The organism is Pseudomonas salmasensis (assembly GCF_014268375.2).
Lineage (GTDB): Bacteria > Pseudomonadota > Gammaproteobacteria > Pseudomonadales > Pseudomonadaceae > Aquipseudomonas > Aquipseudomonas salmasensis.
Window position 1 is genome coordinate 3,385,366 of the sequence record NZ_CP077083.1, and the last position, 115,343, is coordinate 3,500,708.

Annotated in this window: 92 protein-coding genes and 1 pseudogene (1 of these 93 running past the window's edge); 56 read left to right on the forward strand and 37 right to left on the reverse strand. The window is 61.2% G+C overall.

What is annotated here, in order from left to right; all coding sequences use genetic code 11:
* A protein-coding gene (gene recG / locus HU731_RS15300) for an ATP-dependent DNA helicase RecG (protein ID WP_003195525.1) crosses the window boundary here: on the forward strand, positions 1–2,059 show its 3' portion. 17 nt of this gene lie to the left of the window's left edge; the window shows 2,059 of its 2,076 coding nt (coding positions 18–2,076); its start codon lies off the left edge, out of view; its stop codon occupies positions 2,057–2,059.
* A 116-nt stretch (positions 2,060–2,175) separates the two neighbouring features.
* On the forward strand, positions 2,176–3,576 hold the full coding sequence (locus HU731_RS15305; RefSeq protein WP_186607066.1) for an aminoacyl-tRNA deacylase and HDOD domain-containing protein: 1,401 nt from the start codon (positions 2,176–2,178) through the stop codon (positions 3,574–3,576).
* A 187-nt stretch (positions 3,577–3,763) separates the two neighbouring features.
* Here the strand turns inward: HU731_RS15305 and HU731_RS15310 are convergent, their stop codons facing one another.
* Positions 3,764–4,240 carry a DUF6392 family protein gene (locus tag HU731_RS15310; protein ID WP_034134061.1) on the reverse strand — a complete coding sequence of 159 codons (477 nt, stop codon included), beginning with the start codon at positions 4,238–4,240 and terminating at the stop codon, positions 3,764–3,766.
* A complete protein-coding gene (locus HU731_RS15315; protein WP_186607067.1) occupies positions 4,240–5,706 on the reverse strand; it encodes an S-type pyocin domain-containing protein in 1,467 nt (488 codons plus the stop codon). Before HU731_RS15315 ends, HU731_RS15310 begins: the two co-directional genes overlap by 1 nt.
* 524 nt (positions 5,707–6,230) lie before the next feature.
* Between HU731_RS15315 and HU731_RS15320 the strand changes: the two genes are divergently transcribed.
* Complete coding sequence (locus HU731_RS15320) at positions 6,231–6,473, forward strand: DUF6124 family protein (RefSeq protein WP_034134062.1); 243 nt, start codon at positions 6,231–6,233, stop codon at positions 6,471–6,473.
* A gap of 298 nt (positions 6,474–6,771) precedes the next feature.
* Here HU731_RS15320 and HU731_RS15325 read toward each other — a convergent pair whose 3' ends face one another.
* The 13 genes from HU731_RS15325 to tagH all read right to left on the reverse strand — a co-directional run bounded on the left by HU731_RS15325 (position 6,772) and on the right by tagH (position 24,258).
* A complete protein-coding gene (locus HU731_RS15325) occupies positions 6,772–7,140 on the reverse strand; it encodes a helicase (protein ID WP_186607068.1) in 369 nt (122 codons plus the stop codon).
* A 124-nt stretch (positions 7,141–7,264) separates the two neighbouring features.
* Positions 7,265–8,194 carry a type VI secretion system-associated lipoprotein TagQ gene (gene tagQ / locus HU731_RS15330; protein ID WP_186607069.1) on the reverse strand — a complete coding sequence of 310 codons (930 nt, stop codon included), beginning with the start codon at positions 8,192–8,194 and terminating at the stop codon, positions 7,265–7,267.
* Between the two features lie 84 nt (positions 8,195–8,278).
* Complete coding sequence (locus HU731_RS15335) at positions 8,279–9,991, reverse strand: formylglycine-generating enzyme family protein (protein ID WP_186607070.1); 1,713 nt, start codon at positions 9,989–9,991, stop codon at positions 8,279–8,281.
* Positions 9,984–11,168, reverse strand: a complete 1,185-nt coding sequence (locus HU731_RS15340) for an FtsX-like permease family protein (protein WP_186607071.1) — start codon at positions 11,166–11,168, stop codon at positions 9,984–9,986. The genes HU731_RS15335 and HU731_RS15340 overlap by 8 nt, the downstream gene beginning before the upstream one ends.
* The gene (locus HU731_RS15345; protein WP_044269903.1) at positions 11,168–11,872 is read right to left on the reverse strand and encodes an ABC transporter ATP-binding protein; all 705 of its coding nucleotides are present in this window, start codon (positions 11,870–11,872) and stop codon (positions 11,168–11,170) included. Before HU731_RS15345 ends, HU731_RS15340 begins: the two co-directional genes overlap by 1 nt.
* Positions 11,872–14,850: a serine/threonine-protein kinase gene (locus HU731_RS15350; RefSeq protein ID WP_186607072.1), complete on the reverse strand. Its 2,979-nt coding sequence runs from the start codon at positions 14,848–14,850 to the stop codon at positions 11,872–11,874. The genes HU731_RS15345 and HU731_RS15350 overlap by 1 nt, the downstream gene beginning before the upstream one ends.
* Complete coding sequence (locus tag HU731_RS15355) at positions 14,847–15,566, reverse strand: PP2C family protein-serine/threonine phosphatase (RefSeq protein ID WP_186607073.1); 720 nt, start codon at positions 15,564–15,566, stop codon at positions 14,847–14,849. The genes HU731_RS15350 and HU731_RS15355 overlap by 4 nt, the downstream gene beginning before the upstream one ends.
* Positions 15,567–16,220, reverse strand: coding sequence for a type VI secretion system-associated protein TagF (gene tagF / locus HU731_RS15360; RefSeq protein WP_186607074.1), 654 nt, complete (start codon positions 16,218–16,220; stop codon positions 15,567–15,569).
* On the reverse strand, positions 16,217–19,717 hold the full coding sequence (tssM, locus tag HU731_RS15365; RefSeq protein WP_186607075.1) for a type VI secretion system membrane subunit TssM: 3,501 nt from the start codon (positions 19,715–19,717) through the stop codon (positions 16,217–16,219). The genes tagF and tssM overlap by 4 nt, the downstream gene beginning before the upstream one ends.
* Positions 19,714–21,003 (reverse strand): DotU family type VI secretion system protein, encoded by a 1,290-nt coding sequence (locus tag HU731_RS15370; RefSeq protein ID WP_186607076.1) that lies wholly within the window; start codon positions 21,001–21,003, stop codon positions 19,714–19,716. Before HU731_RS15370 ends, tssM begins: the two co-directional genes overlap by 4 nt.
* A 6-nt stretch (positions 21,004–21,009) precedes the next feature.
* Complete coding sequence (tssK, locus tag HU731_RS15375) at positions 21,010–22,344, reverse strand: type VI secretion system baseplate subunit TssK (RefSeq protein ID WP_186607077.1); 1,335 nt, start codon at positions 22,342–22,344, stop codon at positions 21,010–21,012.
* A gap of 18 nt (positions 22,345–22,362) precedes the next feature.
* Positions 22,363–22,872, reverse strand: coding sequence for a type VI secretion system lipoprotein TssJ (gene tssJ, locus HU731_RS15380; RefSeq protein ID WP_186607078.1), 510 nt, complete (start codon positions 22,870–22,872; stop codon positions 22,363–22,365).
* 57 nt (positions 22,873–22,929) lie between these two features.
* Positions 22,930–24,258, reverse strand: coding sequence for a type VI secretion system-associated FHA domain protein TagH (gene tagH, locus HU731_RS15385; RefSeq protein WP_186607079.1), 1,329 nt, complete (start codon positions 24,256–24,258; stop codon positions 22,930–22,932).
* Positions 24,259–24,651: 393 nt separating this feature from the next.
* Here tagH and tssA point away from each other — a divergent pair, with 393 nt between their 5' ends.
* From tssA to HU731_RS15460, 15 genes and pseudogenes are all read left to right on the forward strand, one after another.
* Entirely contained in the window at positions 24,652–25,671 is a 1,020-nt protein-coding gene (gene tssA, locus HU731_RS15390; protein WP_047712087.1) for a type VI secretion system protein TssA, read from the forward strand.
* Positions 25,672–25,725: 54 nt separating this feature from the next.
* A complete protein-coding gene (tssB, locus tag HU731_RS15395) occupies positions 25,726–26,232 on the forward strand; it encodes a type VI secretion system contractile sheath small subunit (RefSeq protein ID WP_003195557.1) in 507 nt (168 codons plus the stop codon).
* A gap of 2 nt (positions 26,233–26,234) precedes the next feature.
* Complete coding sequence (tssC, locus tag HU731_RS15400; RefSeq protein ID WP_003195559.1) at positions 26,235–27,731, forward strand: type VI secretion system contractile sheath large subunit; 1,497 nt, start codon at positions 26,235–26,237, stop codon at positions 27,729–27,731.
* A gap of 173 nt (positions 27,732–27,904) precedes the next feature.
* The gene (locus tag HU731_RS15405) at positions 27,905–28,393 is read left to right on the forward strand and encodes an Hcp family type VI secretion system effector (protein ID WP_003195562.1); all 489 of its coding nucleotides are present in this window, start codon (positions 27,905–27,907) and stop codon (positions 28,391–28,393) included.
* 72 nt (positions 28,394–28,465) lie between these two features.
* Positions 28,466–28,981: a type VI secretion system baseplate subunit TssE gene (gene tssE, locus HU731_RS15410; RefSeq protein WP_003195563.1), complete on the forward strand. Its 516-nt coding sequence runs from the start codon at positions 28,466–28,468 to the stop codon at positions 28,979–28,981.
* Entirely contained in the window at positions 28,978–30,837 is a 1,860-nt protein-coding gene (gene tssF / locus HU731_RS15415; RefSeq protein WP_003195564.1) for a type VI secretion system baseplate subunit TssF, read from the forward strand. Before tssE ends, tssF begins: the two co-directional genes overlap by 4 nt.
* Positions 30,801–31,844 (forward strand): type VI secretion system baseplate subunit TssG, encoded by a 1,044-nt coding sequence (tssG, locus tag HU731_RS15420; RefSeq protein WP_186607080.1) that lies wholly within the window; start codon positions 30,801–30,803, stop codon positions 31,842–31,844. The genes tssF and tssG overlap by 37 nt, the downstream gene beginning before the upstream one ends.
* On the forward strand, positions 31,837–34,497 hold the full coding sequence (gene tssH, locus HU731_RS15425; RefSeq protein WP_186607081.1) for a type VI secretion system ATPase TssH: 2,661 nt from the start codon (positions 31,837–31,839) through the stop codon (positions 34,495–34,497). Before tssG ends, tssH begins: the two co-directional genes overlap by 8 nt.
* 142 nt (positions 34,498–34,639) lie before the next feature.
* Positions 34,640–36,583 carry a type VI secretion system Vgr family protein gene (locus tag HU731_RS15430; protein ID WP_032894502.1) on the forward strand — a complete coding sequence of 648 codons (1,944 nt, stop codon included), beginning with the start codon at positions 34,640–34,642 and terminating at the stop codon, positions 36,581–36,583.
* A 15-nt stretch (positions 36,584–36,598) separates the two neighbouring features.
* On the forward strand, positions 36,599–37,033 hold the full coding sequence (locus HU731_RS15435) for a DcrB-related protein (protein WP_186607082.1): 435 nt from the start codon (positions 36,599–36,601) through the stop codon (positions 37,031–37,033).
* A gap of 12 nt (positions 37,034–37,045) precedes the next feature.
* Entirely contained in the window at positions 37,046–41,422 is a 4,377-nt protein-coding gene (locus HU731_RS15440) for an RHS repeat-associated core domain-containing protein (RefSeq protein ID WP_186607083.1), read from the forward strand.
* Complete coding sequence (locus tag HU731_RS15445; protein WP_186607084.1) at positions 41,416–41,967, forward strand: DUF8309 domain-containing protein; 552 nt, start codon at positions 41,416–41,418, stop codon at positions 41,965–41,967. Before HU731_RS15440 ends, HU731_RS15445 begins: the two co-directional genes overlap by 7 nt.
* A complete protein-coding gene (locus HU731_RS15450) occupies positions 41,964–42,272 on the forward strand; it encodes a hypothetical protein (protein ID WP_186607085.1) in 309 nt (102 codons plus the stop codon). The genes HU731_RS15445 and HU731_RS15450 overlap by 4 nt, the downstream gene beginning before the upstream one ends.
* Positions 42,273–42,356: 84 nt before the next feature.
* The gene (locus tag HU731_RS15455; protein WP_186607086.1) at positions 42,357–42,788 is read left to right on the forward strand and encodes an SMI1/KNR4 family protein; all 432 of its coding nucleotides are present in this window, start codon (positions 42,357–42,359) and stop codon (positions 42,786–42,788) included.
* Between the two features lie 9 nt (positions 42,789–42,797).
* Positions 42,798–43,691, forward strand: a pseudogene (locus HU731_RS15460) (RHS repeat-associated core domain-containing protein); the annotation flags it as partial.
* Between the two features lie 97 nt (positions 43,692–43,788).
* Here HU731_RS15460 and HU731_RS15465 read toward each other — a convergent pair.
* The 4 genes from HU731_RS15465 to HU731_RS15480 all read right to left on the reverse strand — a co-directional run bounded on the left by HU731_RS15465 (position 43,789) and on the right by HU731_RS15480 (position 46,959).
* Positions 43,789–44,865: a type III secretion effector protein gene (locus tag HU731_RS15465; RefSeq protein WP_186607087.1), complete on the reverse strand. Its 1,077-nt coding sequence runs from the start codon at positions 44,863–44,865 to the stop codon at positions 43,789–43,791.
* Between the two features lie 275 nt (positions 44,866–45,140).
* Positions 45,141–45,416: an HU family DNA-binding protein gene (locus HU731_RS15470; RefSeq protein ID WP_003213368.1), complete on the reverse strand. Its 276-nt coding sequence runs from the start codon at positions 45,414–45,416 to the stop codon at positions 45,141–45,143.
* A 190-nt stretch (positions 45,417–45,606) separates the two neighbouring features.
* The gene (locus tag HU731_RS15475; RefSeq protein WP_186607088.1) at positions 45,607–46,755 is read right to left on the reverse strand and encodes an NAD(P)/FAD-dependent oxidoreductase; all 1,149 of its coding nucleotides are present in this window, start codon (positions 46,753–46,755) and stop codon (positions 45,607–45,609) included.
* 36 nt (positions 46,756–46,791) lie between these two features.
* Positions 46,792–46,959, reverse strand: a complete 168-nt coding sequence (locus HU731_RS15480; protein WP_002555879.1) for a rubredoxin — start codon at positions 46,957–46,959, stop codon at positions 46,792–46,794.
* A gap of 195 nt (positions 46,960–47,154) precedes the next feature.
* On the opposite strand from HU731_RS15480, the gene HU731_RS15485 reads away from it, so the two are divergent.
* Positions 47,155–47,718 (forward strand): chorismate--pyruvate lyase family protein, encoded by a 564-nt coding sequence (locus tag HU731_RS15485; RefSeq protein ID WP_186607089.1) that lies wholly within the window; start codon positions 47,155–47,157, stop codon positions 47,716–47,718.
* Positions 47,718–48,608 (forward strand): 4-hydroxybenzoate octaprenyltransferase, encoded by an 891-nt coding sequence (ubiA, locus tag HU731_RS15490; RefSeq protein ID WP_014720511.1) that lies wholly within the window; start codon positions 47,718–47,720, stop codon positions 48,606–48,608. The genes HU731_RS15485 and ubiA overlap by 1 nt, the downstream gene beginning before the upstream one ends.
* A gap of 123 nt (positions 48,609–48,731) precedes the next feature.
* On the opposite strand, the gene HU731_RS15495 is transcribed toward ubiA, so the two are convergent.
* Positions 48,732–49,109 carry a COG4315 family predicted lipoprotein gene (locus HU731_RS15495; protein ID WP_186607090.1) on the reverse strand — a complete coding sequence of 126 codons (378 nt, stop codon included), beginning with the start codon at positions 49,107–49,109 and terminating at the stop codon, positions 48,732–48,734.
* Between the two features lie 154 nt (positions 49,110–49,263).
* On the opposite strand from HU731_RS15495, the gene phoB reads away from it, so the two are divergent.
* The 3 genes from phoB (at position 49,264) to HU731_RS15510 (ending at position 52,945) form a co-directional block, all read left to right on the forward strand.
* Entirely contained in the window at positions 49,264–49,953 is a 690-nt protein-coding gene (phoB, locus tag HU731_RS15500) for a phosphate regulon transcriptional regulator PhoB (protein WP_003195617.1), read from the forward strand.
* Between the two features lie 95 nt (positions 49,954–50,048).
* Positions 50,049–51,335 carry a phosphate regulon sensor histidine kinase PhoR gene (gene phoR, locus HU731_RS15505; RefSeq protein WP_189661146.1) on the forward strand — a complete coding sequence of 429 codons (1,287 nt, stop codon included), beginning with the start codon at positions 50,049–50,051 and terminating at the stop codon, positions 51,333–51,335.
* Between the two features lie 269 nt (positions 51,336–51,604).
* A complete protein-coding gene (locus tag HU731_RS15510) occupies positions 51,605–52,945 on the forward strand; it encodes a hemolysin family protein (protein WP_003195620.1) in 1,341 nt (446 codons plus the stop codon).
* 131 nt (positions 52,946–53,076) lie between these two features.
* Here the strand turns inward: HU731_RS15510 and HU731_RS15515 are convergent, their stop codons facing one another.
* The 7 genes from HU731_RS15515 to HU731_RS15545 form a co-directional block, all read right to left on the reverse strand.
* Complete coding sequence (locus HU731_RS15515; RefSeq protein WP_161903645.1) at positions 53,077–53,976, reverse strand: response regulator; 900 nt, start codon at positions 53,974–53,976, stop codon at positions 53,077–53,079.
* Positions 53,977–54,144: 168 nt separating this feature from the next.
* Positions 54,145–54,906, reverse strand: a complete 762-nt coding sequence (gene phoU / locus HU731_RS15520) for a phosphate signaling complex protein PhoU (protein WP_003195624.1) — start codon at positions 54,904–54,906, stop codon at positions 54,145–54,147.
* A gap of 70 nt (positions 54,907–54,976) precedes the next feature.
* Complete coding sequence (gene pstB / locus HU731_RS15525) at positions 54,977–55,810, reverse strand: phosphate ABC transporter ATP-binding protein PstB (RefSeq protein WP_003195626.1); 834 nt, start codon at positions 55,808–55,810, stop codon at positions 54,977–54,979.
* 176 nt (positions 55,811–55,986) lie between these two features.
* Positions 55,987–57,657 carry a phosphate ABC transporter permease PstA gene (pstA, locus tag HU731_RS15530; RefSeq protein WP_186607092.1) on the reverse strand — a complete coding sequence of 557 codons (1,671 nt, stop codon included), beginning with the start codon at positions 57,655–57,657 and terminating at the stop codon, positions 55,987–55,989.
* Positions 57,658–57,672: 15 nt separating this feature from the next.
* Positions 57,673–59,706 carry an ABC transporter permease subunit gene (locus HU731_RS15535; RefSeq protein ID WP_186607114.1) on the reverse strand — a complete coding sequence of 678 codons (2,034 nt, stop codon included), beginning with the start codon at positions 59,704–59,706 and terminating at the stop codon, positions 57,673–57,675.
* 484 nt (positions 59,707–60,190) lie between these two features.
* A complete protein-coding gene (locus tag HU731_RS15540; RefSeq protein ID WP_003195633.1) occupies positions 60,191–61,177 on the reverse strand; it encodes a phosphate ABC transporter substrate-binding protein PstS in 987 nt (328 codons plus the stop codon).
* A gap of 186 nt (positions 61,178–61,363) precedes the next feature.
* Positions 61,364–62,644, reverse strand: coding sequence for an MFS transporter (locus tag HU731_RS15545; RefSeq protein ID WP_186607115.1), 1,281 nt, complete (start codon positions 62,642–62,644; stop codon positions 61,364–61,366).
* Between the two features lie 562 nt (positions 62,645–63,206).
* Between HU731_RS15545 and HU731_RS15550 the strand changes: the two genes are divergently transcribed.
* Positions 63,207–63,611 carry an acyl-CoA thioesterase gene (locus tag HU731_RS15550; protein WP_003176975.1) on the forward strand — a complete coding sequence of 135 codons (405 nt, stop codon included), beginning with the start codon at positions 63,207–63,209 and terminating at the stop codon, positions 63,609–63,611.
* A gap of 58 nt (positions 63,612–63,669) precedes the next feature.
* The gene (locus HU731_RS15555) at positions 63,670–64,569 is read left to right on the forward strand and encodes a D-hexose-6-phosphate mutarotase (protein ID WP_186607093.1); all 900 of its coding nucleotides are present in this window, start codon (positions 63,670–63,672) and stop codon (positions 64,567–64,569) included.
* Between the two features lie 163 nt (positions 64,570–64,732).
* Here HU731_RS15555 and HU731_RS15560 read toward each other — a convergent pair whose 3' ends face one another.
* The 5 genes from HU731_RS15560 to HU731_RS15580 all read right to left on the reverse strand — a co-directional run bounded on the left by HU731_RS15560 (position 64,733) and on the right by HU731_RS15580 (position 68,527).
* Positions 64,733–65,269 (reverse strand): DUF3299 domain-containing protein, encoded by a 537-nt coding sequence (locus HU731_RS15560; RefSeq protein WP_003195640.1) that lies wholly within the window; start codon positions 65,267–65,269, stop codon positions 64,733–64,735.
* A 77-nt stretch (positions 65,270–65,346) separates the two neighbouring features.
* A complete protein-coding gene (locus HU731_RS15565) occupies positions 65,347–65,592 on the reverse strand; it encodes a GlsB/YeaQ/YmgE family stress response membrane protein (protein ID WP_186607094.1) in 246 nt (81 codons plus the stop codon).
* 105 nt (positions 65,593–65,697) lie between these two features.
* Positions 65,698–66,783, reverse strand: a complete 1,086-nt coding sequence (locus tag HU731_RS15570) for a 5-(carboxyamino)imidazole ribonucleotide synthase (RefSeq protein WP_186607095.1) — start codon at positions 66,781–66,783, stop codon at positions 65,698–65,700.
* A gap of 11 nt (positions 66,784–66,794) precedes the next feature.
* Positions 66,795–67,286 (reverse strand): 5-(carboxyamino)imidazole ribonucleotide mutase, encoded by a 492-nt coding sequence (purE, locus tag HU731_RS15575; protein ID WP_003195648.1) that lies wholly within the window; start codon positions 67,284–67,286, stop codon positions 66,795–66,797.
* Positions 67,287–67,618: 332 nt separating this feature from the next.
* Positions 67,619–68,527, reverse strand: a complete 909-nt coding sequence (locus HU731_RS15580) for a LysR substrate-binding domain-containing protein (protein WP_124379989.1) — start codon at positions 68,525–68,527, stop codon at positions 67,619–67,621.
* Between the two features lie 181 nt (positions 68,528–68,708).
* On the opposite strand from HU731_RS15580, the gene aspA reads away from it, so the two are divergent.
* From aspA to HU731_RS15670, 18 genes are all read left to right on the forward strand, one after another.
* Complete coding sequence (gene aspA / locus HU731_RS15585) at positions 68,709–70,133, forward strand: aspartate ammonia-lyase (RefSeq protein ID WP_186607096.1); 1,425 nt, start codon at positions 68,709–68,711, stop codon at positions 70,131–70,133.
* 409 nt (positions 70,134–70,542) lie between these two features.
* Positions 70,543–71,379, forward strand: coding sequence for an ABC transporter ATP-binding protein (locus HU731_RS15590; protein ID WP_050499539.1), 837 nt, complete (start codon positions 70,543–70,545; stop codon positions 71,377–71,379).
* A 39-nt stretch (positions 71,380–71,418) separates the two neighbouring features.
* Positions 71,419–72,411: an ABC transporter substrate-binding protein gene (locus tag HU731_RS15595; protein WP_186607097.1), complete on the forward strand. Its 993-nt coding sequence runs from the start codon at positions 71,419–71,421 to the stop codon at positions 72,409–72,411.
* A gap of 27 nt (positions 72,412–72,438) precedes the next feature.
* Positions 72,439–73,215, forward strand: a complete 777-nt coding sequence (locus HU731_RS15600) for an ABC transporter permease (protein WP_034134082.1) — start codon at positions 72,439–72,441, stop codon at positions 73,213–73,215.
* On the forward strand, positions 73,212–73,979 hold the full coding sequence (locus HU731_RS15605) for an SDR family oxidoreductase (protein WP_186607098.1): 768 nt from the start codon (positions 73,212–73,214) through the stop codon (positions 73,977–73,979). Before HU731_RS15600 ends, HU731_RS15605 begins: the two co-directional genes overlap by 4 nt.
* 13 nt (positions 73,980–73,992) lie before the next feature.
* Positions 73,993–74,532 carry a cupin domain-containing protein gene (locus tag HU731_RS15610; RefSeq protein ID WP_186607099.1) on the forward strand — a complete coding sequence of 180 codons (540 nt, stop codon included), beginning with the start codon at positions 73,993–73,995 and terminating at the stop codon, positions 74,530–74,532.
* Positions 74,533–74,536: 4 nt separating this feature from the next.
* Positions 74,537–75,415 (forward strand): alpha/beta fold hydrolase, encoded by an 879-nt coding sequence (locus HU731_RS15615; protein WP_186607100.1) that lies wholly within the window; start codon positions 74,537–74,539, stop codon positions 75,413–75,415.
* On the forward strand, positions 75,412–76,245 hold the full coding sequence (locus tag HU731_RS15620) for an IclR family transcriptional regulator (protein ID WP_003195671.1): 834 nt from the start codon (positions 75,412–75,414) through the stop codon (positions 76,243–76,245). The genes HU731_RS15615 and HU731_RS15620 overlap by 4 nt, the downstream gene beginning before the upstream one ends.
* 1 nt (position 76,246) lies before the next feature.
* Positions 76,247–77,044, forward strand: coding sequence for an SDR family oxidoreductase (locus HU731_RS15625; protein ID WP_032894477.1), 798 nt, complete (start codon positions 76,247–76,249; stop codon positions 77,042–77,044).
* Positions 77,037–78,722, forward strand: coding sequence for a thiamine pyrophosphate-binding protein (locus HU731_RS15630; RefSeq protein ID WP_186607101.1), 1,686 nt, complete (start codon positions 77,037–77,039; stop codon positions 78,720–78,722). Before HU731_RS15625 ends, HU731_RS15630 begins: the two co-directional genes overlap by 8 nt.
* A 10-nt stretch (positions 78,723–78,732) precedes the next feature.
* Positions 78,733–79,536, forward strand: a complete 804-nt coding sequence (locus HU731_RS15635) for an aspartate dehydrogenase (protein ID WP_034134086.1) — start codon at positions 78,733–78,735, stop codon at positions 79,534–79,536.
* Positions 79,537–79,545: 9 nt separating this feature from the next.
* Entirely contained in the window at positions 79,546–81,042 is a 1,497-nt protein-coding gene (locus HU731_RS15640) for an aldehyde dehydrogenase (RefSeq protein WP_186607102.1), read from the forward strand.
* The gene (locus tag HU731_RS15645; protein ID WP_186607103.1) at positions 81,039–82,004 is read left to right on the forward strand and encodes a VOC family protein; all 966 of its coding nucleotides are present in this window, start codon (positions 81,039–81,041) and stop codon (positions 82,002–82,004) included. Before HU731_RS15640 ends, HU731_RS15645 begins: the two co-directional genes overlap by 4 nt.
* Positions 82,005–82,017: 13 nt before the next feature.
* Positions 82,018–83,160: an FAD-dependent monooxygenase gene (locus tag HU731_RS15650; protein WP_186607104.1), complete on the forward strand. Its 1,143-nt coding sequence runs from the start codon at positions 82,018–82,020 to the stop codon at positions 83,158–83,160.
* A 17-nt stretch (positions 83,161–83,177) separates the two neighbouring features.
* On the forward strand, positions 83,178–83,405 hold the full coding sequence (locus HU731_RS15655) for a recombinase-like helix-turn-helix domain-containing protein (protein WP_032894471.1): 228 nt from the start codon (positions 83,178–83,180) through the stop codon (positions 83,403–83,405).
* Positions 83,406–83,424: 19 nt separating this feature from the next.
* The gene (locus HU731_RS15660) at positions 83,425–84,459 is read left to right on the forward strand and encodes a Rieske 2Fe-2S domain-containing protein (protein WP_186607105.1); all 1,035 of its coding nucleotides are present in this window, start codon (positions 83,425–83,427) and stop codon (positions 84,457–84,459) included.
* Positions 84,456–85,415: a PDR/VanB family oxidoreductase gene (locus HU731_RS15665; protein ID WP_186607106.1), complete on the forward strand. Its 960-nt coding sequence runs from the start codon at positions 84,456–84,458 to the stop codon at positions 85,413–85,415. Before HU731_RS15660 ends, HU731_RS15665 begins: the two co-directional genes overlap by 4 nt.
* 446 nt (positions 85,416–85,861) lie before the next feature.
* Positions 85,862–87,088: a hypothetical protein gene (locus tag HU731_RS15670; RefSeq protein ID WP_186607107.1), complete on the forward strand. Its 1,227-nt coding sequence runs from the start codon at positions 85,862–85,864 to the stop codon at positions 87,086–87,088.
* A gap of 214 nt (positions 87,089–87,302) precedes the next feature.
* Here HU731_RS15670 and HU731_RS15675 read toward each other — a convergent pair whose 3' ends face one another.
* From HU731_RS15675 to HU731_RS15685, 3 genes are all read right to left on the reverse strand, one after another.
* Entirely contained in the window at positions 87,303–87,605 is a 303-nt protein-coding gene (locus tag HU731_RS15675) for a hypothetical protein (protein WP_225931472.1), read from the reverse strand.
* Positions 87,606–88,149: 544 nt separating this feature from the next.
* Positions 88,150–88,539: a hypothetical protein gene (locus HU731_RS15680; protein WP_186607108.1), complete on the reverse strand. Its 390-nt coding sequence runs from the start codon at positions 88,537–88,539 to the stop codon at positions 88,150–88,152.
* Positions 88,536–89,957 carry a PAAR domain-containing protein gene (locus HU731_RS15685; protein ID WP_217894818.1) on the reverse strand — a complete coding sequence of 474 codons (1,422 nt, stop codon included), beginning with the start codon at positions 89,955–89,957 and terminating at the stop codon, positions 88,536–88,538. Before HU731_RS15685 ends, HU731_RS15680 begins: the two co-directional genes overlap by 4 nt.
* Positions 89,958–90,526: 569 nt before the next feature.
* On the opposite strand from HU731_RS15685, the gene HU731_RS15690 reads away from it, so the two are divergent.
* From HU731_RS15690 to HU731_RS15720, 7 genes are all read left to right on the forward strand, one after another.
* Positions 90,527–91,972, forward strand: a complete 1,446-nt coding sequence (locus HU731_RS15690) for an alanine/glycine:cation symporter family protein (RefSeq protein ID WP_125970865.1) — start codon at positions 90,527–90,529, stop codon at positions 91,970–91,972.
* A gap of 76 nt (positions 91,973–92,048) precedes the next feature.
* Positions 92,049–93,026, forward strand: coding sequence for an asparaginase (locus HU731_RS15695; RefSeq protein ID WP_186609447.1), 978 nt, complete (start codon positions 92,049–92,051; stop codon positions 93,024–93,026).
* A gap of 114 nt (positions 93,027–93,140) precedes the next feature.
* The gene (locus tag HU731_RS15700) at positions 93,141–97,778 is read left to right on the forward strand and encodes a hypothetical protein (RefSeq protein WP_186609448.1); all 4,638 of its coding nucleotides are present in this window, start codon (positions 93,141–93,143) and stop codon (positions 97,776–97,778) included.
* 63 nt (positions 97,779–97,841) lie between these two features.
* Entirely contained in the window at positions 97,842–98,834 is a 993-nt protein-coding gene (locus tag HU731_RS15705) for an AraC family transcriptional regulator (RefSeq protein WP_186609451.1), read from the forward strand.
* Between the two features lie 128 nt (positions 98,835–98,962).
* Positions 98,963–99,997 carry a histone deacetylase family protein gene (locus HU731_RS15710; protein WP_186609452.1) on the forward strand — a complete coding sequence of 345 codons (1,035 nt, stop codon included), beginning with the start codon at positions 98,963–98,965 and terminating at the stop codon, positions 99,995–99,997.
* Positions 99,994–101,085: a polyamine ABC transporter substrate-binding protein gene (locus HU731_RS15715; protein ID WP_186609453.1), complete on the forward strand. Its 1,092-nt coding sequence runs from the start codon at positions 99,994–99,996 to the stop codon at positions 101,083–101,085. Before HU731_RS15710 ends, HU731_RS15715 begins: the two co-directional genes overlap by 4 nt.
* A gap of 177 nt (positions 101,086–101,262) precedes the next feature.
* Positions 101,263–105,873: a dermonecrotic toxin domain-containing protein gene (locus HU731_RS15720; protein WP_186609454.1), complete on the forward strand. Its 4,611-nt coding sequence runs from the start codon at positions 101,263–101,265 to the stop codon at positions 105,871–105,873.
* Positions 105,874–105,880: 7 nt separating this feature from the next.
* On the opposite strand, the gene pdxR is transcribed toward HU731_RS15720, so the two are convergent.
* Positions 105,881–107,419, reverse strand: coding sequence for a MocR-like pyridoxine biosynthesis transcription factor PdxR (gene pdxR / locus HU731_RS15725; RefSeq protein WP_186609455.1), 1,539 nt, complete (start codon positions 107,417–107,419; stop codon positions 105,881–105,883).
* 87 nt (positions 107,420–107,506) lie between these two features.
* On the opposite strand from pdxR, the gene HU731_RS15730 reads away from it, so the two are divergent.
* From HU731_RS15730 to HU731_RS15740, 3 genes are read left to right on the forward strand one after another with little or no spacing between them, the layout of a single operon-like run.
* Positions 107,507–108,145, forward strand: coding sequence for an FMN-binding negative transcriptional regulator (locus HU731_RS15730; RefSeq protein WP_186609457.1), 639 nt, complete (start codon positions 107,507–107,509; stop codon positions 108,143–108,145).
* Positions 108,142–108,588: a GNAT family N-acetyltransferase gene (locus HU731_RS15735; protein ID WP_186609459.1), complete on the forward strand. Its 447-nt coding sequence runs from the start codon at positions 108,142–108,144 to the stop codon at positions 108,586–108,588. Before HU731_RS15730 ends, HU731_RS15735 begins: the two co-directional genes overlap by 4 nt.
* 10 nt (positions 108,589–108,598) lie before the next feature.
* Entirely contained in the window at positions 108,599–109,270 is a 672-nt protein-coding gene (locus tag HU731_RS15740; protein ID WP_186609461.1) for a GNAT family N-acetyltransferase, read from the forward strand.
* 268 nt (positions 109,271–109,538) lie between these two features.
* Here HU731_RS15740 and HU731_RS15745 read toward each other — a convergent pair whose 3' ends face one another.
* Complete coding sequence (locus HU731_RS15745) at positions 109,539–110,441, reverse strand: homocysteine S-methyltransferase family protein (protein ID WP_032894439.1); 903 nt, start codon at positions 110,439–110,441, stop codon at positions 109,539–109,541.
* Between the two features lie 114 nt (positions 110,442–110,555).
* Between HU731_RS15745 and HU731_RS15750 the strand changes: the two genes are divergently transcribed.
* The 3 genes from HU731_RS15750 (at position 110,556) to HU731_RS15760 (ending at position 115,266) form a co-directional block, all read left to right on the forward strand.
* Positions 110,556–111,377: an ABC transporter substrate-binding protein gene (locus HU731_RS15750; RefSeq protein WP_034134100.1), complete on the forward strand. Its 822-nt coding sequence runs from the start codon at positions 110,556–110,558 to the stop codon at positions 111,375–111,377.
* Positions 111,374–112,144, forward strand: coding sequence for an amino acid ABC transporter permease (locus HU731_RS15755; protein WP_186609579.1), 771 nt, complete (start codon positions 111,374–111,376; stop codon positions 112,142–112,144). The genes HU731_RS15750 and HU731_RS15755 overlap by 4 nt, the downstream gene beginning before the upstream one ends.
* 155 nt (positions 112,145–112,299) lie before the next feature.
* Entirely contained in the window at positions 112,300–115,266 is a 2,967-nt protein-coding gene (locus tag HU731_RS15760) for an autotransporter outer membrane beta-barrel domain-containing protein (RefSeq protein ID WP_186609581.1), read from the forward strand.
* Positions 115,267–115,343: the final 77 nt, after the last annotated feature.

The following is a 115,343-nucleotide window of genomic DNA, read 5'->3' on the forward strand; positions in this document are numbered from 1 at the left end:
GGTGTCGGTGACGGCACTCAAGGGTGTCGGTGAGGCCATGGCCGAGAAACTGGCCAAGGTCGGCCTGGAGAACCTTCAGGACGTGCTGTTCCACCTGCCCCTGCGCTACCAGGACCGCACCCGCGTGGTGCCCATCGGCCATTTGCGCCCTGGGCAGGATGCGGTGATCGAAGGCACCGTCAGCGGCGCCGACGTGGTGATGGGCAAGCGCCGCAGCCTGGTGGTGCGCCTGCAGGACGGCACCGGCGGCTTGAGCCTGCGCTTCTACCACTTCAGTAACGCGCAGAAGGAAGGCCTCAAGCGTGGCACCCGCGTGCGTTGCTACGGCGAGGCACGCCCAGGCGCCTCGGGCCTGGAAATCTACCACCCGGAATACCGCGCCATTACCGGTGATGAGCCACCACCGGTGGACACCACCCTCACGCCGATCTACCCGCTGACTGAGGGCCTGACCCAGCAACGCCTACGCCAGTTGTGCATGCAAACCCTGACGATGCTCGGCCCGCAAAGCCTGCCCGATTGGCTGCCCCTGGAGCTGGCCCGCGACTATCAATTGGCGCCGCTGGCCGATGCGATTCGGTATTTGCATCACCCGCCCGCCGATGCCGATGTGGACGAGCTCGCCCTCGGCCATCATTGGGCCCAGCATCGCTTGGCCTTTGAAGAACTGCTCACGCACCAGCTGTCCCAGCAACGCCTGCGCGAAAGCATGCGTTCCCTGCGCGCCCCGGCAATGCCCAAGGCCACGCGGCTGCCTGCGCAATACCTGGCCAACCTCGGTTTTGCACCGACCGGCGCGCAACAGCGCGTGGGCAATGAAATCGCCTACGACCTCAGCCAGCAAGAACCGATGCTGCGGTTGATCCAGGGTGACGTAGGCGCCGGCAAGACAGTGGTCGCCGCCCTCGCCGCCTTGCAAGCCCTGGAAGCTGGCTATCAGGTGGCGCTGATGGCACCGACGGAAATTCTCGCCGAACAACACTTCATCACCTTCAAGCGTTGGCTCGAACCCCTGGGCCTGGAAGTGGCGTGGCTGGCTGGCAAGCTCAAAGGCAAGAACCGCGTGGCCGCCCTGGAGCAGATCGCCGCCGGCGCACCGATGGTGGTGGGCACCCATGCACTGTTCCAGGACGAAGTGCAGTTCAAGAACCTCGCGCTGGTGATCATCGACGAACAGCACCGCTTTGGCGTGCAGCAGCGCCTGGCCCTGCGCCAGAAAGGCGTGGGCGGGCGCATGAACCCGCACCAGTTGATCATGACCGCCACGCCGATCCCACGCACCCTGGCCATGAGCGCCTACGCCGACCTCGACACCTCGATCCTCGACGAACTGCCGCCGGGGCGAACGCCGGTCAACACCGTGCTGGTCACCGACACCCGGCGCGTCGAAGTGATTGAGCGCGTGCGTGGCGCCTGCGCCGAAGGCCGCCAGGCGTACTGGGTGTGCACCCTGATCGAAGAGTCCGAAGAACTGACCTGCCAGGCCGCCGAAACCACTTATGAGGACCTCACCAGTGCCTTGGGTGAGCTCAAGGTCGGGTTGATCCATGGCCGTATGAAACCGGCGGAAAAAGCCGCGGTGATGGCCGAGTTCAAGGCCGGCAACCTGCAATTGCTGGTGGCCACCACTGTGATCGAAGTGGGCGTGGACGTCCCCAACGCCAGCCTGATGATCATCGAAAACCCCGAGCGCCTGGGCCTGGCACAACTGCACCAGTTACGGGGCCGGGTTGGCCGGGGCAGCGCCGCCAGCCACTGCGTGCTGCTCTATCACCCGCCGCTGTCGCAGATCGGTCGCCAGCGCCTGGGCATCATGCGCGAAACCAACGATGGTTTTGTCATCGCCGAAAAAGACCTGGAACTGCGCGGCCCCGGTGAAATGCTCGGTACGCGCCAGACCGGACTGCTGCAATTCAAGGTTGCCGACTTGATGCGCGATGCCGACCTGCTGCCCGCCGTGCGCGATGCTGCGCAAGCGTTGCTCGAGCGTTGGCCCGATCATGTCAGCCCCTTGCTCAACCGCTGGCTGCGCCACGGCCAGCAATACGGCCAAGTCTGACCTCGCTCCTACAGGGGATCGGCGCACAGCCAACCTCGTCACAAAGAACACTTATCCGACCAACACCCGTATCAAGCTGGTTATACTCCAATGAATGTAAGAAATTGGATCAGGCCATGTCAGAAGTTGCCCTCGCCACAGCCCCACTGACCGCCCCGCCGGTCATTCGGGCGCTGCTCGCAAAGCTCGCCATCCCCTACACGGAAGTCATCGAACAGCCTGGCCTTAACCCTGCCCGAAAGGTCCAGGCGGTGCTGCTTGAAGATGCGGTTGGCGCGCTCATGGTGCTGTTCCCACAAAGCCAGTTGCTGGACCTCAACCGCCTCGCCGAACTCACCGGTCGCCGCCTCACGGCCGTAGCCCCCGAGCGTGTCGAGCGCATGCTGGGCAAGCATGACCTGAGCCTGCTGCCGGGCTTGCCGCCCCTGACCAGTTCGCCGTGCCTGTACGAAGGCCGCTTGCTCAATGAGCCAAGCCTGCTGGTGCATTCGGGCGAAGCCGGGCTGTTGCTGGAAATCCCCACCGACGCCTTCAAGAGCCTGCTCACCAAGGCCAGCGCCGCGCAGTTTGGCGAACCCTTGAGCAACATCCGCCCGAACCTCGACCGCCCCAATGATGACCGCGATGAAATCACCCAGGCGATGCAAGCGTTCACTGCGCGCCGTATCCAGCAACGCCTGGAAGCAACCATCGAAATTCCGCCGCTGGCCGACACCGCGCAGAAGATCATCAAGCTGCGTGTCGACCCCAACGCCACCATCGACGACATCACTGGCGTGGTGGAAACCGACCCAGCCCTTGCCGCCCAGGTCGTGAGCTGGGCCGCGTCGCCCTACTACGCCTCGCCGGGCAAGATCCGCTCAGTCGAAGACGCCATCGTGCGCGTGTTGGGCTTTGATCTTGTGATCAACCTGGCGCTGGGCCTGGCCCTGGGTAAAACCCTGAGCCTGCCCAAGGACCGTCCGCACCTGTCCACGCCGTACTGGCACCAGTCGATCTACACCGCCGCGGTGATTGAGGGCCTGACCCGCGCCATGCCCCGCGCCCAACGCCCGGAAGCCGGCCTGACCTACCTGGCAGGTTTGCTGCACAACTTCGGCTACCTGCTGCTGGCCCACGTGTTTCCGCCGCACTTCTCGCTGATCTGCCGACACCTGGAGGTCAACCCGCACCTGTGCCACAGCTACGTCGAGCAACACTTGCTGGGCATCAGCCGCGAACAGATCGGCGCCTGGCTGATGCGCTACTGGGACATGCCGGACGAACTGTGCACCGCCCTGCGCTTCCAGCACGACCCCATGTATGACGGGCAATACGCCGAGTACCCGAACTTGGTGTGCCTGGCGGTGCGCCTGTTGCGCAGCCGGGGGATTGGCTCCGGGCCGGATGAATCCATTCCGGATGCATTGCTGGAGCGCCTGGGCCTGAGCCGCGAAAAGGCGGAGGATGTGGTGGGTAAAGTGCTGGATGCCGAAGTACTGTTGCGCGAATTGGCTTCGCAGTTCAGTCAGGGATAGACCTGCCGCCTGTTACACCGCTATCGCAGGCAAGCCAGCTCCCACAGTTGACCGTATTTCAAAGTTGGAACGCGGCCACTGTGGGAGCTGGCTTGCCTGCGATGAATCCAACGTGGTGTATCTGAACGCTCTACGTCTTTGACGCTCGTTCCCACGCGGGGCGAACCAGTTGGGAACAGAACGCAGATCAGTCGTGGTTCTTATCAATCAATGTAAACACCAACGCTTTTACCTGAAAAGTGGAGGTGTACTTGCAAACCAACTTGGTATTCGGATGTGTGCTTGGATCAAGATGATAGGCATCCCACCCTCCAGTCATACCTCCGGGCTGTGGCATTTTTACAGGAACACCTGATTCTACAGGGACGCCGAAATGCGACCGAATGTCGGATTTCGTCATCGTAGAAGCGAGCGGTTTGGGCAGCTCGCCCTTATATTCCAATGTCGAGGGAGTGCTTTTAATCAGAGTGATGAACAGCGCTTCCAATCGCTTGGTTTCTGCCCAAAAACTCAGGGAAAGTCCCCATGCAGGTTCTAAGTGCAGGCGATCCCGCCCGTCATAAAGTTCTTGTAATGGCTGGTTCGGTATCAGCCCTTCGGTAATCAAATCTTCGTAGCGTTTGCCCAGATTTCTGATCCAGCCATTAATAGTTTGCGCACTCATCAATACCACCCCTGTTCTTTACTGAGCCTATGCAGTTGCTCCCGAGCCACTTCGACGTCTGCTTCGGTGAAGCCTTCCTCCAGAAGTCCGCGTTTAATCGCATTGAAGTTGCTGTCCACCGCGGCCCTCAGGTCGGAGGCATCCTGCATCTGCTTTACTTTGGTACTACGCCCGCCGTAGGTCTCACTATATTTTTGGTGGACTCGGGCAGGAATAGCGATGCTTGGGGCTCGCCGAAGGTAATCCCTTATTTCCCGTGGATCCATTTCTCCGTCCAGTTTTAGCAAAACAGCTTCAAGCACTTTACGAGCCGGAAGATGATCGATGTCATAGCCGTCTTTGATGCTGCGACTGCTCAAGTCGTCATATGGCCCAACTTCCAGTGGGTGAACCATTGGCTTGGCAAACACCAAATACAACGGCGGCATACCCGAGTCAGCAGGAAACGAAATGATCGTATCCTGCCAGGTAACTTCGTCAGCTTCCCGGCCAGGGTAGTGGCTGATTGCCGAGTCTTGCCCCACTGCAATCGGATGAACGAACAAATTATCCAGACGTTCCTGTGCACCCGGATACGGACTCGGCGCGTTGACCACCGGCCCATTGTTCGGCGTCCACGTGATGTTGATGCCATCCAGCACCGCCACCATCGCGCTTTTGTCCACATTCCACCGGGCTTGTGCAACCGGCACACGGTCAGCGCCACTGCCAGAATTGGTATGTATGCCATAAACACGCAGTTCACCGGACTCATCCTGACGAAACTGGAACCGCACTCGCGTGCTGGCCAAGCGCATCCCTTCTAACTGCGCCGGGGTGTACAGCGTTGAATCACCGATATCGCGTGGCCAGAATGCCAGCAGCACGAGGTTGAGGGCCGAACCGGCGCCGGCCAAGCCTCGTACAGCCCAGGCACCGAGGTCGCTGCCGAGTGTGCCGGCTACCCTGCCGACGGCGCCCGTGGTACCGGTTGAGGCCATAAGGGCCGTGGTACCAAAGTTTTTGGCGTTTTCCGGGGTGGTGCCCGCGGCCGTAGAGCCGGCTGGCACCGAAACGCAGGACTTGGCGAAAACGCAGGCATCAGCGGCACGATTCGACGCAACGGGCGCGGCATAATTCGCAGGGGGCGAGGCGGATGCAGTCGGCCTCATTACAATCGGGGTGACACGTTGAGGTTGGGGACCGAACTCCTGAGATTTGGAACTCTGATTGGCAATCAACTCCGGCGGCGGATCGCATTTGCAAATGCACAGATCACCCTCCAGCGCCGCTTGTTTGCCGTTCCACTCTTCGTGCAAATGAGGGCCGGTAAGCGCGATGAAGCCTTCAGTGCCGCAAGCCGGACAAGCGACCCGGTCCCCCTCCCTTGAGATCATTTCGCCGTTGAAACTGGTGCCCTCACAACCGCTGGTTACCTTGCCACCCACCGTGGTGGTTGAACCCGTGGTGATGTTGTAGCGCCTCACATTGGGTTCTCCATGCAGTCGATGAGGTTGGCGTTGGTCGGTCCAACTGGCTGCTGAACTTGAAAATCAATGCTCTTCATGTTTGGTCCTTTTTTTAGCGCGCAAGGATGCTCAAACGCGGTAGTTGCGTTGTTATGCAAAGGGAAGGGCGCCGAAATGGCGCAAGGAAGATATTGCTGACGAGCGCAAAGCCAAACAACTGTCCGTTCGGCTAGGTAGTGGGAAAAACAGAAACGTCTTACAAGGCTTTGAGGTTGTCCCTAGGACACTCGACCTCTAGTCTTCGTACACCGCTGCACACGCAGCGGTTGGGCGTCGCGGCCCGGTTTAATCAGACGCAAAGTGCCATTTCCGCTTTCAGATGACGCCTTTTTATCGTCTACTGTGCGGCGTTATGGTGGCTGTGCGCGGGATACCTTTGGGTATGCCGGTTTCCTGATTCCGGTCCGCGAACCTGCGTACAGCTACCACCCGATCGCGTCGCGGCGATCTGTGGCAGCTCCACTTAAATCAGGAAGTTCACGATGATCAAACCCACCCCCAATCCCCCCATCCGCTTGTTCACTGTAGCCGCAGGCATCAGTACCGAAGACCTGTTGGTCAACCTCAGCGAAACACTGGCCTCGGCCAATGCGCTGAGTTGCGATCTGGCCTTTGACCTTGAAGGACCAAAACGAGAGGAGCTGCTGGGCGTTGCGCAGTTAATCGAACTGGCACAGTTGCTAGCTGATCGGGTACTCAATGTCTCGGGGCAAGTAACCCGGTGAGATGACGGCAATACCCCGAGAACCTGGTATGTCTGGCGGTGCGCCTGTTGCGCAGCCAGGGATAGACCTGCCGCCTGTTACACCGCTATCGCAGGCAAGCCAGCTCCCACAGTTGACCGTATTTCAAAGTTGGAACGCGGCCACTGTGGGAGCTGGCTTGCCTGCGATGAATCCAACGCGGTCTACCTGACCACCCCCCTCAATGTAGGAGCGAGCTTGCTCGCGAAAAACCCGAGAACACCGCGGGGCGACAGGCACCCCGCGTCATCGTTGACGTTTTTCGCAAGCAAGTTCGCTCCTACCGCTTCGGCTTCAGATACTTGGTCAGCCCCTGAAACCAGATCACCAGTGCCGGGTTGCCCTTGATCTGAATCGACTTGTCCTGAATCCCCGTCATGAACGCCAGTTGCTTGTTCTTCGCCTGCATCGTGGCAAAGCCGTAGGCGGCATCCTTGAAGGCAATCGCGAAGGCCGGCGCCGGGTGGACACCTGAGCGGCTGGTGATGCGCTGGTCTTTGACGATGAAGTGACGGGCAACTTTGCCGTCGAGGGTCTGCAGCTGGAAGGCCAGGTCTTTGTCACCCAGTTGCTGCTGGAAGGCGGGGTTGGTGCGGCTGGCTTTGCCCATCATCAGGCCCAGCACCCACAGGAGAAGACGAAATTTCATGCACACGGCCTCGGTGTATTTATTGGAGTGGCCGCAGCAGTGTAACGATTTGCAAAAAGAACGCCACCGATCTCGCGCTTTAGGCGCAGATCGGTTGGCGTTTAACGCTTATAGCAACAAGTACTTAAACGTTAGGGCACGGCACTGGCGCCCAGTCGGCCAGGTTTGGATTGCGGCAAGTTGCTTCGATCTGGGTCTTGCCTGCACTGGCAACCTGCTTGCTTTCAGCTTGCTTGGCCTGCACGGTCTGGATGCTACGTTCGGTGGTTACCGCTTCTTTTGGGACAACCGGCAGCGGTGGACGCTTGGTCACGACTTTGCCAGTCGACTTGCCTTTTTTGGCTGGGACAACGGCAGGGGTGGCGTCGGCGGTAGCAACCGTGACCACGTCGTTACGTTGCACACCCACTTGCTGCAGGTCTTTCTCGTAGGCCTGGGTGTAGTTGTTCAGGTCTTCGCTGGCTTTGCCGTTGACCGTCACGATCAGGTCATTGGATTCCTTCAGGCCCGCGACGATTTCCGCCAGGCGCTTGCGGCCTTCGGTGTCGTTGACAGTCTTGGCCTTGCGATCAGCCACCAGCTTGGTGAATGCGCTCTGGTAGCACTGCTGCGAGGCCTTGGCATAGGCGGTGCTGCGGTCGATGTCCGAGGCGCTTTTGTTGAAGTCGGTGGAGTAGGACGCGATGCGCTGGTTGTCATCGGTGATCTGCTTCTGACGCTCGGTGTAGTAACCCGCCGCGCCGCCAGCCAGGGCGCCGCCTGCGGCACCGATTGCGGCATTGCGGCCACGGCTGTCCTTGTCGCCGGTCAGGGCGCCCAGCAGGGCACCGCCGGCCGCGCCGATCGCGGCACCGGTGACGACCGACTTGGTCATGTCCGAATCGGTGGCACGCAGGTGCTGCACCGGCTCGTAACAGTTGGGGTAGTACTCGACCTTGGTGCTCGACGCTACCTTGGACGCAGGCGACGTAGCGCAACCAGTCAACACGGTGCTGAAACCAGCTGCGATCAGCAGCAGGTGACGCTTGGAAACCGCCTTACGGGAAAAAAGCATAGATGTGATCTCTGTTAAGTTTGACTTGCCCAGCACGGCCCACCGCCGCCTGAGTCCCTTCCAAGCTCGCTAGACAGCCAACGATCAAGACCGCTGACCGCTCGCTGCGAGCAATTCCTTCAAGATCGTTGCCGGGTCGGCCCGCTGTTGCTTGCGGTAGTTGCCAACATGGCGAACGAACAGTGTCGCGCGCGTCACCAGGCTCTTGCCGAGCACTGGCTTGCGATCCAACTCTTCCTTGATCCGTTGAAACTGCGCCTGGATCACCGCATCGGTGTAGCGCGTGCCGGTGGCCAGGTTGTCGATGTAAATCGCCACCGCGCCGTCCAACGCGCTGCGCCCATTGGTGATGGCCATATCGAACAGCTGCGTGCTGGCCTCGTCCTTGCTGTCCACCGCCTGCTGGCGACTCTTGTGCAGGTTGGCCAGGCGGATGTTGTAGTTGCTGATGGTCTCGGCCACCAACGCCGCCGACTGGATCAGGTTGCCCGCCGCTTCTTCGCGTTGCTGGGCGATCAACGACACGTTGCGCTTGAGCTCTTCGTTGACCAGGCCCAGCTCGGCTTGCAGCTTGGGGTCAACACTGGCGGCGATGATGCTGTCCAGGCGCTTGGTCGGGTCCTGGGCGTCGTCGATGGCGTCGGTCAGGGAGGCCAGGCGGCCTTCCTTCTGCCACTGGGCGAACAATTCCTTGTAGCGTGAGCGCGGCGCCGACAACGCGCCAATCGCCACGCGAAAGCCGGTGGTCTCGTTGCTTTGCTCGGTGCCATCAGCGGCAAACAGCGGGTATTCGCGGCGCATGCCGGTGAACAGCGTGCCCTCGCCTTCCAGGTAGTTGCCGCCCTTGACCACAAAACCGCCGTAGGTGCCCTGACGGCGGCCGGCGTGTACCAACTGGAAGGATTCCTGGACCATTTCCGCAGCGTTGCCGATCACGTCGAACATGCCGATGGGGTTAGGTAATTTGGTGCCGATGGGCATCAACCGCGCCGCCTGGCCAGTGCCGCCGGCCACTTGGTTGAACACGGCGTAATCGGCCAGCGGGCCATCGCTTTCACTGCCCTCGGCGCGGCGTGGATACAGGCGGCCTTCCAGGTCCTGACGGCTCACCGCCTGGCCGCCGCGTGCGGCGTACTCCCACTCCACTTCGGTGGGCAGGCGCACAAAGCCCAGGCCCCCGTCTTCGGCCGACGCACCGCGCCCGCTCACCGGCAGCAGTTCGCGGTGGTATTTCATCAGCCAGGCGCTGTACACCGCCGAAAAACGCTCGGCTTCAAAGCGCGACAGTTTCACCTTGGGCAAACGCCCGGCCATGCCCGTGGGCGCCTCACACGCCGGCGCCGGTTCACCGCTGGCCAGTGATTGCGCCTGGGCCATCACCTGGGCGTATTGGCGGGCGGTCACTTCGTACTTGCCGATGAAGTACAGCATGGGCTTGAGCGGGGTCTTGGCGTCGGTCTTCGGCATCTGCGGCGCGATGACCTTGCTCCAGTCTTTGGGCAAGTCCTTGAGGGTGAACTGGCCGTTGATGAAGTCGCGGCGGTAGCCGGAAATAAACGACTGCTGATAACCCGCCTCGCCTTCGGCAAAGGGGTAGCCCAGGCTGATTTCACGGTCATCCAGGGTGCCCTGGGCCAGGATGTAGGCGTAGCGGAACACCATGTTGCCTTCGCAGGGCAGCGGCAGGCTCACGTCGTCCGGCAACGGCTTGGGGTTGTCGAGCTTGTCACTTGCCTCATCGGCCCAGGCCATCGAGGCCAGGCTCAGCGCCACGCAGGCGCCCAGTAATTTATACATCTCTGATTCCTTCAGAAGCCTGGATACGTGCCACCCGCCAACCGCCACAAGCGGCCGCCACGGCACTGACGCCGAGCACCGCCACCAGGGCCAGGCCGTAATGGCGCGCCAACAGGTGGCTGGCGTACTCGCCCGGCACCTGCACAAAAAGCTTGTTCAACGCGGCCTCAGCCAGGCCATACAGCCCAACGCTGAGCACAGCGGCAAAACCCGCGCTGTACAGCGCTTGCAGCAGCACAAACAGCAACAACGCGGCGGTGGAAAACCCCAGCAGGCGCAACACCGAGAGTTCCCGGTGCTTGCGCGCCACCGCCGCCAGGGTGCCCGCGAAAATAGCCGCAAACGCCCCGGCCAACGCCAGCCCGGCGATGATCCAGAACACAATCGACAGGTTGCGGCTCAACGATTGCACTTGAGCGATGGTGTGAGCCTGGGTCGAAACCAACAGGTTCTGCCCGGCGAAATACACCCGCAACGGTTCCACATCACTGAGGCTGCGCGCATACAGGCGAAACGCCGGGTAGATACGCTGTTCGCTCACGCTCGCCGCCTCACCGGCCCAACCCAATGCCGGTACCGCACGGCCATCGCGGTAATCTTCTGCCGCCTCCAGTAGCGCTAAATCGGCAAACAGCCCCTCGCGAGCAAAGGCCTCCAGCGGCAACACTGCCAGCACCTGCAACCGCGTGCGCTGGGCCTCGACGCGCCCCGCCACTTGCCGCGCAAAGCGGGTTTCCAGCCAGTCACCGGGCCTTGCCGCGAGCTTTTCGGCGGCGGTATGGCTGAGCACGATCTGGTCCAGGCCGTGGGGCAGCGGCAAGCCTGCCAACAGCGGATCACCTGCGGCAGTCGGCAGCATTTCCAGGGTCAAGGTGCCCACCTGCGCCGTAGCCGCGATCTGCCGAGTGCGCGGCACAGCAAACGCAACATCACGGCGCTCACCCAGTTGCGCGATAAACGCCGCGCTGAATCGACCACCGCCCAACGGGATGATTTCACGGCTGGCGGGGTCGGTCTCCAAGCGTTCGGTCAAACTGCTAACCAGTCCAAATTTCAGCCCGAATAACACCAGCAATGGCGCGATAACCGCCACCAATGCCAGCATCGAACAGGCCGACAGCCACCCATCGTTGCGGTAGTCCTGCCACGCAAGCGAGGCAACCAGGCCGATGCGCATCAGCACGCCTCCCCGAGGGTTGCGGTGACGCCGCCGTCTGGATCGCGCTGGCAACGGATACGCCGCACCTGCAAGCCACTGGCGCGGGCCAGCGGTTCGTCATGGGTGGCGATCACACAGGCCGCACGGTGTTCGCGGGCCTGGGCCAGCAACGCCTGCATCACCCGCTCGGCGTTGAGCGGGTCCAGGGACGCCGTCGGCTCATCAGCCAGCACCAGTTGCGGCCCATGGGCCAGGGCCCGCGCGCAGCTGACCCGCTGGCGTTGGCCCACCGACAACGCCGCCGGGCGCTTGGCCAACTGATCGCTGATCTGCAACTGCTCGGCCAGGCGCGCCACGCGGCCGTCGTCCTGCAAGCCCAGCAGTTGACGCGACAGCGCGATATTGCCGCGCACATCCAGAAACCCCAGCAACCCCCCGGTCTGCGGCACATAGCCCAAATGCTGGCTACGCAACGCAGCCAGCGCCGATTGCCGATCAGCACGCCACAGCGCGCCGATGTCCTGTTGGTTGAATGCAAACTGCCCCACCTGATCCGGCGCCAACACCAGCGCCAGCACGTCCAGCAAAGTGCTCTTGCCGCAACCGCTGGGGCCGACAATCGCCAGTTGTTCACCCGCACCCAGCTGCAATGCCGGGATCACCAGGCTGTAGCGCTGGCTACCGACGCCCCGGCTCTTGTGCACCGCGCTCAGGTTCAGCATTACGGCAGCGTCGACAGTGGCACGCGGTACAACGCATCGCCCGGTTCGGCATCGCCGAAACGGACCCAGTTGGCCACGTCGTTATGGAAGGTTTCATACAGGCGGATTTTCGAATCCAGCTCGTCGATAAAGTCTTCCTGCTCGGCCACGCTCAACGACAACCACAGGTCCTGGGTCATGTTCAGCGACTTGCTGCGGTACGGCAGGCCCTCCAGGTATTCACCGAGCAGGCCGCCGTCAGCCAGGTTGCCGCCCTTGCGCAGGGCCTGCGGGTCGCGGCTCATATAGGCCGAGGCGCTGGCGATTTCCTGGAAGAAATCCTTGGGCGAGCTTTGGGTCTTGCGCGCCGCATCCACGATCAACTTCAACGATTGTTGCAGGTCGTTGAGTTGCAGTTTGGTCAGCATCACGCACACCTGGAACGCCGGCAGCGCCGGGTTGGTCAGGTCGCGGTCGGCGGTCCAGGCACTGACCAGTTGCGGCGCCTGGCTTGCGGTTTTGCGCCCGAGAAAGTCCATGTGCATGGCATAGCCGACGGCGGCGGACTTGTCCGCCAGACTCGGCGCGGCACTGAGCAACGGCACGGGCTGCGGCGTGTTGCTGCGCACCTGATGCACGAGGTTGGCGAACACCGTGCCGATCTCATCGACGCGCTCACCCAGCTTGCGCACATCGCCGCCTGGCACTGGCGTGTACAGGTCGCCGATCTGCGGGTTGGCGTCGGCCGTGAGGACGCGGTACTGGCTCTCGGCGCCGGCATGGGTTTTCTTGCCGGCGTCGGTGCGCAGGTGCAGCGCGTAGATCTTGATCTGCTTGCCCAGCGCCGCCTGGCGCACTTCGGCTTCGTTCATCTGGGTGGCGGCGAACGGGTCGTTCTTGCGCAGCGCGCCGGCATCGGAGACCAGCAGGATGATGCGCCCGCCGTAGCCGGACCAATCCATGCCGTCCACCGCCTGCATCACCCCGGCAAACGCGTCTTCGTTGAACGAGTGGCTGGACACCGTCGACGCTTTGACCTGGCGTGCCATCTCCAGAAAGCGTTGCGGATCGCGGCCTTGGTCGAGGGTAATGAGGGTCTTGGCGACATACTCAAGGCCCGGGGTTTTCTGGATGCTGCTGCGAAAGCCGACCATGCCGAAGCTGACGCTGTCCAACTCGCCACGCTCGGCAATGCGGGTTTGCAGCTCGTGCACCACGTCGCGAATCTGGTCGATGTAGGGCTGCATCGACACGGTGGTGTCCACCACCAGCACCACGGCCGTGCGGAACGCGTCGGCATGGGCGCTGAGCGTCGGGCTGGACGGTTTGGCCGCGGCGCGGCTGCCTGGGTCGATGGAGGCCACGTTGAGCAACTGCACCGGCTGGCCGTTGTCGTCGAAGCTCTCTTTGGAATCAAAGATAGGCAACAGGTAGAACTGGTTCTGCGGCACCGCGCTGGCGGTGGGTTCCAGGGCCAGGACTTGCTGGTTGTCTTCTCGGTTGTTCTGCGCCTTGGCCAAGGCGCTTTTCGCTGCAGCAGGGTCAGCCAGTAGTTTTTCCACCTCACCGGGCTGGCGCAGGAACATCACGGGCGCACGCCCCGAGCGCTCGGTGAACTTGAGCACCAGGCTTTGTTTCCAGTCGCTGACCTGGGAGGCTGGCAGCCAACCGTCGCTGCGACCATCGGTAGCGGCGCCGACGCGCACCCACGGGCTGCCGTCCACTTCCTTGCGCTGGTACACGTAGAGCACGGAAAACGCCGGCAGCGCTTTACCCGGCGGGCTCCCTGCGTCCGCTGAAAGCTGGGCGCCAGGTTTGCTGAGCACGCGCTGGAACAAGGTTTTCTTACCTGCCATCAGCAACGGGCGTTGACCGCCATCCACTTCAGCGACTGCCATCGGTGGCGTCACCTTGGGCACCACGGCGGCTGGCGGCTGGGCCGGTTCATCGTCGCCGCTCAACCACCAGTAGCTGGCGCCACCAATGGCCAACGCGACGGCGACCGCCACGGCGGCCAAGGCCAATACCGGCCCACGGCGCTGCTCGGACGGGGCGTTTCGCTGTGTCGGCGTGACCACCGGTTGACGCACTATTGGCTGCGGCTGCGGTTTATCCGTCGGAATGTCGATGGTGACAGGGGTCATGCCCGCCAGATCAACGCTCAATGGAATCGGCAGCGGCCGTACCAGCGTGGCATCCGATTCATCAGCCGGCAGTTGATCCAGCGCCAACAACAACGCTGCCGCATCCGGATAACGTTCCGCCGGGTCCTTGGCCAACAATTTGCGCAGCACACCCTGATAGCGCCCATGGTGCACCGGCAATTGCGGCAAGGGTTCGGTCAGGTGCGCCAGCGCGGTGGAGAGCGCATCGGTGCCGTTGTAAGGCAGCTTGCCGACGAGAATTTCATACAGCACCACGCCCAGCGCGTAGAGGTCGGCGCGGCCATCAATCTCCTGGCCTCGCGCCTGCTCGGGGCTCATGTAGCTTGGCGTGCCCACGGCAAACCCGGCCTGGGTGAATTGGGTGCGATCATCCAGCGACTTGGCAATCCCGAAGTCCGACAGCACGGCCGTGCCATCGGCGCGAAACAGAATGTTCGCCGGCTTGACGTCGCGGTGCACCAGCCCTTGGGCATGGGCATAGCCCAGGGCCGAGGCAATCTGGCGGATCAGCGTCACGCCCTGCTCCGGGGTCAGCCCAGCGGCAATGCGCTCCTTGAGCGTGCCGTTGGGCAGGTATTCCATGGCCATGTAATACAGCTCACCGACGTTGCCGATGTCATGGATGGTCACCGTGTGCGGGTGCGACAAGCGCGCCAGGGTCTTGCCCTCGCGCAGGAAGCGTTCGCAGAAACTCGGGTCGGCTGCCAGCGCTGCCGCCATCACCTTCAGCGCCACCTTGCGCTCCAGCGAGCGCTGGGTCGCCAGGTACACGCTGGCCATGGCACCTTCGCCAATCTCGCCTTCGATGTCATAACCCGGGATGACAATGTTCATGACGAGACCTTCACGACGAGGGTGGTGATGTTGTCTGGTGCGCCGCGATTGAGCCCCAGGTGCACCAGGCTGCGCACGATCTCATCCGGCGCGTCATGGCTGAGCACGTCGCGGATTTCGTGGTCTTCGACGGTTTTGTTGAGGCCATCGCTGCACAGCAAATAGCTGTCGCCGGGAGCGATCAACAGGTCCACTGAAGCGACGTCCAACTGGGCCTCCACGCCAATGGCGCGGGTGACGATATTGGAGCGCGGGTGTGTACGGGCGTCGGCTTCGCTGAGCAGGCCGCTGTCTTGCAGGTCTTGCACGTAGCTGTGGTCGCGGGAAATGCTTTCCAGCATGCCGTCGCGCAGGCGGTACAGGCGGCTGTCGCCGGCCCACAGGCACACCCCGCGCAAACCGCGCGCGGCAAATACCACCACGGTGCTGCCCATCATGGTCACGCCACGGTTGGCGGTTTCTTCGCGCACAGCCGCGTTGATGCGCAGCAGGTCGTTGCGCAGCGCCGCCGAGTATTCGTCCAGGGAGCGGCCCAGCGGCACATGGCGCAGGCTGTCGACGATCAAGCTGCTGACATAGTCCCCCGCCGCGTGCCCGCCCATGCCATCGGCCACCACCCACAGGCGGTTGTCCGGCAGGTCCAGAAAGGCATCTTCGTTGACTTGGCGAACCATGCCCACATGGCTTTTGCTCGCGGATTCGTACGTCACGCCCATCTACACCACACCTTCTTGTCCAAGCAAAAACTGCGCAAAATCGCTGGCGGCAGGCAAGCCCTGGCACCGTAATAAACCGGGAGAGATACGCTGCGAACCTCGCCCCCACCACAGGCTTGCGCCCTCGCACGCCTGTTCGGCCAGCGCGGTCATACGCTGGTGCGGCACGGTGGCTGCCACCCGTTGCAGGCCGGCAAAACGGCTGTCCACCGCTCGCGGCTCGCTGGCCGGCACACCCAGCTCGTCGAGCCCGGCATTGAAGCCTTCGAAGGTCGCGCCACTGTCCAGGGTGCTGAGCAACAAGGTTTCAGCCTGCTCGAACCAGGCGTCCGAACCGCCCACCAGCGACGCCGGGTTGGTGTCGTGATCCAGCAAGGTCACCACCGCCAGCGGAAAGTACCGCCCGACCCGGTCAATGCTCGGCATCACCACACCCGCCGCCGCTTCCGGCCCGCACACGCCCGGCGCCAGCACAAAGCGCCACAACGGGCTGACCAGGTACGCATTCAGCCAGTCAGCGCCGAGGCTGTTCTGGCTGGCGAGCAAACCCGCCGCCAGCCAGCTGTCCCACGGGCCGATAAAACTCTGGGGCAAGGCGCGGCTGACAAAGTCGCCGCGGCTGGCCAACTTGCCGTAAAAACCCAGGGTCGTCATAGCCGCTCCGGCAGGCTGAAGCCGCTGAGCACGCGGCTCTTGAACGGGTTGAACGCACTGTTGGCGCGCAACTCGTAGGCGATGCTCGCGCCATCGACCCGCAGGCGCAGGTTGAAACGGTCCGGCGAATTGCCTGCGGTGAGGTCCGATTGCTCCAGCAGGCGGAACCAGGCCCAAGGGCCGTCCAGGGTGATGCCGGAGCGACCACTGGCCGACGGCGGCATGATGGAAATACGCACCACGCCAATGCTGCCGGGGTTCGGCCACTGCATCGCTACCGGGCGGCTCGGGCCGTGGTCGTAGCTCAGTTGCTGGCCGTCCAGGTCCAGCAGGAACTGGGTGATAGTGGGATCCATCGACACCGGCTTGAGCTCAAAACGCACGATGGGCTGGGTGCCACCGGAGCGGAAGAACGCGTCCCGAATCGTCGCCGCACGCTGGAAGGTTTGCAGCACGCCAGGGGCAATCCCCAGCCTCTGCGCCGCCCCCGGTTGCCAGCGCCAGGTCTGCGCCGACGTGTCCACATAGGGTTGCAGGTATTTGCGGAAGTAGTTGTCCATCACCCCGCCCACACCGAAGAACTGGCCGAAGTCATCCAGGGTGGCGTCCCGCGCACTGCCCGGCGACATCGGGTAACGCCCGGCCAATGACTGGCGATACACATTGACCACTTCACTGACCCAGGCTGCGTTCAGTTGGTTACGCACCCCGCCCATCATGCTGTTGGTGGTGGAATTGACCACCGACTTGACCATGCCCTGCACCAGCGGCGGCTGGCGCTCGGCGTTCAGGCTGACCCGCGTGGCCGCAGCCGCCGCCTGGTTCTTGGCCTCGCCGAGCAAGGCATCGCCGCTGGCACCGACCATGGCGCTGACCTGCACATACAGCGCATTCATGTCCGACAGCAGGCCGTCGATGGCCGCCGGTTCGCCTTCGTTTTTGCTGACGATGCTGTTGAGTTCGGCAAAGTGTGCGGTCACCGGATCATCCGCCGGCGCCGGGGCATTCGCCGTCGGTTGCGCCTCGCCCAGCAAGCTGCCGAGGCGCTCCTTGAGCTTGTCCACGCCGCCTTCCACCGGCACGCCTTTGGCGGCCAGTTGGCGTTCTTCGGCTTGCAGGTCGGTTTCCCTGGCGACCGCCACCAACAGTTTTTTCAGCGGCGAGGTGGGACCGGAAATCACCCGCAGCACATCGGCGGCCTGTGCCACGCTGGTGATCGGCACAAAGTCGATGTCGGCGAGCAACGCGTCCCACTGGCGCTGGTAATCCTGGAAGTACAAGCGGCGCACGTCGGCGGCCAGGCTCACCACGTTCTGCTGGTCGGCCTGTTCATGGCCCAGCACCCATTGCTCTTCGGCCAGGGTGCCGGTCTGGTTCAGGCTGCTGAGCAAAAACGCCTGGCGATAGCCCTTGGCAGTAAAGAAACCACTCAACGGCTCGCCTAACGGCTTGCCGCTCTTGCGGCTGAACACCAGTGCGGCATCGCGACCGGCGGCCTCATTGAGACGAAAGTCCGGGATACCTTCGGGCAGTTTCTGGCGCTTGACGCGGTCGTACACGCGCTGGGCTACCGGCAATTGCTGCAATTGGCGACGCAGGTCGTCGATCAGCCGTGGGTCCAGGCGTGCGCTCGGCGGGTGGCGTTCGAACAGCGCCTGCAAGTGCCCGGCCAGGGCCTGGCGCTGGTCGGCCGGCAGGTCACGGGGCAAGTTGCGGTCCCAGTCCAGGGCGATCCAGGCCTTGATGAAGTCCGGGTCGTAATGCTCGGTGTCGGCGAGCATCAGGTAAGCCTTGAGGCCCTCATAGAGAAAGTCTGAGTTGCCGCCGCCGTGCAGTTGCTCTTCGATACGCGTCACCAGGCGTGGCGCGAACACGGCGATCAAGAGTTTGCGGTACACGCTGGCGGACTCGGCTTCGAGCATATCGCCCTGGTACAGCCCCAGCCCTTCGGACCAGCTCGGCGAATCCCCTGCCAGGTTCTTCACCGCGTTAAGCAACGGCAGCACGGCGAGCACTTCCCGTTGTGCAGGGCTCAGGTTCTGGACGGTCTGGCCCAGGGGCACGACCTTCTGATCGACCTGGGCGATATACGCCTGGTTGGCGCGATAGCTCACCCACCACAGGCTGCTGACCACCACCACCAAGGCGGCGGTGGCCGCCAGTACGCCACGGGCGACCCACTTGCGGCGCCGCTCGACTTTCGGGTTCACCCCCACCAGGCCGCGCTCGGCAAAGGCCACGGCGGTGAAGAGTTTCTCGATGAAGTAACTGCGCCCGGTGCCGCTCTGGCGCGCCAGGTGCTGGCGGTCCAGGTTCATGCTCTGGGCCATGGCACCGATCAGGCGGTCAATCGGGCTGCCTTCCTGGGTGCCGCTGGTGAAGTACACGCCACGCAGCAACACGCGCTCTTCAAAGGCATTGGGTTTGAACACGCCTTCGAGGAAGCTTTGCAGGCAATCTTTCAACGCGCCGAACTGCTGCGGGAAGCCGTAGATCAGGTCGCGTCGTGCCGGGTCGCGCTCCTGTTGCAAGCGCTCGACCAGGCGTTCGTTGAGGCGCTGCTCCAGGCCGGCGAATTCGCTTTGCAGGTGCGCCAGCGGGCTGTCGCTGTTTTTGCCGTCGTCCAGGGCAAAGGTCATGCCCCACACCTGGGCGCGCTCTTCCTTGCTCAGGTTGTCGAAGAACTCCATGAAGCCCGGCACCAGGTCGAGCTTGGTGAGCATCAGGTAGATAGGGAAACGCACGCCCAGCTGCGTATACAGCTCCTGGATGCGCAGGCGAATCGCGGCGGCATGGGCTGCGCGCTCGGCGTCGGTGCCCAGCAGCAGATCCGAGAGGCTGATGGCGATAAACGCACCGTCGATAGGCCGGCGCGAACGCTGCTTTTTCAGCAGGTCGAGAAAACCCAGCCAGGCGGCTTTATCCACCGTGGAGTTACTGTCTTGGGTGGTATAGCGGCCAGCGGTGTCGAGCAATACGGCCTGGTCGGTAAACCACCAGTCGCAATTGCGCGTGCCCCCCACGCCCCGCACCGCACCAGCGCCCAATTGCGCCGCCAGCGGGAAATGCAGCCCGGAATTGACCAGCGCGGTGGTCTTGCCCGAGCCCGGCGGGCCGATGATCACGTACCACGGCAGCTCGTAGAGGTTGCGGCGCTCATCGCCGCCCAGCTTGGCCTTTTTCAGCAGTGCCAGGGCTTCGTCCATGCGCTGGCGCAGCGTGGACAGCTCTTCGGCGGTCGCAACGCTGTTGGGGTCGACCGGGGTTTCTGCGGCCAGGCTGCGCATCACTTCGGCGGCCTGGCGACGGGCCTGGATAATGCGGAACACGCGGTAGGCCACCCACAGCGCAAACACCAGCACGATCAGCGCCCAACGGCGCCCTTCGGGCACCAGCACGTCCAGCAGCGGGCCAACAAACCAGATGATCAGGCTCAGGGCAATCAGGCCCAGCACGGGGATCACCCAGCGAATCATGAAACTGAAAAACGCCTTCACTCGACGCCCTCCGCCAATACGGTGATTTCAACCCGACGATTGCGGGCACGGCCTTCAGCAGTGCTGTTGGTGGCCAGCGGCTCGGTGTCGCTGCGGCCTTCAGCACTGAAGCGCTCGGCCTGGCCGGTCTTGGCCGCGAGAATTTCCAGCACCGACTTGGCCCGGGCTTCGGACAACGCCCAGTTGGACGGGAAGCGCAACGTGGCAATCGGGCGGTTGTCGCTGTGCCCGGTGACACGCACCTGGCCCTTGACCTTGCGGATGGCGTCGGCGATGCGCAGCATCAGCGGCTGGTAGTCATCGACGATGCTGGAGCTGGCCGAGGCGAACAGCTCATCGCCACGAATGGTCACGACAGAGCGGTCAACCTTGTCTTCCACCGCCACGCGGCCGGCCTTGATGTCATCGGCCAGGAACCCGGCCAGGCGCGGGCGCTCAATCACTTTGGGCTGCGCCACCGGACGGTCGATGGCCTGCACCGGGATCTCGCCCAGGGCATGAACATTCTTGAACACCGGCTCGGCGTCCGAGGCCAGCTTCATGCGCAGGCCGAACAGCAACGCCAACAGCAGCGCCAAGCCAATCGCCACGGCTATCCATGGCGGCATGAATTGCGCCAGGCGATCACGGGCCACGGTCACACCACGCCAGTGCGGCGACAGCTCACGCTCGTGTTCGCCACGGGCGCTGCGAATCGCGCCAGCGGTGCGCTCGCGCAAGGCTTCCAGCTGGCTGCGCCCGTCGGTCATCACGCGGTAGCGACCTTCAAAACCCAAGCACATGCACAGGTACAACAGCTCCAGCAGGTACAGGCGTTCTCGTGGGCTTTGCAGGCAGTGGTCAAGCAACTGGAAAACCTTTTCACCACCCCAGGCTTCGTTGTGCACGGTAATCAGCAGGCTCTGCTTACCCCAGTCACTGGTGCTGCCCCACGGCGTGCTCAGCACCGCCTCATCCAAGGCAGTGCACAGCGCGTAACGGGCCAACAGCACTTCATTGCGTGCCACACCGGCGGCTTCGGCGCGCTCTTCGAACTGGCGCAGGTACGCCAGCAACTGCGCACGCAGGCTGGCTGGCGCGGGATGGGCGATGGTGTTGCGCAACCGCGTCAACAACGCCAGCAACGGGCCGGCGGCACTTTCCAGCGGGTTGAGGCCCTGGCTCTTGCCGGTGAGGATCGGCGCAGCCGGCATCGACAGCGGCGCAGGTTCGGCACGCGCGGGTGCAGGCTCTCGGCCACCCGGGCGCGGCATGAACTGGGTGCGGTCATCATCATTGGGATGCATCGCCAATTATCCTCGGATCGCCCAGAAGGCCAGGTTCAAGCCCGGGAACTGCCCGGCGATATGGAAGGCGAAACCGCCGGAATTGTTCAGCTGCTGCCAGTGCTCGCTGCCACGGTCCAGCTCGTAGTAGGTGCTGCCGGCGTGGTAAGGCAATTGGCGCGGCGCCACCGGCAACGGCAGCAGGCCGATGCCCGGCAGTTGCAGGTTGACCATGTCGCGGATGTGCTCCACCGAGCCGACCTTGCTCTGCTGGCCGAAACGCGCACGCAGGGTTTCGCCGGGCACATCGGCGCGTACCACGAGGATGAAACTGGCGTTGTCGAGCAGGGTCTTGTCGGCCAACATCGCCACATGGATGCCGTAGGCTTTCTCCACAATCGGGATGGGCGTGGCCTTGCTGTCGATCAACATCGACAGCGCCTCACGCAGGGCCGCCATCACCGGCATGAAGCTCAGGGCCAGGTCGTCGTGCTGGTACTGCGGGTATTCCTGGGGGCGACGGCCGGAGGTTGAGAAGGTGGAAAATTCACCGGCCAGGCTGACCAGTTCGCTGAAGAAGCGCTCCGGGTGCAACGGGCTCAACTGGCTGAAGTGCTGGATCAGCGGCTGTGCGCGGTTGACCAGTTGCAGCAGCATGAAGTCGGCGATCTCCGAGGCACCACCGGCGCCCGAGGCCACCACGCGACCGGCCAGCGCTTCGCCACGCTGGTGCAACAGGCCCAGCAGTTCGCTGCGAAAGGCCGTCAGCGGTTTGCTCGCGGCCACGTCCAGCACCGGCGGAATATAGGTCTCATCGAGCACCAACGCGCGGTCGGCGCGCTTTTCCTTGATGCGCACCAGGCCGATGGCGGCGTAGTCGCTGATGCCATCCTGCGCTGTCAGCAGGCGCAATGCCCGCGAGCCCACGGCCACCGGTGCGCGGTTTTCGAACGGGGCGTTGTCGTCGCGCACTTCGCGCACCTGGCTCACGTAGCGCGCGGCTTCCAGGGCTTCACCCTCGTCCACCGTGTCACGGGCGCCGGCGCGCTTGAGCGGCAGGGCCAGGTACACCAGGCCGTCGCGCAGGTTGTCGTCGATGTTCAACGGGCTCGGCGCCAGGTCATCCTGGGGAATATTGAACGGCGTGCCATCGGGCAGCAGGCCGCGAGCCGATACGATCGCCAGCTTGCCCTGGGCCAGCAGGCCCTGGTCGATCAGCAGCTCGGAGAACCCCCAGGCACCCGCCGACAACGGGCGGCTGCGGGCGTCGATCAGGTTTTCCAGGTAACGGTCATGCTGCTGGAAGTGCTGCGTTCCGATGAACATGCCTTCCGACCAGACCACGCGATTGTTCCAGGACATGGGGGCTCCGATTGCTTGTTATTGGGCTGGGCTGGATGGGGAAGCCACGACGTCGGCGCGCACGGCATGCACGTCGAGGCTGATCTGGTATTCGCTGTATTGGCGCGGCGGCACGTTGATGACCGTGCGCCATTGCGCACGGTCCAACTCGCGGTAGCCCACCAGCAAGCCGATCTGGCGCGTGGAGGGGTCGAGGTCGCGCTGCACGCTCAGTTGTTGGCCGGGCTGCACCATCACTTCGTCCTGGTCCAGCAGGTCCAGGCCGAGGGTGGATTGCGCGCGGTCCGCGAGGGCGAAGTAGTCGGAGCGTGAAAAGGTCGCGGCGTTTTTCAATTCGAAAATGCGCACCCGCACCGGCGCGGCCTGGCCGTTGGCACCGGGGTTAAGCCCGGCAATCGCGTGAAAATGCAGCTCAACGGCGGCCGTGTCAGCTTCGGCCTCGGCAGCCGCCTGGGGTTTGGCAGTGTCGTTGGCACACGCCGTCAGCAGCAGCGCGGTGGCGGCTGCGAGTAAAAACCTGGGAATCATCCTGCGTCCTCAATGACGTATTTAGCTATCCGTTTTATCCATTGGTGCGAGGCGTTTTCAGCGTCGCTGTCGTGCACTGTGTTCTTCGTAGGCCCGGCTGAATTCGCGACCGAACAGGTCCTGGAAATCGTCCTGGGCCTCGCGGGAAATGTTGCTGTAGAGCTCGGTGAACTGCTGCCAGTACTGGGCCTGGCGCGAACCGTTGAACAGACTGGAGAGGCCGCCGGGTTTGCCCATGCGCTCCTTCAATTGCGCCGGTTCAAAGCGCGTGAGCAGGTGCTTGATCGCCGCTTCCACGCCAGCCATCACGGCCAACTGGTGGGCGCGCAGGTCGTCGAAACTGTCACGTACGGCGAGGTCCGGGGCCATGAACGCCTGGTTGCCATGACGCAGTAACAGCAGTAACGCCTCATCGGCATTCGGGGCGAATTTCAACGGGTTGTTTTCGGCGGGGCGGATCATCGTCTGCTGCATGCGGAACTCGCCCTTGAGGCTGGCACGCGCACGCAATACGTCGATCAAGCCCTCGACCATCAACCGGTAGCTGCGGCCGATGCTTTCCATCTGCGCGCAGGCGTCGGCTTTGTCCAGCCGCAACTGGTCCAGGCCCGCACCGCGCAGGAAGGCTTGCAGGAGGTCCGGTTGTGGCTCGGCATTGGCCACGGGGAGCGCAACAGGCTCGACCACGGGTGGCGGCGGGATGACCGGGTCTGGGGCGGGCGCAGCATTGACCACAGGTGCGGGCGCGTCGCCGAACAGGTCCCAGTCTTCGGGAATCACCGAGCCTTGCACCGGCGGCTTTTCGGGCGCCGGTACGACCACTGGAGCCGGGGGGCGAAAATCGTGCTGCTCGGACGGCACATGGTCCGCCACGGTGGGCGGCGGCACGGCGGTGGGGCTGAGGAAGTCGAACAGGTCGGGCAGGGTTTCCATGGCCGAGGCGCCCTGGAATTGCGGGGCAATCATCGGCGTGGGCGCAGGCTGGCTCGCCACGGCGCCCATCAGCGCTTCAAAGCTGTTGGGTGAGTCACTGGCAAATGGCTGGCTGTCGATGGCCTGCACGTTGAAGTCGATGCGCGCCTGGATCTCGTAATCGCCGATGCGGATCAACTCACCGTCTTGCAACGGCTCGCTGTTACCCCGACGCATACGAATACCCGCCTTGACCAATTCCACACCATTGGTGCTGTTATCGGTTAAGTAGTAACGGCCATCTTTGTATTGAATAACGCAATGTTGCGAAGAGACGAGACGCTCAGGGTCGGGCAATACCCAGTCATTGTCAGAACTGCGGCCAATAGCCATCACGCCCTGATCCATGGACTTTTCGGGGCATTGCCCAGGGGTGATCTTGTGATAACTAGTGATAGTCAAACACAGCGACATCTTGCCTCCTTGCTGATACGTCGCGCGCGGCCTACCCAGGAGGCAGCGCCGCCCTGGAAAGTCCCGTCCTGTCGTAAAAACGACCGCCAAAATCTGCTTTTACCAGCATGATCGCTGATCTTAACTGGCTTCCATGACAAAAATCCGCTCTGGGCGCGCCTTTCGACCCGCCAGTCGCGCAGGTTGTTAAACACCGCACATCTGTCACAGAGGGCGAATAGCTTACCTTGACAAGCCATAAGTACTACACCAAAAATGCACAACTTCTTGAACATCAGTGATGGCGCAGTAGTGGCACGCTGAGTATATGACCAAGAAAACATGCAAAGTTCATTACGCAACTAGTGCATGCATTGCCCGCCGTCCAGCGGGCCGATAAGGAGATCGAATTCAGTGGATGTGCCGTTGCTGCTCACCGCCGTTTCCGCGACGTCGCCCTGTGGCGAGGACATGGAATATGACGCGCAATTTCTGCAGTTGGAACGTGATGCCAAGGGCCAACCCGAACGCAGCATGGGCGACTCGATCCTGCCCGCTGAGCCGCCCGAGTGGCGCAGCATCCAGCAGCAAAGCCTCGACCTGTTGCAACGCAGCAAAGACCTGCGCATCACCCACTTTCTGCTGCAAAGCACCCTCGCCCTCCAGGGTGTGGCCGGGCTGGCCGAAGTCCTCACGCTGATCGACGCCTTGTTGCGCCAATACTGGGCCGAACTGCACCCGCGCCTGGATGCCGACGATGACAACGACCCTACCGTGCGCATCAACGCCCTTACCGGCCTGACCTGCGAGACCAATATTCGCCTGCTGCGCGAAAGCATCCTCACACGCTCGCGCACCTTCGGGCCCGTGACCCTGCGCGCAGCGCTCAACGCCAGCGGCCTGCAGAGTTTTGCCGATGAGCAGTTGGGCAACCAGCAACTCAACGCCGCGTTCCTGGACAGCGACCCCGAACAACTGCAAGCCACCCGTGATGCCTTGAGCGCGGCGCGTGCGGCGTGCGAGGCCATTGAGCAACAGGTCAATGACCAGGTCGGTTCCGCCCAGGGCGTGGACCTCAGCGCCTTGAAGCAGCCGCTCAAACAGGCCCTGCAACTGCTCAACCAAGCGGTGCCAGGCACCGACAGCAGCAGCGATCCCGAGGCCGTCAGTGAAGACAATGCCCCCTCGGTCGATTACGCCGCCGCGCCCGCAGCCCCTCGCCCTTCTGGCGACATCGCCACTCGCGACGATGTGCTGCGCAGCCTCGACAAAATCCTCGCGTACTACACCCGTCACGAGCCTTCGAGCCCGCTGCCGGTGTTGTTGAACCGAGCCAAGAATCTGGTACATGCCGACTTTGCGGCCATCGTGCGCAATCTGATTCCCGATGGCATGTCCCAATTTGAAAACCTGCGCGGCCCCGACAGCGAGTAAGCCGCCGGACCGTGCAGTAACAACACCGTCGCTCAAGCGACCAGGAGCAGCAACGTGGCGAAGCAAAGTTCTCAGAAATTCATCGCGCGCAACCGTGCGCCTCGAGTGCAGATCGAGTACGACGTCGAGCTTTACGGCGCCGAGAAAAAGGTCCAGCTGCCCTTCGTAATGGGCGTGATGGCCGACCTCGCCGGCAAGCCTGCCGAGCCGCTGGCACCCGTGGCCGACCGCAAGTTCCTTGAAGTGGACGTCGACAACTTCGACTCACGCCTCAAGGCCATGCAGCCACGCGTCGCGTTCCACGTACCCAACGAGTTGACAGGCGAAGGCAACCTGAGCCTGGACATCACCTTCGAAAGCATGGACGACTTCAGCCCGGCCGCCGTGGCCCGCAAGGTCGACTCCCTGAACCAACTGCTCGAAGCCCGCACCCAATTGGCCAACCTGCTGACCTACATGGACGGCAAGACCGGCGCTGAAGAAATCATCATGAAGGCGATCAAGGACCCGGCATTGCTTCAGGCACTTGCCAGCGCGCCCAAGCCTGCAGGGGAGCAGTAATCATGACGGACAATACCGCCCGCGAAGGCAGCCAGATCCTGGGGACCACCGAAGAAGCCAGCGAGTTTGCGAACCTGCTGCTGCAAGAGTTCAAACCCAAGACCGAGCGTGCCCGCGAAGCCGTTGAAACCGCGGTGCGCACCCTGGCCGAACAGGCCCTGGCGCAAACCGACCTGGTGTCCAACGACGCGATCAAGTCGATCGAATCGATCATCGCCGCCATCGATGCCAAGCTCACCGCCCAGGTCAACCAGATCATCCACCACCAGGACTTCCAACAACTGGAAAGCGCCTGGCGTGGCCTGCACTACCTGGTCAACAACACCGAGAGCGATGAGCAACTGAAGATCCGCGTGCTCAACATCTCCAAGCCAGACCTGCACAAGACCCTGAAGAAATTCAAGGGCACCGCGTGGGACCAGAGCCCGATTTTCAAGAAGATGTACGAAGAAGAATACGGCCAGTTCGGTGGCGAACCTTACGGCTGCCTGGTGGGTGACTACTACTTCGACCAGTCGCCGCCCGACGTGGAACTGCTGGGCGAACTGTCGAAAGTCTGCGCCGCCATGCACTCGCCGTTCATCGCTGCGGCCTCGCCGACCGTGATGGGCATGGGCTCGTGGCAGGAACTGTCGAACCCACGCGACCTGACCAAGATCTTCACCACCCCGGAATACGCCGGCTGGCGCTCGCTGCGTGAATCGGAAGACTCGCGCTACATCGGCCTGACCATGCCGCGCTTCCTGGCCCGCCTGCCGTATGGCGCCAAGACCGACCCGGTGGAAGCCTTCGCCTTCGAAGAAAACACCGACGGCGCCGACAGCTCCAAGTACACCTGGGCCAACGCCGCCTACGCCATGGCGGTGAACATCAACCGTTCGTTCAAGCACTACGGTTGGTGCTCGCGCATCCGCGGCATCGAGTCTGGCGGTGAAGTGGAAAACCTGCCGGCCCACACGTTCCCGACCGATGACGGTGGCGTGGACATGAAGTGCCCCACCGAAATCGCCATCAGCGACCGCCGTGAAGCGGAACTGGCGAAGAACGGTTTCATGCCGCTGCTGCACAAGAAAAACACCGACTTCGCCGCGTTCATTGGCGCCCAGTCGCTGCAAAAACCTGCCGAATACGACGACCCGGACGCCACCGCCAACGCCAACCTGGCCGCGCGCTTGCCGTACCTGTTCGCCACCTGCCGTTTCGCTCATTACTTGAAGTGCATCGTGCGCGACAAGGTCGGCTCCTTCAAAGAGAAGGACGAAATGCAGCGCTGGTTGCAGGACTGGATCCTCAACTACGTCGACGGCGACCCGGCGCATTCCACCGAAACCACCAAGGCCCAGCACCCGTTGGCCGCCGCCGAAGTGATCGTGGAAGAAGTCGAAGGCAACCCGGGGTATTACAACTCCAAGTTCTACCTGCGCCCGCACTATCAGCTTGAAGGGCTGACGGTGTCGTTGCGTTTGGTATCGAAGCTGCCTTCGGCAAAAAGCGCCTAACTAACCGGACCGGCTCGCTTCCTGTAGGAGCGAGCTTGCTCGCGAAAAACTTAAAGACGCCGCGCTCATTCAGGATGCCAGCGTCATCGTTAACGACCTTCGCGAGCAAGCTCGCTCCTACAGAGGTCGGGGACGTCAACACATTCGTGGCCTGAGCCACACAGGGAGAAAACATGGCTGTTGATATTTTCATCAAGATCGGCGACATCAAGGGCGAGTCCATGGACAAGGCCCACAAGGACGAAATCGATGTGTTGAACTGGAGCTGGGGCATGTCCCAGTCCGGCAACATGCACGTCGGCGGTGGCGGTGGCGCGGGCAAGGTGAATATCCAGGACCTGTCGCTGACCAAATACGTCGACAAGGCTTCGCCCAACCTGATGATGCACTGCGCCAGCGGCAAGCACATCGACAAGGTCAAGCTGACCGTGCGCAAGGCCGGTGGCGAGAGCCAGGTCGAGTACATGGTGATCAACCTGGAAGAAGTGCTGGTCACCTCCTTGAGCACCGGCGGTTCGGGCAGCGATGATCGCCTGACCGAAAACGTCACCCTGAACTTCGCCCAAGTGATGGTCGACTACCAGCCGCAGAAAGCCGACGGCACCAAAGACGGCGGCGCCATCAAGTTTGGCTGGAACATCCGTTCCAACACCAAACGCTGATAGCCCGTGTGGCCGTGGCCCGGTGCCACGGCCATTGTGTCCCTCTCGCAACCCGTCCGTGGAGCTGCTTTGGTGGTAACTGAAATCGCTTCCCGCGACCGTCTGCAACCGTCCCTGCTGGACCGGTTGACCGACGACGACCCGACCAACCCCAAGGAAAGCGCCGACAAACGCGTGCTGTCCCTGACCCAATTGAAGGCCTCGGTGCTGCGTGACCTGGCGTGGTTGCTTAACACCACCTCGTTACTCGATACCGATGCCACGCTGCACACCCCGGCCGGCACGTCGGTGGTCAATTACGGCCTGCCGGCACTGGCGGGCAACAGCGCTTCGAGCGTCGATATCAAAGCCCTGGAAGCCTTGATTTACCAGGCCATCGCCACCTTCGAGCCGCGTATTTTGCGCCACACGCTGCGGGTCAAGGCGCGCATGGGCCATGGCGAGATGAATCACAACGCCCTGAGTTTCGAGATTGAAGGCGACCTGTGGGCACAGCCGGTACCGTTGCGTTTGCTGTTGCAGACCGACGTGGACCTGGAGTCCGGCCATGTGCGCGTGCTCAATGCCGACCAGCGGAGACGCCCATGAACCCGCGCCTGCTGGAGCTGTACAACCAGGAACTGCACCACGTGCGCGAAAGCGCCGCCGAGTTCGCCAAGGAATATCCCAAGATCGCCAGTCGGCTGACCTTGTCCGGTATGGACTGCGCCGACCCGTACGTCGAACGTTTGCTGGAAGGCTTCGCCTATCTCACCGCCCGTGTGCAGCTCAAGCTCGACGCCGAGTACCCGACCTTCACCCATAACCTGTTGGAAATTGCCTACCCGCACTACCTGGCGCCGACGCCGTCGATGACCGTGGTGCAGTTGCAGACCGACCCCGATGAAGGCTCCCTGGCCGGCGGTTTCCCGTTGCCCCGTGACACGGTGCTGCGTGCCGCCCTGGGCCGTGAAACCCAGACCTGCTGCGAGTACCGCACCGCGCACCCGGTGACGCTGTGGCCGTTGCAGGTCAGCAACGCCGAATATTTCGGCAACCCCGCCGCCGTGCTCGGACGCCTGGCCGCCAGCGAACCGAAAGCCAAGGCCGGTCTGCGCCTGACCCTGCGCACCGGTGCCGAGCTGCCGTTCAACAGTCTCGACCTGGACACCTTGCCGCTGTACCTGAGCGGCGCCGATGAACAACCGTTTCGCCTCTACGAACAACTGCTGGGCAACGCCTGTGCGGTGTTTGCGCGCCAGCCCGGTGGCGATTGGGTCGAGCGCCTGCCCCAGGGCGCGTTGCGCTCGCGGGGGTTCGATGATGCCGATGCGGCCATGCCGGTGGTGGCGCGGGCATTCCAGGGCTATCGCCTGTTGCAGGAGTACTTCGCCCTGCCCCATCGCTTCCTGTTCGTTGAATTCGCCGAGTTGAGCCGCGCGGTCAAGCGCTGTGACGGCCAGGAGCTGGAACTGATCGTGCTGTTTGACCGCCACGAACCGAGCCTGGAAGGCAGTGTCGGCGCGGCGCAGTTCTTGCCGTTCTGCACGCCCGCCATCAACCTGTTCCCCAAGCGCGTGGACCGTATCCACTTGTCCGACCGGGTCAATGAACACCATGTGATCGCCGACCGTACGCGGCCGATGGATTTCGAGATTCATTCCTTGAGCGGCATCACCGGCCATGGCACCGGACCGGAGCAGCCGTTCTTGCCGTTCTATGCGGTGCGCGATCCGTCGCGTTATGGCCGCGACCAGGCGTATTACAGCGTACGCCGGGAGCCGCGGGTGCTGTCCAGCGATCAGCGCCGCAATGGCCCGCGCTCCACTTATGTGGGCAGCGAAACCTTCGTCAGCTTGGTGGACAGCCGCCAGGCGCCCTATCGCCATGACCTGCGCCAGTTGGGCGTAACCGCGCTGTGCACCAACCGCGACCTGCCGCTGTTCATGAGCGTGGGCAACGGCAAGACCGACTTCACGCTGGCCGACAGTGCGCCGGTACTGGCCGTGCGGTGCGTGGCGGGGCCAAGCCGTCCGCGTGCCAGCCATGCGCATGACGCCAAGGCCTGGCGCCTGATCAGCCAGTTGTCGCTCAACTACCTGTCCTTGAGCGAACAGGGCCAGGGCGCCGGCGCCTTGCGCGAACTGCTGCGCCTGTACGGCGACAGCAATGACGCCGCCCTGCAATTGCAGATCGAGGGCCTGCGCGAAGTCAGCAGTAAGGCGGTGACTCGACGCCTGCCGATGCCTGGCCCGATTGTGTTTGGGCGCGGCCTGGAAATCACCCTGGAGTTCGATGAAAACGCGTTTCGCGGCACCGGCGTGTTCCTGCTCGGTGCGGTGCTGGAGCGCTTCCTGGCACGCTACGTGTCGATCAACAGTTTTACCGAGACGGTGATCCGTACCACCGAACGCGGCGAGATCATGCGATGGAAAGCCAAGCCCGGACGGCGTCCGACCCTGTGAGAACCCTGGACGCGATGCATCAGGAGCCCTGGGAATATGACTTCTTCCAGGCATTGCGGCGCATCGAGTGCGAAACGCCTGAGCTGCCACGCCTGGGCCATTCCCTGCGCCTGGCTGATGACCCACTGCGCCTGGGTCAGCAGGCCGATTGCACCTTCGCCCCCGCCACCCTTGCCTCGGTCGACCCGGGAGGCGATGGCAAGCCGGCGCGGCTGGAGCAGTTTTTCTTCGGCCTCGGCGGCCCCAACGGCCCGCTGCCGCTGCACATCACCGAGTACGTGCGCGAGCGCCAACGCAACAACGCCGACAGCACCAGCAAGCAGTTTCTGGATGTGTTCCACCATCGCCTGCTGACTCTGTTCTATCGGGCCTGGGCCGAGGCGCGGCCTACCGTCAGCCACGACCGCCCGGACGATGACTACTGGTCCGCCCGCCTCGCCGCCCTGAGTGGCCGCGGGATGCCGAGCCTGCTCAATCAAGGGCTGATCCCCGACACCGCAAAGCTGCATTACAGCGGCCATCTGTCGGCGCAAACCCGCTACCCGGATGGCTTGAAAGCGATACTCGGCGAGTACTTCGGCCTGCCGGTAGAGATCGAAGAATACGTCGGCCAATGGCTGGAACTGCCCGAACGCAGCCGCGTGGGGGTCAGCGCCCACCAGTTGGGCGTGGATTTCTGCCTGGGCAGCCACGTGTGGGACCGCCAGCACAAATTCCGCATCCGCCTGGGCCCGCTCACGCTGGATGACTACATGGGCATGCTGCCTGGCCAACAGCCGTTCAACGAGCTGGTGGCGTGGGTGGCCGAGTACCTGGGCCATGAACTGGACTGGGACTTGAACCTGGTTTTGCAACAACCCGAAGTTCCGGCGCTGCAACTCAACGGCCAGTTCCGCCTGGGCTTCAACACCTGGCTCGGCCAACCTGAGCATGACGCCAACGACCTAATCCTGGCCCGGCATTACGCCGACCACGCCACCACCTCAAGGAATCCAGAGCATGGGTGAAATCAGTCGCGCCGCACTGTTCGGCAAACTCAACAGCGTGGCCTACAAAGCCATCGAAGCCGCCACCGTGTTCTGCAAGTTGCGGGGCAATCCGTATGTGGAGCTGGCCCACTGGTTTCACCAGTTGCTGCAATTGCAGGACTCGGACCTGCACCGCATCATCCGCCAGTTCAACCTGGAACCGGCACGCCTGGCCCGCGACCTCACCGAAGCCCTGGACCGCCTGCCGCGCGGCTCTACGTCGATCACCGACCTGTCCTCCCATGTGGAAGAGGCCGTAGAACGCGGCTGGGTGTATGGCAGCCTGATGTTTGGCGAAAGCCAGGTGCGCACCGGTTATCTGGTGCTGGGCATCTTGAAGACGCCGAGCCTGCGCCATGCGCTGCTGGGTTTGTCCGGCGAGTTCGACAAGATCAAGGCCGAAGCTTTGAGCGAGCGCTTTGATGAATACGTCGGTGACTCACCGGAAAACGCCTTGAGCGCCAGCGATGGCTTCAATGCCGGTGTTCCTGGCGAAGCCAGCGGGGCCATGGCGCCCAGCGCGATGGGCAAGCAGGAAGCGCTCAAGCGTTTCACGGTGGACCTGACCGAACAGGCCCGTAGCGGCAAGCTCGACCCTATCGTGGGCCGTGACGAAGAGATTCGCCAACTGGTGGATATCCTCATGCGTCGGCGCCAGAACAACCCGATCCTCACCGGTGAGGCTGGGGTGGGCAAGACTGCCGTGGTTGAAGGCTTCGCCCTGCGCATTGTTGCCGGTGACGTACCGCCTGCGCTCAAGGACGTGGAGCTGCGCAGCCTCGACGTGGGCCTGTTGCAAGCCGGCGCCAGCATGAAAGGCGAGTTCGAACAGCGCCTGCGCCAGGTCATCGAAGACGTGCAGGCCTCGCCCAAGCCGATCATCCTGTTTATCGACGAAGCCCACACGCTGGTGGGTGCCGGTGGCGCTGCCGGCACTGGTGACGCGGCCAACCTGCTCAAGCCTGCCCTGGCTCGTGGCACCTTGCGTACCGTGGCTGCCACCACCTGGGCCGAGTACAAAAAGCACATCGAGAAAGACCCGGCCCTGACTCGCCGCTTCCAGGTGGTGCAGGTTGCCGAACCGTCTGAAGACAAGGCGCTGCTGATGATGCGCGGCGTGGCGTCCACCATGGAAAAACACCACCAGGTGCAGATCCTCGATGAAGCCCTGGAAGCCTCGGTGAAGCTCTCCCACCGCTACATTCCGGCGCGCCAGTTGCCGGACAAATCCGTGAGCCTGCTGGACACCGCCTGCGCCCGCGTCGCTATCAGCCTGCACGCGGTGCCAGCGGAGGTGGACGACAGCCGTCGGCGTATCGAGGCCCTGGAAACCGAGCTGCAAATCATCGCCCGTGAGCATGCGATCGGCATTGCCACCGGTACGCGCCAGAGCAACAGCGAAGCCTTGTTGAACGCCGAACGCGAGCGCCTGGCGACCCTGGAAAGCCGTTGGGCCGAAGAAAAAGCCTTGGTAGATGAACTGCTCGCCACCCGTGCCACCTTGCGCGAAAAAGCCGGGGTGGTGGACAGCGGCAACGATGCGTTGCGTGCGCAATTGGTCGACCTGCAACAGCGCCTCACCGCTTTGCAAGGCGAGACCCCATTGATTCTGCCGACCGTGGATTACCAGGCCGTGGCCTCGGTGGTCGCCGACTGGACCGGCATCCCGGTGGGCCGTATGGCGCGCAATGAGCTGGAGACTGTGCTCAACCTCGACCAACACTTGAAGAAACGCATCATCGGCCAGGACCATGCCCTGCAGATGATCGCCAAGCGCATCCAGACCTCCCGCGCCGGCCTCGACAACCCGAGCAAGCCGATTGGCGTGTTCATGCTGGCCGGTACCTCGGGTGTGGGCAAGACCGAAACCGCCCTGGCCCTGGCCGAAGCCATGTACGGCGGCGAGCAGAACGTCATTACCATCAACATGAGCGAATTCCAGGAAGCCCACACCGTGTCCACCCTCAAGGGCGCGCCACCGGGCTATATCGGCTACGGCGAAGGCGGTGTACTGACTGAAGCGGTGCGACGCAAACCCTACAGCGTGGTGTTGCTCGATGAGGTGGAGAAAGCCCACCCGGACGTGCATGAGATCTTCTTCCAGGTGTTCGACAAGGGCGTGATGGAAGACGGCGAAGGCCGGGTGATCGACTTCAAGAACACCCTGATCCTGCTGACCACCAATGCCGGTACCGAACTGATTTCCCACGTCTGCAAGGACCCGGCGAACACCCCCGAGCCCGAGGAAATCGCCAAGGCCCTGCGCCAGCCGCTGCTGGAGATTTTCCCACCGGCGTTGCTCGGTCGACTGGTGACTATTCCGTACTACCCGCTCAGCGATGAGATGCTCAAGGCGATCACGCGCCTGCAATTGAACCGCATCAAGAAGCGTGTGGAGAACACCCATAAAGTCGCGTTCGAGTATGACGACGCCGTGGTCGACCTGATCGTCTCGCGCTGCACCGAGACTGAAAGCGGCGGGCGCATGATCGACACCATCCTCACCAACAGCCTGCTGCCGGACATGAGCCGCGAGTTCCTCACGCGCATGTTGGAAGGCAAGGCGTTGGCGGGAGTGCGGATCAGCAGTCGGGATAATGAATTGCACTACGACTTCAGCGACGCGGCATAAGCGCCACAATGCCTGACACCTGTAGGAGCGAGCTCGCTCGCGAAGAACTCGAGATCGCCGCGTTCATTCAGAATGCCCGCGTCATCGTTGACGACCTTCGCGAGCAAGCTCGCTCCTACAGTTGAAATTGACGGATGAAATGATGCTATTCAACCAAGCCTCACGCCTGGCCAAGATCACCAGCCCCCTCGGGCCGGATGTGCTGCTGCTCAACGAAATGGGCGGCGGTGAAGAGCTGGGCCGGCTGTTCAACTATGAGCTGCAACTGACGTCCCTGGACGCCAACATCGACCTCAACCAGCTGCTGGGCAAACCGATGAGCGTGGGCCTGCAACTGGCCGACGGTGGCGAGCGGTACTTTCATGGCATCGTCGCCCGTTGCAGCCAGAACATCGACCAGGGCCAGTTCGCCAGTTATCAGGCCACCCTGCGCCCTTGGCTGTGGTTGCTCAGCCGTACCTCCGATTGCCGTATCTTCCAGAACCTGAGCATCCCGCAGATCATCAAGCAGGTGTTCCGTGACCTGGGTTTTTCCGACTTCGAAGACGCCCTCAGCCGGCCATATCGCGAGTGGGAGTACTGCGTGCAGTACCGCGAGACCAGCTTCGATTTCGTCAGCCGTCTGATGGAACAGGAAGGCATCTACTACTTCTTCCGCCATGAACAGGACCGCCATGTGCTGGTGCTGGCCGACGCCTATGGCGCCCACACCAGCGTGCCCGGCTATGCGTCGATCCCCTACTACCCCAAGGACGAGCAACAGCGCGAACGCGACCATATGCACAACTGGCATTTGGCGCAGGAGGTGCAGCCAGGCTCGCTGGAGCTGAACGACTACGACTTCCAGCGCCCCAGCGCAAGCATCGACGTACGCTCGGCCATGCCGCGCCCGCACACCGCCGGCGACTATCCGCTGTACGACTACCCCGGTACCTACGTGCAAAGCGCCGACGGCGAACACTATGCGCGCACCCGCATCGAAGCCCTGCAAACCCTGCATGAGCAGATCGAGTTCAGCGGCAATGCGCGCGGCCTGGGGTCGGGCCATCTGTTCAGCCTCACCGGCTTCAGCCGCCAGGACCAGAACCGCGAATACCTGATCGTCGGTTGCCGCTACTTCATCGTGCAGGAAAGCCTGGAAAGCGGCGGCGGTTCAGGCTCGGCGCAGTTCGAAAGCAGCCTGACCTGCATCGACGCCCAACAGAGTTTCCGCCCACTGGCCAACACCCACCGCCCCATCGTCAAAGGCCCGCAGACCGCGCTGGTGGTGGGCCCCAAAGGCGAGGAAATCTGGACCGACCAGTATGGCCGCGTGAAGGTGCACTTCTATTGGGACCGCCACGACCAATCCAACGAAAACAGCTCGTGCTGGATTCGTGTGTCGCAATCCTGGGCCGGCAAGAACTGGGGCTCGATGCAAATTCCACGCATCGGCCAGGAAGTGATCGTCAGCTTCCTCGAAGGCGACCCCGACCGGCCGATTATCACCGGGCGCGTCTACAACGCCGAACAGACGGTGCCCTACGATTTGCCGGAGAACGCCACCCAGAGCGGTATGAAAAGCCGCTCCAGCAAAGGCGGCACGCCAGCCAACTTCAATGAAATCCGCATGGAGGACAAGAAGGGGCTGGAGCAGTTGTATATCCATGCCGAGCGTAATCAGGACATCGTGGTGGAGGTGGATGAGAGCCATTCGGTGGGGCATGACCGCAATAAAAGCATTGGGCATGACGAAGTCGTGACCGTCGGCAACGACCGGGTACGCGCAGTCAAGCATGACGACATGCTCATGGTGGGGTTCAGCAAAACAGACGCTATCAGTAAAAGTTACCTGATTGAAGTGGGCGAAAACCTGCGCCTGGTCTGTGGCAAAAGCGTGCTGGAGCTCAACGCCAGCGGGCAGATCAATCTCACCGGCGTTCAGATCAATGTGTATTCCGAAGGCAGCTCCGAGATCAACACTGGAGGCAATCTGCATTTGAACATTGGCGGCAAAGGCGGCACCACTCCCATGGGCCAGGGGGTCAAGGGCGACATTGACGCCGCCGTCAACGCCATGTTTCCCAAGCCGTCTTCCGGCCAATAACGAGACTCCGTTTCAATGACCTATCGACTCAATGAATTTCAATTCACCCTGCCCAGCGATGAGGTTCAGGATGCTTCCATCAATATCCTGAAGTTCGCCGCGCTGGGTACCTCGTTGATCGTCAGCCGCAGCCTGCTGGGAGATGGCGAGACGCTGCAAAGCAACTTCGAAGAGCAACTGGGCAAGCTGCAAAAACAGGTACAGGACTTGCGCTACCAACCGGCCAAGGCTCTTCGTGTAGGCGCGGCGCAGGATATAGACGCCATCGAAGTGCATAACCAGTTCAGCAAGGGCACCGAGCGTATCCATCAATACCAGTTAGCGCTTGTGATACCCGGCACTCGGCAGATGCTTGCCCTGAGTTATGTCAAAGCCCAACCCCTGGGCGATGCTGAAAGCGCCCATTGGGCAACCATCAAAAGCACTCTGCAGCTGAATCCCAAACCTTGAAGCCCTTAATCCATGTCTGACGCTCTCTGGGCGGCACGCCTCGGCGACGGCCTGCTGCACACCTCGGCGATGGCCGACATCCTGGGCGGCGTGCTGGAAATTGCGGCCAACATCGCTATTACGGCCGTCGCCACGGCTGCGATTGTGGCCGCCACCGGTATTACGGTTGTAACCGGCGGGCTAGGCTGCTTTGTACTGGGCGCGGTGGTGGGCATCATCGTCGGCATCGGCATGAGCAAGACGGGGGCAGACAAGGGGCTGACAAAGGTCTGTGACTGGATAGGCAATGCGTTATTCCCGCCGGTGGTGATGGCGACCATTGCCACCGGCTCACATAACACCTTCACCAACGGCATACCCGCTGCGCGTGCCGCAGGCGCAATCGGCCCGGTCAGCCCGCAACCTGCCGAAGGTGGCAATCCCGAGGAAGCCAGCTACCTGGACATGGCCAAGGGATTTTTCTCGCAGATGTGGCGCCCCACCGTGGCGGTTCCTGCACCAGGCGCAGTCCCCAAACCGCTGGACATCGTCATCTGCACCAAGCATCCACCCATGCCACCGCAGTTTATCGCCGAAGGCTCCAGCAAGGTCACGATTAATGGTCAGCCGGCCGCCCGCAGCGGTGACCGAAGTACCTGCGACGCATCGATTGTCGAGTCGGGGATGATCTCCAGCAACGTGCGTATTGGCGGCAGCCCCGTGGTGGTACGCGAGATCCGCAGCGGCAAGACACCCGGTGTCGGGCTGGCGGTGACCGCGCTGTTGATGCTGCGCGGTGGGGGCTCCAAGTTTTTCAGCAAGCTGCCGTGCATGGTCGTTGGTGGACTGGTGTCGTGGGGCACCAGCCAAGTGACCAATGCCATTACCTCCGCCGTAGCAGGCTCGCCTAACCCGGTACACAGTTCCACGGGCGCGAAAATTCTTGATGGGGAAGACGATCTGGACTTCGCCCTGCCCGGCCTGCTCCCTATCGAGTGGCAGCGCTACTACAGCAGCCGGGACGAGCGTCGCGATGGTCTGTTCGGTGCCAGCTGGAGCGTGATCTACGAGGTTTGCGTCGAGATTGGCGTACACCCCGAAGGTGGGGAACGGCTGGTCTATACCGATGAGCAAGCGCGACAGATCGACATGGGCGTCATTCCACTGGGCGGTGCAGTATTCAGCGCAGGAGAAGGCTTGAGCGTACGGCGCAATACCAATGGCCAGCTACTGATCGAAAGCGTTGACGGGCTCTATCGGCTATTCGAACCAACGCCAGGTAACGCCTCACACCTGCGCCTTAGCCAATTGGGGGATCGCAACGACAACCGAATCTTCCTTGACTATGACATTCAGGGTCGGCTGAGCCACTTACGAGATACGTTCGACCATGTGCGTATCGAACTTGTTTACAGCCAGCAATGGCCTGCGCGAGTGGAGCAAGTCAAACGGCTATACCCCGATCACAGCCAAGAAACCCTTGTCAGTTACGGCTACGATGCTCGCGGCGACCTGGCCGAAGTTCGCGATCCCGACGCAAATGTGCAACGCCGCTTCACCTACGACAGCGGCCAGCGCATGGTCGAGCATCAGCTGCCCACCGGGCTGCGTTGTTACTACCAATGGGGCTGTGTGGACGGCAGCGAATGGCGCGTGGTGCGGCACTGGACCGATGAAGGCGATGAGTACCGGTTCGACTATGACCTGCCGGGCGGCGTGACGCGCATTATTGATGGCTTGCAACGGGTCAGCACACGCCGCTGGAACCCGCAGTACCAGATAACCGAGTACACCGACAACCTGGGAAAAACCTGGCAGTTTGAATGGAATGACGAACGTCAGCTGCTCAGCGCCACCGATCCGCAAGGCGGCAAATGGCAGTTCGGCTACGACGAGTCCGGCAACCTGTGCAGCACTCAGGATCCGTTGGGGCGTATCGAGTCGACATTGTGGCTGGAGCACTGGTCGCTGCCGCTGGTGGAGACCGATGCGGCAGGCCACGCGTGGCAATATCAGTACGACCAGCGAGGCAATTGCATCAGTGAAATCGACCCGCTGGGGCATGTCACACGGTATCGCTACGATACGTTTGGACAGGTGGTGGAGATCATCGATGCCACGGGAAAAAGCAAAACCCTGCGCTGGAATGAAACCGGACAGTTAATCCAGCACATCGACTGTTCGGGGTACCCCACAGCGTTCGAGTACGACCGCCAGGGTCATTTGCAGGTAGTCATCGACGCCTTGGGTGAGCGCCAGCGCTATCAACACGACAGCCAAGGCCGGTTGCTACAGAGCGAAATGCCGGACGGCCGCATCGAGCAGTACCTGCGCGATACCAGCGGTCTGTTGATCGGCTATACCGATGCCGCAGGTCACACCACCCGCTACCAATACGGACACCGCGGGCAAGTGCGCCAACGAATAGATGCCCATGGCCGGCAGATTGAGTTCCGCTACGACGCCTACGGACACCTCCAAACCCTGACCAATGAAAATGGTGAGAGTTACCGCTTTACCTGGGACCCGTGCGACCGTCTGGTAGAGCAGCAAGACCTCGACGGCAGCGCCCGACGTTATGCCTATGACCTTCTGGATAACGTAGCCGCCGTTGAGTACGTGCCCACAGGGCAGACACCTGAGCCTTCAATTGTGCATCGACTCGAACGCGATGCAGTGGGCCGCTTGCTGTTGAAACAAACCGATGACGGTCGCACCGAATACACCTACGACCCGTTGGACCAACTTACCGCTGTCACCTTCATCGGCAATGACGAAACCACCCAGGCACTGGCCTTCGCCTACGACGCGCGCGGCCAACTGCTCATCGAACAAAGCGCCGCCGGCAGCCTGAACTACCACTACGATGAGCTCGGCAACCTGATCCAGACGCAGTTGCCCGACGGCCGTTGGCTCAACCGCCTGTACTACGGCAGCGGCCACCTGCACCAGATCAACCTCGACGGCCGCGTCATCTGCGACTTCGAACGCGACCGCCTGCACCGTGAAGTCCTGCGTACCCAGGGCCAGATCACCACGCGCAGCGAATATGACCGCAGCGGCCGCCTGCGCTCACGGATACGCCGTCCCAATGGCCAGCCCACGCAACTGCCGGCCGCCCAGCAAAAACACTTCGACTATGACCCGGCCGATAACCTGATCGGCCGCCTGGAGCGTGACCGCGATAACCGTCGAGATCAGCGCCAACTGCTCCACTACGACGCGACCGGGCGCATTATCGCCAGCCAGGACAACGCTCAGGGCCAGCGAGAAACGTTTGCCTACGATGCCGCCGCCAACCTGCTAGACGGTCCGTCAGCCAGTGCGGGGCTGGTGGTGCATAACAAGCTGTTGACCTATCAGGACAAACGCTATCGTTACGACGGCTTTGGCCGAATGATCGAAAAGCGCAGTGCCCTACGCGGCGTACAGCTCTTTGCCTACGATGCAGAGCATCGCCTAATCGAAGTCCGTAGCCAGAAGGATGGACGCGAAACGGTCGTGAAAATGACCTATGACCCCCTCGGCCGGCGCATCGCTAAAACCGAACATGACAGCAATGGCTACCCGTTGGGTGAAACCCGCTTTGATTGGGAGGGGTTGCGCCTGCTGCAGGAGCATCGGCATAGCCAGACCAGCCTCTATCTCTATGAAGAAGACGGCTATGTACCGCTGGCTCGCGTGGACGGCACGGGCGAGCATCAAAGCGTGCGCTACTACCACAACGACCTGAATGGATTGCCTGAGCAACTGACCGAAGCTGATGGGAAAACGGTGTGGCACGCGCGCTATCAGGTGTGGGGGAATGCAGACGAAGAAGTGCGTGAAGCGTACTTTATCGAAGAGCAGAATTTGCGGTTCCAGGGGCAATATCTGGATCGGGAGATTGGGCTGCACTACAACACGTTTCGGTTTTATGATCCGGATGTGGGGCGGTTTACGACGCCGGATCCGATTGGGTTGAAGGGTGGATTCAATCTTTACCAGTACGCGCCGAATCCCATTGGTTGGATTGACCCGTGGGGATGGGCAGGTGACCCTGCGAAAGCGACACACATCACTTACGTCGGCGTGAAAGACGGTAAACCTTATGTGGGTTACGCCAGCAAGCCTGGGTTGGGGCATTCCGCGCAAGCTGTGTTGGACTACCGCTATCCTAATAAGCAAATTTTTGACGTTGCACCAGAGGCAGTATTCAAAGGAGATGGGCAAAAAGGAAAAGACATTGCAAGGGGCCTGGAACAAAGAATATATGAAGACAAATTGAAAGAGGGCCCTGTCGCGAACAAACAAAGACCTGTCGGCCCGAATAACAAAAGACGGGATATTTATCTCGCGGCCGCAGATAAACATAGAGGCGTCAAACCTCAAAAATCAACTAAGAAATTCAAAGGTCCCGGAAGATGCTGAAGAAGATCACATGGCAAGAAGGCAAGATTCTAAGTTTAAAACTAAAAGATGACCTCTACACGCTTGTCCAGATGCGTGAAAACTACTACCTGCAGTTTTTCGACTTGACAAATACTCAGGATACCTGGACAGGTGTAAACCTCCAAAAAGTCGACCCGCTATTTTTTATCTTCACGTCCACGAAGGCTTTGAAGGGCCTCGCCATAAGTGAGCCGTCATCGGATAAAGTCCGCATAGACATGCGCCCTCCCGAAAAAAAAATGCTGAGAGCTATTATTGGCGGCAATTACGGCGCGGATCTTATAGAACTGACTGATTCTTTTGAAACTCTTGATGCAATTACATTGAAAAGCAACTTAACATTAACCGACGACCTCGACACCATTTATAAACATGAATTATCAGGCATGATCGGCGATCCAGAAAAGCTACAAAATCGTTTAATAAACTATTTTGAAAACGGAGTGAATTGGGACAAATCCAAAGAATTCTTATTCAAAGGCATCTCAGCGCCACACGCCAAAAAATTGAGTACAACCAAATGAAAAACAAAGAGTTACAGGACTTTCAAAAGCATCACCTTAATCTAGAGGGTGAAAAAAAACTTATCGCCAAGATAACGAGGCTGCTCGAAGCACTTATCAGTGAATTGCAACAACTTCCTGAAAAAACAAATCAATCAACCATCTTGGAACACTTCAAAAAGTGCATACTTAACATTAATTATTTCGAGAATGAAATAGAAACTATCGAACGCGAATCTATACTTGAACACATTTATACCTTAGGAAAAATTGTCGGCCTTGACCCAACATCAGAGTATGCTGATGAGTGGCGAGGCGATTGGTAACGGATCAAATGGCTGAGGCAAAAAGGGATGGATGCATTTCATTTTAATTAAAGTTATTCTCTTTATCTACAATGGATGCGGAAGATGAACATTCTTAATCTAATAGAAAACGCTGACTGCACGACAGCACCTTCTACTGGGTTGCCGAGTAATCCCGTCCCCGATGACTTGACCGATTTTTATAACCATTACAGCAGCGCTGTTTTCTATCCAAAGGCACAGTACAGCTTCATGATTCAGGCGCCAGAACTTGAACGCTCCGACTTTGTCGTTATGAACGAAGACTTGGAGGATCCAGACTCAGCTAACTGGTACGCGCTCGTTAAATGTGAGGACCAAATAATTTCAATTGACCTGAAACCCGGTCCGCAATTTGGCTACTGCTACGACTCGTTCTGGGACAGTTACCCGACTGCCGATGAGAGCACACTGATCGCAAAATCGTTTACTGAGCTGATTGAGAAGATCATTAAATCCGGAGGTAAAAGTTTATTCTGGATACCACGCCACACTTGATAGAGAGACCAGACTATATTACCCGACGGCCGTTGGCTCAACCGCCTGTACTACGGCAGCGGCCACCTGCACCAGATCAACCTCGACGGGCGCGTCATCTGCGACTTCGAACGCGACCGCCTGCACCGTGAAGTCCTGCGTACCCAGGGCCAGATCACCACGCGCAGCGAATATGACCGCAGCGGCCGCCTGCGCTCACGGATACGCCGTCCCAATGGCCAGCCCACGCAACTGCCGGCCGCCCAGCAAAAACACTTCGACTATGACCCGACCGATAACCTGATCGGCCGCCTGGAGCGTGACCGCGATAACCGTCGAGATCAGCGCCAACTGCTCCACTACGACGCGACCGGGCGCATTATCGCCAGCCAGGACAACGCTCGGGGTCAGCGAGAAGCGTTTGCCTACGATGCTGCCGCCAACCTGCTGGACGGTCCGTCAGCCAGTGCGGGGCTGGTGGTGCATAACAAGCTGTTGACCTATCAGGACAAACGCTATCGTTACGACGGCTTTGGCCGAATGATCGAAAAGCGCAGTGCCCTACGCGGCGTACAGCTCTTTGCCTACGATGCAGAGCATCGCCTAATCGAAGTCCGTAGCCAGAAGGATGGACGCGAAACGGTCGTGAAAATGACCTATGACCCCCTCGGCCGGCGCATCGCTAAAACCGAACATGACAGCAATGGCTACCCGTTGGGTGAAACCCGCTTTGATTGGGAGGGGTTGCGCCTGCTGCAGGAGCATCGGCATAGCCAGACCAGCCTCTATCTCTATGAAGAGGACGGCTATGTACCGCTGGCTCGCGTGGACGGCACGGGCGAGCATCAAAGCGTGCGCTACTACCACAACGACCTGAATGGATTGCCTGAGCAACTGACCGAAGCTGATGGGAAAACGGTATTTCACGGGTACTCTTGCCCATAAAAAGAGACGACGTTATTTAAGCCAATAACGTTCGTCCCATTACCTGCCTACTTATTTAAATAAACGCTCTATCTCGCTACACGCCTGGTTTTTTCTGCGATTTCCGATTCTGAACATCCTTCAATAAATCGATCATTTCATTTATGTGTTCCTGACGTTTTTCAATATTGTCCATACGAGATTCATCAGTCGGCGCCCCTGATGATTCGGCAGCTTCATACGGTTCGTAAAGGAGTTTAAAACGCTTAGCGAGCTCCGGCATTTGCTTTTCGATTGCATTCATCGACGCCTCAAGGTTCTTCAGGCGCCCTTCTGTGTCCGTAGGCGCTTGATCGCTCGGCTGCACCGCATTTGCTTCTGCTCCTAAGTTGAGAAAAATAAACAGGTTGGCCGTTGCCTCATTTTTTATTTCAGCACCGGTAAGGCGAGCCTCCATTTGTTGCTCTTTCGTCGCGGCAGGGTCTACGGTTCCAATCGTGCCATCTGCAATCTGTACTGGCGCTCCTGGCATCTGACTTTGCGCTGTAAATTTATTTTGGAAGTAGTTAGACGTGAATTGCTGGCCGACAGTGAAGGGGCTGCTGGTTATGTTGTTTGCACCGGCCGTTATAAAAGCATTACGCACAGTGGCCGCTACTGATGGAGGCGCCGGCGGTAAGTTCTGTGGCTGACTCACAATGCTTTGCGCGGTGCTCACTACACCACTCGGAGTGTTCGGCACAGCCGTTGGTTTTGTTGGAGTAGGTGTGGTTGGCTTAGGTGTTACCGTTGGCTTAGGCTTCACAGTTGGCTTAGGTGTGGACACGGCAGGGGAAGATCTACCATTCGTTCCGCCAGTTCTAGGTTTGCCTGGAGTGCGAGGTTTGCCTGGAGCGCCAGGTTTGAATTTAAGAGTATCGGGGGCATGAGGGTCTGATTGATCGGGTCTCAAATTATTAGCAATCGCAGCACCCATTTGTCTTTTTTTAGCAGCGATCTCCTCCGGGGTCGCAGCTATGTATTTAAATACCTGCTCGTCCGCGCCACTCGAAACACCCTCAACGTTAGCGGTGGCTGCTCCGGCAGCACCCGACGCCGACGGAGCCTTCGCTTCTACTTTTTTCTCGTGGGGTAATTGAATAGGTGGAACAACAGGCAGATCAAGAACTTTCATATATACACCTCTAAATGAGTTTAGAGAGCGCTCCCTGCAGTCTCGCGCTATATGTGTCCTTTCGTTTGGACGTAGTTCCACACTGAGTCAATATAAAAACTCTATAACATCGATTCGATCAATGGCTACTGTACTCACTTATATCTATGCAAGAGGCGACATCTGTTGTGGTGGCAAAAATGCTTCTCTCGCACAACAAAAAATGGACACCCGACCCAGTCGACGTGCCCATTTTCTTGCCCGCCCCGCCTCCCTTCGAGACGGTACCGCTTAACTTACGGGTTGACGCTGTCTTTGAGCGACTTGCCTGGCTTGAAAGCGACGGTGTTGCTCGCCTTGATTTTCACGGGCTCACCGGTTTGCGGGTTTTTGCCGGTGCGGGCGCCGCGGTGGCGTTGCAGGAAAGTGCCGAAGCCGACCAGGGTGACGCTGTCTTTGCGGTGCAGGGCGCCGGTGATTTCTTCGAGGACGGCGTTGAGGACGCGGTTGGCCTGTTCTTTGGTGAGATCGGCTTTTTCAGCGATGGCGGCTGCGAGTTCTGGTTTACGCATATGTGAAGCCTCTTTGACGGTTTTTTGTTGTTATGTCCGTGCTGCTCTCTGGTGGAGCAGCGCCAAGGCGCCGCAGGCTCTACTCTGCGGCAGACGGGAGTGAGGATGGCATGCCCTCGGGCGCCGCGCCAGTCTCGCGGCGGCCTTTCTCGGGGCATGAACGTGCTGTTTACGACAGAACGGGTGGTATTTACGCCAGCAGCGGCGGGAGTTCTTTGTTCAGCGCCAGTTTTTCCATGACAGCGCTGCCGGTCAATGCATAACCCAGCAGGCGGCCGCTGGCATCGCGGCACAGGGCCTTGATGTCGGCGCCCTGCCCTTCGACGCTCCACACGCCTTCCATGCCCCGTGGCGCAGGAGACACCACCAGCGGGCACACCGGGGTTTTCACCGTGATCGGCATAGGCCCATAGCTCACCGCCGTGGCGTTGCCGGCCAAGGTTTGTGCCAGAGCGCGGGCGCAGCTCATCAGCGGCATCACGTACAACAGGTTCAGGCCGTCGACCTCGGCGCAGTCGCCCAGGGCATAGATATTGGCGTGGGAGGTCTTGAGGTGGCGGTCCACCATGATCCCGCGGTTGATTTGCAGGCCGGCGGCGGCGGCCAGGTCTACGCGAGGGCGCAGGCCAATGGCGGACACCACCAGGTCACAGTGGATCACTTCGCCGTCCGACAGGTGCGCTTCAAGGCCATCAGCCGTGCGTTGCAGGCGATTGAGCACTGGGCCCAGGTGGAAACGCGCACCGATGCCTTCCAGCCCGGCTTGCACCGCTGCGGCTGCCGCCGGGTGTAGCAGGGTCGGCATGACTTGCTCACAGGGCGCGACCAGGTCGATTTCATAGCCGCCCAGGATCAGATCATTGGCAAACTCACAGCCGATCAGGCCGGCGCCGAGCAGCAGCACGCGCCGTTTGCCGGCAGCGGCAGCGCGAAAGCGCGCGTAGTCTTCCAGGTCGTTGATCGGGAAAATCAGCTCAGCCCCATCGCCTTCGACCGGTACGCGCACGGTTTCTGCGCCCCAGGCCAGGACCAGGTCACGATAGGTCACCGCTTCCTCGCCGATCCACAGGCGCTTGTGGCCTGGGTCGATGCCGCTGATGCGCGTATGGGTGCGCACTTGGGCCTTGAGTTGCTCGGCCATCGCGCCAGGCTCGGCCATGCTCAGGCCATCGGCTTCCTTGTTCTTGCCAAAGCCGGTGGAGAGCATGGGCTTGGAGTAGGAACGTCCGTCATCGGCAGTGATCAGCAGCAACGGGGTCTCGCTGTCGAGCTTGCGAAACTCCCGGGCGACGTTGTAACCGGCCAATCCTGTGCCGATGATCACGACAGGTGCGTTCATTCCCTTCTCCTTGTAGTACGTTTCTTAATTCGTTGATTAGCCGATTTCGATCATTTCGAAATCCATTTTGCCCACACCGCAGTCCGGGCACAGCCAGTCTTCCGGGACGTCCTGCCACAGAGTGCCTGGTGCAATACCGTCATCCGGCCAGCCGTCCGCTTCGTTGTAAATAAGGCCACAGACGATACATTGCCACTTCTTCATTACGTGCTTCCTCAGGTTCAGGCGTGTTGGCCGGCGGTCGATGGATCCAGCGTTGCCGCGCGGCTCAGGGCGTTTTGTACTGATCGGGGCCGGCAGATGCAAGCATGTTCGACGCAAACGACGGGTTTGGCACGGCAAAAGCCCAGGGTGCCATGGTAAGCTCGCCGCCTCTTTTGCTGCCAATACTGACTCACCGTGCCGCACTCAATCGCCCTTCCCGATGCTTGCCAATGGCTGACCCAGAGCCTTCTGAACCCCTTGCCCACGCCCTTGACCCTCAACTGGCTGTTTGACGAAGGCTCGCTGACGCGACGGCTGACCTGGCTGTCTAACGAGGGTTTCAGCGTGACGCCGCTGTTCGAAGGCTGGCAACCGTTGCGCGACGATGAATGCGCCGCCCTGGCGCTGGCACCGGCCAGTATCGGTTGGGTACGCGAGGTGTATTTGCGCGGGCACGGCCAGCCTTGGGTGTTCGCACGCAGCGTGGCGGCCCGCAGTGCCTTGCAGGGCGACGGGCTGCACATGGACGAGCTGGGCAGCCGTTCGCTGGGCGAGCTGTTGTTTTGCGACCGCGCCTTTACCCGCCAGGCCATTGAAGTGTGTCACTACCCTCGCGCCTGGCTGCCGACAGCCGACCAGGCCGATAATCTATGGGCACGCCGCTCGCGCTTCGACCGCGGGGCGCTGAGCGTGCTGGTGGCAGAAGTCTTCCTGCCGAGTTTCTGGCAGGCGTTGCACGATCATCCGGAGAACTGCTGATGTACCAACGTCTGCTCAAGTCCTTGAACCGCCTGAACCCCAGGGCCTGGGATTTCATTCAGTTAACGCGCATGGACAAGCCCATCGGCATCTACCTGCTGCTGTGGCCGACACTGTGGGCCCTGTGGATTGCCGGCAAGGGCTCGCCGTCGTTGATCAATATCGTGATTTTCGTGCTGGGCGTGGTGCTCACTCGGGCCGGCGGCTGCGTGATCAATGATTGGGCCGACCGCAAGGTCGATGGCCATGTGAAACGCACCGAGCAACGCCCGCTGGTGAGCGGCAAGATCAGTTCGAAAGAAGCGCTGGTGTTTTTTGCCGTGCTGATGGGCATCAGTTTCCTGCTGGTACTGCTGACCAACGCCAGCACCATCCTGCTGTCCCTGGGCGGCCTGGCTCTGGCGGCGAGCTACCCCTTCATGAAGCGTTACACCTATTACCCCCAAGTGGTACTGGGCGCGGCGTTTTCCTGGGGCATGCCGATGGCGTTTACCGCCGAGACCGGCCATTTACCGGCCACGGCGTGGCTGCTGTATATCGCCAACCTGTTGTGGACGGTGGGCTACGACACCTATTACGCCATGACCGACCGCGATGACGACTTGAAGATCGGGGTCAAATCCACCGCGATTCTATTTGGCGATGCCGACCGGGTGATCATCCTCACGCTGCAAGGCCTGGCGCTGGCGTGCCTGTTGCTGGCCGGTGCGCGGTTCGAGCTGGGCGGGTGGTTCCACCTCGGGTTGCTGGCGGCAGCGGGCTGTTTTGTCTGGGAGTTCTGGTACACGCGGGACAGGGACCGCATGAAGTGCTTCAAGGCGTTCTTGCATAACCACTGGGCGGGGTTGGCGATTTTTGTCGGGATTGTAGTGGACTACGCGGTTCGCTGAGGATTCTGTGGTGATTGTTGGGGCGCCATCGCAGGCAAGCCAGCTCCCACATTTTGATTGTATTCGCACATCAAAAAAATGTGGGAGGGGCTTGCCCCCGATGGATTCAGCAGCGGCGCAGACTTAAGGTTTGATGATGTGCCAGACGCTACCCTTGCCATCACCGGTCTTGTCACCGGCTTTCTTGTCTTCCTTGTAGGTATAGACAGGCTTGCCTTTGTAGGCCCACTGGCTGGTCTGGTCGTCGCGGGTGATCACCGTCCAATCGCCGGTCTTGGTGTCGGTGGACTCTGCCTTCAGCGGGGGCCAGTTGGTCGCGCACTGGTCCTTGCACACTGATTTGCCATCAGCGTCCTTGTCGAAGGTGTAGAGCGTCATCCCTTTGTGATCCACCAACATCCCGCCTTGGGTCATCGCTGGCTCTGCCGCAAACGCCAGGCCTGGCAGCGCCAACACCGCAGATACCAGCAGGGCTTTCCAGGAAACAGTGCTGTAAGTCATCGGAACCTTCCTTTTGTGGTTGTCAGGATTCGGACCCAAAGGGTAGTCCAGAGTGCCGTTAATTGCCCAAGCGACTAAATTACTGTCACACGACTGCAATAATTCCGTTATCTAATGCGGCGCAAGACAGTTAAATGACAAGAGGATTTTGAGCATGGTTGGCAGGAGCATTCTGATTGTTGACGACGAAGCGCCCATTCGCGAGATGATCGCCGTTGCGTTGGAAATGGCCGGCTATGACTGCCTGGAGGCGGAAAACTCCCAGCAGGCCCACGCCATTATCGTCGACCGCAAGCCGGACCTGATCCTGCTCGACTGGATGCTACCCGGCACCTCGGGCATCGAATTGGCCCGCCGTCTCAAGCGTGACGAGCTGACCGGGGATATTCCGATCATCATGCTCACCGCCAAGGGCGAAGAGGACAACAAGATCCAGGGCCTGGAAGTCGGCGCCGATGACTACATCACCAAGCCGTTTTCCCCACGGGAACTGGTGGCGCGCCTCAAAGCCGTGCTGCGCCGCGCCGGCCCGACCGATGGCGAAGCGCCTATCGAAGTCGACGGCCTGATCCTGGACCCGATCAGCCACCGCGTGACCATCGACGGCAAGCCTGCAGAGATGGGACCGACCGAATACCGCTTGCTGCAATTCTTCATGACCCACCAGGAGCGCGCCTACACCCGTGGCCAACTGCTCGACCAGGTGTGGGGCGGCAACGTCTATGTGGAAGAGCGCACGGTGGATGTGCATATCCGCCGCCTGCGCAAAGCCTTGGGCGATGCGTACGAGAATCTGGTACAAACCGTGCGCGGCACCGGCTATCGGTTTTCTACCAAAGGCTGAGCCAGCCGTTTCGTGACTTAATCGCCTGACTTAAACAGCTGACAAGGACGCATGTTCAAGTGAACCAAAACTGGCATGGCACCCTGATCCGCCACATGCTCTTGCTGGTCACCGGCTGCCTGTTGGTGGGGCTGGTCAGCGGCTACTACGGCTGGAGCCTGGCCGTGGGCATTGCCTTGTACCTGGGCTGGACCCTCAAGCAATTGCTGCGCCTGCATGAATGGCTGCGCCAGCACAAACCCGATGAAGCACCGCCCGATGGCTACGGCCTGTGGGGTGAGGTGTTCGACAGCATCTACCACCTGCAACGCCGCGACCAACGGGTACGCGGGCGCCTGCAAGCGGTGATCGACCGGGTGCAAGAATCCACCGCCGCGCTCAAGGACGCGGTGATCATGCTCGACAGCGACGGCAACCTGGAATGGTGGAACCGTGCCGCCGAGACGCTGCTGGGCCTCAAGACGCCCCAGGACAGCGGCCAGCCGGTGACCAACCTGGTGCGTCACCCGCGCTTCAAGGAATACTTCGAGCAGGACAACTACGAAGAAGCCCTGGAAATCCCCTCGCCCACCAACGACCGCGTACGCATCCAGCTGTACCTGACCCGCTACGGCAACAACGAGCACCTGATGCTGGTGCGTGACGTGACCCGTATCCACCAGCTGGAACAGATGCGCAAAGACTTCGTGGCCAACGTTTCCCATGAGCTGCGCACGCCGTTGACGGTGATCTGCGGCTACCTGGAGACGTTGCTGGACAATGTCGACGAGATCAACCCGCGCTGGAGCCGCGCCCTGCAACAGATGCAGCAGCAAGGCTCACGCATGCAGACCCTGCTCAACGACCTGCTGTTGCTGGCCAAGCTTGAAGCCACGGACTACCCCTCGGATAACCACCCCGTGGCTGTGCAGAGCCTGTTGCAGACGATCAAGAACGATGCCCAGGCCCTCTCGGGCGAACGCGGGCAGCAGATCACGCTGGAGGCCGACCCAACCGTACTGCTCAAGGGCAGCGAGGGCGAACTGCGCAGCGCCTTCTCCAACCTGGTGTTCAACGCGGTGAAGTACACCCAGGACAAGGGCAAGATCCGCATTCGCTGGTGGGCCGACGAGCACGGCGCGCACCTGAGCGTGCAGGACTCGGGTATTGGTATCGACGCCAAGCACCTGCCGCGCCTGACCGAACGCTTCTACCGGGTCGACTCCAGCCGCAACTCCAACACCGGCGGCACCGGGCTGGGCCTGGCCATCGTCAAGCATGTGCTGCTGCGCCACCGGGCCCGTCTGGAAATCAGCAGCGTGCTGGGGCATGGCAGTACGTTTACCTGCCATTTTCCGCCGGCGCAGGTGACCGGTTCGCGGGCACTCGAAGAAGATAAATAATCTCGAAACACAACAGGGCTAAATGTGGGAGCGGGCTTGCTCGCGAATGCGGTGTATCAGTGGATGAATAAACTGACTGACACGACGCATTCGCGAGCAAGCCCGCTCCCACATTGGATTTATGTTGTTTCAAAGCAAGCATTGCAGCCCCGCCCGGCAGCGGGCACTAGGCAAGCGCCCCGTCAGCCGCTACATTGGCCGACTTGTGCCTGCCTTTCAGGCCCACCTGTCACCCCTTATTGAACACACGGAACCTGCAAAACCCCATCATGGACCCTTCCCCTGGTATTACCCTCGCTACACTCTTCGCCGATTTCGGCATGATTCTTTTTGCACTGATCCTGGTACTGCTCAACGGTTTCTTCGTTGCGGCGGAATTTGCCATGGTCAAACTGCGTGCCACCCGCGTCGAGGCCATCGCCCATAAGAACGGCTGGCGCGGGCAGATCCTGCGTACCGTGCACAGCCAGCTCGACGCCTACCTGTCGGCTTGCCAGTTGGGTATCACCCTGGCGTCCCTGGGCTTGGGCTGGGTCGGTGAACCGGCCTTTGCGCACATCCTCGAGCCGATGCTGGGTGCGGTCGGCGTGCAGTCGCCGGAAGTGATCAAGGGCGTGTCGTTCTTTGCCGCCTTCTTCGTGATTTCCTACCTGCACATCGTGGTCGGCGAACTTGCCCCCAAATCCTGGGCGATTCGCAAGCCCGAGCTGCTGTCGCTGTGGACGGCCGTGCCGCTGTACCTGTTCTACTGGGCGATGTACCCGGCCATCTACCTGCTCAACGCCAGTGCCAACGCCATCCTGCGTATCGCTGGCCAAGGCGAGCCTGGCCCGCACCATGAGCACCATTACAGCCGCGAAGAACTCAAGCTGATCCTGCACTCCAGCCGTGGCCAGGACCCGAGCGACCAAGGCATGCGCGTACTGGCCTCCGCCGTGGAAATGGGCGAGCTGGAAGTGGTGGACTGGGCCAACTCCCGGGAAGACCTGGTGACCCTGGACTTCAACGCCCCGCTCAAGGAAATCCTCGCGCTGTTCCGTCGTCACAAATTCAGCCGTTACCCGGTATATGACGCGGTGCGCAACGAGTTTGTCGGCTTGCTGCACATCAAGGATTTGCTCCTGGAACTGGCGGCCCTGGACCATATCCCCGAATCGTTCAACCTGGCCGAATTGACCCGCCCACTGGAACGCGTATCGCGGCATATGCCGTTGTCGCAACTGCTGGAGCAGTTTCGCAAAGGCGGCGCGCACTTCGCCCTGGTGGAAGAAGCCGACGGCAAGATCATCGGCTACCTGACCATGGAAGACGTGCTGGAAGTGCTGGTGGGCGATATCCAGGACGAACACCGCAAGGCCGAGCGCGGCATCCTCGCCTACCAGCCCGGCAAACTGCTGGTACGTGGCGACACGCCGTTGTTCAAGGTGGAGCGCCTGTTGGGCGTCGACCTGGACCACATCGAAGCCGAAACCCTGGCCGGCCTGATCTACGACACGCTCAAGCGCGTGCCGGAAGAGGAAGAAGTGCTGGAAGTTGAAGGCTTGCGGATCATCATCAAGAAGATGAAAGGGCCGAAGATCGTGTTGGCCAAGGTGCTGTTGCTTGACTGACTGTGGACCTGGCGCCTCCTGTAGGAGCGAGCTTGCTCGCGAAAAACGCACAGGCGCCGCGTTTATTCAGGACGCACGCGTTATCGTTGACGTTTTTCGCGAGCAAGCTCGCTCCTACAGGGGGCAGCGCTTTACGCACCCGGCACGAAATGCTTCTGCGCCGTGCCACGGGCGATCAGGCGGGAAATGTAATCCAGCTTCTGCGCATCCTGGTCGATAAAGCGGAAGGTCAGTTGCAGCCAGTCGCTATCGGGCTTGGGCTCGTAGGCGACGATGGCGTGCAGGTAGCCGTTGAGCCGTGCGACTTCGGCGTTGTCGCCCTGCTCAAGGTCGAGCACGGCGCTTTCCAGTACCTGAGGCAGGACCTCGCCACGCTTTACCACCAGCAACGCCTCCTTGATGCTCAGGGCCTTGATCACGCATTGCTGAGTGCCGCTTGCGAGGCGCAACTGGCCCTGACCGCGACTGCCAGCCGGCGCCGCCGCTGTTGGGGCCTTCACGGGCGGGGTGTTGAGCAGGCCTTTGCTGGGCGCCGCCACCGGCGCCGGCTTGACCGCTTCGGGTTTGCCGCCGGTCAGGGCGCTCAGGGAGTCGTTGCCAAAGGCTGAGTTCATCTTGGTCGGCGCGCTGGCAATCAGCGCATCGAGGCGACCGATCTTGTGCAGGGCCTGCTTGACCTTGTTCAGCAACTGCTCGTTGGTGAACGGCTTGCTCACGTAGCCCGAAACCCCCGCCTGAATCGCCTGCACCACGTTTTCCTTGTCGCCACGGCTAGTCACCATCACGAACGGCATGGCCTTCAGGTGCGCTTGCTCGCGGCACCAGGTCAACAGCTCAATGCCGGACATTTCCGGCATTTCCCAGTCACACAGCACCAAGTCGAAGGTTTCGCGCATCAGGATGGATTGCGCCTTTTTGCCGTTCACCGCATCTTCGATCTTGATTCCGGGGAAGTAATTGCGCAGGCACTTCTTCACCAGGTCGCGAATAAACGAGGCGTCATCCACCACCAACACACTGACTTTACTCATCGACCCTTCATCCTATAAAAACGGCGGCATGCAAAACGCCTGACTGATGGCATTTTGCCAAAACTCGCGGGTCACAGAAGGACTTTATGGCGCCTGCTGTGCAAAAAATTCAGATGCCACAAACGAAAACGCCCGGCCAGAGGCCGGGCGTTAATTTCTCGGGCAACCTTACTTATCGTCAGATTCGCCCGAAACATTAGGGATTAGATCAGCAGTCCCTTCAACTTCGGCCTTCATGCGCTTGAGGCCCATGTGCCGCACGTCGGTGCCGCGCACCAGATAAATCACCAATTCCGAGATATTGCGCGCGTGGTCGCCGATACGCTCCAGGGAACGCAGCACCCAGATAATGTTCAAGACCCGCGAGATCGAGCGCGGATCTTCCATCATGTAGGTGGCCAGTTCACGCAGCGCGGTCTTGTATTCGCGGTCGATGATCTTGTCGTACTGGGCCACCGACAACGCCAGCTCGGCGTCAAAGCGGGCGAAGGCGTCCAGGGCATCACGCACCATGTTGCGCACCTGATCGCCGATATGGCGCACTTCCACGTAGCCACGGGGCGCCTCACCTTCTTCGCACAGCTGGATGGCGCGACGGGCAATCTTGGTGGCTTCATCGCCAATGCGCTCCAGGTCGATCACCGACTTGGAAATGCTGATGATCAAACGCAGGTCCGAGGCCGCTGGCTGGCGGCGGGCAAGAATGCGCAGGCACTCTTCGTCGATATTGCGTTCCATCTGGTTGATCTGCTCGTCAATCTCACGCACCTGCTGAGCCAGGCCCGAGTCGGCCTCGATCAGCGCGGTGACCGCATCATTGACTTGCTTCTCCACCAGCCCGCCCATCGCCAGGAGGTGGCTGCGCACTTCCTCAAGCTCGGCATTGAACTGCGCGGAGATGTGGTGGGTAAGGCCTTCTTTGCTAATCATGTTGGCGTCCTTGGAGCGTCCGGTAAGGTGCGGAGAACCGCAGCGTCAGTGCAATCAGAACCACAGCTTCCTAGCCGTAGCGACCGGTGATGTAGTCTTCGGTCTGCTTCTTCGCCGGATTGGTGAACAGGGTGTCGGTATCGCCGAACTCCACCAGCTTGCCCATGTACATGAACGCGGTGTAGTCGGAAACCCGCGCCGCCTGTTGCATGTTGTGGGTCACGATGACGATGGTGAACTTGGACTTGAGCTCGTAGATCAGCTCTTCGACTTTCAGGGTGGAGATCGGGTCGAGGGCCGAGCACGGTTCGTCGAGCAGCAACACTTCCGGCTCTACGGCGATGGTACGGGCGATCACCAGACGCTGCTGCTGGCCGCCGGACAAGCCGAGTGCCGATTCGTGCAGGCGGTCCTTGACCTCGTCCCACAATGCCGCGCCCTTGAGCGCCCACTCAACCGCTTCGTCGAGGATGCGTTTCTTGTTGATGCCCTGGATACGCAGGCCGTAGACCACGTTTTCGTAGATGGTCTTGGGGAACGGGTTGGGCTTCTGGAACACCATGCCCACGCGGCGACGCAGCTCGGCCACGTCTTCGCCCTTGCGGTAGATATTGGTGCCGTAGAGGTTGATTGCACCTTCCACGCGGCAACCGTCCACCAGGTCATTCATGCGGTTGAAGGTACGCAGCAACGTGGACTTGCCGCAGCCCGACGGGCCGATGAAGGCGGTCACGCGTTGCTTGGGGATGTTCATGCTGACATCGAACAGCGCCTGCTTGTCGCCGTAGTACAGGCTCAGGCCGGGGACTTCGATGGCCACGGTTTCCTGGGCCAGGCTCAGGCTCTGCTTGTCGCGACCCAGGGCAGACATGTTGATGCCGTGGGATTGGGTTTCGTGTTGCATGGGATGCTCCCTGTGCTACCAATTCATTCGTTGAACCGCCGGGGCGGCTTACTCAAATTCTGTGCCTGACGCCGAGCCCTGTGGGAGCTGGCTTGCCTGCGATACGGGCGGCGCGGTATTGCAGTAAAACCGCGGTGATGCTATCGCAGGCAAGCCAGCTCCCACATTGGATCGCATTAGCTGTCCAGCGCTTTGTATTTTTCGCGCAGGTGGTTACGAATCCACACCGCCGACAGGTTGAGCGTGGCGATCACCAGTACCAGCAGCAAGGCGGTGGCGTACACCAGTGGCCGTGCGGCTTCGACGTTGGGGCTCTGGAAGCCGACGTCATAAATATGGAAGCCCAGGTGCATGATCTTCTGGTCCAGGTGCAGGTACGGGTAGTTACCGTCCAGCGGCAGCGACGGCGCCAGCTTCACTACACCCACCAGCATCAGCGGCGCCACTTCACCGGCGGCACGCGCCACGGCGAGGATCATGCCGGTCATCATCGCCGGGCTGGCCATCGGCAGCACGATCTTCCACAGCGTTTCCGCCTTGGTCGCGCCAAGTGCCAGGGAGCCTTCACGCACGGTGCGGGGAATGCGCGCCAAGCCTTCTTCGGTGGCCACGATCACTACCGGCACCGCCAGCAGCGCCAGGGTCAGCGAGGCCCAGAGCAGCCCCGGCGTACCGAAGGTCGGCGCCGGCAGGGCTTCAGCGAAGAACAGACGGTCGACCGAGCCCCCCAATACATACACGAAGAAACCCAGGCCGAACACGCCGTAGACGATAGCCGGTACACCGGCCAGGTTGTTCACCGCGATGCGGATGATGCGCGTCAGGGTGTTCTGCTTGGCGTATTCACGCAGGTACACGGCGGCCAGTACGCCAAACGGGGTCACGATCATTGCCATGATCAGGGTCATCATCACGGTGCCGAAGATGGCCGGGAAGATCCCGCCTTCGGTGTTGGCTTCCCGTGGGTCATCGCTGAGAAATTCCCAGACCTTACTGAAGTAGAAGCCGATCTTGGTCATGGTGCCCATGGCGTTCGGCTGGTAGGCGTGTACCACCTTGCCGATGCCGATTTCCACTTCCTTGCCGTTGCCGTCACGCGCCGTCAGGGCGTCGCGGTTGAACTGTGCGTGCAGGTCGGCCAGGCGCGCTTCGATGTCCTGGTAGCGGGCGTTCAGCTCGGCGCGGTCGGCGTCCATGTCGGCCTGGGCGGCAGCGTCGAGCTTGCCTTCCAGCTCCAGCTTGCGACCATGCAGGCGAATGCGCTCCAGCCCGGCGTTGATCGCACCGATATCGGTTTTTTCCAGGCTCTTGAGTTGGCCAGCAAGCTTGTTCACGCGGTCCACGCGGGCTTGCAGCTCAGGCCACGCGGCCTCGCCTTCAGCAATCACCTTGCCGTCCTGCTTGACGTTGACCAGGGTGCCGTAGAAGTTGCCCCACTCACGACGCTCGATGGCCATCAGGTTCGCAGGCTTGGTCTGGTCCTTGAGCCACTCACCGACGATCCAGGTGAAGTCGTTGCCGTTCAGGTCGCGGTTGCCGACCTTGATCAACTCGCGGGTCATGAACTCCGGGCCTTGGTCCGGTACCGGCAGGCCCGCGCTTTTCAGGCGCTCACGCGGCACTTCTTCTTTCTGCACCACTTCGCCGATGACGATGTGGTTGGCCTGGCCTGGCACGTTGTAGTTGGCCTGGATCAGGTCGGCCGGCCAGAAATGGCCCAGGCCCCGCACCGCAATCACTGCCAGCAAACCAATGGTCATGATGACCGCGATGGACACCGCGCCACCGCTGATCCAGACGCCGGGGGCGCCGCTCTTGAACCATCCATTCAGGGAGTTCTGTTTCACAGACTTCTACCTTTCTTAAAGCGACGAGTATTTCTTGCGCAGACGCTGACGAATCAGCTCGGCGAGGGTGTTCATGATGAAGGTGAACAACAGCAGCACCAGCGCCGAGAGGAACAGCACGCGGTAATGACTGCCGCCCACTTCCGACTCGGGCATCTCCACCGCAACGTTGGCCGCCAGGGTGCGCAGGCCCTCGAACAGGTTCATCTCCATCACCGGGGTGTTACCGGTGGCCATCAGCACGATCATGGTCTCGCCCACGGCGCGGCCCATACCGATCATCAACGCCGAGAAGATGCCCGGGCTGGCGGTGAGGATGACCACGCGGGTCATGGTCTGCCACGGTGTGGCGCCCAGGGCCAGGGAGCCCAAGGTCAGGCCGCGTGGCACGCTGAACACGGCGTCTTCGGCGATGGAGTAGATGTTCGGGATCACCGCGAAACCCATGGCCAGGCCGACCACCAGTGCGTTGCGCTGGTCGTAGGTAATGCCCAGATCGTGAGAGATCCACATGCGCATGTCACCGCCGAAGAACCAGGTTTCCAGGTACGGGCTCATGTACAGCGAGAGCCAGCCCACGAACAGGATCACCGGAATCAGGATCGCGCTTTCCCACCCATCGGGAACGCGCAGGCGGATCGACTCAGGCAAGCGGCTGAAGACAAAGCCCGCCATCAGGATGCCAATCGGCAACAGCATCAACAGGCTGAAAATGCCCGGCAGGTGCCCTTCCACATACGGCGCCAGGAACAGGCCGGCGAAGAAGCCGAGGATCACGGTCGGCATGGCTTCCATCAATTCGATCACCGGCTTGACCTTGCGGCGCAGGCTCGGTGCCATGAAGTAAGCGGTGTAGATCGCCGCAGCAACCGCCAGTGGCGCCGCCAGCAGCATGGCGTAGAACGCAGCCTTCAAGGTACCGAAGGTCAGCGGGGCGAGGCTCATCTTGGGTTCGAAGTCGGTGTTGGCGGCCGTGGACTGCCAGACGTATTTAGGCTCGTCGTAGTTTTCGTACCAGACCTTGCTCCACAACGCGCTCCACGACACTTCCGGGTGCGGGTTATCGAGCAACAGCGGTTGCAGCTTACCACCCGCCTCGACGATCACACGGTTGGCCCGTGGCGACATGCCGAACAGGCCCAGGCCGTCCACCACCGGGTCCACCAGCAAGGTGCGGTGAGCGGTGCTGTGGAACACGCCGAACTGGCCAGCAGCATCCAGGGCGGTGAAGCCTTTGCGGCGCTCTTCAGCGCTGATTTCGACGATGGGTGCAGTGCCCATCTGGAAGGTGCGGATCTGCTTCAGGCGTTGCTCGCCATCCGGGTCACGGGCCATGAACCACTGGGCCAGGCCGCCTTTGGAGTTACCCAGGATCAGCGAGATGCCGCCGACCAGCTGGGTGCTGGCGGTGATTTCCGTGTCGGCGTCTTCCAGCAGTTTGTAGCGCCCGTTGAGGCTTTTGTCGCGCAGGCTGAACACGTCGGCCAGTGCACGGCCGTTGATCACATACAGCCACTGCTGGCGTGGGTCGATGAAGATCGCCTTCACCGGCTCGGTCATCTGCGGCAGCTCGACACGCTTCTGCTCGCTGGTGACTTCACCGGTCATCATGTTTTCTTCGCGGCTCAGGGTCAGCACGTTCAAGTGCGAACCGGCGGACCCTGCCACCACCAGGGAGGTGTCGGTGGCGTTGAGCGCAACGTGTTCCAGCGGCCGACCGGCGTCATCCAGCACGATGGGCGTTTCGCCGTAGGGGTATTCGATCGCTGGGCTGATGGTTTTCTTGCCGTCCGGGTACGACACCTTATAGGTGTGGCGGAACACCAAAGACTGGCCATTGGACAAGCCGAGGATCACCAGCGGGCTGCCCGGCTGGTCTTCACCAATGGACGCAACGCTGGTACCGGCCGGAAGCGGCAGGTCGACACGCTTGAGCTCGGCACCGGTGTCCACGGCAAAGAACAACGCCTGGCCCTTGTCGGAGACCCGCATGGCAACTTGGTTCTGTTCTTCGAGGGAGATCATCAACGGCTTGCCGGCGTCTTGCATCCAGGCCGGCGTCAACGCGTCTTCCTTGGTCAACGAGGCGCCCTGGAACAGCGGTGCAACCACGTAGGCGAGAAAGAAGAAGATCAGGGTAATGGCCGCCAGCACGGCGAGGCCGCCGACCAGCACATACCAACGGGTGAAGCGATCCTTGAGCGCGCGAATGCGGCGCTTGCGTTGCAGCTCAGGCGTATTGAAATCAATGCGCTTGGGAGGGGAAGTCGTCGTCATGGTGGAATTGGCCAGATCATTCATGCGCACACCCTAGCGATCCTGTATGACAGAAAGATGACAGTGCAGTGACGCAACAAATCCGCCGCAAAGCAGGGCTGGCAGCGGATAAAAAATTAGGAGTTTCTGTAGGAGCGAGCTTGCTCGCGAAGACCGTTAACGATAACGCGCCGTTTCTGAATAAACGCGGTGCCCTATCGTCTTTCGCGAGCAAGCTCGCTCCTACAGAAGGGCCGGTTTTACCCAGCCCAGCTACTTAGTTGCCTTCTTTCAAACCCAGGTCAGCCAGGGCCTTGGCGGCGACTTTGGCTGGCAGTGGGATGTAGCCGTCTTTGACCACGACTTCCTGGCCCTGCTTGGACAGCACCAGTTTCACGAACTCAGCTTCCAGCGGCGCCAGTGGCTTGTTCGGGGCTTTGTTGACGTACACGTAGAGGAAACGCGACAGCGGATACTTGCCGTTCAGGGCGTTTTCTTCGGAGTCTTCGATGTAGTCAGTGCTGCCTTTCTTGGCCAGTGGCACGGTCTTCACGCTGGCGGTCTTGTAGCCGATGCCCGAGTAACCGATGCCGTTCAGCGAGGAGCTGATCGACTGCACGACCGAAGCCGAACCCGGTTGTTCGTTCACGTTTGGCTTGTAGTCGCCTTTGCACAGGGCTTCTTCCTTGAAGTAGCCATAGGTGCCGGATACCGAGTTACGCCCGAACAGTTGCACTGGCTTGTTGGCCAGGTCGCCGGTCACGCCCAGGTCGCCCCAGGTTTTCACATCGGCCTTGGCGCCGCACAGACGCGTCGAGGAGAAGATCGCATCGACCTGTTCCATGGTCAGGTGCTGGATCGGGTTGTCCTTGTGCACAAATACCGCCAGGGCATCCACCGCAACCGGGATTGCCGTTGGCTTGTAGCCGTACTTCTGCTCGAAGGCCGCCAGTTCGGTGTCCTTCATCTTGCGGCTCATCGGGCCCAGGTTGGAGGTGCCTTCAGTCAACGCAGGTGGCGCAGTGGCAGAGCCGGCAGCTTGAATCTGGATGTTGACGTTCGGGTATTCCTTTTTGTAACCCTCGGCCCACAGGGTCATCAGGTTAGCCAGGGTATCGGAGCCGACGCTGGACAGGTTGCCCGACACACCAGTGGTCTTGACGTAAGCCGGGATTGCCGGATCAACACCAGCGGCCACCGCGTTGGCGGTCGCAACGCCAGCAGCGACAAAAGTCATTGCCGCCATCAAACGTTTCAGTTTCATGCCTTGCTCCTAGCAGATAGGGATAATTGGATCGGGGCCAAGTATCGGCAGGCCGTGTGAACACTCTATGTCTTAAATATGACAATTAGATGAAAGGCCACTATCGGGAAGCGAAGTAAAAAACAGAACAAACACGTTCACTGTGGTGAGGCAGCCTGCTCCCCCACCACAATGATCAGGCAGGTTTTAGCGGCCGCGTTTCCACAGGTAGCCGCCTACCGCCATCCCCATCACACACAGGATAGCCACGTAGTACGCCGGCCCCATCGGGCTCTCCTTCATCAGCAGCGACACCACCAATGGCGTCAGCCCACCGAACACGGCATAGGCGACGTTGTAGGAGAACGACAGGCCACTGAAACGCACCACCGGCGGGAAGGCTTTGACCATCACGTAGGGCACTACGCCGATGGTGCCGACAAACAGGCCGGTCAGGGCATACAAGGGGAACAGCCAGTCGGGATGCGCCATCAGGCTGTGATACAGCGTCCAGGAAGTTGCCAGCAGCAGTGCGCAACCGGTAACCAGCACGCGACCGGCGCCAAAACGGTCGGCCAGGGCACCCGAGGCGATGCAGCCCAGGCTCAGGGTCACGATGGCCAGGCTGTTGGCTTGCAGCGCAACCGTAGGGCTGAAGTGATAGATGGTCTGCAGCACGGTCGGGGTCATCAGGATCACCACCACCACGCCAGCCGACAGCAGCCAGGTCAGCAGCATCGACAGCACAATGGCGCCACGGTGATCGCGCAACACGGCGCGCAAGGGCAGCTCAGCGGCCAGGCTCTTGCGTTGCTGCATCTCGGCGAAGATCGGGGTTTCATGCAGCCAGCGACGCAGGTACACCGACAGCAGGCCGAATACGCCGCCGAGCAGGAACGGGATTCGCCAGGCGTAATCGGAGACCTGCTCCGGTGTATAGGCGCTATTGATGGCGGTAGCCACCAGCGAGCCGAGCAAAATACCCGCGGTGAGGCCGCTGGTCAGGGTGCCGCAGGCATAGCCGATGTGACGGGGCGGGACGTGTTCGGAGACGAACACCCAGGCACCCGGCACCTCGCCGCCAATCGCTGCGCCCTGGATAATACGCATCAGCAGCAACAGGACCGGTGCCCACAGGCCGATCTGTGCGTAGGTCGGCAGCAGGCCCATGATCAGGGTCGGCACGGCCATCATGAAGATGCTCAGGGTGAACATCTTCTTGCGGCCCAGCAGGTCACCGAAGTGCGCCATGATGATGCCGCCCAGCGGGCGCGCCAGGTAGCCGGCCGCGAAGATGCCGAACGTCTGCATCATGCGCAGCCATTCGGGCATGTCGACAGGGAAGAACAGTTTTCCGACCACGGTGGCGAAAAACACGAAGATGATGAAGTCGTAGAACTCCAGCGCCCCACCCAGGGCAGACAGCGACAGGGTCTTGTAGTCGTTGCGGTTAAGCGGTCGTGCGGGCGGCGCAATGCTTGAAGGCACTGTGGTCATGGCAAGGCTTCTCTTATTAGTCAGATCAGGAATCCGCAACAGCGTGGGTTTGCGCCTGGCAGGTCCGGCACGATAGCAAATTGCCCGGAAAAGCACAGTCCAAACCCTTGCGCCGCATCAGCGCCACCTCGCAAGCATCCCCACTTACGAAGCGACTTATTCCCTTTCCGAATTATTATGGGGGGCCGAAAACGCCATCAGATACTGACGGCCAGCGCTAAAAAGAAACAATGGTCAAACCCCTCAAGTTGGATGACTGTTTTGGCCAATTTTTTGACGCCTGGAAACACTTCTATATAGATGCACAAAATCAGGAGCAGATGGTCGTCGCGCAGGCTATCGACCGATATACTCACAGCCCTGCACCTGTCTATTGCGTGGAAGTTGCGCGAAACCGTCGTTGGCACCGGCCAGCCGATTTCGCAGAGTTTCCCTCAAGGCGCCTTTCGAAAAACGTGACGAACGTAGTATGTTCGGGGCTGAATCGTTTTTCCAAGACGGCTATTCACCGATTACATAGTCCAAGAGTCACGGGTCAGAGGCACCCCCCGGCATGATCGAACTCGAACAAGAAGATCCTATCCCGCAAGGCGATCTCGCCCTGCAAATCACTGCGCTCCCGCGTGAAACCAACGGCTTTGGCGATATCTTCGGCGGCTGGCTGGTCGCGCAGATGGACCTGGCGGGCACGGCAATGGCCAGCAAGGTCGCCGGTGGGCGCGTGGCCACCGTGGCCATTGATCGCATGGCGTTCCTGGTGCCGGTAGCCGTGGGCGCGCAGCTTTCCTTCTATACCCAGGCTCTGGAAATCGGCCGCAGCTCGATCCAGATGATGGTCGAAGTGTGGAGCGACGATCCGCTGTCCAGCGAATGGCGCAAGGTGACCGAAGCCGTATTTGTGTTCGTCGCCATCGATGGCAGCGGCCGCACGCGCTCAGTACCGTCACGGGCGCGTTAAACCTCGCCGGGTTTTAACGGTCAATTGCCCCATTGCCTGCCACTAAGAGAGCTTTGTCATGCCTACGCCCCACGTTGAGACGGTAAAAATCGACGAGCTGGACTGCTGGCGCATCCGCCACAACGGTGCCGAGCTGATGGTGGCCCAACAGGGTGCGCATATCTTCAGTTACCAGCGCGAGGGCGAACAGCCGCTGATCTGGCCGAACCCTGAGGCCGTGTTCAAGCAGGGCAAAGGCATTCGTACCGGCGTACCGGTGTGTTGGCCGTGGTTCGGGGTGTTCGACCGCAACCCGCAAAGCGTCAAAGCCATGCGCCAGAGCGATCAGCCTGCCGGCGCCCACGGTTTTGTGCGCACCGCGCGTTGGGAGCTGGCCACCACCGAACTCAACGGCCAGACGCTGCGAGTAGACCTGGTATTGCCGGTGCCGGCGGGCGGCTTTCCAGGCTGGCCCCATCAGGTAGACCTGACGCTGAGCCTGCTGTTGGATGACCACCTGCACATCCGCCTGACCAGTCAAAACCGTGGCACCGACACCGTGACCCTCAGCCAGGCCCTGCACACCTACTTCGCCGTGAGCGATGTGCGCAAGGTGCAGGTCGAGGGCCTGGATGGCGTGGATTATATCGATACCGCCGATGGGTGGGCCGAGAAGCAGCAAGCCGGGCTGCTGCACTTCAGCGCCGAAACAGACCGCATTTACCTGAATACGCCGGCACAGCTGAATATCGTTGATAGCGACTGGCAGCGCCGTATCCAACTCACCAGCGAAGGCTCCAAATCCACCGTGGTCTGGAACCCCTGGACCGAACGCGCCAAGGCGTTCGACGATATGGCCGATGACGGCTGGCAGGGTATGTTGTGCATCGAGACGGCCAACGTGCTGGATGATGTGGTGACCCTGGCGCCCGGCGAAAGCCACACTCTGGGCGTAAGCATCACCGCGATCACCCTGTAGATAAAAGGGGGCAAGCCCTAACCCCTGTAGGAGCGAGCTTGCTCGCGAAAAACCCACAGACGCCGCGTTTATTCAGGAAACACGCGTTATCGTTGACGTTTTTCGCGAGCAAGCTCGCTCCTACAGAGTTCAGGACCCTCCCACATTGGTTATGTATTGGGCTTTAGAGATCAGATTCCTTTACTACCCGCACCTTCCCCGCCTCCAGCGCATACGCGGCATCCGCCAAGTCGTTATTGACCTTCTCCACCTTCAACGTGCCCGTGACCCACAGCGGCGTGTAGATATCATCCAGCTTCAGCCCCTTGGGATAGCGCACCAACACCAGTTGGTTGGGCGGCGGTGGCGGCACATGGATGCAGGCGCCCGGATACGGGACCAGAAAGAACAACGTGCTGCGGCCTTTTGCATCGGTTTCCAACGGCACCGGATACCCACCAATGCGGATATTCTTACCGTTCATGGCCGCTACGGTCTTGGTGGAATACATCACCGCAGGCAGGCCCTTGCTCTGCTTCAAGCCACCCTTTTCGGTGAAGGTGCCTTGGGCTTCCGGGGAGTTATGGTCGATCTCGGGCATGGCCTCGAGGGCTTTCTGATCCGACAGCGGCATCAGGTCGAGCCAGTCGGTTTCCGGCAGTTCGCCAGCGTGCGCCAGGCCAGAGCCCAGCAGAAGAAGCGTTAACAGAAGACGGCGCATGGAGAGGCTCGGCAAATACAAGTGCCGAGCATTCTAGCCCTCTGCGCCTGCGCAGCGCAGAGGACTTTGTCGGCTGATTACTTCTTTTTGACCAGGCCGTAGATCACCAGCAACACGACGGCACCTACCAGCGCGCCGATGAAGCCCGCGCCCTGGCCAGCCTGGTAGATCCCCAGGGCCTGACCGCCGTAGGTCGCGGCCAGGGAACCGGCGATACCCAGCAGGATGGTCATGATCCAGCCCATGCTGTCGTCGCCAGGCTTGAGGAAGCGCGCCAGGAGGCCGACGATCAAGCCGATAAAGATGGTTCCGATGATACCCATGGCATTTCCCTCTGATTGGTATGAGTCATGCCAAAGCCTAGTCAGGCTTTGGCATCCTGCAATCAGAGAGACGCAGAACCCCAATGGTTCCCGCCAGGGCCAGGCTTATTGTTCGGCGATCAGCGCTTCAACCTTGAGGATCTGCGCCTGCAGCGTCGCGCGGTCCTTGCAACGCAGGTTGGCGTGGCCGACCTTGCGCCCGGCCTTGAAGGCCTTGCCGTAGTGATGCACGTGGCAATCGTCGATCGCCATCACGCGCTCTACCGGCGGCACAGAACCGATGAAGTTGAGCATGGCGCTCTCGCCGATCTTGGCCGTGGAGCCCAACGGCAAGCCCGCCACCGCCCGCAGGTGGTTTTCGAACTGGCTGCACTCGGCGCCTTCGGTGGTCCAGTGCCCGGAGTTGTGCACACGCGGGGCGATTTCATTGGCCTTCAGGCCACCGTCGACTTCAAAGAACTCGAACGCCATCACGCCGACATAATCCAGTTGCTTCAGGACGCGGCTGGAATAATCTTCGGCCAGGGCCTGCAGCGGGTGGTCAGTGCTGGCTACCGACACTTTCAGGATGCCGTTGACGTGGGTGTTGTGCACCAACGGGTAAAAGCGGGTTTCGCCATCACGGGCACGCACGGCGATCAGCGACACTTCGCCGGTGAACGGCACGAAGCCTTCCAGCAGGCAGGCAACGCTGCCCAGCTCGGCAAAGGTACCGACCACATCGTCGGCGGTGCGCAGGACTTTCTGGCCCTTACCGTCGTAACCCAGGGTACGGGTTTTCAACACCGCCGGCAGGCCGATGCTGGCAACCGCAGCGTCCAGGTCGGCCTGGGACTGAATATCGGCGAAGGCCGGGGTCGGAATGCCCAGGTCCTTGAACATGCTCTTTTCGAACCAGCGGTCGCGAGCAATGCGCAGGGCTTCGGCGCTCGGGTACACCGGCACGAACTGCGACAGGAAGGCCACGGTTTCAGCCGGGACGCTTTCGAATTCGAAGGTCACAAGGTCAACTTCGTCGGCCAGTTGACGCAGGTGATCCGGGTCGCTGTAGTCAGCGCGCAGATGTTCACCCAGGGCCGCAGCGCAGGCGTCCGGCGCCGGGTCCAGGAAAGCGAAGTTCATCCCCAGCGGCGTACCCGCCAAAGCCAGCATGCGGCCCAGTTGGCCGCCACCGATTACACCGATCTTCATCTTCAACAACCTCAGGCGATGCGTGGGTCTGGATTGTCCAGCACGCTGTCTGTCTGCTCAGCACGGAATTTTTTCAGCACCGCATGAAACTGCGGGTGCTTGGCGCCCAGGATGCTGGCCGACAGCAAGGCTGCGTTGATCGCGCCGGCCTTGCCGATCGCCAGGGTTGCCACCGGGATGCCGGCCGGCATCTGCACGATGGACAACAGCGAATCCACGCCCGAGAGCATCGACGACTGCACCGGCACGCCAAGCACGGGCAGGTGAGTCTTGGCCGCACACATGCCAGGCAAGTGCGCCGCGCCGCCGGCACCGGCGATGATCACCTCGATGCCACGGGATTCTGCTTCATCGGCATACTGGAACAGCAAATCCGGGGTGCGGTGGGCGGAGACCACCTTCACTTCGTACGGAATGCCGAGTTTTTCCAGCATATCGGCGGTGTGGCTAAGGGTGGACCAATCGGACTTGGAGCCCATGATCACGCCAACCAATGCACTCATCGTCGTGCCTCTTCTCTCTGGGCGCCCGCAGGCGCGTCAAAAAACAACAAGCCACGCAGGAAATCCGGCGTGGCTTGGTGTACGAATTAAGGCCGGTTGGACCGGCCGAAGGCCGCGCAGTATACCGTAATAATCCAGATAAACAGCCCCTGGGATGACCATCTGTCTAGCGGCGCAAAGTGGCGGTTTTATTGACTTAAGAGTCAGCGAAAACACCACGAAATCCTGTGGGAGCTGGCTTGCCCGCGATAGCAGTGGATCAGGGCCAAATAGGTTAGCTGACACACCGCTATCGCAGGCAAGCCAGCTCCCACATGTGTCCTACGCTGGGCTCAAGCGCCTTGCGCTGCCCCACCTTCCAGCTTGCGCCACAACAACCGCACATTCGCCTTGCGCACCAACGCGCAGCGATACAAGCGAATTTCCAGTGGCACATGCCATTGCGGCCCGCCGCACACCACCAGTTCGCCGCGCGCCAGCTCTGCACGTACGCTCAACTGCGGCACCCAGGCGATACCCAAGCCTTCGAGCGCCATGCTCTTGAGGCTGTCGGCCATGGCGGTTTCGTAAATGGTCGTAAAGCGCAGGGCACGCTGGCGCAGCAGCAAGTTCACCGAGCGGCCCAGGAACGCGCCGGCGCTGTAGGCCAACAGCGGCACACTGCCCTCGCCTTCCAGGTCGAACAGCGGCTTGCCATCGGCATCGGCGGCACACACCGGGAGCATTTCGGTGTTACCCAGGTGCAGCGACGGGAAAATCTCGGCGTCCATTTGCATCGCCGCGTCCGGGTCGTAGAACGCCAGCATCAGGTCGCAACCGCCTTCGCGCAGGGCGTGCACGGCGTCGCCGACGTTGGTGGCGACCAGCCGCGTGGCAATGTTCAGCCCTTCGTTGCGCAACTGCGCGATCCAGCGCGGGAAAAAGCCCAGTGCCAGGGAGTGCGCGGCCGCCACTTGCATGACTTCGCCCTGCCCGCCTTCCAGATGATGCAAATGGCGCAGCACTTCGCCCAGCTGTTCGACCACGGTGCGCGCCGTCACCAGAAACAACTGCCCGGCCGCTGTCAGCTCCACCGGCGTGCGTGAACGGTTGACCAGCGTCAGCCCCAGCGCGGCTTCCAGGCTGCGGATACGCCGACTGAACGCCGGCTGGGTGACAAAGCGCCGCTCAGCCGCCTGGGAAAAACTACGCGTCGCTGCCAGGGCGCTGAAGTCTTCCAACCACTTGCTCTCAAGGTTCATCACTGCCTCCCACGGAATGCACCATTTTGGCACACACGCCCGCCAAGATAACCGGGTCACATCCACATTATGCCGTTTGTGCATAGGCCAGTGTTTAACAGCATTGGCCCAAAAAGTTCTACAAGCCTAGCATTCGCAGCGTTCCGGCCAGTTCCGGGTCCATATTGAGATGATTTCCGTCATGTCCTCTGCTGCATCTTTCCGTACCGAAAAAGACCTGCTTGGCGTACTCGAAGTACCGGTTCAAGCGTATTACGGCATCCAGACCCTGCGAGCGGTGAATAACTTCCGTCTCTCGGGCGTTCCGATTTCGCATTACCCGAAATTGGTGGTCGGTCTGGCAATGGTCAAGCAAGCAGCGGCTGACGCCAACCGCGAGTTGGGCCAGCTCAGCGAAGCCAAGCACGCTGCCATCAGCGAAGCCTGTGCTCGTCTGATCCGCGGCGATTTCCACGAAGAGTTCGTGGTGGACATGATTCAAGGCGGCGCTGGCACTTCAACCAACATGAATGCCAACGAAGTCATCGCCAACATCGCGCTGGAGGCCATGGGTCACCAGAAGGGCGAATACCAGTACCTGCACCCCAACAACGACGTGAACATGGCGCAGTCGACCAACGACGCCTACCCGACCGCGATCCGCCTGGGTCTGCTGCTGGGCCATGACGCGCTGCTGGCCAGCCTCGACAGCCTGATCCAGGCGTTCGCCGCCAAAGGCGCCGAGTTCAGCCATGTGCTGAAAATGGGCCGCACCCAGTTGCAAGACGCCGTGCCGATGACCCTCGGCCAGGAATTCCGCGCCTTCGCCACCACCCTGGGTGAAGACCTGGCCCGCCTGAAAACCCTGGCGCCAGAGCTGCTGACCGAAGTGAACCTGGGCGGCACCGCGATCGGTACCGGCATCAACGCCGACCCGCGCTACCAGGCCCTGGCCGTACAACGCCTGGCCACCATCAGCGGCCAGCCGCTGGTACCGGCGGCCGACCTGATCGAAGCCACCTCCGACATGGGCGCCTTCGTACTGTTCTCCGGCATGCTCAAGCGTACCGCCGTGAAGCTGTCGAAGATCTGCAACGACCTGCGCCTGTTGTCCAGCGGCCCACGCACCGGCATCAACGAGATCAACCTGCCGGCTCGCCAGCCAGGCAGCTCGATCATGCCCGGCAAGGTCAACCCGGTGATCCCGGAAGCGGTCAACCAGGTAGCGTTCCAGGTCATCGGTAACGACCTGGCCCTGACCATGGCAGCCGAAGGCGGCCAACTGCAGTTGAACGTGATGGAGCCGCTGATCGCCTTCAAGATCTTCGACTCGATCCGCCTGTTGCAACGCGCCATGGACATGCTGCGCGAGCACTGCATCGTCGGCATCACCGCCAACGAAGCCCGCTGCCGCGAACTGGTGGAACACTCCATCGGCCTAGTCACCGCGCTGAACCCGTACATCGGCTATGAAAATGCCACCCGCATTGCGCGTATCGCGCTTGAAAGCGGGCGCGGCGTGCTGGAACTGGTACGCGAAGAAGGCTTGCTCGACGACGCCATGCTCGACGACATCCTGCGCCCGGAAAACATGATTGCCCCACGCTTGGTCCCGCTGAAGGCCTAAGCGTTTGTTGCACCGCTCACCAGGCTGAGGGACTAGACACCTCTCACCTTTTGAGGGCTTGAAGACTCGTTCTTCAGGCCCTTTTTTTTGCCCGTAATTCCTCTCCTTATATAAAGCGCTGTTAATGCGTTTCACCTATAAAACATCACGCCTGCGGCGTTACTTGAAAAAGCATTGATTCATTGCAAGTTCCCATTGCGTGCACAAACGGTGTGCAGTTTCGTGCCATATAAAAACAATGGTTTCATATATGAAACGCTCAATAAGTAACCTTAATCTCGCAACCAATTAATTTAAAAGGGAATTCAACAAAAATTTGTAGGAATTAACTCACTGGCATTGTTCATGCACTAAACGGCGTATCACCTATAAAACAGACCAGAGTACCTTCCTGATGGCTGTGAAAGAGATGTACGCCGTGACGCCCCAATGGAATACGCCCGCACTTAAGGAAGAGCTGGAGCCGACTGAAATTGAATTCCGTAATGTCGGTAAATGTTTCCCAGCCAAAGGTAAAACAGAAGCGCCCTTTGCCATTCGCGATGTGAACTTCAAGATTCGTCGCGGCGAGGTCGTGTCGATCATCGGTCCGTCCGGCTGTGGCAAGAGCACCATCCTCAATATGGGTTCTGGCCTGTATCGCCCCACTGAAGGTGAAGTCTTCGTGGGCGGCGAGCCGGTGACCGGGCCCGTGCCGCAAGTCGCGTTCATGCTGCAAAAAGATTTGCTGATGCCCTGGCGCAGCATTCGCCGCAACGTCGAACTGGGCCTGGAGATTCAAGGCGTGCCCAGCGCGACCCGGCAGAAGGTGGCTCTGGACCTGCTCGACCGTTGCCACCTCAACGGCTTCGCCGACCACTACCCGTTCCAGCTCTCTGGCGGCATGCGCCAACGCGCCGCCCTGGCACGCACCCTGGCCATCGACCCCCAGGTGTTGTTCCTCGATGAGCCGTTTTCCGCCCTCGACGCCCAGACCAAGATGATCCTGCAGCAGGACATGGCGCGGATGCTGTTCGATGAAAAGAAGACTGCGCTGTTCATCACCCACGACCTGATCGAGGGCATCGCCATGTCCGACCGGTTGCTGGTCATGAGCGCCCGCCCCGGCACCATCATCGAAGAAATCAGCATCGACCTGCCGTTTCGCGATAACCCGCTGGAGCGCCGCAAGCTACCGGAGATCGGCCCGCTGGTCGGTCGCCTGATGGAGCTGCTGCACGTCGGCGCCGACACCGAACTGCACTGATTACCGCGCTTGCGGCCCTCAACCGATTCAGGAGTTTCCATGCTCAAGTCTCTGTTCCAACGTTTTTGCGCGCTCAGCCTTGGCCTCGGCCTGACCTGCGCGGCCCAGGCGCAGCCAACCGACGTCACCTACCTGCTGCCGGCCCCGCCCAACTTGCCAGCCTTTGCACCGTGGATCATCGCCAAGGAAAAAGGCTATTACGCGGCCCAGGACCTGAACCTCACGTTCATTGCAGCCAAAGGTGGCGTGGACGTGGCCAAGCAGATCGGCGCCGGCAATGCCCTGCTCGGCGGTGCCATCGGCGACACGCCGATCATGGTGCGCGGCAACGGTATCCCGGTGCGCGCCGTGGCGGTGCTGGGCGCGGGCGGCGTGACCATGATCGCCACCCATTCCAAGGACAACATCAATAACGTCAGCGACCTCAAGGGCAAGACCATGACGGTGATGTCGTATTCGGACACCACCTACTACGCGCTGCTTGCCTCGTTGCGCAAGGCCGGCCTTGGCAAGAACGACGTGGACATCCAGGCCGCGGGGCCTGCCGGGGTCTGGCAGTTGTTTACAGCCAACAAGGCCCAGGCCATGGCCGGTGTGCCGGATTGGATGGTCACCGCCGAAGAAGCCGGCGCGCAGATCAAGCTGATTCCCCAGGAGCAGATTTTCGAAAGCATGGCCCAGGCCATCCTCGCCTCGGATGACGCCATCAAAAACCACCCCCAGGTGGTACGCGGCGTGGTCCAGGCCACCCTCAAAGGCATGCACGACATTATCCAGGACCCGCGCGCCGCCGCCGTCACCTTTGCCAAGGCGGTCCCGACCTACGCCGGCAAGGAAGACTCGCTGGAGAAGATCTTCAAGCTCTATGTCGAGCACGTCTACGCCAACCAGCGCGTGCTGGGGCACATCGACCCCGAGCGTCTGGACAAGGTGCGTCAGTTCTACGTAAGCGAAGGCATCGTCCCCCGGGAAACCCCGCTGGGTGAGCTGTTCACCAACCAATTCGTCGACAGCCCGGTCGCCGCGCAATAACGCACCGGACAACAAGGTACGCATACGATGAAAAACCTGAACCCCTCCGTGCTCGGTAGCGTGGCGCTGCTGATCCTGTTCCTGGCGCTCTGGCAATGGGGCCCCGGGCTGCTCGGCATGCCCGAGTTCGTCATGCCCAAACTCAGCCGCGTGGCCCAGGAAAGCCTGGTGATGTGGCACAGCGGCGGCCTGCTGCAACACACCCTGATCACCGCCATGGAGATCGTCGTCGGCTTCGCCCTGGGCGCCTTGCTGGGCGTAATGATTGGGGTGTCCCTGGGCCTGTCGCCCGCGGCTGAAGCGATGCTGTCGCCCTACATCCTGGCGCTGCAGATTGCGCCGAAGGTCGCCTTTGCGCCGCTGTTCGTGATGTGGCTGGGCTACACCATCTACCCGAAAATTCTGATCGCGATCCTGATCGTGTTTTTCCCAGTGATGATCAACGTGCTCTCGGCGATCCGCACGGTCGACCCGGACATGATCAACCTGGTGCGCACCATGAACGCCAGCCGCTGGCAGATCTTCCGCCTGGTGGAATTCCCCTCCGCCATGGCCGCGCTGTTTTCCGGCCTGCGCATCGCCTCCACCCTGGCGGTGATCGGCGTCACCGTCGGCGAGCTGGTCGGCGGCAACCAGGGCCTGGGCTTCCTGTTGGTGGACGCCGAGGGCCAAGGCAACACGGCCGGTGTATTCGTCGCCATCGTCATGCTCACCCTGATTGGGGTGGTCGCCTACGGCGCCGTGGTGTGGGCAGAAAAACGCGTCCTGCACTACATGCCCAAAGCCATGTTGAGCACGCAATGATGAACAACCAGAACCGTTTGCTCGAAGGTCGCCGCGTACTGGTAACCGGCGGTGCCCGTGGCCTGGGTTACGGGTTCGCCCAAGCCATCGGCCAGGCCGGTGCGCGCGTGGTGATTGCCGATGTGCTGCAAGACCGTGTGCAACAGGCGGCGTGTGAATTGCAGGCCCTGGGCCTGGACGTGCAGGCTGTCACTGTCGACCTGGCCCAGCCTGAGTCGATCCAGGCATGCATCACCGCGACACTCGATGTGCTGGGCGGCCTCGATGGCCTGGTGAACAACGCCTCCATCACCAACTCCGGTGGCAAAGGCTGCGAAGACCTGAGCATCGACACCTGGGACCAGGTGATGCAGGTCAACGTGCGCGGCACCTGGCTGATGACCACCGCCTGCCTGCCGGCGCTGCGAGCCAGCGGCCACGGCGCCATCGTCAACCTGGCCTCCGACACGCCCCTGTGGGGCGCGCCGAACCTGTTGGCCTACGTTGCCAGCAAGGGCGCAATCATCGCCATGACCCGCAGCCTGGCCCGCGAACTGGGCGCCGACAACATCACCGTCAACGCCATCGCCCCTGGCCTGGTGCTGGTGGAAGCCACCGCCTACGTGCCCGAGGCACGCCACCGTTTGTACAACGACCAGCGGGCCATCCAACGCCCGCAATTGCCCGAAGACGTCAGCGGCGCCGTGCTGTTCGCGCTGTCCGACCTTGCCCGCTTCATCACTGGACAAACCCTGCCGGTCAACGGCGGGTTCGTCATGCCTTGATCTGGAGACTGTCATGACTGATCTATCTGCCCAAAACGACACCCCGAAAAGCTGGGATCGCCCGGCCGGCGCCAGCCTGGAAAGCTGGATGAACACCCGTATCGCCCGTTACGAAACGCGCAAGTACGACTGGGATGCGCTGAAGTTCCAGGCCGACTACGACCCCAAGTTCCGCCGCGCCCAGATGCGCTACATCGGCACCGGTGGCACCGGCATCAGCACCGACATGAACACCATCCCGTCGGAGCATTTCACCTTCTCCACCATGGTGATCCCGGCTGGCCACGAAGGCCCGCCGCACTTGCACATCGACGTCGAAGAAGTGTTCTTCGTGCTGCGCGGCAAGCTCAAGGTGGTGCTGGAAAAAGACGGCGAGCGCTTCGAGACCATCCTCACCGACCGAGACGTGATTTCCGTGCCACCGGGCGTATACCGCGAAGAGATCAACGTCGGCGACGAAGACGCGTTGATGTGCGTGATGCTCGGCGCGAAAAAACCCATCACGCCGACCTACCCGCCAGAGCACCCTCTGGCCTCGATCAAGCGCGGATAAGCCCATGCTGCCAGGACTCTCTCAAGCCGCGCCGCCGGCGGACCTGCAAGCCCAGCTGGAGCGCGATTTCCCCCAACGCCTGGTGGCCTCGGCCGGTGGGCAACAGGCATTGCGTGAATGTGGCGCGGGGCCGGTGGTGGTGCTGCTGCACGGTATCGGCTCCGGGGCGGCGTCCTGGCTGCAAGTGGCGCGGCAACTGGCGCCCCAGGCCCGGGTCATCGCCTGGGACGCTCCCGGCTACGGCGATTCCAGCCCGCTGGAGTCGGATGCGCCCAAGGCAGAACAGTACGCAGCCCGTCTGGCGCAGATGTTGGATGCGCTGGGTGTCGAGGAATGTGTGCTGGTCGGCCACTCCCTCGGCGCCCTCACCGCCCTGGCGTTCGCCCGCAGTTCACAGGCCCATCGCGTCAACCGGCTGGTGCTGATCAGCCCGGCGCGCGGCTACGGCGCACCAGCCCTTGGCCAACAGCGCCAACAGGTGCGTCAGCAACGCCTGGACAACCTGCAACGCCTGGGCATCGCCGGCCTGGCTGAACAACGCAGCGCTCACATGCTGTCGCCCCGTGCCACGCTCCAAGCCCTGGCCTGGGTGCGTTGGAACATGGCGCGCCTGAACCCCGTTGGTTATCGCCAGGCCATTGAATTGCTGTGCGGCGATGACCTGCTGCGCCATGGCCAACCGGCCATGCCCTGCGAGGTGCATTGCGGTGAAGCCGACAGCATCACCCCCGCCGAGGCCTGCCTGAGCGTGGCCAAGGCGCTGGGCGCCAGCTTCAACCTGATTGCCGACGCCGGCCACGCCAGCCCCATCGAGCAACCCCAAGTGGTAGCCGGGCGCCTGGCCTGCGCCATTCATCAATCCCTGACTGGTAGAACCCTATGAACGATTCCGATCTGCTCAAAGACGCTCAGGACAAATACATCGTTCCAGGCCTGGAGCGCGGCCTGCTCCTGCTCTGTGAGTTCAGCCGGCGCAACCGCACCCTGACCGCGCCCGAGCTGGCGCGTCGGTTGGCACTGCCCCGCTCGACCATTTTCCGCCTGCTGACCACCCTGGAGACCATGGGCTTCGTCACCCGCAGCGGCAATGAATACCGCCTCGGCATGTCCGTGCTTCGCCTGGGCTTCGAGTACCTGGCGTCGCTGGAGCTGACCGAACTGGGCCAGCCGTTGCTGGCGCGCTTGTGCGACCGGGTCAACTACCCGAGCAACCTGGTGGTGCGTGACGGTCGCTCGATTGTCTACGTGGCCAAGGTTTCGCCGCCTTCGGTGTTCTCCAACGCGGTCAACGTCGGCACCCGCCTGCCCGCCCATGCCACCGTGCTGGGGCGCATCCTGCTCGAAGACCTGTCGCTGGCCGAGTTGCGTGAGCTGTACCCCGAAGAGCACCTGGAACAACACTCGCCTTGCACGCCGAAAACCGTGATGGCGCTGTTCGACCTGGTCCAGGCCGACCGCCAGCGCGGGTTTGTCAGCGGCGAAGGTTTTTTCGAATCGGCGATTTCTACCGTGGCCGCGCCCGTGCGTGACCAGAGCGGCGGCATCGTCGCAGCCCTGGGCGTGACCATCCCCACGGCGCAAATCGGCCACGTCAACTTTGAGGAACTCTTGAATCAGGTCCGGCGCAGCGCCGACGAGCTGTCACGCCTGCTCAACTACAACGGCGGCGCCCATAACGGGCAGCCCCGCGTCACCGCCTTGATGAGAGACTGACATGAGCCTTTACCAATTGCAGGGCCGCGTCGCCATTGTCACCGGCGGTTCTTCGGGCATCGGCCTGGCCTGTGTCGAACTGCTGCTGGAAGCCGGTGCGGCGGTGGCGTTCTGCGGTCGTGATCAAGAGCGCCTGCGCCGTGCTGAAGCCGGTTTGCGCGAGCGCTTCCCAAAAGCCCGCCTGCTGGCCCAAGCCTGCGATGTACTCGATGCCGAGTCGGTCAACGCGTTTGCCGCCGCCAGCCTGGCTGCGCTGGGGGCTGCCAACGTGCTGATCAACAACGCCGGGCAAGGCCGGGTCTCGACCTTTGCCGACACCACCGACAGCGCCTGGACCGAAGAGCTGAACCTGAAATTTTTCTCGGTGATCAACCCGGTCCGCGCCTTCAAGCCTCAGCTGGAAAGCCAGCCTGACGCCGCCATCGTCTGCGTCAATTCGCTGCTGGCCAGCCAGCCCGAACCGCACATGGTCGCCACCTCCGCCGCACGTGCTGGGCTCAAGAACCTGGTGCGCTCAATGGCCACTGAATTCGCCCCCCAGGGCATCCGCGTCAACGGCATCCTGATTGGCCTGGTGGAGTCCGGGCAATGGCGCCGGCGTTTCGAAGCGCGCGAAGAACGCGACCTCGGCTGGGCGCAATGGACCGCACGGCTGGCACAACAAAAACACATTCCCTTGGGGCGCCTGGGCCTGCCGATTGAAGCGGCCCGCGCGATCCTGTTTCTGGCCTCGCCTCTGTCGGCTTACACCACAGGCAGCCATATCGATGTATCCGGAGGCCTGTCCCGCCATGCGTAATGAAAACAACACTGTCACCGTGGGCGCTGCCATCACCGCCTTCCTTGAACAATGCGACGTCAAGGCTGTGTTCGGCGTGATCTCGATCCACAACATGCCGATCCTCGATGCCTTTGCGGTGCGCGGCAATATCCGTTTCGTCATGGCCCGGGGCGAAGCCGGTGCCGCCAACATGGCCGACGCCTATGCCCGCACCACCGGTGGTCTGGGTGTGTGCCTGACTTCCACCGGCACCGCCGCCGGCAATGCCGCCGGCGCGATGGTCGAAGCCCAAACTGCAGGCACCCCGCTGCTGCACATCACCGGGCAGATCGAAACGCCGTACCTGGACCAGGAACTGGCTTATATCCACGAAGCCCGCGACCAGTTGAACATGCTCAAGGCCGTGTCCAAGGCTGCCTTTCGCGTACGCAGTGTCGAGACCGCCCTGAGCACCATGAAGCTCGCGGTGCAGACCGCTCTCACCGCACCCACCGGGCCGGTGAGCGTCGAAATCCCTATCGATATCCAGTCCACCTTTATCCCGATGCCCACCGACCTGTCGCCCCTGCCGATCCCGGTGGCCGTGCCCGCGCCGGAAGCCCTGGACCTTATGGCCGACCGCCTGGCCAGCGCCAAGCGGCCGATGCTCTGGCTCGGCGGCGGCGCCCGGCATGCCGGCGCACAGGTTAAACGCCTGCTGGCGATGGGCGTGGGCGTGATCACCTCCACGCAAGGGCGTGGCGTGGTCAATGAAGACGACGAGCGTTGCCTGGGGGCGTTCTCGCAGAACAAGCGCGTCGAACAGTTCCTGCAAACCTGCGATGCGTTGCTGATCGCCGGCTCGCGCCTGCGCAGTAACGAAACCTTCAAGTACGCACTGAAACTGCCGTCAAACCTCTTGCGCATCGACGCCAACCCGGCGATCGAAGGCCGCAGTTACGCCAGCGAACTGTTTGTCTGCGGCGACGCGGCGCTGGCGCTCGAAGGCCTGGCTGATCGCCTGGAAGGTCGCTTGCACACCGACCCGAGCTTTCTCGCGGAACTCAAAGCCGTGCGCGAACAATCACGTAGCCAACTGATGGCCGACCTCGGGCCGTACTCGGCCATGGTCGAGCAATTGCAGGCCGTGACCGGGCGCAACTTCTCCTGGGTGCGCGATGTGACCCTGTCCAACAGCATCTGGGGCAACCGCCTGCTGACCCTGTATCACCCACGCGCAGGCGTCCATGCGCTGGGCGGCGGGATTGGCCAGGGGCTGGCCATGGGCATCGGCGCAGCCGTCGCCGCAGCGGAAACGGCGCCCGAGCGCAAAGTGTTCGCCATCGCAGGTGACGGCGGCTTCATCCTCAACCTGGGTGAGCTGGCGACTCTGGTGCAGGAGCGCGCCAACCTGGTGATCCTGCTGATGAACGACCAGCGCTACGGCGTGATCCGCAATATCCAGGACGCGGTCTACGGCAGCCGCCATTGCTACGTCGACCTGCACACACCGGACTACACCAAGCTCGCCGACTCCCTGGGCCTGCGCCATGGCCTGGTCACTGATCTCAAGGACTTCGGCAAGGTGGTGGACAGCGCCCTGAGCCAGCCGGGCCCGTTCCTGCTGGAAGTGGACATGCTCAGCGTCGGCAACTTCGCCACCCAGTTTGCCGGCCCGCCCAACAGCGAAACCAAAGCCCAGAAGGCCACCGCCTGAGGATCGCACCATGCTGCATATCACCATGATCGGCTGCGGCGCCATTGGCGTCGGTGTGCTGGAGCTGCTGGAGAACGACCCACAGCTGTGCGTGGATTACGTCATCGCCTCCGAGGGCTCCGAAGCCTTGGTGCGCCAGCGCCTGGCCAGTTTCAAACAGCCGCCGCAGGTGCTGACCGCCTTGCCCGCCGATGCCCGCCCGGATTTGCTGGTGGAGTGCGCCGGGCATCGCGCCATTGAAGAACATGTGCTGCCGGCGCTGGAGCGTGGCATTGCCTGCCTGATTGTGTCGGTGGGCGCGTTGTCCGAAGTCGGCCTGGTGGAGCGCCTGGAGGCGGCCGCCGAGCGCGGCAAGACCCGCATCGAGTTACTGCCCGGTGCCATCGGCGGCATCGATGCGCTGTCGGCGGCCAAGGTCGGCGGGTTGGACGCGGTCAATTACACCGGCCGCAAGCCGGCTCGCGCCTGGAAGAACACCCCCGGCGAGCAGGCCTGTGACCTGGACACCATCGAGCAAGCCACGGTGATCTTTCAGGGCAGCGCCCGCGAAGCGGCGCGCCTGTACCCCAAGAACGCCAACGTCGCGGCCACCCTGTCGCTGGCCGGGCTGGGCCTGGACCGCACCCATGTGACGTTGATCGCCGACCCCCACAGCGATGAAAACGTCCACCACTTCGAAGCCCGGGGCGCCTTTGGCCGTTTCGAGTTGAGCCTGCGCGGCAAGCCCTTGCTGGCCAACCCGAAAACCTCGGCGCTGACCGTGTACAGCGTGGTCCGTGCCTTGGGCAACCATGCCCACGCAATTTCCATTTAGGAGCCGTCGATGAACACCGAACAGACGTTACCCATCTGCATCGCCGGCCAGTGGCGCCCAGGCCGTGGCGAGCGCTACGCCAGCCGCTACCCGGCCACTGGCGAAGCCGTGGCCTGGCTGAATGCCGCCGACCTGCAGGATGTAGAAGAGGCCATCCAGGGCGCGCACCAGGCGTTCCTGCACAGCGGCTGGGCCCAGCGCAAACCCCATGAGCGCGCCGGTGTGTTGTACCGCATCGCCGAGCTGATCCGCCTGCACAGCGAAGAGCTGGCGCAACTGCAACGCCAGGACAACGGCAAGCCAATCAACGAAACCCGCGCCCTGGTGGCCAGTGCGGCGGGCACCTTCCAGTTTTTCGCCGCAGCCTGCGAAACCCTGGAAGAAACCATCACGCCGTCACGCGGTGATTTCGTCAGCATGAGCGTGTATGAACCGATGGGCGTGGTGGCCGCGATCACCCCTTGGAACTCGCCGATTGCCAGCGAGGCGCAGAAGGTTGCGCCGGCACTGGCAGCCGGCAATGCGGTGGTGATCAAACCGGCGGAAATCACCCCGCTGCTGGCCCTGCGCCTGGCGCGTCTGTGTGAAGAAGCCGGCCTGCCCAAGGGATTGATCAGTGTGCTGCCAGGCAAGGGTTCGTTGCTGGGGGATGCGCTGACCCGCCACCCTCTGGTCAAGCGCGTGTCGTTTACCGGTGGTACGCGCACGGGCAAACACATCGCCCATATTGCCGCCGACAAGATGATGCCGGTGTCCCTGGAGCTGGGCGGCAAGTCACCGACCATCGTCCTCGAGGACGCCGACCTTGAGCACGCGGTGGCCGGGGTGCTGTACGGCATCTTCAGTTCGTCGGGCGAAGCCTGCATCGCCGGCTCACGGTTGTTCATCGCCCGTGCTTTGTACGAGCCCTTCATGCAGCGCCTGGTCGCCGCTGCCGCGAACCTGCGGGTGGGTGACCCGGCCGACGAACGCACACAGATGGGGCCGTTGATCAGCGCCAGCCACCGTGAATCCGTGGAGCGTTACGTCGCCCTCGGACTGGCCGAAGGCGGGCGCCTGCGCCTGGGTGGGCAGCGCCCCAGCGGTGGACTGTATGACCAGGGTTACTTTTACCCGCCAACCATCCTGGAAGGCCTGAGCAACCACCAGCAAGTGTGCCAGGAAGAAATCTTCGGCCCGGTGCTGGTGGCCATGCCGTTCGACGACGAGGCGCAACTGCTGGAGCAGGCCAACGACAGCGTCTACGCCCTCGCCGCTGGCATCTGGACCCGTGACTACAAGCGCGCCTGGGCCCTGGGCCGGCGTTTGCAGGCCGGCACGGTGTGGATCAACACCTATAAGCAGTTCTCGATTTCCACGCCGTTCGGCGGCTGGCGCGACAGCGGCCTGGGCCGCGAAAAAGGTCGCCTGGGCATCCTGCAATACATGGAACAGAAGAGCCTCTACTGGGGCATGAACGAACAGCCACTGGCCTGGGCCGGTGTGCCACGAGAGGTAGCGCAATGAGCGTGTTAGGGATTGATGAAGTCACCTATGGTGTCGAGGACCTGGACACCTGCGTACGTTTTTTCAGCGACTGGGGCCTGACCCAAGTCAGCGCGCAACCGGATGAAGTGGTATTCGAGACCCTCAACGGCTGCCGCGTAGTGCTTGCCGACCTTCACAAGCCGGGCCTGCCACCGGCCATCGAAGCCGGCTCCACGGTGCGCGAAGTGGTCTGGGGCGTGGCCAGCACTGCCGACCTGGCGCTGTACAGCCAACGCATCGCCAATGACCCGGGGTTTATCGAACGCGACGGGCGCATCGGCTGCACCGACCCCAACGGGTTGGCGATCCGCCTGCAAGTCACGCGCAAGCGTGAACTGGAGATTGAATGCAGCGGCCACAACACCTGGCAGACCAAGGGCCGGATCAACAAGGCCGCGCCGATCTATGAACGCGCCACGCCGATTGAAGTCGGCCACGTGGTGTTTTTCGTCAAGGACGTGAACGCCTGCGAAGCCTTCTACCACGAGCGTTTCGGCTTCCAGGCCTCGGACCGTTACCCGGACCGCGGGGCCTTCTTGCGCACCGCCGAAGAAGGTGGCCATCACGACCTGTTCATGCTGCAACTGCCGGCGCCACGGGCCGGGCTGAACCACGTGGCGTTTACCGTGCGCGATGTTCATGAGGTGTTTGGCGGCGGCATGCACATCTCCCGCAGCGGCTGGCCGACCGAAATCGGGCCGGGCCGCCATCCGGTGTCTTCGGCGTTTTTCTGGTACTTCAAGAACCCGGCGGGCGCGCTGGTGGAGTACTACGCCGATGAAGACCAACTGACCGGCGAATGGCAGCCACGCACCTTTGAGCCCGGCCCCACAGTGTTCGCTGAATGGGCCATTGCTGGCGGTATCGACGGCAACACCCGGCGCCAGCAACACGTCGAGGCGCCGCAAGGCAAGTTCCTCACCGACAAACCCAAACCTTGAGCAGGAGTCGCCCATGCCTTCCCTGAATATTGCTATCGCCGGTGCCGGTATCGGCGGTCTGGCCGCCGCCATCGCCCTGCATCGCGCCGGTCACCAGGTCACCGTGTTCGAACAGTCCAAGGCCTTTTTGCGCGTCGGTGCCGATATCAACCTCACCCCCAACGCAGTCCGTGCGCTGGATGGCCTGGGCATTGGCCCCGCCGTGCGTATCCCGGCCGCCCGGCCTACCCACCGCATCAGCCGCATGTGGGACACCGGCGAGGAGACTTCGCGCCTGGAGATGTCCGACGCCGCCGAACAGAAATACGGCGCGCCGCAATTGACCATCCACCGCGCCGACCTGCTCGCGGCCCTGGCCGAGGTGTTCCCACTGGGCAACGTGCAGTTCGCCAAACGCGCCGAACGGGTAGAGCAGGCTGACGACGGCATTACCTTGCACTTCAAGGATGGTAGCCAGCACCGCTGTGACGTGTTGATCGGCGCCGACGGTATCCACTCGGTGGTGCGCAACGCGCTGTTTGGCGAAGAACACCCGCGCTTTACCGGTGTGGTGGCGTATCGCGCGGTGGTGCCGGCCGAGCAGGTGGCGCATGTGCCGAACATCCAGGCGTTCACCAAATGGTGGGGGCCGAACCCGCAAAGCCAGATCGTCACCTTCCCGCTGAACCAGGGCAAAGACATCTTCATCTTCGCCACCACCGCCCAGGACAGCTGGCACGAAGAGTCGTGGACCAGCGCCGGCGATGCCGATGAGCTGCGCAGCCACTACCAGGCGTTCCACCCGGACGCCCGCGCCCTGCTCGATGCCTGCACCGATGTGCTCAAGACCGCGCTGTATGAGCGCGACCCGCTGCCGTTCTGGTCCAAGGGCGCGATCACCCTGCTGGGCGATGCCTGCCACCCGATGATGCCGTTCATGGCCCAGGGCGCCGGCCAGGCCATCGAAGATGCGGTGGTGCTCGCCCGCTACCTGCAAGACGTCGACAGCCAGGCCTCGGTGGCCAGCGCATTGCAGGCTTACCAGCAAGCGCGCCTGGAACGCACCAGCCAGATCCAGATCGGCTCGCGGGGCAACCAGTGGCTCAAGGACGGCGGTAACGCCGATTGGGTCTACGGCTACGACGCCTGGGGCGTCTCGACAACTCACGCAGCCTGAAGACGGAGGTCAACACCATGAGTACTCACGAACCCTACCTGCAACCCCATCAGGCGCGTAAACGGCCCAACACCCAGTTCGAAGAGTTGCTGGGCGACTCCATCGAGCGCGCGTTCGGCAGTGGCGTGACCGAGCTTGCGGCCCTGCTCGCGCACTTGAACCTGGCCGGCCCGCCGTGCCCGCTGACCAGCGGCGAGTGGACCGAAGATGCCTACAAAACCCTGATGGCCCGGCTGGGCGAATGACCCGGCAGAAGGAAAAAAAATGAACATGCAACTGACCGTCGACCCTGTTGAACAGTATCTGGCCAATGGCCTCAAAGACCTCTGGTTCCCGGTATTGCCGTCGGACCTTTTGGGTGAGAAGCCGCTGTCGATACGACGCCTGGGTTACAAGATCGCCCTGTGGCGCGACAACGATGGCAGCGTTCACGCGCTGGAAGACCATTGCCCTCATCGCGGCGCCCCGCTGTCCCAAGGGCCGGTGCTGGGCGATCGCTTGCAGTGCCCGTACCACGGCGTTGAAGTGCGCTGCGACGGCACCGTCACCAAAGTACCCGGCAGCCCCGGCTGCAAGCTCGAAGGCAGCCGGCCCACGCGTATGTTCCACACCCGCGAAGCCGCAGGCGCGATCTTCTTGTTCAACGCCACCGACCCGCACCTGGACGTTGCGCCGCAGCTGGTGCTGCCCGAACAATTGACCTCGCCCGAATGGAGCAGCTTCGTCTGCTACACCGAGTGGAAAGGCGACTATCGCTACGTGATCGACAACGTCATGGACCCGATGCACGGCACCTACCTGCACAAGATGTCGCACTCGATGAGCGAAGGCGAAGCCACCGCCAAGTTCGTCACCCGCGACACCGACACTGGCTTTTTCTTCGAGAAGGAAGGCCAGCGCGGGGTGAACTTCGACTGGACCGAGTTCGTGGACAACGGCTGCCACTGGTTGCGCCTGGAAATCCCCTATCCGAAAACCGGCGGTCCCGGCGGCAACTTCACCATCATCGGCAGCTACACACCCAGCAGCCGTTCGCTGGCCGCCGCGTTCCACTGGCGCTGCCGCCCGCTGACCGGCTGGCAGCGTGACACCTGGCGCTTCTTGTACAAGAACCGTCTGGAAGCGCGGCATTGGGCGGTGCTGGAACAAGACCGGGTGCTGCTGGAGTTCATGGAGCCGGATGCCAACCAACGTGAAAACCTCTACCAGCACGACCTGGGCGTAGTGCGGCTGCGGCGCTACCTGAAGAACGCCGCCAAGGCCCAACTCGAACTGATCGACGCGAAGCAATTGCCATGAACAAAGCCGCGCTCCTCAACGCCCGCGTCCACACCCTGCGCTATGAAGCCGAAGGCATCATCAGCGTCGAACTGCGGCCTTTGGGCGATACCGTATTCGCGCCGTTCGACGCCGGCTCGCACATCGACCTGCACCTGGCCAACGGCCTGGTGCGCAGTTATTCGCTGCTCAACTCGCCCAGCGACCGTGGGCGTTATGTGGTCGGTATCCTGCGTGACCGCAACAGCCGTGGCGGGTCGGAGTATGTGCACAGCCAGTTGCGGGTCGGCATGCCGTTGTCGATCTCGCCGCCTCGCAACAACTTCGAACTGGACCTGAGCGCCAGCCACAGTGTGCTGGTGGCCGGTGGCATCGGGATCACGCCGATCTACTGCATGTTCCGCCAGTTGCTGGCGCTGGGAAAATCCGCCGAGTTGATCTACTGCGCCCGCTCACGCCAGGAGGCCGCGCTGGTGGAAGCCCTGGGCGGGCTCGATGCGCGGGTGACCTACCACTTCAACGACGAAAAAGGCGTGCCGCCCGATCTTGCCGCCTACCTCGCCGGCCAACCTGCCGATACCCATCTGTACTGCTGCGGCCCGACGCCGATGCTCGACGCTTTCGAAAGTACCTGTGAGCGCCTGGGTTATCCCCATGCCCACATCGAGCGCTTTGCCGCCGCCGAACTGCCGCCCAGCGAAGACGCCCAGAGCAGCTATAGCGTTGAACTGAAAAGGTCCGGCAAAACCCTGGCGGTGGAACCTGGCTTGAGTTTGCTGGATGTGCTGCTGGAGGCGGGCTGCGACATTGATCACAGCTGCCGCGAAGGCGTGTGTGGCTCCTGCGAAACGCGGGTGGTGGAAGGCGAAATCGACCACCGCGATGGGGTGCTGACCAAAGCCGAGCGGGCGGCGAACAAATCGATGATGGTGTGCGTTTCTGGCTGCAAGAGCCGACGGTTGGTGCTCGACCTCTAACCCCCCCTTGTAGGAGCGAGCTTGCTCGCGAAGAACTTTCAGGCACCGCGTTATTCCAGGGTGTACGCAGTATTGTTAACGTTTTTCGCGAGCAAGCTCGCTCCTACAGGATCACCCGCAAAGTGCCCGTTTCATTGGCAGCGTGCAATAAATACGCACCTATCACGGGCAACGTTGTTACCGCACTTTCGGGTTGTTTCATGGGTTATACAAATAGCTTTGTTTCCCATATAAACAATTGTTTTTAATGATGTTTTTATAAAACACAAACTAACAATCCGCCTGGCACACTTCCTGCTCTACTCCTGTGCATTCACTGATTAAACGGCGTTTCGCCGATAAAACAATAATAACCAACACTTAAACCCGGTAAGACCCGCTCCCTCCTTAGTTGCCTTTAAAGGCAAGCGGACGAGTGTTGCCGATCACCCGGTAGAGAGGTCTCTATGAAGCGCGTCTTGTGTGCAGGTTTGATGTTTGCCAGTTTCAGCAGTTTCGCCGCAGAACCCATTCCTTCCGAGCCGGTGCGGGCCAACGCCGCCAACAAACCTTTCCCGCATATCTCCTGGCGCAGCGATAGCGGCGACAGCAGCCTGGACATCGGCGGGGCGCTGCGCACCAACTATCGCGACGAGCATTGGGACACTACCGAGAATAACGGCCGGTTTCTGTTCGATACGTTCCGTCTGGATGTGCAGGCCACCTACAAGAGCCTCTACAGCGATGTCGGCTACTGGTTCCAGGATGACGGCAAGCGTTCCATTGACCGCGGGTTTGTGGGCTACCGCCTCAATGCCAACGCCAACCTGCAACTGGGGGCACCGTTCAAACCCTTCGGCCTGGAGCCTTATCCGCAATTTGGCTGGAGCTACCACCTGCCGTTCTTCATGGGCTACGCGGTGAGTGCCGGCACCGGCCTCAAATACAGCTACAAAGACCAGGACTGGGACGTGCAACTCGGCTATTTCCCACGCATGCTGCCCAGCGACCTGCGTTACTCACCGGAAGTGGGGCGTTACGCCGACTTGAATGACAACGCGATTGCCTTCACCCAGTCGCGCCAGGACAACGAGAAGCGCAACCAATTCAACGCCCGCGTGGCGCGCACCTTCAATAACGATGGCTGGAAGACCGAAGTCGGCACCTCGCTCGCCACCGCCCAACTGTACAACGCCACCACCAAAGACAATGGCGACTACTGGGCCGCCGGCGTGCACGCCATCATCAGCAAGGGCCTGTGGACCGTCACCACCCAAGCCATCCGCTACGAATACGACCCCAAAAACCCGAGCGGCGTGAGCAACGACTCGGTGCTGATGGGCGGCAACGGCCTCACGCCTGCGTACCTGATCGCCTCCAAGGCCAGCCTGGCCTCGCTCAACGTCGGCTACGACATCCACACGCCCCGGCTGGGGCAACTGAAGAAGATCAAGCTGTACAGCGATTACAGCCGAATGATGAAAGACAAAAGCGCCTGGGACGACTCGCAGATGTTCACCGTGGGCGCGCAGTTCCTGGCGATGCCAGTGATGGCCTGGGTCGATCTCACGTGGGCGCGTAACGCCAATCCCTATGGTGGTGCGGAGAATGGCAGCGGTTTTACCAGCACCAATTCGGTGGGGAGCAACGACTGGTATTACCGCACCAACGTCAACATCGGCTACTACTTCTGACCTGGTCCTTCTGTGGGAGCGGGCTTGCTCGCGAAGGCGGTGGGTCAGTCAATGCATGCAGTGGTTGATATGGCGCATTCGCGAGCAAGCCCGCTCCCACAGGGGGCGGCCTCATTATCAATCACCCACTACTTCAGTTTCAGCAATACGCCCACGATAATAATCCAGCTAAAACCAACGATTTTCATCGCTGCATCAATGAACAAAAGACGTTTCAGGTAGGCGGAAAGTTTTCAAGATCAACAGGGTTTACATCTCCAGTTCGGATATACGCTTTTGACCATGTGACCATTCCTGCGATTTTCGCTATTTCCAAAAGAGACCAAATCACGCCCCGTCTCCCCAAACTTGGCCCCCATAGATAAATGTAGCGGCTATTCTTCAGGGCTTCCTTCATGGCTTCCAAGTGACGGTGGCTCAGGTAAAGAGTGTATGCAGTGCTCACAACCCCAAGAATAATTGGCCCCCCAGTCACAAATATCGCAACCCAAGGTGACCAAGTGTCGATACTGGTCATGGTTGAGAAACCTCATAAATTTTATCTCCCAAATACTCGCCCCCTCCACCCTGACAGATGAAATGACCTACGCTCATTTTCTTGCCTCTTACCCATGGTTTTTTGCCCTGATTTCCTGCTCATCTCGATAAGAAAACTGACGCGTGGCGCGTTCTAATCGAGGTAAACGAGTCAGGAAAAGTCAGTGGCAAGCCAAACTTTGGAGAGGGATTTACTTAGGGTAAAGTCAGACGATTCCGTGTTCTTAGTCGTATAAATCTGCGATTTCAATGACGACAGCAGGCACCTGATGTCACCCACCAGCGGCCAATTTTTTTTGGGCGCATGGTTACTCAAGGCTGGAGTCGGCTGGTACCTCGTCAATCAAAGGCGAGCGCCATCGGTGGCCAGGGAGCTTGCTCTCGCTGGGGCCTCAGGGGAGACAACGCCTAGTGGGGATGAGCATTGCTACAGCCCCCCCCCTGGGCTGTGACTTTATCCCGTTGAACACTGGCTGGCTGTTGAGCGTTAGGGGGCTGTCAGTTTGAAACAGTTGGCTGTTGACCTATCTGAGCTTTATCAGCACCGCAGCCATTACCGCCCAAGTCACACCAGTGAACGACATTGTCGTTAGGATAATCAGACGGCGTTTTAGCTGAGGCGGGAAGTTTTTCAGATCGACAGGATCCAGTTCTCCGTTAATGATCGCGGCCTTGGGCCACACTATCATTCCGGCGATCTTTGCCATCTCGTAGAGGGACCAAATCAAGCCACGCTTCCCTAGGCTCGGCCCCCAAAGGTAAATGTAACGGCTGTTTTTCAGGGCCTCTTTTATAGCCTCCAGATGGTGGTGGGTCATGTACAAGCTGTATGAAAGGCCGACGATGGCCAGCAGAGTTGGACCTCCAACAAAAATCAGCGCAACCCACGTTGGCCAGGTATCGATACTGGTCATGGCTGAGTAACCTCGTAAATTAACTCGCCCATGTATTCGCCCCCCAATCCACCGACTGTCGTACCGGCCCATGTACTACCCCCTACTACAGCTGCTACACAGACAACGCCCCCAATACCTCCGGTGGCTACGCCAATCGCCAAGCAGATCGAACCGCTGGCAGACGCAGCCGCCGCCCCACTGAAAGCGCCAATGAACGTTGAACTGATGAATTTTCCTCCCTCAGTAAACTTGACCTTCCTGCAAGCCGCTCCAGAATCAGCCTTACACACCTGATCAATAGCCAGCAACGAAGACACTCCGCCAAGACCAATACCGATGTAACCACCTGCCTTCATATACTTGGTAGCCCGACTCGTCGCCTCCACATGAGCCGCATACCCCGGAATCTGCCCCGGCCCACCCGCCTTGTCCCAGTGATGCACCAAGCTGCGGCTGGATATACCCAGGGCCGTTTTCAACTTGGGGTGATCGCCCAAGGTGGTCTGCCCGCGCAGGCGGGTGGAGTTGAGCAGATGAGCATCCAACTGGTTCATCAACCGTTGGCGATCAGCAAAGAACTGCGGTGATCTAAGGTGCCCGTGCTGCCGATAGCTGTCCTGATGCAGGCGTTCCATGGCCTGCAGCGTGTCTCGCAGGTTGCTCAGGTGCTTTTCCATCACCACCGCACTGACGCCGAGCCAGGTTGAGGTATGGCCGATGAAACCGGCGATCTCTGCACCGTGGCGATACAGAAAGTCAGCCTCGTCCGGCGTCAGCTCATCCAGTGATGCGCTGACGTGTTGTGCAGCCTGCATCAGCTGAGCTTCTTCATACGAGCAGGAGGTGTTTTTCGGATCGCTGAGCACGATCATCGAACCAGCTTTGACGTGGCCTGTGTTGGGATTCAGCGATTGAAACTTGCGCATTACAGCCGCGTCGAGCGTCGGAAAAAGTGTGGCTTCCAGCGCCTCGCGGCTCATGCTTTTGGGCACGATGTAAAAACCTGGTTCTTCGCCTATTAGCGCTTTAAATGCGGCAAATGCGGATTGGGGCGACTCACTTGGCGAGGTGGAGGTGCGTTGAGAGGACGCTGCCCAGTGGGTTACTGGCTGGACCGGCTCAGCGGCCAGTCTGTTGGCGCTTACGACCGAGCCACCTCTGCCGTGGTACTCGCCGAACAACGCCAAAGGAATCAGCTCGGCTTTACAGGGACAGCCGCTGTAACTATCCACCGTACCGGCAACAAGCCGGCCATTGCTCTCCATGAAGGAAATGCCGCCGATGATCTTGTACGTTTGCCCATCCTTGCCGCAGGTAACTGGGTCACCTTCGCAGGCACGAAGACGGCCATTCATGTGGGTTGTTTGATCTACGCCCAGCACTTCGCCGCCGCAACTGGTTTTGTCACCTTGACAGATGAAATGACCCACGCTCATTTTTTCGCCTCTTATCCATGTTTTTTAGCCGTGCTTTCCTGCTCGTCTCGATAAGAAAACTGACGCGTGGCGCCTTTAAATCGAGGTAACCGAGTAAGGAAAAATCACGTAGCGAGCCAAACTCTGGAGAGGGATTTACTTAGGGTAAAGTCAGACGATTCCGTGAGTTTCGTCGTATAAATCTGATGTACCTACGGCGCCCGATGCCGTGCACCGGGCGCGTATTACTTGCCACTAACGTTCCAAGCACAGTCGTCCAATGGCTGTTGTGGCTAGGGAGCAAGCTCCCTCGCCACAGGTAAGCTATTTATCGCCTCCAGCGCGCCTTTTCCTATTGACCGTTCCTCGGCCAATTACGCCCCTTGCAGACGGCTGGCGCGCACCTAGGTATAGTGCCGCCCCTCTTCGCGTCTGCGGCCGTCGGTAACGAGGCCCGGGTACACCGCGAAAGCGCATGAATAACAACACCCGCAAAAGGATGGGGATCGAGCGTCGTGCACTGCCTGGTGCCGAGCGATGCGTCGGACCGTCCTGCGTTTGCCATCAGAAAAATCAGCGAGGAACACTCCATGCTCGAAGTCATCAACGACTTCCTCTCAGGGAAAGTACTGATCGTGCTCATAGTCGGGCTCGGCGGTTATTTCACGATCCGCTCGCGTTTCGTGCAATTGCGTCACTTTTTCCACATGTTCTCGGTGTTTAAAGACAGCCTCAAGAGCAGCGCCGGCCAACTCAGCTCGTTCCAGGCACTGATGCTCAGCCTGGCGGGCCGCGTGGGTGCCGGTAACATCGCCGGTGTCGGCATTGCCGTGACGTTGGGTGGCCCGGGCGCCGTGTTCTGGATGTGGGTCACCGCGCTGGTGGGCATGTCGTCGAGCTTTATCGAGTGCTCCCTCGGCCAGCTATACAAGCGCACCGACGCTGAAGGCACCTACCGTGGTGGCCCGGCGTATTACATCCAGCACGGCCTGCACAAGCGCTGGCTGGGGATGGTCATGGCGTTCCTGCTGCTGGTGACCTTCGGCTTTGCCTTCAACGGCCTGCAAGCCCACGCTGTGACCCACTCGCTGAACAACGCCTTTGGCCTCGACACCACCTACACCGGCCTTGCGCTGGCGGTGTTGCTGGGCCTGGTGTTCATCGGCGGGATCAAGCGTATCGCCTCGATCGCCGACCTGCTGGTGCCGGTCAAGACCCTGGTCTACATCGCCGTGACCCTGTACGTGATCGTGCTGCAATTCGATCACGTACCGGCCATGCTCGCGACCATCGTCAAGAGCGCCTTCGGCCTCGACCAAGCCTTCGGTGGCTTGGTGGGCAGCGCGATCATCATGGGTGTGAAGCGCGGCGTGTTCGCCAACGAAGCAGGCCTGGGCAGTGCGCCTAACGTGGCGGCAGTGGCATCGGTAGAACACCCGATCGCCCAGGGCGTGGTGCAAGCGTTCAGCGTGTTCCTCGATACGTTCGTGATCTGCACCTGTACTGCATTGCTGATCCTGCTGTCCGGCTTCTACACCCCGGGCTTTGAAGGCGACGGCATTGCCCTGACCCAGAACTCCCTGGCGGCGGTAGTGGGTGACTGGGGCCGCATGTTCATCTCGGTAGCCCTGGCGTTGTTCGTGTTCACCTCGATCATGTACAACTACTACCTGGGCGAGAGCAACCTGCGCTTTCTGGTCGGTAACAATCGCAAGGTGCTGATGGGTTATCGCGCCCTGGTGCTGGTGCTGATTTTCTGGGGTTCCATCGAGAACCTGAGCACGGTGTTCGCCTTCGCCGACATCACCATGACCATGCTCGCGTTCGTCAACCTGTTCGCCCTGGCGTTCCTGTTCAAGATTGCCATGCGCATCCTCAACGACTACGACAGCCAGCGCGCGGCAGGTATCAAGACCCCGGTGTTCGATTCCAGCCAGTTCCCCGACCTGGACCTGGACCGCAAGGCCTGGCCGGCCAACCCGGTGAAAACCGAGGCGGCCCCGGCAGCAGAACTGAGCGCTCAAGCGCAACGTTAATCACAGCCAGATGACACGCCGCCCGGCCTTGGGCATGCTCTGGGCCCGGCGGCGTTTTTCGTTCAGGAGATTTTCGATGCAATCAGCTAATAACGTGATGGTGCTCTATACCGGCGGCACCATTGGCATGCAGGCCAGCGCCAACGGCCTGGCGCCCGCGTCTGGTTTTGAAGTGCGTATGCGCGAACAGTTTGCCGACGCAGACCTGCCCGCGTGGCGCTTCCAGGAAATGTCACCACTGATCGACAGCGCCAACATGAACCCTGCCTACTGGCAACGCCTGCGCAGCGCCGTGGTCGAGGCGGTAGACGCCGGCTGCGACGCCGTGCTGATCCTGCACGGCACCGACACCCTGGCCTACAGCGCGGCGGCCATGAGCTTCCAACTGCTGGGCCTGCCGGTGCCGGTGGTGTTCACCGGCTCGATGCTGCCAGCCGGTGTGCCCGACAGCGATGCCTGGGAAAACGTCAGCGGTGCGTTGACGGCCTTGGGCGAGGGGTTGAAGCCGGGTGTGCACCTGTACTTCCACGGCGCGTTGATGGCGCCGACCCGCTGCGCAAAGATTCGCAGTTTTGGGCGCAACCCGTTCGCAGCCTTGCAACGCCAGGACGACTTCGCCCGCGCCCAAACCCTGCCGTCGGCGCTGGATTACCGTCAGCCCAAAGCCTTGGCGAACGTCGGCGTATTGCCGCTGATACCCGGTTTCGAGGCTGCGCAGCTGGACGCAATCATCGGCAGCGGCATTCAAGGCTTGGTGCTGGAGTGCTTCGGCAGCGGCACCGGGCCGAGCGATAACCCGCAATTCCTCGCCAGCTTGCAGCGTGCGCAGGATCAAGGTGTGGTGGTGGTCGCCATCACTCAGTGCCATGAAGGCGGTGTGGAGCTGGATGTCTACGAGGCCGGCAGCCGCTTGCGGGGCGCCGGCGTGTTGTCCGGCGGAGGGATGACCCGCGAAGCCGCGTTCGGCAAGTTGCACGCCTTACTGGGTGCCGGCCTTGCCGTGGAGCAAGTGCGACGCCTGGTAGAGCTGGACCTGCATACCCAGCCAGCTTGAACACCCAAGACAGCCCTACATAAGCACTGCAACTCCCTGCTTGCCGATACCTAACATGGAAAACCCGAGCCTGCGCTCGGCTTTTCCATTGATCGGCAAGACAGGGATGCCCGCATGACGACCTCCAGTTCCACACCCTCGCAGCAAACGCCTCCAGACACTGAAACACACAAACTGGCCACTCAACTGTCCGTCGGACCTTCGTTCCGGGAAGCGGCTCGCGAACTGCTGCGCCAGTCTTTGCTGGAGAAATACCCCGACCTGGACATCGACCCGGCCATGACTCTGATGGGCACTCCCACCTGGGAGCTCATCAATGACCAGACCGTGCCAGGGCCAACACGTTATGAAACCTTGAGCAGCATCCTGGCCCGGCAGGCCATCCTCAAAGTGCCGACGCTGTGCGTCGAGGGCAATCACTTCCTGACCTTGAAGCCTGTGACCGACCCCCCGCTTCATTTGCCCGTGCGTATTGTGGAAGTCGCCAACCTGATCAACACCCTGGCGCCGGTGGTCTACCGGGCCTTTCAGGAACAACTGGTGACGTTCTGGAACCAGAGCAACGGTAACGGTCCTCGCTGGCACACACTTACCCAGAGCCTGCGCGGGGCGTGGAATGTGCAGCACGTCGATGCTTGGACCGACGAAGACTGCACGATGGCCCGCACGCTGTTCCATGCACCCACCCGCTCCGCTCGCCAAGACAATAACCCTTATGGCAGCCGTGCTTATCTGATTGAGGCCGACCTGGTCAAAGGTTCCAAGACGCAGCACACCGAACAAGTGTTCATGACCGTGCTGGAGGGTAAGTTCGAAGACAAGACCCTGATCCTCTGTTACTCACCCTTCAAGGGATACGAGAAATACGACACCTACCAACAGCTAGGCGATTCGCTGAAGGATCACCTGGAGCAACCCGAGGCCGTTGATCGCCTGGAGTGGCGCCTCTACGAACCCGACGGCAATTTTTTCGAGCACGCAGCCTGCAAGCTGATCGCCCTGCAGCTTGAGACCGTGGAAAGCCTCAAAACCAGGGATGACAAACAGCCCAGCACCCAACGGTCGCCCCTGCTCACACTCCCGGCGCCTGCCGAAAAAGCCGTTGCCAAGGGCCCGGGGCCGGGCTGGTATCAAACCCTGCTGCCAGACTGGCTGACCGATGCCTCTGCCAGCGATCAATCACTCTATGCCCGCCACCTCAAGGACTTGGCCGCGCTCAATAGCCTGAATGCCGGCAAGACCTACGAGGACGGTATTCCCAGCATTCATCAATTTGCCTTGGACCAGTTGAAAACCGAGCTGCTCAAGGACCACCCGACCCTGCAACACCTGAAGCTCGACAAGCTGAAAATCCAGGTCAAGAGCCTGGTGGTGTGGGGCCTTTTCACCGTGCCAGGGCAGTACGAAACTACCACGTTCAGCCTTGCCGAACTGGCCCTGCAAAACCTGATTGCACTGCCCACCGGTAATAAAACGTTGCTGAGCGACGTCGGCCATTCCATACCGAATCAGATAACCGTGGCTTACCTTGAGACACTGATCAGCCGCTGTAATATCGGTGCCACCTACCCGAAACTGATCCGCAGCAAACTGCTGGATGACCCGGCTGAGGCCTCACGTCGCAAAAAACTGTACCGCGATCACCTGCGAGTCCAGCTGCCGATGTTGGCCTTGCAGCACAAGATTCGCCGCATTGGCGGGCTTGACGAGCGCGGCTACCGCTACGTCGTGGCTGTGATGCAGGACGAAAGCGGCGACCATTACGTCGACGGCAAAGCCATCGTGATGCGACGCCTGAGCTTCAACCCCAAGCGCCGGCTCATCAACAGCAACGATGATGTCACCAACATGTACATCATCGGCCCAGAAAATGCGCAAGACGGCCCTTGCGTGCTGTACCGCCCGTTGTTTGAACCCGCGTTGCTGCAATATCCATCACCGGCGAACTTACTGTATGCCATCAGCCAGTCGCGCACGCTGCGTGACTCGGTGGTGACCTGGCTGCCGGACGCGGTGCGTCACCACTACACCAATTATGTCTTTACCAGCCATTGGCCTTCGCCATGGCTTGTCGCCGAGTTCCTGGTGAACCCCAGCGATCTATGGACCTATAGCGGCCCCGTGAGTCTTGGTGAGCAGGTGCTCAATGGGGATAGGTTCAAGACACTGTTCGATAGCAATGCCAATGCGCTGGTTGAACTGGCGGACCGCCAGTCGGTATCGAATGCCGAACGCCGCTGGGACACGTTGAAGCAAGCCGGTTGGGTGCTCTTCAATGCGGCCCTGCCCTTTATGGGGCGCGTGGCAAGCACTAGCGCATGGATCTGGCAAATCGTCGAACAGCTGGATACCTTTGCCCAGGCCCATGAGGAAGGCGATAAACCCGCACAATGGTCGGCGCTGACCGACGTGCTGCTTAACCTGGGCATGGCGATCACCTTGCACAGCGCCCAGCGCAGCAGACCCAAGTTCGAACCGGCCAGGATCGAGCCCACCAAGGTCAAGACGACCGAGCTTGCGCCTGAAACGCCAGGCCCTTCCAGCACGATAAGCTTCACCGTCGAGCAACTGCCTGAGCGCACCTCTCTGGCCCCGCCTCCCGAGCTCGAGATCGCGCTGAACACGAGCGGCGCAATCAACCGCACGCCAACGCTGGAAACCTTGATGCTTGAAGGTTTTAAAACAGAAAAACCCGCTGACCTCGGCGCCGTCATAGACCAGCCGGCCGCTGACCGATACCTGTATCAGTGGGGGGAGCAGCACTACGCTCCCGTCGGCGAAAATTGGTTCATGGTGAAAGTGGACGAAGATAAAAACATCGTTGTCATTGACCCCAACCAGACCAACCGCATCGGGCCCATACTGATTCACAACGCCCAGGGCCAATGGTCCGTCGACCACCGCATACGCCTGCGTAAACCCAGCACCGATCGGTTGAAAAATACCGCCAAGGACCTGGCGATCGCCGAAGCCGACGCATCGCGCATGAAATTGAAAGCGTTTGAAAACGCGAAGAAAACCCAGCAGAACCTGCTGCAAGAAACCCGCAAAGCAATGGACGAGGCCCCCAGTACCAGTGCCCAAGCCAAACGCCAGGCCTACCTGGACACGCTCAATCACCAATCACAAGACTACGAAAAAGCACGACAACACCTGATGACCATGGCCGTGTTCACCTCGGAGCCTGAATTCCAGATAAAAGCCATTGGTTACCTACAGGCCCAACTGGAACTCAATGAAGCCGGGGTAAACGAAGAGCTCATCACTTTTGCGCCAAAACTCTCGCCCGTCCTGGACCAGCTCCCAACCCATGCACCGTCACCTCATACCAGCGATATCGCCGACCACCAACAAGTCGTCGAGATGAGCGACAGCATGATCAAGCGCCTGGATTACGCTCAATCACGCTTCACCGAACTGCGCAAATTCGGCCCGGCCGGATTCGACGTGATCAAAGAGCGCCAGCGCAAACTGCCCAGCTATACGAGCGACGACCTCAGGGCCCTGCAGGTGACGTTGGCACGTCACTTGTGCCTGGCCCCTGAATCCCTCACAACCGAACCCCAGGCCTGGGAGTTGCTCAACGACACGCTCGACAGCGCCGACGTTGCAGTACAGACCCTGCGTGACACCCTGGATGAGCGAAGCGAATATCGCCTGGACGAGCGTATTGACGCCTTGAGCAACCTGGTGGAGCAATTCAAGTTCATCGATGAGCGCTTGCAGGACCTTTCTCAAGAGTTCTCCGAGCAGATCCAGGCCCAACCCTTGAAACGCCTGAGCCAATCCCTGCAAGGGTTCGCCAATCGCGCCAAGGCGGCACTTGTCCCGCTGCACGAGGAGCAGAACCTGAAGCGCATCAAGCCCACCCCTCCTCCTACGCCGCCCAGGCCGCTGAAGAGGTTTATCCAGACACGCTACAACGGCGTGCTGATTGGCGAACCCCGCTTGGACCCGATAGGGACCGTATCAAAGTTCGTTGATATCAAGTCCCCGATAACCGGCCAGGTCCTGGCCACCTTTCATGAGAAGACTCCGGGGATGTGGGTCGAGCACATCGAAACACCCCCGCCACAGGCAACATCTACAGCGCTCACGCTCCACGACGCTACCAGCGCGGGCGAGAAATTACTCGCCCAATTGCCGAAGTTTCAAGAGCGCGCCAACCAACAAGCTGACGATCCCTCGCGCACGGCCATCGGCATCGAGCATATGTTTCACCAGCACGCCTGGTTGCTCGAACGCAGCAAGCAAGATATCGAAGAGGCATTGATCAAAGCCAAAGTCACGGCGCAAACCAAGCAATCCAGTGCAGACCTGCGCAAAAGGCTCAAGGCTGCCACACAAGCACTTTACGCACGGGCCACTGAAACCGTGGCGAAGCTCATCAAGCGACAGCCACCGACCATTGCCCATGTCGATTGGCTCATTAACCACCGCGAAATTGCGATCAAAAAGATCATGACCCGCCAGCCCCTCAAGGGCGCCACTTGGAGCTATCAAGATGAGTATGCGGTCATTGATCTGTCTACCAGCAAACCTCTCTGGTATGCGCATTTCCACTACTCGAGCGCCCACGCTTCACTCAATAGATTTCTCTACGCACGGCTCAAAACCCCAGCAGAACAACAGCTCAAAGAGGTAGCTGACACGCTCACCGGCTTGAACGCAGCGCAACAGCTCGACTACTACCGCAGTTCCATCAACCTGACTCAAGCCCAGCGCTTGTTTTTCCCGCCAGAGGTCTATTGACGGCGCACTCGCGCAACGGCACATAACTTGCTCCAGCCTGACAAACCCAGGCTGGACTCGATCATGCTGCATTCACACCTGACCACCCTCAATGCGGTCTCGCTGATACTGGAGACGTTCAAGCCCGACGGCATCTGCAGCCAGACCCTGCTGGCTGGCAGTGGCATCGCCAGTGCCGACCTGAGCCGCGCCGACACGCGCATTACCACCCATCAGGAAATGCGCGTGTGTGCCAACGCCGTGGCGTTGCGCCGAGACATCGGCCTGGAACTGGGCCGGCGCATGCATGTGTCGTCCTACGGCATGCTCGGTTATGCACTGCTCACCAGTGCCACCTTCGGTGACGCTTTGCGCTTGGCTTTGAGCTATCCGGCGCTGTTGGGAACACTTTTCGAACTGAAGCTGGAGGACGACGATCAACGCATCTGGTTCAGTGCCAGCGACTATCGCGAAGACCCAGCCCTGCGCGCCTTCAATGTCGAGTTCTGCCTGCTCTCGCTGAAAGTCATCTGCGACGACCTGCTCGGCCAGCCGTTGCCATTGCTCGGCGCACGCTTTGAATACCCCGCGCCCGACTATCGAGCACGCTACGCCGAACGCTTCGACTGCCCGCTGCAATTTGGCGCCGCCACTAATGCCTTTGCCTTCGACCGTGACTGGCTCGATCAGCCCCTGCCGCTGGCCGACGCCGTCACCCACTGCGCCATGGTGGAGCGCTGCCGCCGGCAGAATGCCGAGTTCACCGGTCGCCAGGCCTGGCTGGGGCGCGTGCGCCTGTTACTGGCCGCGCAATTGAATGCCGCTCCGGGCCTGGAGGGGTTGGCGGGGCAAATGAACTGTTCGGCACGCACCTTGCGCCGGCATTTGCATGATCTGGGGTGCAGCTATCAGGAGTTGCTCGACGAGCTACGCTTCGAACGCGCCAAGCAGTTACTGGGGGAAGATGAACTGCCGATCTACCGCATCGCCGAGCAACTGGGCTTCAGCGAGACCGCCAGCTTCAGGCATGCGTTCGTGCGCTGGAGCGGTGTGGCGCCGAGTCAGTTCAGGCCTTAGCAAGGGGCGAATAGCGGACAGACACATTGGCCATATCGATCCCCTTTTGGCCGCTCCTGCCGTTCTCCAAACCCCGGCGCCTGGCAACACTGCATGGCATACCCCCTGAGCCTTCGGAGAATAACAACATGCTGACGATCTACTCGGACGATCATCATTTGCACCATGGCCGTTGTGAGCTGATGGACGGGCAACTGATGCCCTGCTTCGAAATGCCCTCACGCGCCGACCACGTGCTGCAACGGGTCAAGGAGCGTGAATTGGGCGTCGTGCAGGCCCCGCAGGATTTCGGCCTGGCGCCGCTGCAACGTATCCACAGCCGCGACTACCTGGACTTCTTCAAAGGCGCCTGGCAGCGCTGGACCGAATACGGCCAGGACGGCGACCTGCTGCCCTACACCTGGCCTGCGCGCACGTTGCGCCGCGTGCTGCCCACCAGCCTGCACGGCCAGTTGGGCTATTACAGTTTCGACGGGGGCGCGCCGATCACCGCCGGCACCTGGCAAGCGGCTTACAGCGCGGCGCAAGTGGCCCTTACGGCGCAGGCCGCCATCGCGCAAGGCGCCCACAGCGCCTTCGCCCTGTGCCGCCCACCGGGGCATCACGCCGCCAGCGACTTGATGGGCGGTTATTGCTACCTCAACAACGCGGCCATCGCGGCCCAGGCGTTTCTTGATCAGGGCTGCAAAAAGGTCGCGATCCTCGACGTGGACTACCACCACGGCAACGGCACCCAGTCGATTTTTTACGCGCGCAGCGACGTGCTGTTCACCTCGATTCACGGCCATCCGGAGGCGGAGTTTCCGTTCTTCCTCGGCTATGACGATGAGCAGGGCGAGGGCGAAGGGGTTGGTTTCAACTTCAACTATCCGTTGCCGGCCGGCTCCGGCTGGCAGGCCTGGAGCGCCGCGCTGGAACAGGCCTGCGCCGAGATCGAGCGCTACGCCGCCGACATCATCGTGGTGTCCCTGGGCGTGGACACTTTCAAGGACGACCCTATCTCGCAGTTCAAGCTCGACAGCCCGGATTACCTGGCCATGGGCGCACGCATCGCCCGCCTGGGCAAACCCACGCTGTTCGTGATGGAAGGCGGCTACGCGGTGGAAGAAATCGGCATCAATGCCGTCAACGTGCTGGAAGGTTTCGAGGAAGCAGCCCAATGAACATGCTCAAGTCGCTCGCCCTGTGCGCCGTGGTTGTCAGCGGCGCAGCCCAGGCCGAAGAAAAAACCCTGAAGGTCTACAACTGGTTCGACTACATCACGCCCAAGGCACTGGAAGACTTCAAGGCCCAGCAACCGTCGATCAAGCTGGTGTACGACATCTTCGACACCAACGAAGCCCTGGAAGCCAAATTGCTCACCGGCAACTCCGGCTATGACGTGGTGGTGCCGTCCAACGTGTTCCTGGCCAAGCAGATCGAAGCCGGCGTGTTCCAGCCCCTGGACCGCAGCCAATTGCCCAACTGGAACCACCTCGATCCCAAGCTGATGAAGCTGATCGAGGCCAACGACCCCGGCAATCAATACGCCGTGCCCTACATGTACGGCACCATCCTGATCGGCTTCAACCCGGCCAAGGTCAAGGCAGCCCTGGGTGACAACGCGCCGGTGGACAGCTGGGACCTGATCTTCAAGGAAGAGAACATCAGCAAGCTCAAGCAATGTGGCGTCGCCCTGCTGGACTCGCCCTCGGAGATCCTGCCCCTGGCCTTGCAGCACCTGGGCCTGGACCCCAACAGCAGCAACCCCAAGGACTACGACAAGGCCGAAGCGCTGCTGATGAAGATTCGCCCATCCATCACCTACTTTCATTCCTCCAAATACATGGCCGATATGGCCAACGGTGATATCTGCGTGGCGGTGGGCTACTCCGGCAGTTTTTCCCAAGCCGCCAACCGTGCCAAGGAAGCCAAGAATGGCGTGACCGTGGACATGCGCCTGCCCAAGGAAGGCGCGCCGATCTGGTTCGACATGCTCGCCATTCCCAAAGGCGCTAAAAACCCGGGCGACGCCTACACCTTCATCAACTACCTGCTGCAACCCAACGTGATCGCGCCGATCAGCGACTTTGTCGGTTACCCCAACCCCAACAAGGACGCCAGCGGGTTGGTCGACCCGGCCATTCGCAACAACCCCAACCTGTACCCGACCGACGCGGCCATGGCCACGCTCTACACCCTCAAGCCCCTGGACAGCAAAGCCGAACGCGCCAGGACGCGGGCCTGGACCAAGATCAAATCCGGGAAGTAACGCACCGGTTCTCTGGTTGGTCGTTTTTCTTTAATACGAGGGCCGCTTGCGCCCTCGCCACCCTTGCAGCACTGAGTGGTTGCGCCTCGACGTATCTACCGCCCTCACCGCCATGGCGCTCGCTACCTTGCCCATTCCTGAAGCCCGTCCGGGCCATCGAATGCAGAGGAGCTGCGCATGCCCAATGACATCGCCAATAACCACCGCCCACCGACGACCTATGAACTACTCACCCAACTGACCACTGGCCCCACCACCCGTGAAGTGGCCGCCACCACACTGCGCTCGGCGCTCAAAGAGCTGTATCCCACGCTGAATATCGACCCCAACCTGGCTGTGGTGGTCAGCCCTCGATGGGAGGTGGTCGGCGAGGCTGTCGAGCGCGCGCCAGCGCTTGTCGAATCGCTCACGTCGGTGCTCGCGCGTCAGGCGCTGTCCAGCGACAGAGTCACCTACATTGACGGCCAGCACTTCCTGACGCTGCAGCCAGATGCTACGGCGCCTATCCACCTGGCCGTGAAAATCGACGCCATCGCACGCCTGATCAATGAGTTGTCCGACCTGCTATTCACCGCGTTCCAAGAGCAGCAACTGGACTTCTGGAGCGCATCCAACGGCGCCGCCGGCCCGCGCTGGCAGTCCTTCTCCAATGCCCTGCGCAAAGTATGGAACGTCACCGAAGAGCAAGGCCTGGATGAACACGAATGCGCCATGGCGCGCACGGTGTTTCAGGAACCCGACCGGGCCAGGCGTTCACGCAAAGACCCTTACAACAGCCATGCGTACCTGGTTGATGTGGATATCCTGACAGGTGGCCAATCCACGCATGTGAGCTTTCTGGACGTCACCGTGTTAGTGGGCCAATACCAGAAGCGCCAAATGGTCCTCACCTACTCATTGGTCAGCGGGTATGAGACGTTCGAGTCTTTGGCCGCGTTCGGTGCCTCCTTACCCGCGCGGCTAGCGGCGCCAGAGCAAGACACCACCTTGCAATGGCGCCTGTATGAGCCCGATGGCAACTTCTTCGATGCCCTGGCCTGCATCCTGATCTCGCTGCAAATACAGGTGATTGGCAGTCTGGGCGAAACTGATGTGCGGGAACAGCCACGCGCTCCCGCCGTGGTGCGCATCGCGCCCAGCATTGAAGAGATGAGCGATCATCAACTGTCGAGTATCCGCGACATTCACCAACAACTTCCCGACTGGCTGGCGTCGGCATCAGACTCCGATACCGCCGCCTACAGCCGCTACCTGATCGACCTGGCCCACCTGCACACCCACTACCACGGCGAGACGTTCCAGGACGGCATTCCAACCATTCGTGACTATGCACGAACCCAGTTGCAAAGCCGCATCCGCGCCCCGCAAAAGAACGCGCACCTGAACCTGGACAAGGTCGAGATCGTCATCGAGAGCCCGGTCCTGTGGGGTACTTTTATCGTCCCCGATGCCGTGGACATTACCCGGCGCAGCCTGATCGACCTGGCCCTGGAGAACCTCACCGGCCTGCCCACCGGCAATACCACGGTGCACTACAACGGCAAGGACAACGGCGTACCTGCCTGGCTGACCTACGGCTACCTGAAAGACGTGATCGAGGACATCGATATTGGCCAGTACTACCCTGCCCTGGTCAAACAGAAACTCCTCGATGACCCGTTGCAATCCAGCCACCGGCAGCAGCTCTACACCAGCCACTTGCAGGTGCAATTGCCGCTGCTGGCCCTGCAGATGAAGATTCGCCAACAGGGCGGTATCGATGAACGGGGTTACCGCTATGTCGCCGCCGTGATGCGTACCGAGGAACATGAGCGTCAGGTAGACGGGCAGCCTATCGTCATCCGCTGCCTGGCGTTCGTGCCCACCCTGCGCCCAGGCCATGAACAGGATGGGGTCGCCAATATGTTCGTGATCGGCCCACGACAGTCCGACGCCGGCCCCTGCGTGCTCTATCGGCCTCTGCTGGAACCGGCGCTGCTGCAATTTGCGTCGCGGCAAAACCTGCTGTACGCCATCAAACATGAACGATCGTTGCGCGAATCGGTTTTGGCCTGGCTGCCCGAGGCACAGCGGTTCAATTACGCCCAATACGTGTTCCCCGACACCTTGCCGTCGCCTTGGACGGTGGTGCGTGCGCTGGTCGAGCCACTGACCGTGTTGTACATGAGCGGCCCCATCACGCTGACCGATGAAGAAAGGGGCAATGACACCCTGGCCACGCTGTTCAAGGCCAATGCCAATGCCCTGGTCGAATTGGCGACCCGCCAATCGGTGTCCAACGTGCAGAAGCGCTGGGCGACCTTTCGGCATGCTGGCTGGCAGATATTCAATGCTGCGCTGCCGTTCATGGGCCGCACCCTTGGCGTCGCCGCCTGGATCTGGCAAATCATGGACGACCTGCAAGCCGCCGAGGAAGCCGTGAGCAGGGACGACTCGCCCGCGTCCTGGACAGCGCTGGTGGACGTATTCCTCAACCTGGGCATGGCGCTGACCCTGCACATCGCCCTGCGCCACCCTCGTCCACTGGAGCATTGGAAGGCTTCAAAGCTTGAGACTCAGCCCGAGTCAACGGCCCTCGAAACGATAGATAAGCCTACGGTGGCCAAGGCAATATTCAGCGCAGATCAACAAGCCAATATTCCCGACAGCCAAGTACCCGCCAAGCATCAAGGCCCCGTGCACATCAGCGGTGCCCTGAGTCATAGCCGCCTGGGCCTGGCCAGGACACTCGACAGCTTCAACGTCACCAAACCTGAAGCACTGGGCGAACAAAACAAAACCCCCGGCCGCCACCTGAATCTCTATGCGCTTGCAGACAAGTGGTATGCGCCGGTGGGCGAGCGTTGGTTTGAGGTGAGGGTGGACGACAACGACAGCGTCATCATCATCGACCCGAAGGCCCCCTCGCGTACCGGCCCGCCCCTGATCGGCAACCTGGCGGGCCAGTGGTTTGTAGATGTTCGGCTGCGCCTGCGCGGTGGTGGTCTTCGAAACCGTCGGCGGGCAGTCAAGGTCGATCAGCCTGCGCGCATTTCGGCGCTCAAGATTTCGCTCAACGCCTTCGATGCGGTCGCCGCCAGCAAACAATTGGACGTGCTTGAATCAAAGCCCGCGCTGGACGCCGCTGCCGGCCCTTCCACCGACCAGCAGCGCAGTGCGTTCCTCGGTAAAGTCGATGGTCGGCTGGCCGAATACGACGAGGCGATCGGCCAGTTGAAGTCCTTGAGCATCATCGACACGGTGCCCACCTACCAGAGCAACATGAGCGGCTACCTGAAACAACAAGTGCAATTGACCCAGATTGCCTTGGAACAGCAACTGGTGAGCTACAAGGAGGCGTTGCTGTCTTCGTCGCCAGTCCTTGAAGCCGAGGCAGATATTAACTATCAGGACCAGGCACAAAGCGCACAGAACCTGTCCACTCTGAACAGGGGCATCATCGAGCGCCTGGCGTTCATCAACGAGCGTTTCAGCGATCTCAAAGCCCTGGGAGATGAAGGCGCGACCGTCATTCGAAAAACCCTAGAGACATTGCCCACATTCACTCTCATTGAGCTCAAGGCGCTGGATATCAGCTTGGGCCGCTACCTGTGTATCGATGAAGCGCAAAGCCAGATCCCAGCCACACTGCGCGAGCGGATGGGCCAGATCGTCGATACGGCCGAACTCAACGTCGAAAGTTTCGTGGAGATTGTGGAACGGGGCAACGGCGCGTCGCTGGATGAACGTATTGACGTCCTCAACAGCCTGGTTGAGCAATTCTCCAGTGCCGATCAGTGCCTGCTGGACCTGCACGCCGATTACCCGCAGCACCTGCTCAAAGCGCGCCTGGAGAGCTTTCGCCAGCGCATTGGCGAGTTCAGCCAGCGAGCCGTCCGCGACCTGGCTAACCTTCTGCGCGAGAGAAAAGCCCTGGAGCCAAAACCCGGCAGCTCAAAGGCAGAGCCGCCGCCACGGCGCAAAGTCATCAAGACACGCCATCACGGCCTGGTGATGGGCGAACCGCGTGAAACCGACAGCAGCCTGGTCGACATCAAGGCCGGCATGACCGGCAAAGTGATCGCCACGTTCCATGAGAAGGCGCCCGGCGTATGGGTCAAACGGCAGAAAATCTCGTCACAGCCACCCGCACCTGTTTCCGTGGACCTGGACACCAGCATCAACGCCGGGCAAACGTTGTTGGATGGAGAACAGACTGAAATCCGCAAAAACGAAGGCCTTTCCAGAAAGCCCTGGCATGCACCGCAGGACATTCAAGATATGTTCAATGCCTATGCCAGGCGGCTTGAGAGCGCATCCAACGACATCGAAGAAGCCCTGACTCGACGTAACCTTACCGAGAGCGATCACGCTTCCGCCGCCTCGACCAACCGCCAGCTCAACGAAGCAGCGCAACGGTTTTATCGGCTCGGCAAAAAAAACTACCTGGAGATGATCAAACATCAAGCCCCCACCGCCGAGCGCGTGGAGTGGCTGCATAGCCAAGGCTTGATCCGCATCGTCAAGGTTGTCAGCCGTCGCGCACTCAAGGGGCCCAACAAGGACTATCTGGACGAGTACGAGATTCGCGATAAAGAGAGCGGCAGGGTGTTGTGGTACGCGCACTTTCACTATGCGACGAAGGATGCCGCCCTTGAGGATTTCACCGCAGACCACCTCAAGACCCGCGAACAAAAAGGGCTTGGGGGTTCCCATCAACGCACTGGCCCCAATGACTGGGACATCATCGAGATTCACCGGCGCAAGATCGGCGATCAATTGGCCAAGTCGCTGTTCTTTGAAAGCTGACCACCGTTTATGCCAGCCATGCCTGACGTAATCGCGCCAGCGCCTGCGCGATGTCGTTTTCGGGCACTGCGGCAAACCCCATCACCAGGCCGGCACGCTGGTCAGGTGGCGGGCTGCTGCCTGCCAGCCAATAACTGCTCAGGCCGTTGATTTCGATGCCGGCGGCATGGGCCTGAGCGAGCAACACCTGTTCACGCGCCTGGCTGTCCACCCGCACCGTCATATGCAGCCCGGCCGCAACGCTGGGCAAGGGCCCGACGCCGGGCAAGCCATCGGGCCAACCGGCCAACAACGCATTGCGTCGGCTCAATGCAGCGCGGCGCATGCGGCGAATGTGGCGCTGGAAATGCCCCGCCGCCATGAACTCGGCCATCACCGCCTGGGTACTGACTTCGGAATGACGCACGTCCACCGCGCGGCGTCGGGTGAAGGCTTGCACCAGGCCCGGGGGCAACACCAGATAACCCAGGCGCAACGCCGGGAACGCCACCTTGCCGAAGGTGCCGACGTACAGCACGCGGCCATTGCGGTCCAGCGCGGCCAACGGTGACAGCGGCGCGCCGCTGTAGCGGTACTCGCCGTCGTAATCGTCCTCTACGATCCAACCACCTGAACGTTCGGCCCAGGCCAGCAATTGCAGGCGCCGCGCCAGGCTCATCACCACGCCCAACGGGTACTGATGGGAAGGCGTGACATACGCCACGCGACAATCATTGAGGGTACTGAGTACTTGGCAATCCATGCCCTCGCCGTCCACCGGTACGCCATGCAGTCGCCCGCCGGCCAAAGCGAATGCATGACCGGCCGCGCGGTAACCGGGGTTTTCCACCGCCACGCCGTCCCCAGGCTCTACCAGCAACTGTGCACAAAGGCTGATGGCCTGCTGTGCGCCGCTGGTGATCACAATTTGTTCAGCCGTGCACTGCATGCCGCGCGAGCTGCGCAGGTACGCGGCGATCAAACCGCGCAGGCGGCCATCACCGGCCGGGTCGCCATAGCACAGCTGTTCCAGGTCGGGTTTGCGCCAGAACGCCCCATTCAGCTTGGCCCATACCTCAAATGGGAACAGATCAAAGGCCGGCACACCCACGCGAAACGCCCGAGGCGGCCCCACAGGCGGCTGGGGCAAGTGATGGTCTTTTACCCGCGCCAACCCGGTACTGTGGATAACTTCATCGTCCAAATCTTCCGGTAAATTTGCCCATTTTGTGGATAACCCTGGGGATAAGCCTGTTGACAACCCTGTGGATACTTTTGTGGATAGTTTTTTGGGCATCGGCAATTGGGCAACATAGGTGCCATCACCCACCCGGCTCTCGATAAACCCTTCGGCATACAACTGGTCGTAGGCGCGCACCACGCTGTTGCGGGAAATCGACAAGGCCGCTGCCAAATCTCGGGTTGCGGGCAACCGCGTGCCGCTGACCAATCGCCCATCCAGCACCCGCTGGCGCAGGGCCTCATAGAGTTGGCGCGTGAGGCCCTGGCGGCGGTCCAGCTCTATGCCGGCAGGGTTGAAGGACAACGGCGGCGAAAGGGGCGGCATATTGGACCTATGAAAATAGCGCTAGATGGCTCTTACAACGAACCAATAGCCTGCCTAGGATGCAGGCATTCGCCAAGGAAAATATCCATGTACACACCCCGCGCCTTTGCTCTCGATGACTTGCCCGAAATCCAGCAACTGATCCAGCACACTCGCTTGGCGCAGTTGGTCACCCTGGGTGAAAACGGCCTGCAAGCCAGCCACCTGCCCTTGCTGCTCAACCCCGATGAAGGCCCCAACGGCACGCTGTACGGCCACTTGGCCAAGGCCAACCCGCAATGGCGCGAGCTGCAAAATGGCGGTGAGGCGCTGGTGATCTTCGCCGGTGCCGAGGCCTATATCAGCCCGGCGTTTTATCCCGCCAAGGCCGAGCACGGCAAAGTGGTGCCGACCTGGAACTACATCGCCGTGCACGCCTATGGCACGCCTGAGGTGTTCAGCGACGCCGAGCGCTTGCTCAAAGTGGTCACCGCCCTCACCGACCGCCATGAAAGCAGCCGCGCCCAACCCTGGCGTGTCAGCGACGCACCGGCGGACTACATTGACGGCATGCTCAAGGCCATCGTCGGCTTCGCGCTGCCGATCGAGCGCGTGGTGGGCAAACGCAAACTCAGCCAGAACCGCAGCGCGGCCGACATGGCCGGTGTGCGTGACGGCCTGGCCGCCAGTGCCGATGTACGCGACCAGACCCTCGCCCGTTTTATTCCCCAAGGAGGTTCAGAATGAGCCCGATCGACATTCGCCAGGTTACAGCGGCTGACCACGCCGCCTGGTTGCCGCTGTGGCAGGCCTACTTGAAGTTCTATAACACCGAACTGCCGGACGCCGTCAGCCAAAGCACCTGGCAACGCCTGATCGACGCCAGCGAGCCGACCCATTCGGCACTGGCCTGGCAGGACGGCAAGGCGGTGGGCATGGTCAACTTCATCTACCATCGCTCCAACTGGAGCATCGAGAACTCCTGCTACCTGCAGGACTTGCTGGTGGACCCGGCCCAACGTGGCACCGGCGTGGGTCGCCAATTGATTGAATTCGTCTACGCCACCGCCAAGGCCGATGGCTGCTGCAAGGTGCACTGGTTGACCCATGAGACCAACGCCACGGCGATCCAGCTCTATGAGCGCATCGCCGAACGCCCAGGCTTCATTCAATTTCGCAAAGGTCTTTAAGGAGCACAGCATGATCAATTCCCTCGGTGATTGGAAAGGCGTCCCGGCGCCGACTGCGCACCTGCTTGAAGGGCGTTTTATCCACCTGGAAAAGCTCGACCCGGCGCGCCATGCCGACCAACTGTGGCAAGCCCTCGAAGGCCCGGGGGCCGACCCGAAGCTGTGGGATTATTTGCCCTATGGCCCGTTCCCCGAGCGCAGTGCCTTCGATGCCTGGTTGAACAACCACGCCGCCCACAGCGACCCGTATTTTTTCAGCGTGATCGACCGTGCCACGGGCCAGGTCCAGGGCATCCTCAGCCTGATGTCCATCGTCCCGGCGCAAGGGCGTATCGAAATCGGCCACGTCACCTTCGGCGCACCGATGCAGCGCTCGCCGAAAAGTACTGAAGCGGTGTACCTGCTGGCCAAGTATGCGTTCGAGCAGGGCTACCGTCGGTTGGAGTGGAAGTGCAACAACGGCAACGCGCGGTCCAAGTACGCAGCCGAGCGCTTGGGGTTCAGTTTTGAAGGGGTGTTCCGCCAACATATGGTGGTCAAGGGGCAGAACCGCGATACGGCGTGGTATTCGATCCTGGATTCGGAGTGGCCGAAGGTAGGCGCTGGGTTTGAGGCGTGGTTGTCGGAGACGAACCAGAGTGGTTCGGGCCAGTTGAAGACACTCACAGAGTGTCGCAATTAACACTCAACTCTGTAGGAGCGAGCTTGCTCGCGAAAAACGTCAACGATAACGCGTGCTGCCTGAATAAACGCGGCGCCTATGAGTTTTTCGCGAGCAAGCTCGCTCCTACAAAAAAGCCTTAACTCACATCTGTAGGAGCGAGCTTGCTCGCGAGAAACGCCAACGATAACGCGTGCTTGCTGAATGAACGCGGCGCCTGTGAGTTTTTCGCGAGCAAGCTCGCTCCTACCTAGGCAAGCCAGCTCCCACAGTTTTGACTAGCGCCGAATCAATCGGCCAGGCGCTGGGCCAGCACCGCGATATGCTCCGGCCCGATGCCGCAGCAACCGCCCAAATGGCTGGCGCCGCGTGCCTGCCAATCTGCCGCCCAGTGCAGGTAACCCGGCGGGTCGAGGTCGTCGCGCAGCGGGTCCAGGCCGTCGTTGGCCGTGGCTTCCTTGGGTTGCGGTGGGAAGGCGTTGGCGTAGGCGCCGATCTGAATCGCTACACCCAATCGTTCGAAGGTTGCCCGCGCCGCATCAATGGCCGCGCCGATCACTTCCGGCTGGCTGCAGTTGAACAGCAATACCTGCACGCCCAGTTGCGCCGCCGCCTCGGCCGCATCCGCCACCGGTTCGCCGGAGCGCAGGCGCGGCACCTCGTCGGTGTCTTCGTCTTTCAAGGTAAACGACAGCCAGAACGGCTTGCCATCCTTAGGCAACCCGGCATGGATTGCCCGTGCTTCAGCGATCGAGCTCTGGGTTTCCGCCAGCCACAGATCGACATGCGGCGCCAGGCCGTTCACCAAGGGGGTGAGCAACTCACTGACGCGCTCGGCCTGGAACAGATCTGGGCGATAAGAGCCAAACAGCGGCGGCAGTGAGCCGGCTACCTGCACGGCTTTACCGGAGGCCTGCACCGCCCGTCGCGCCAACTCACCGGCCAGGGCGGCGAGCGCCTGCCCTTCTTGGGCAAACCGCGCTTCGCCAATGTGGAACGGCACTACCGCGTAACTGTTGCTGGTGATCACATTGGCACCACTATCGATGTAGGCCGCGTGCACCGCCTCCACCGCTTGCGGCGCTTCGCTCAAGGCCAGTGCCGACCATTCCGGCTGACGGAACGGCGCGCCACGGCGTTGCAGTTCACGGCCCATGCCACCATCGAGAATTACTGTGCTTACTGCGCCCATATGCTTTTTACTCATATGCTTATGAAAATAACTCACTATGAGAGTCGTTCTTATAACTATTTAATGCGTACCGTTCGGTTAATAACAACCTCTTTTTTATTCAGGTGTTCGATTTTGAAATTCAGACCGCTGTTGGCCCTGGGCCTGACGATGTTGGCTGCTTCAACCCAAGCCTTTGGCGGTGCCACGCTGGATCGTGTCGAGCAGAAGAAAGAGCTGGTTGGCGTGCTGATGGAAAGCTATCCGCCGTTTTCATTTCTCAATGACCAGAACCAGCTCGACGGTTTCGACGTGGACGTGGCCAAAGCCGTGGCGCAAAAACTGGGCGTGAAGTTGCGCCTGGAAACCCCGTCCTGGGACGTGATCGCCGCCGGCCGCTGGAGCGGGCGCTACGACATTTGCATTTGCTCCATGACCCCAAGCAAGGCACGCGCCGAGGTGTTCGACTTCCCGGTGGAGTACTACGCCTCGCCGGCCGTGATCGTGGTCAATGCCAAGGACGATCGCATCCACGAAGCGCGGGACCTTAGCGGCAAGAAAGTCGGCCTCACCAGCGCCTCGAGCTACGAAAGCTACCTGAACAAGAACCTGGTGATCGAAGGCGCCGAAGACACGCAGTTGCAGTACCCGTTCGAGGAGGTGCAGATCGCCCCGTACGATACCGACAATGTGGCATTCCAAGATCTGGGCCTGGGCGCTGGCGTGCGCCTGGACGCGATCCTCACCAACCTGGTCACCGCGCAGCCGCGCCTGAGCCAGGACAAGCGTTTCAAGCTCGCCGGTGCGCCGCTGTACTCGGAGCCCAACTCGGTGGCCATCGAGAAAGGCGACCCGCAGTGGGACAGCAAAGTGCGTGAGGTCTTCGCCCAGCTCAAGCAGGACGGTACCTTGAGCGCGCTGTCGCAAAAATGGATCGGCGCCGATATCAGCCGATGAGTTTTCGCCTACGGCTTTACCTGACCTGGGCGGCGCTGTTCACGCTGTTTGCGAGTTTCTTCCTGAGCTTTGACCTGAAGTTCTCGATCATCCTCGACAAGCTGCCCAACCTGGTCGGCCTGCACCTTGCGCCCAACGGCTTCCTGCAAGGTGCGGCGCTGACGCTGTTCTTGTGCCTGTGCGCCATCGTCGCCTCATCGGTGCTGGGCTTTATCACCGCATTGGGGCGCCTGTCCAAAAGTGCCGTGGCGTTCGGCATTGCCAGTTTCTACGCCTCGTTCTTTCGCGGCACGCCGCTGCTGATCCAGATCCTGTTGATCTATCTGGGCCTGCCGCAATTGGGGCTGGTGCCAGGCGCCATCGTCGCCGGGATCATCGCGTTGTCACTGAATTACGGCGCCTACCTGAGCGAGATTTTCCGGGCCGGCATCCTCGGCGTGCCCCATGGTCAACGCGAGGCTGCGCTGGCCCTGGGCATGCGCGACAGGGCGATCTTCTGGCACGTGACCTTGCCCCAGGCCATGCGCACCATCATCCCGCCGGCCACCAACCAGTTCATCTCGATGCTCAAGGACTCCTCCCTGATCTCGGTGATGGGCGTGTGGGAAGTGATGTTTCTGGCACAGTCCTATGGCCGCTCAAGCTACCGCTATATCGAGATGCTCACGACGGCGGCGATCATTTACTGGGTGATGTCCCTGGGGCTGGAATTGATCCAGGCGCGCATGGAGCGGCATTTCGGCAAGGGCTACGTGCGGCGCGGTTGACGTGCAGAATGTGCAATATATTGCAGCGCTCAGGCTGAATAGGCTCAAGGATCTGCAATAGATTGCATATTCATTGTCGTCATCTTTTCGACACATTCCTGCAACTCCCCTCCGCTATACAGGTCGACTCGCTTGCCATAACAAGGTCGCCCAGCATGCCCCCGTCTCCTCAACGCCTCGCGCTCGCCATCACCCTGTTGGCCAGCGGTGGTTTCATCGAAGCAGCCGCAGCCAAAACCCTGCAGATCGACACGCCTACCACCCAGGGGCAAACCTTGGGGGGCAGTGATACGTTGACCACGTCGGCGCCTGGCAGCATTACAACCTCTGGGGTGGCGGTGACGCTCAAGGACGGCACCCGCGGTGCGGGGGTGGTGGTGACTAACGCGGGCAAGCTGGTCTCCAGTGGCGGTCGGGGTATCGACAGTTCAGGAAGTGTCAGCGGGGAGCGCAGGTACAGCATTTACAACCTTGCCGGCGGGGTGATCCAAGGCGCCAATGATGCGTTGCGCATCAACAGTAACTTTGCCAGCGGCAGCGTGCTGATCGACAACAGCGGCACCCTTCGCTCGGCCACCGGCCAAGGGCTGGACCTGGATGCGCTGCGCAGCAGCAACGTCACCACCACCATCATCAACCGTGCCGGTGGCTTGATTCGCGGGGAGGCCAGCGACGGCATGAAGACCGGCGCCAACGCCACTATCACTAACTACGGCGAGATTTCCACCGGCAATACCTTCTCCCGCGATGACAAGTTCGATGGCGTGGACGTCGACTCCGCCAGCGGCGTGACGGTCACCAACTATGGCCTGATTTCCGGTGGCCGCCATGGCATCACCACGGACGAGGGCGCCACGCTGACCAACTACGGCACGGTGATCGGTCGCAACGGCTCGGGCTTTGGTTCCGATGGCGACGGCACTGTGATCAACCACGGCACCATCACCGGCGCGTTCTCCGGGCTACAACCGGATGGCGACGGTGACGGTGTGGACATCGACAAGATCGCCCATATCGAAAACTACGGGGTCATCCAGGGCGTCGGTGCCGGTGGCGTGGACAAGAACGGCTTCGCCAACGGCAGCGAAGGGATCGCCCTGGGCGGTGGCTCTCTCTACAACGCCAAAGGCGCGTTGGTCAGTGGTGCCAACAATGCCATCCTGGTGGACGACGGCAGCGACGGGCCGGGGCTCGCGGCCACCACCCTGGAGAACCACGGCACGATTGAAGGCCTGGATGGCTTTGGCGTGAAGTTCGTCGGCAACTACGCCGACACGGTCATCAACAGCGGCACGATCAGCGCCAGCAATGGCCTGGCCCTGGACTTGGGCGGCGGTGACGACCACCTGATCTTGCGCAACGGCAGCCGCTTTATCGGCACGGTGGACGGCGGCAGCGGTTACGACCGACTGACCCTGGATGACGTCGCAGGGGGCAGTTTTGGCGATAGCCGCAACCTTGAATGGCTGGAGGTCAAGCAAGGCACCTGGACGTTGACCGGCCAGGGTGACTTCAGCGACGGCGGCGAGATTTCCAGCGGTGCCAAGCTGGTCAACCAAGGCGGGATTGCCGGTGATGTGACGGTCGACGCAGGCGGTGTGTATGCCGGCGGCGGCTCGGTGGGCAGCCTGGTGGTGAACGGCACGCTGCAGACCAACACCGCGCTGGGCACCGCCACCATCAACCGCGACTTGCGCATGGGCAGCGGCTCGAGCCTGGCCTATGGCGTCAACGCCGACGGCAGCAGCGCGCCGATCAAGGTCGGCGGCACCGCTTACCTCAATGGCGCGACCCTGGCGGTCAACCCCGGCGAAGGCACCTACCCCTGGCAAAGCCATTACAGCGTGCTGCAAGCCGGCAGCATCAATGGTACGTTTGGCAAGGTCACCAGCGACTACGCCTTCCTGACCCCGACCCTGGATTACAGCCCCACTCAGGTCGGCCTTACGTACACCCGTAACGACATCGCCTTCAACCAATTCGCCAGCACCGGCAATGGCGCCAACGCCGCCAACAGCCTGGCAGGCCTGGGCACGAACAACCCGCTGTACAACGCCCTGCTCAATACCACCACCGCCACAGCCGGTGCCGCCATCGAGCAACTGGCGGGCAGCAGCACCGCCAACCTCACCAGCGCCACCCTCAATGCCAGTGCGCAAGTGGGCAACAGCATGCTCGCCGCCATGCACCAAGTGGGCGGCGGTGCGGGACTGCTGGTGGGGCTCAATGACAAAGACACGCCGGTACTGGCCGCCACCGGCGTGCCCGCCGAGGTGCGCAACCTCAATGACCCGAACGCCCGCGGCCGCCTGTGGCTGCAAGGCATCGGCAGCTACGGCAAGCTCGATGGCGAGCACGGCAGCAACGGTTTGACCCAACGCACCAAAGGCACAGTGCTCGGCGCCGATTGGGCGCTGGACAGCGACTGGCGCCTGGGTGTGCTGGGCGGTTACTCCAAGACCGACCTGGACACCACCGGTGTGGACGGCAGCGTCGACAGCTGGCACGCCGGCGTCTATGCCCTGCGCCAGAGTGGCCCATTGGCGTTGCGACTGGGTGCGGCCTACAGCGGGCACCAGGGCGACAGTAAACGCACGGTGGCCTTCAACGGTTTTAACGACCGCCCCAAAGGCGACTATGACGCCAACAGCCAGCAGGCGTTTGCGGAACTGGGCTACGCCCTGGGCAGCGGCCGCTTGAGCGCAGAACCGTTCGCCAACCTCGGCTACCAGCGCTACCAGCGCGACGGCTATAACGAAAAAGGCGGTGCCGCTGCGCTGCACGTCGAGGGCCAGACCCAGGACAACGTCAGCAGCACCTTCGGCCTGCGCCTGGCGCACCTGAGCCAGCTGGACAACGGCGTCAGCCTCACACCCCGCGCCAGCGTTGGCTGGAAGCACACCTATGGCGATGTCGACAGCACCACACGCCAGGCTTTCCTGGCCGGTGGCACCGCCTTCAATGTGCAAGGCAGCGCCCTGGACCGCGACAGCCTGTTGCTCGAAGCGGGCCTGGACGTAGGCTTATCCGCCCGTCATCGACTGGGCCTGGGCTATACCGGCGAAGTGGGCAGCAACAGCCGCAACCATGCGCTGACTGGCCAATGGCAGATGAGTTTTTAATCGCACCGTACTAGAGACAACTCCCGCACATCAGCGGTCGATAGCCTGACAGTTATCCCCCCGCACCTCGCCTAAAT

Coding starts and splice junctions, on each gene's coding strand:
- HU731_RS15305 (WP_186607066.1), top strand. CDS start 2,176: ATGTCAGAAGTTGCCCTCGCCACAGCCCCACTGACCGCCCCGCCGGTC.
- HU731_RS15310 (WP_034134061.1), bottom strand. CDS start 4,240: ATGAGTGCGCAAACTATTAATGGCTGGATCAGAAATCTGGGCAAACGC.
- HU731_RS15320 (WP_034134062.1), top strand. CDS start 6,231: ATGATCAAACCCACCCCCAATCCCCCCATCCGCTTGTTCACTGTAGCC.
- HU731_RS15325 (WP_186607068.1), bottom strand. CDS start 7,140: ATGAAATTTCGTCTTCTCCTGTGGGTGCTGGGCCTGATGATGGGCAAA.
- tagQ (WP_186607069.1), bottom strand. CDS start 8,194: ATGCTTTTTTCCCGTAAGGCGGTTTCCAAGCGTCACCTGCTGCTGATC.
- HU731_RS15335 (WP_186607070.1), bottom strand. CDS start 9,991: ATGTATAAATTACTGGGCGCCTGCGTGGCGCTGAGCCTGGCCTCGATG.
- HU731_RS15340 (WP_186607071.1), bottom strand. CDS start 11,168: ATGCGCATCGGCCTGGTTGCCTCGCTTGCGTGGCAGGACTACCGCAAC.
- HU731_RS15345 (WP_044269903.1), bottom strand. CDS start 11,872: ATGCTGAACCTGAGCGCGGTGCACAAGAGCCGGGGCGTCGGTAGCCAG.
- HU731_RS15350 (WP_186607072.1), bottom strand. CDS start 14,850: ATGAACATTGTCATCCCGGGTTATGACATCGAAGGCGAGATTGGCGAA.
- HU731_RS15355 (WP_186607073.1), bottom strand. CDS start 15,566: ATGGGCGTGACGTACGAATCCGCGAGCAAAAGCCATGTGGGCATGGTT.
- tagF (WP_186607074.1), bottom strand. CDS start 16,220: ATGACGACCCTGGGTTTTTACGGCAAGTTGGCCAGCCGCGGCGACTTT.
- HU731_RS15370 (WP_186607076.1), bottom strand. CDS start 21,003: ATGCATCCCAATGATGATGACCGCACCCAGTTCATGCCGCGCCCGGGT.
- tssK (WP_186607077.1), bottom strand. CDS start 22,344: ATGTCCTGGAACAATCGCGTGGTCTGGTCGGAAGGCATGTTCATCGGA.
- tssJ (WP_186607078.1), bottom strand. CDS start 22,872: ATGATTCCCAGGTTTTTACTCGCAGCCGCCACCGCGCTGCTGCTGACG.
- tagH (WP_186607079.1), bottom strand. CDS start 24,258: ATGTCGCTGTGTTTGACTATCACTAGTTATCACAAGATCACCCCTGGG.
- tssC (WP_003195559.1), top strand. CDS start 26,235: ATGACGGACAATACCGCCCGCGAAGGCAGCCAGATCCTGGGGACCACC.
- HU731_RS15405 (WP_003195562.1), top strand. CDS start 27,905: ATGGCTGTTGATATTTTCATCAAGATCGGCGACATCAAGGGCGAGTCC.
- tssF (WP_003195564.1), top strand. CDS start 28,978: ATGAACCCGCGCCTGCTGGAGCTGTACAACCAGGAACTGCACCACGTG.
- tssG (WP_186607080.1), top strand. CDS start 30,801: ATGGAAAGCCAAGCCCGGACGGCGTCCGACCCTGTGAGAACCCTGGAC.
- tssH (WP_186607081.1), top strand. CDS start 31,837: ATGGGTGAAATCAGTCGCGCCGCACTGTTCGGCAAACTCAACAGCGTG.
- HU731_RS15430 (WP_032894502.1), top strand. CDS start 34,640: ATGCTATTCAACCAAGCCTCACGCCTGGCCAAGATCACCAGCCCCCTC.
- HU731_RS15435 (WP_186607082.1), top strand. CDS start 36,599: ATGACCTATCGACTCAATGAATTTCAATTCACCCTGCCCAGCGATGAG.
- HU731_RS15440 (WP_186607083.1), top strand. CDS start 37,046: ATGTCTGACGCTCTCTGGGCGGCACGCCTCGGCGACGGCCTGCTGCAC.
- HU731_RS15445 (WP_186607084.1), top strand. CDS start 41,416: ATGCTGAAGAAGATCACATGGCAAGAAGGCAAGATTCTAAGTTTAAAA.
- HU731_RS15450 (WP_186607085.1), top strand. CDS start 41,964: ATGAAAAACAAAGAGTTACAGGACTTTCAAAAGCATCACCTTAATCTA.
- HU731_RS15455 (WP_186607086.1), top strand. CDS start 42,357: ATGAACATTCTTAATCTAATAGAAAACGCTGACTGCACGACAGCACCT.
- HU731_RS15465 (WP_186607087.1), bottom strand. CDS start 44,865: ATGAAAGTTCTTGATCTGCCTGTTGTTCCACCTATTCAATTACCCCAC.
- HU731_RS15470 (WP_003213368.1), bottom strand. CDS start 45,416: ATGCGTAAACCAGAACTCGCAGCCGCCATCGCTGAAAAAGCCGATCTC.
- HU731_RS15475 (WP_186607088.1), bottom strand. CDS start 46,755: ATGAACGCACCTGTCGTGATCATCGGCACAGGATTGGCCGGTTACAAC.
- HU731_RS15480 (WP_002555879.1), bottom strand. CDS start 46,959: ATGAAGAAGTGGCAATGTATCGTCTGTGGCCTTATTTACAACGAAGCG.
- ubiA (WP_014720511.1), top strand. CDS start 47,718: ATGTACCAACGTCTGCTCAAGTCCTTGAACCGCCTGAACCCCAGGGCC.
- HU731_RS15495 (WP_186607090.1), bottom strand. CDS start 49,109: ATGACTTACAGCACTGTTTCCTGGAAAGCCCTGCTGGTATCTGCGGTG.
- phoB (WP_003195617.1), top strand. CDS start 49,264: ATGGTTGGCAGGAGCATTCTGATTGTTGACGACGAAGCGCCCATTCGC.
- phoR (WP_189661146.1), top strand. CDS start 50,049: ATGCTCTTGCTGGTCACCGGCTGCCTGTTGGTGGGGCTGGTCAGCGGC.
- HU731_RS15510 (WP_003195620.1), top strand. CDS start 51,605: ATGGACCCTTCCCCTGGTATTACCCTCGCTACACTCTTCGCCGATTTC.
- HU731_RS15515 (WP_161903645.1), bottom strand. CDS start 53,976: ATGAGTAAAGTCAGTGTGTTGGTGGTGGATGACGCCTCGTTTATTCGC.
- phoU (WP_003195624.1), bottom strand. CDS start 54,906: ATGATTAGCAAAGAAGGCCTTACCCACCACATCTCCGCGCAGTTCAAT.
- pstB (WP_003195626.1), bottom strand. CDS start 55,810: ATGCAACACGAAACCCAATCCCACGGCATCAACATGTCTGCCCTGGGT.
- HU731_RS15535 (WP_186607114.1), bottom strand. CDS start 59,706: ATGCAAGACGCCGGCAAGCCGTTGATGATCTCCCTCGAAGAACAGAAC.
- HU731_RS15540 (WP_003195633.1), bottom strand. CDS start 61,177: ATGAAACTGAAACGTTTGATGGCGGCAATGACTTTTGTCGCTGCTGGC.
- HU731_RS15550 (WP_003176975.1), top strand. CDS start 63,207: ATGATCGAACTCGAACAAGAAGATCCTATCCCGCAAGGCGATCTCGCC.
- HU731_RS15555 (WP_186607093.1), top strand. CDS start 63,670: ATGCCTACGCCCCACGTTGAGACGGTAAAAATCGACGAGCTGGACTGC.
- HU731_RS15560 (WP_003195640.1), bottom strand. CDS start 65,269: ATGCGCCGTCTTCTGTTAACGCTTCTTCTGCTGGGCTCTGGCCTGGCG.
- HU731_RS15565 (WP_186607094.1), bottom strand. CDS start 65,592: ATGGGTATCATCGGAACCATCTTTATCGGCTTGATCGTCGGCCTCCTG.
- HU731_RS15570 (WP_186607095.1), bottom strand. CDS start 66,783: ATGAAGATCGGTGTAATCGGTGGCGGCCAACTGGGCCGCATGCTGGCT.
- purE (WP_003195648.1), bottom strand. CDS start 67,286: ATGAGTGCATTGGTTGGCGTGATCATGGGCTCCAAGTCCGATTGGTCC.
- HU731_RS15580 (WP_124379989.1), bottom strand. CDS start 68,527: ATGAACCTTGAGAGCAAGTGGTTGGAAGACTTCAGCGCCCTGGCAGCG.
- aspA (WP_186607096.1), top strand. CDS start 68,709: ATGTCCTCTGCTGCATCTTTCCGTACCGAAAAAGACCTGCTTGGCGTA.
- HU731_RS15590 (WP_050499539.1), top strand. CDS start 70,543: ATGTACGCCGTGACGCCCCAATGGAATACGCCCGCACTTAAGGAAGAG.
- HU731_RS15595 (WP_186607097.1), top strand. CDS start 71,419: ATGCTCAAGTCTCTGTTCCAACGTTTTTGCGCGCTCAGCCTTGGCCTC.
- HU731_RS15600 (WP_034134082.1), top strand. CDS start 72,439: ATGAAAAACCTGAACCCCTCCGTGCTCGGTAGCGTGGCGCTGCTGATC.
- HU731_RS15605 (WP_186607098.1), top strand. CDS start 73,212: ATGATGAACAACCAGAACCGTTTGCTCGAAGGTCGCCGCGTACTGGTA.
- HU731_RS15610 (WP_186607099.1), top strand. CDS start 73,993: ATGACTGATCTATCTGCCCAAAACGACACCCCGAAAAGCTGGGATCGC.
- HU731_RS15615 (WP_186607100.1), top strand. CDS start 74,537: ATGCTGCCAGGACTCTCTCAAGCCGCGCCGCCGGCGGACCTGCAAGCC.
- HU731_RS15620 (WP_003195671.1), top strand. CDS start 75,412: ATGAACGATTCCGATCTGCTCAAAGACGCTCAGGACAAATACATCGTT.
- HU731_RS15625 (WP_032894477.1), top strand. CDS start 76,247: ATGAGCCTTTACCAATTGCAGGGCCGCGTCGCCATTGTCACCGGCGGT.
- HU731_RS15630 (WP_186607101.1), top strand. CDS start 77,037: ATGCGTAATGAAAACAACACTGTCACCGTGGGCGCTGCCATCACCGCC.
- HU731_RS15635 (WP_034134086.1), top strand. CDS start 78,733: ATGCTGCATATCACCATGATCGGCTGCGGCGCCATTGGCGTCGGTGTG.
- HU731_RS15640 (WP_186607102.1), top strand. CDS start 79,546: ATGAACACCGAACAGACGTTACCCATCTGCATCGCCGGCCAGTGGCGC.
- HU731_RS15645 (WP_186607103.1), top strand. CDS start 81,039: ATGAGCGTGTTAGGGATTGATGAAGTCACCTATGGTGTCGAGGACCTG.
- HU731_RS15650 (WP_186607104.1), top strand. CDS start 82,018: ATGCCTTCCCTGAATATTGCTATCGCCGGTGCCGGTATCGGCGGTCTG.
- HU731_RS15655 (WP_032894471.1), top strand. CDS start 83,178: ATGAGTACTCACGAACCCTACCTGCAACCCCATCAGGCGCGTAAACGG.
- HU731_RS15660 (WP_186607105.1), top strand. CDS start 83,425: ATGAACATGCAACTGACCGTCGACCCTGTTGAACAGTATCTGGCCAAT.
- HU731_RS15665 (WP_186607106.1), top strand. CDS start 84,456: ATGAACAAAGCCGCGCTCCTCAACGCCCGCGTCCACACCCTGCGCTAT.
- HU731_RS15670 (WP_186607107.1), top strand. CDS start 85,862: ATGAAGCGCGTCTTGTGTGCAGGTTTGATGTTTGCCAGTTTCAGCAGT.
- HU731_RS15675 (WP_225931472.1), bottom strand. CDS start 87,605: ATGACCAGTATCGACACTTGGTCACCTTGGGTTGCGATATTTGTGACT.
- HU731_RS15680 (WP_186607108.1), bottom strand. CDS start 88,539: ATGACCAGTATCGATACCTGGCCAACGTGGGTTGCGCTGATTTTTGTT.
- HU731_RS15685 (WP_217894818.1), bottom strand. CDS start 89,957: ATGAGCGTGGGTCATTTCATCTGTCAAGGTGACAAAACCAGTTGCGGC.
- HU731_RS15690 (WP_125970865.1), top strand. CDS start 90,527: ATGCTCGAAGTCATCAACGACTTCCTCTCAGGGAAAGTACTGATCGTG.
- HU731_RS15695 (WP_186609447.1), top strand. CDS start 92,049: ATGCAATCAGCTAATAACGTGATGGTGCTCTATACCGGCGGCACCATT.
- HU731_RS15700 (WP_186609448.1), top strand. CDS start 93,141: ATGACGACCTCCAGTTCCACACCCTCGCAGCAAACGCCTCCAGACACT.
- HU731_RS15705 (WP_186609451.1), top strand. CDS start 97,842: ATGCTGCATTCACACCTGACCACCCTCAATGCGGTCTCGCTGATACTG.
- HU731_RS15710 (WP_186609452.1), top strand. CDS start 98,963: ATGCTGACGATCTACTCGGACGATCATCATTTGCACCATGGCCGTTGT.
- HU731_RS15715 (WP_186609453.1), top strand. CDS start 99,994: ATGAACATGCTCAAGTCGCTCGCCCTGTGCGCCGTGGTTGTCAGCGGC.
- HU731_RS15720 (WP_186609454.1), top strand. CDS start 101,263: ATGCCCAATGACATCGCCAATAACCACCGCCCACCGACGACCTATGAA.
- pdxR (WP_186609455.1), bottom strand. CDS start 107,419: ATGCCGCCCCTTTCGCCGCCGTTGTCCTTCAACCCTGCCGGCATAGAG.
- HU731_RS15730 (WP_186609457.1), top strand. CDS start 107,507: ATGTACACACCCCGCGCCTTTGCTCTCGATGACTTGCCCGAAATCCAG.
- HU731_RS15735 (WP_186609459.1), top strand. CDS start 108,142: ATGAGCCCGATCGACATTCGCCAGGTTACAGCGGCTGACCACGCCGCC.
- HU731_RS15740 (WP_186609461.1), top strand. CDS start 108,599: ATGATCAATTCCCTCGGTGATTGGAAAGGCGTCCCGGCGCCGACTGCG.
- HU731_RS15745 (WP_032894439.1), bottom strand. CDS start 110,441: ATGGGCGCAGTAAGCACAGTAATTCTCGATGGTGGCATGGGCCGTGAA.
- HU731_RS15755 (WP_186609579.1), top strand. CDS start 111,374: ATGAGTTTTCGCCTACGGCTTTACCTGACCTGGGCGGCGCTGTTCACG.
- HU731_RS15760 (WP_186609581.1), top strand. CDS start 112,300: ATGCCCCCGTCTCCTCAACGCCTCGCGCTCGCCATCACCCTGTTGGCC.